General features: G+C 65.7%; 106 protein-coding genes, 4 tRNA genes and 2 pseudogenes (1 of these 112 cut by a window edge). 52 read left to right on the top strand and 60 right to left on the bottom strand.

What is annotated here, in order from left to right:
• A protein-coding gene (gene pks13, locus ACFYOW_RS40560) for a polyketide synthase Pks13 (RefSeq protein WP_387295837.1) crosses the window boundary here: on the top strand, positions 1–4,635 show its 3' portion. The gene continues 789 nt to the left of window position 1, outside the view; only the last 4,635 of its 5,424 coding nucleotides appear in the window; the start codon falls outside the window, past its left edge; the stop codon is at positions 4,633–4,635.
• A gap of 25 nt (positions 4,636–4,660) precedes the next feature.
• Positions 4,661–6,205 carry an acyl-CoA carboxylase subunit beta gene (locus ACFYOW_RS40555; protein ID WP_387295835.1) on the top strand — a complete coding sequence of 515 codons (1,545 nt, stop codon included), beginning with the start codon at positions 4,661–4,663 and terminating at the stop codon, positions 6,203–6,205.
• A 59-nt stretch (positions 6,206–6,264) separates the two neighbouring features.
• Here ACFYOW_RS40555 and ACFYOW_RS40550 read toward each other — a convergent pair whose 3' ends face one another.
• Positions 6,265–6,762 carry a peptidylprolyl isomerase gene (locus ACFYOW_RS40550; protein ID WP_387295833.1) on the bottom strand — a complete coding sequence of 166 codons (498 nt, stop codon included), beginning with the start codon at positions 6,760–6,762 and terminating at the stop codon, positions 6,265–6,267.
• Positions 6,763–7,102: 340 nt separating this feature from the next.
• Between ACFYOW_RS40550 and ACFYOW_RS40545 the strand changes: the two genes are divergently transcribed.
• Positions 7,103–10,471, top strand: coding sequence for an arabinosyltransferase domain-containing protein (locus ACFYOW_RS40545; RefSeq protein ID WP_387295831.1), 3,369 nt, complete (start codon positions 7,103–7,105; stop codon positions 10,469–10,471).
• A gap of 277 nt (positions 10,472–10,748) precedes the next feature.
• Here ACFYOW_RS40545 and ACFYOW_RS40540 read toward each other — a convergent pair whose 3' ends face one another.
• Entirely contained in the window at positions 10,749–10,988 is a 240-nt protein-coding gene (locus tag ACFYOW_RS40540; protein ID WP_364480146.1) for a hypothetical protein, read from the bottom strand.
• Entirely contained in the window at positions 10,975–11,376 is a 402-nt protein-coding gene (locus ACFYOW_RS40535; RefSeq protein WP_387295829.1) for a winged helix-turn-helix transcriptional regulator, read from the bottom strand. Before ACFYOW_RS40535 ends, ACFYOW_RS40540 begins: the two co-directional genes overlap by 14 nt.
• A gap of 111 nt (positions 11,377–11,487) precedes the next feature.
• On the opposite strand from ACFYOW_RS40535, the gene ACFYOW_RS40530 reads away from it, so the two are divergent.
• Complete coding sequence (locus tag ACFYOW_RS40530) at positions 11,488–12,417, top strand: NADP-dependent oxidoreductase (RefSeq protein WP_387295827.1); 930 nt, start codon at positions 11,488–11,490, stop codon at positions 12,415–12,417.
• Between the two features lie 170 nt (positions 12,418–12,587).
• Here the strand turns inward: ACFYOW_RS40530 and ACFYOW_RS40525 are convergent, their stop codons facing one another.
• Positions 12,588–15,458, bottom strand: coding sequence for a BTAD domain-containing putative transcriptional regulator (locus tag ACFYOW_RS40525; protein WP_387295825.1), 2,871 nt, complete (start codon positions 15,456–15,458; stop codon positions 12,588–12,590).
• A gap of 99 nt (positions 15,459–15,557) precedes the next feature.
• Between ACFYOW_RS40525 and ACFYOW_RS40520 the strand changes: the two genes are divergently transcribed.
• From ACFYOW_RS40520 to ACFYOW_RS40495, 6 genes are all read left to right on the top strand, one after another.
• The gene (locus ACFYOW_RS40520; protein ID WP_387295823.1) at positions 15,558–16,124 is read left to right on the top strand and encodes a carboxymuconolactone decarboxylase family protein; all 567 of its coding nucleotides are present in this window, start codon (positions 15,558–15,560) and stop codon (positions 16,122–16,124) included.
• Positions 16,121–16,906, top strand: a complete 786-nt coding sequence (locus tag ACFYOW_RS40515) for an SDR family oxidoreductase (protein ID WP_387295822.1) — start codon at positions 16,121–16,123, stop codon at positions 16,904–16,906. Before ACFYOW_RS40520 ends, ACFYOW_RS40515 begins: the two co-directional genes overlap by 4 nt.
• A 36-nt stretch (positions 16,907–16,942) precedes the next feature.
• Positions 16,943–17,404 (top strand): carboxymuconolactone decarboxylase family protein, encoded by a 462-nt coding sequence (locus tag ACFYOW_RS40510; RefSeq protein WP_387295820.1) that lies wholly within the window; start codon positions 16,943–16,945, stop codon positions 17,402–17,404.
• A gap of 14 nt (positions 17,405–17,418) precedes the next feature.
• On the top strand, positions 17,419–17,910 hold the full coding sequence (locus ACFYOW_RS40505) for a DoxX family protein (protein ID WP_364480132.1): 492 nt from the start codon (positions 17,419–17,421) through the stop codon (positions 17,908–17,910).
• A 52-nt stretch (positions 17,911–17,962) separates the two neighbouring features.
• The gene (locus ACFYOW_RS40500; RefSeq protein WP_387295818.1) at positions 17,963–18,601 is read left to right on the top strand and encodes a hemerythrin domain-containing protein; all 639 of its coding nucleotides are present in this window, start codon (positions 17,963–17,965) and stop codon (positions 18,599–18,601) included.
• Between the two features lie 201 nt (positions 18,602–18,802).
• Positions 18,803–19,792, top strand: a complete 990-nt coding sequence (locus tag ACFYOW_RS40495; RefSeq protein ID WP_387295816.1) for a pyridoxal-phosphate dependent enzyme — start codon at positions 18,803–18,805, stop codon at positions 19,790–19,792.
• A 242-nt stretch (positions 19,793–20,034) separates the two neighbouring features.
• Here the strand turns inward: ACFYOW_RS40495 and ACFYOW_RS40490 are convergent, their stop codons facing one another.
• The 5 genes from ACFYOW_RS40490 to ACFYOW_RS40470 all read right to left on the bottom strand — a co-directional run bounded on the left by ACFYOW_RS40490 (position 20,035) and on the right by ACFYOW_RS40470 (position 30,323).
• On the bottom strand, positions 20,035–23,478 hold the full coding sequence (locus tag ACFYOW_RS40490) for an arabinosyltransferase domain-containing protein (protein WP_387295814.1): 3,444 nt from the start codon (positions 23,476–23,478) through the stop codon (positions 20,035–20,037).
• Positions 23,479–23,537: 59 nt separating this feature from the next.
• The gene (locus ACFYOW_RS40485; protein WP_387295812.1) at positions 23,538–25,382 is read right to left on the bottom strand and encodes a glycosyl transferase; all 1,845 of its coding nucleotides are present in this window, start codon (positions 25,380–25,382) and stop codon (positions 23,538–23,540) included.
• Between the two features lie 228 nt (positions 25,383–25,610).
• Complete coding sequence (locus ACFYOW_RS40480) at positions 25,611–27,764, bottom strand: arabinofuranosyltransferase (RefSeq protein WP_387295940.1); 2,154 nt, start codon at positions 27,762–27,764, stop codon at positions 25,611–25,613.
• Between the two features lie 346 nt (positions 27,765–28,110).
• Positions 28,111–28,872 (bottom strand): decaprenylphospho-beta-D-erythro-pentofuranosid-2-ulose 2-reductase, encoded by a 762-nt coding sequence (locus ACFYOW_RS40475; protein WP_327094567.1) that lies wholly within the window; start codon positions 28,870–28,872, stop codon positions 28,111–28,113.
• The gene (locus ACFYOW_RS40470) at positions 28,869–30,323 is read right to left on the bottom strand and encodes an FAD-binding oxidoreductase (protein WP_063039823.1); all 1,455 of its coding nucleotides are present in this window, start codon (positions 30,321–30,323) and stop codon (positions 28,869–28,871) included. The genes ACFYOW_RS40475 and ACFYOW_RS40470 overlap by 4 nt, the downstream gene beginning before the upstream one ends.
• Before the next feature lie 242 nt (positions 30,324–30,565).
• Between ACFYOW_RS40470 and ACFYOW_RS40465 the strand changes: the two genes are divergently transcribed.
• Positions 30,566–31,006: a GtrA family protein gene (locus tag ACFYOW_RS40465; protein ID WP_387295938.1), complete on the top strand. Its 441-nt coding sequence runs from the start codon at positions 30,566–30,568 to the stop codon at positions 31,004–31,006.
• Positions 31,007–31,229: 223 nt separating this feature from the next.
• Here ACFYOW_RS40465 and ACFYOW_RS40460 read toward each other — a convergent pair whose 3' ends face one another.
• The 3 genes from ACFYOW_RS40460 to ACFYOW_RS40450 form a co-directional block, all read right to left on the bottom strand.
• Positions 31,230–31,847: a pyridoxamine 5'-phosphate oxidase family protein gene (locus ACFYOW_RS40460; RefSeq protein ID WP_387295810.1), complete on the bottom strand. Its 618-nt coding sequence runs from the start codon at positions 31,845–31,847 to the stop codon at positions 31,230–31,232.
• A 215-nt stretch (positions 31,848–32,062) separates the two neighbouring features.
• Positions 32,063–34,312 (bottom strand): molybdopterin-dependent oxidoreductase, encoded by a 2,250-nt coding sequence (locus tag ACFYOW_RS40455; protein ID WP_387295808.1) that lies wholly within the window; start codon positions 34,310–34,312, stop codon positions 32,063–32,065.
• Positions 34,313–34,470: 158 nt separating this feature from the next.
• Positions 34,471–34,950, bottom strand: a complete 480-nt coding sequence (locus ACFYOW_RS40450; protein WP_387295806.1) for a hypothetical protein — start codon at positions 34,948–34,950, stop codon at positions 34,471–34,473.
• A 289-nt stretch (positions 34,951–35,239) separates the two neighbouring features.
• Between ACFYOW_RS40450 and ACFYOW_RS40445 the strand changes: the two genes are divergently transcribed.
• Together ACFYOW_RS40445 and ACFYOW_RS40440 are read left to right on the top strand one after the other, a co-directional pair.
• On the top strand, positions 35,240–35,794 hold the full coding sequence (locus ACFYOW_RS40445) for a DUF4282 domain-containing protein (protein ID WP_387295804.1): 555 nt from the start codon (positions 35,240–35,242) through the stop codon (positions 35,792–35,794).
• 139 nt (positions 35,795–35,933) lie between these two features.
• Complete coding sequence (locus ACFYOW_RS40440; RefSeq protein WP_387295802.1) at positions 35,934–36,809, top strand: helix-turn-helix domain-containing protein; 876 nt, start codon at positions 35,934–35,936, stop codon at positions 36,807–36,809.
• Between the two features lie 154 nt (positions 36,810–36,963).
• Here ACFYOW_RS40440 and ACFYOW_RS40435 read toward each other — a convergent pair whose 3' ends face one another.
• On the bottom strand, positions 36,964–37,386 hold the full coding sequence (locus tag ACFYOW_RS40435; RefSeq protein ID WP_387295800.1) for a MarR family winged helix-turn-helix transcriptional regulator: 423 nt from the start codon (positions 37,384–37,386) through the stop codon (positions 36,964–36,966).
• A gap of 85 nt (positions 37,387–37,471) precedes the next feature.
• On the opposite strand from ACFYOW_RS40435, the gene ACFYOW_RS40430 reads away from it, so the two are divergent.
• The gene (locus ACFYOW_RS40430) at positions 37,472–38,929 is read left to right on the top strand and encodes an MFS transporter (RefSeq protein ID WP_387295798.1); all 1,458 of its coding nucleotides are present in this window, start codon (positions 37,472–37,474) and stop codon (positions 38,927–38,929) included.
• A 69-nt stretch (positions 38,930–38,998) separates the two neighbouring features.
• Here the strand turns inward: ACFYOW_RS40430 and ACFYOW_RS40425 are convergent, their stop codons facing one another.
• The gene (locus ACFYOW_RS40425) at positions 38,999–39,547 is read right to left on the bottom strand and encodes a dTDP-4-dehydrorhamnose 3,5-epimerase family protein (protein ID WP_387295796.1); all 549 of its coding nucleotides are present in this window, start codon (positions 39,545–39,547) and stop codon (positions 38,999–39,001) included.
• 3 nt (positions 39,548–39,550) lie between these two features.
• Positions 39,551–40,423: a glucose-1-phosphate thymidylyltransferase RfbA gene (gene rfbA, locus ACFYOW_RS40420; protein WP_387295794.1), complete on the bottom strand. Its 873-nt coding sequence runs from the start codon at positions 40,421–40,423 to the stop codon at positions 39,551–39,553.
• 220 nt (positions 40,424–40,643) lie between these two features.
• Here rfbA and ACFYOW_RS40415 point away from each other — a divergent pair, with 220 nt between their 5' ends.
• Complete coding sequence (locus ACFYOW_RS40415) at positions 40,644–41,651, top strand: alpha/beta hydrolase (protein WP_387295792.1); 1,008 nt, start codon at positions 40,644–40,646, stop codon at positions 41,649–41,651.
• 348 nt (positions 41,652–41,999) lie between these two features.
• Here the strand turns inward: ACFYOW_RS40415 and ACFYOW_RS40410 are convergent, their stop codons facing one another.
• The gene (locus ACFYOW_RS40410; protein ID WP_387295790.1) at positions 42,000–42,716 is read right to left on the bottom strand and encodes a hypothetical protein; all 717 of its coding nucleotides are present in this window, start codon (positions 42,714–42,716) and stop codon (positions 42,000–42,002) included.
• Positions 42,717–43,022: 306 nt separating this feature from the next.
• On the opposite strand from ACFYOW_RS40410, the gene rfbB reads away from it, so the two are divergent.
• Positions 43,023–44,030, top strand: coding sequence for a dTDP-glucose 4,6-dehydratase (rfbB, locus tag ACFYOW_RS40405; protein WP_387295788.1), 1,008 nt, complete (start codon positions 43,023–43,025; stop codon positions 44,028–44,030).
• A gap of 1 nt (position 44,031) precedes the next feature.
• Here the strand turns inward: rfbB and ACFYOW_RS40400 are convergent, their stop codons facing one another.
• Positions 44,032–45,618: a DUF2142 domain-containing protein gene (locus ACFYOW_RS40400; protein ID WP_387295786.1), complete on the bottom strand. Its 1,587-nt coding sequence runs from the start codon at positions 45,616–45,618 to the stop codon at positions 44,032–44,034.
• Positions 45,615–46,595: a glycosyltransferase gene (locus ACFYOW_RS40395; protein WP_387295784.1), complete on the bottom strand. Its 981-nt coding sequence runs from the start codon at positions 46,593–46,595 to the stop codon at positions 45,615–45,617. Before ACFYOW_RS40395 ends, ACFYOW_RS40400 begins: the two co-directional genes overlap by 4 nt.
• A gap of 108 nt (positions 46,596–46,703) precedes the next feature.
• Here ACFYOW_RS40395 and ACFYOW_RS40390 point away from each other — a divergent pair, with 108 nt between their 5' ends.
• Together ACFYOW_RS40390 and ACFYOW_RS40385 are read left to right on the top strand one after the other, a co-directional pair.
• Complete coding sequence (locus ACFYOW_RS40390) at positions 46,704–47,240, top strand: GtrA family protein (protein ID WP_387295782.1); 537 nt, start codon at positions 46,704–46,706, stop codon at positions 47,238–47,240.
• A 124-nt stretch (positions 47,241–47,364) separates the two neighbouring features.
• Positions 47,365–49,260: a glycosyltransferase gene (locus ACFYOW_RS40385; RefSeq protein ID WP_387295780.1), complete on the top strand. Its 1,896-nt coding sequence runs from the start codon at positions 47,365–47,367 to the stop codon at positions 49,258–49,260.
• 88 nt (positions 49,261–49,348) lie between these two features.
• Here the strand turns inward: ACFYOW_RS40385 and ACFYOW_RS40380 are convergent, their stop codons facing one another.
• From ACFYOW_RS40380 to ACFYOW_RS40345, 8 genes are all read right to left on the bottom strand, one after another.
• On the bottom strand, positions 49,349–49,909 hold the full coding sequence (locus tag ACFYOW_RS40380; RefSeq protein ID WP_387295936.1) for an O-acetyl-ADP-ribose deacetylase: 561 nt from the start codon (positions 49,907–49,909) through the stop codon (positions 49,349–49,351).
• Between the two features lie 350 nt (positions 49,910–50,259).
• On the bottom strand, positions 50,260–51,111 hold the full coding sequence (locus tag ACFYOW_RS40375) for an SDR family oxidoreductase (RefSeq protein WP_387295778.1): 852 nt from the start codon (positions 51,109–51,111) through the stop codon (positions 50,260–50,262).
• Positions 51,112–51,296: 185 nt separating this feature from the next.
• Positions 51,297–52,001 (bottom strand): hypothetical protein, encoded by a 705-nt coding sequence (locus ACFYOW_RS40370; protein ID WP_387295776.1) that lies wholly within the window; start codon positions 51,999–52,001, stop codon positions 51,297–51,299.
• 56 nt (positions 52,002–52,057) lie between these two features.
• Positions 52,058–53,179: a ribosome small subunit-dependent GTPase A gene (gene rsgA, locus ACFYOW_RS40365; protein ID WP_387295774.1), complete on the bottom strand. Its 1,122-nt coding sequence runs from the start codon at positions 53,177–53,179 to the stop codon at positions 52,058–52,060.
• Positions 53,180–53,380: 201 nt separating this feature from the next.
• Positions 53,381–54,331 carry a glycosyltransferase gene (locus ACFYOW_RS40360; protein WP_387295934.1) on the bottom strand — a complete coding sequence of 317 codons (951 nt, stop codon included), beginning with the start codon at positions 54,329–54,331 and terminating at the stop codon, positions 53,381–53,383.
• Between the two features lie 344 nt (positions 54,332–54,675).
• Complete coding sequence (locus tag ACFYOW_RS40355) at positions 54,676–55,515, bottom strand: ABC transporter ATP-binding protein (RefSeq protein ID WP_063039778.1); 840 nt, start codon at positions 55,513–55,515, stop codon at positions 54,676–54,678.
• 13 nt (positions 55,516–55,528) lie between these two features.
• Positions 55,529–56,413, bottom strand: a complete 885-nt coding sequence (locus ACFYOW_RS40350; RefSeq protein WP_387295932.1) for an ABC transporter permease — start codon at positions 56,411–56,413, stop codon at positions 55,529–55,531.
• 320 nt (positions 56,414–56,733) lie between these two features.
• Positions 56,734–57,342 carry a bacterial proteasome activator family protein gene (locus ACFYOW_RS40345; RefSeq protein ID WP_387295772.1) on the bottom strand — a complete coding sequence of 203 codons (609 nt, stop codon included), beginning with the start codon at positions 57,340–57,342 and terminating at the stop codon, positions 56,734–56,736.
• A gap of 230 nt (positions 57,343–57,572) precedes the next feature.
• Here ACFYOW_RS40345 and ACFYOW_RS40340 point away from each other — a divergent pair, with 230 nt between their 5' ends.
• Positions 57,573–58,775, top strand: coding sequence for a cysteine desulfurase-like protein (locus tag ACFYOW_RS40340; protein WP_364480075.1), 1,203 nt, complete (start codon positions 57,573–57,575; stop codon positions 58,773–58,775).
• Positions 58,776–58,794: 19 nt separating this feature from the next.
• Here the strand turns inward: ACFYOW_RS40340 and ACFYOW_RS40335 are convergent, their stop codons facing one another.
• Positions 58,795–59,145: a hypothetical protein gene (locus ACFYOW_RS40335; protein WP_387295770.1), complete on the bottom strand. Its 351-nt coding sequence runs from the start codon at positions 59,143–59,145 to the stop codon at positions 58,795–58,797.
• Between the two features lie 644 nt (positions 59,146–59,789).
• Here ACFYOW_RS40335 and ACFYOW_RS40330 point away from each other — a divergent pair.
• Positions 59,790–60,842, top strand: a complete 1,053-nt coding sequence (locus tag ACFYOW_RS40330; protein WP_387295768.1) for a hypothetical protein — start codon at positions 59,790–59,792, stop codon at positions 60,840–60,842.
• Between the two features lie 78 nt (positions 60,843–60,920).
• On the opposite strand, the gene ACFYOW_RS40325 is transcribed toward ACFYOW_RS40330, so the two are convergent.
• The 5 genes from ACFYOW_RS40325 to ACFYOW_RS40305 form a co-directional block, all read right to left on the bottom strand.
• Entirely contained in the window at positions 60,921–61,175 is a 255-nt protein-coding gene (locus ACFYOW_RS40325; RefSeq protein ID WP_387295766.1) for a hypothetical protein, read from the bottom strand.
• Between the two features lie 188 nt (positions 61,176–61,363).
• Positions 61,364–61,756, bottom strand: a complete 393-nt coding sequence (locus tag ACFYOW_RS40320; protein ID WP_387295764.1) for a hypothetical protein — start codon at positions 61,754–61,756, stop codon at positions 61,364–61,366.
• Between the two features lie 186 nt (positions 61,757–61,942).
• Positions 61,943–62,027: transfer RNA gene (locus ACFYOW_RS40315), tRNA-Ser, on the bottom strand.
• A 44-nt stretch (positions 62,028–62,071) separates the two neighbouring features.
• The gene (locus ACFYOW_RS40310) at positions 62,072–62,479 is read right to left on the bottom strand and encodes a MarR family winged helix-turn-helix transcriptional regulator (RefSeq protein WP_306306451.1); all 408 of its coding nucleotides are present in this window, start codon (positions 62,477–62,479) and stop codon (positions 62,072–62,074) included.
• Between the two features lie 194 nt (positions 62,480–62,673).
• Complete coding sequence (locus tag ACFYOW_RS40305) at positions 62,674–63,849, bottom strand: lactate 2-monooxygenase (protein ID WP_387295762.1); 1,176 nt, start codon at positions 63,847–63,849, stop codon at positions 62,674–62,676.
• Positions 63,850–64,145: 296 nt separating this feature from the next.
• Between ACFYOW_RS40305 and ACFYOW_RS40300 the strand changes: the two genes are divergently transcribed.
• A complete protein-coding gene (locus tag ACFYOW_RS40300) occupies positions 64,146–65,147 on the top strand; it encodes an NAD(P)H-quinone oxidoreductase (RefSeq protein ID WP_387295760.1) in 1,002 nt (333 codons plus the stop codon).
• A gap of 651 nt (positions 65,148–65,798) precedes the next feature.
• Here the strand turns inward: ACFYOW_RS40300 and ACFYOW_RS40295 are convergent.
• Positions 65,799–66,047, bottom strand: a complete 249-nt coding sequence (locus ACFYOW_RS40295) for a hypothetical protein (RefSeq protein WP_387295758.1) — start codon at positions 66,045–66,047, stop codon at positions 65,799–65,801.
• A gap of 474 nt (positions 66,048–66,521) precedes the next feature.
• Here ACFYOW_RS40295 and ACFYOW_RS40290 point away from each other — a divergent pair, with 474 nt between their 5' ends.
• Positions 66,522–67,358 carry a hypothetical protein gene (locus ACFYOW_RS40290; protein WP_387295756.1) on the top strand — a complete coding sequence of 279 codons (837 nt, stop codon included), beginning with the start codon at positions 66,522–66,524 and terminating at the stop codon, positions 67,356–67,358.
• Positions 67,359–68,125: 767 nt separating this feature from the next.
• On the opposite strand, the gene ACFYOW_RS40285 is transcribed toward ACFYOW_RS40290, so the two are convergent.
• Positions 68,126–68,980, bottom strand: a complete 855-nt coding sequence (locus ACFYOW_RS40285; protein WP_387295754.1) for an NmrA family NAD(P)-binding protein — start codon at positions 68,978–68,980, stop codon at positions 68,126–68,128.
• Positions 68,981–69,077: 97 nt separating this feature from the next.
• Between ACFYOW_RS40285 and ACFYOW_RS40280 the strand changes: the two genes are divergently transcribed.
• Positions 69,078–69,644: a TetR/AcrR family transcriptional regulator gene (locus ACFYOW_RS40280; protein WP_387295752.1), complete on the top strand. Its 567-nt coding sequence runs from the start codon at positions 69,078–69,080 to the stop codon at positions 69,642–69,644.
• Positions 69,645–69,668: 24 nt separating this feature from the next.
• Here the strand turns inward: ACFYOW_RS40280 and ACFYOW_RS40275 are convergent, their stop codons facing one another.
• The 5 genes and pseudogenes from ACFYOW_RS40275 to ACFYOW_RS40255 all read right to left on the bottom strand — a co-directional run.
• A complete protein-coding gene (locus tag ACFYOW_RS40275) occupies positions 69,669–70,268 on the bottom strand; it encodes a dihydrofolate reductase family protein (protein ID WP_387295750.1) in 600 nt (199 codons plus the stop codon).
• Positions 70,265–70,588, bottom strand: coding sequence for a hypothetical protein (locus tag ACFYOW_RS40270; protein WP_387295749.1), 324 nt, complete (start codon positions 70,586–70,588; stop codon positions 70,265–70,267). Before ACFYOW_RS40270 ends, ACFYOW_RS40275 begins: the two co-directional genes overlap by 4 nt.
• A 157-nt stretch (positions 70,589–70,745) precedes the next feature.
• Positions 70,746–71,762: a sigma-70 family RNA polymerase sigma factor gene (locus ACFYOW_RS40265; protein ID WP_387295747.1), complete on the bottom strand. Its 1,017-nt coding sequence runs from the start codon at positions 71,760–71,762 to the stop codon at positions 70,746–70,748.
• An 81-nt stretch (positions 71,763–71,843) separates the two neighbouring features.
• Complete coding sequence (locus ACFYOW_RS40260) at positions 71,844–72,587, bottom strand: alpha/beta fold hydrolase (protein ID WP_387295745.1); 744 nt, start codon at positions 72,585–72,587, stop codon at positions 71,844–71,846.
• Positions 72,588–73,140: 553 nt separating this feature from the next.
• Positions 73,141–73,541, bottom strand: a pseudogene (locus ACFYOW_RS40255) (transposase); the annotation flags it as partial.
• Between the two features lie 263 nt (positions 73,542–73,804).
• Here ACFYOW_RS40255 and ACFYOW_RS40250 point away from each other — a divergent pair.
• Positions 73,805–74,386 (top strand): hypothetical protein, encoded by a 582-nt coding sequence (locus ACFYOW_RS40250; RefSeq protein ID WP_387295743.1) that lies wholly within the window; start codon positions 73,805–73,807, stop codon positions 74,384–74,386.
• On the opposite strand, the gene ACFYOW_RS40245 is transcribed toward ACFYOW_RS40250, so the two are convergent.
• The 4 genes from ACFYOW_RS40245 to ACFYOW_RS40230 all read right to left on the bottom strand — a co-directional run bounded on the left by ACFYOW_RS40245 (position 74,310) and on the right by ACFYOW_RS40230 (position 76,096).
• A complete protein-coding gene (locus ACFYOW_RS40245) occupies positions 74,310–74,837 on the bottom strand; it encodes a hypothetical protein (RefSeq protein WP_387295741.1) in 528 nt (175 codons plus the stop codon). The two genes, ACFYOW_RS40250 and ACFYOW_RS40245, sit on opposite strands and share 77 nt — an antisense overlap.
• Entirely contained in the window at positions 74,834–74,956 is a 123-nt protein-coding gene (locus tag ACFYOW_RS40240) for a hypothetical protein (RefSeq protein ID WP_387295956.1), read from the bottom strand. The genes ACFYOW_RS40245 and ACFYOW_RS40240 overlap by 4 nt, the downstream gene beginning before the upstream one ends.
• Positions 74,957–75,169: 213 nt before the next feature.
• Positions 75,170–75,517, bottom strand: a complete 348-nt coding sequence (locus ACFYOW_RS40235) for an EthD family reductase (protein WP_387295739.1) — start codon at positions 75,515–75,517, stop codon at positions 75,170–75,172.
• A 111-nt stretch (positions 75,518–75,628) separates the two neighbouring features.
• Positions 75,629–76,096 carry a nitroreductase family deazaflavin-dependent oxidoreductase gene (locus ACFYOW_RS40230; RefSeq protein ID WP_387295737.1) on the bottom strand — a complete coding sequence of 156 codons (468 nt, stop codon included), beginning with the start codon at positions 76,094–76,096 and terminating at the stop codon, positions 75,629–75,631.
• A gap of 177 nt (positions 76,097–76,273) precedes the next feature.
• On the opposite strand from ACFYOW_RS40230, the gene ACFYOW_RS40225 reads away from it, so the two are divergent.
• The 5 genes from ACFYOW_RS40225 to ACFYOW_RS40205 all read left to right on the top strand — a co-directional run bounded on the left by ACFYOW_RS40225 (position 76,274) and on the right by ACFYOW_RS40205 (position 80,513).
• Positions 76,274–76,687: an SgcJ/EcaC family oxidoreductase gene (locus ACFYOW_RS40225; protein WP_387295735.1), complete on the top strand. Its 414-nt coding sequence runs from the start codon at positions 76,274–76,276 to the stop codon at positions 76,685–76,687.
• A gap of 224 nt (positions 76,688–76,911) precedes the next feature.
• Positions 76,912–77,589, top strand: a complete 678-nt coding sequence (locus ACFYOW_RS40220) for a hypothetical protein (RefSeq protein WP_387295733.1) — start codon at positions 76,912–76,914, stop codon at positions 77,587–77,589.
• Entirely contained in the window at positions 77,514–78,206 is a 693-nt protein-coding gene (locus ACFYOW_RS40215; protein WP_387295731.1) for a hypothetical protein, read from the top strand. The genes ACFYOW_RS40220 and ACFYOW_RS40215 overlap by 76 nt, the downstream gene beginning before the upstream one ends.
• Before the next feature lie 1,107 nt (positions 78,207–79,313).
• Positions 79,314–79,478, top strand: a complete 165-nt coding sequence (locus tag ACFYOW_RS40210) for a helix-turn-helix transcriptional regulator (protein ID WP_387295930.1) — start codon at positions 79,314–79,316, stop codon at positions 79,476–79,478.
• Positions 79,479–79,505: 27 nt separating this feature from the next.
• Entirely contained in the window at positions 79,506–80,513 is a 1,008-nt protein-coding gene (locus ACFYOW_RS40205) for a hypothetical protein (protein WP_387295729.1), read from the top strand.
• Between the two features lie 382 nt (positions 80,514–80,895).
• Here the strand turns inward: ACFYOW_RS40205 and ACFYOW_RS40200 are convergent.
• The 3 genes from ACFYOW_RS40200 to ACFYOW_RS40190 form a co-directional block, all read right to left on the bottom strand.
• Positions 80,896–80,971: transfer RNA gene (locus tag ACFYOW_RS40200), tRNA-Arg, on the bottom strand.
• Between the two features lie 40 nt (positions 80,972–81,011).
• Positions 81,012–81,101: transfer RNA gene (locus ACFYOW_RS40195), tRNA-Ser, on the bottom strand.
• A 91-nt stretch (positions 81,102–81,192) separates the two neighbouring features.
• The gene (locus tag ACFYOW_RS40190; RefSeq protein WP_387295727.1) at positions 81,193–81,933 is read right to left on the bottom strand and encodes a dienelactone hydrolase family protein; all 741 of its coding nucleotides are present in this window, start codon (positions 81,931–81,933) and stop codon (positions 81,193–81,195) included.
• Between the two features lie 95 nt (positions 81,934–82,028).
• Between ACFYOW_RS40190 and hisC the strand changes: the two genes are divergently transcribed.
• Positions 82,029–83,111, top strand: coding sequence for a histidinol-phosphate transaminase (hisC, locus tag ACFYOW_RS40185; protein ID WP_387295725.1), 1,083 nt, complete (start codon positions 82,029–82,031; stop codon positions 83,109–83,111).
• Here the strand turns inward: hisC and ACFYOW_RS40180 are convergent.
• The gene (locus ACFYOW_RS40180) at positions 83,108–84,172 is read right to left on the bottom strand and encodes an alpha/beta hydrolase (RefSeq protein WP_387295723.1); all 1,065 of its coding nucleotides are present in this window, start codon (positions 84,170–84,172) and stop codon (positions 83,108–83,110) included. The two genes, hisC and ACFYOW_RS40180, sit on opposite strands and share 4 nt — an antisense overlap.
• 121 nt (positions 84,173–84,293) lie before the next feature.
• Positions 84,294–84,665, bottom strand: a pseudogene (locus ACFYOW_RS40175) (HoxN/HupN/NixA family nickel/cobalt transporter); the annotation flags it as partial.
• 411 nt (positions 84,666–85,076) lie between these two features.
• On the opposite strand from ACFYOW_RS40175, the gene ACFYOW_RS40170 reads away from it, so the two are divergent.
• The 4 genes from ACFYOW_RS40170 to ACFYOW_RS40155 all read left to right on the top strand — a co-directional run bounded on the left by ACFYOW_RS40170 (position 85,077) and on the right by ACFYOW_RS40155 (position 88,770).
• The gene (locus ACFYOW_RS40170; RefSeq protein WP_387295721.1) at positions 85,077–86,207 is read left to right on the top strand and encodes a nitric oxide synthase oxygenase; all 1,131 of its coding nucleotides are present in this window, start codon (positions 85,077–85,079) and stop codon (positions 86,205–86,207) included.
• A 46-nt stretch (positions 86,208–86,253) separates the two neighbouring features.
• Positions 86,254–86,577, top strand: coding sequence for a hypothetical protein (locus ACFYOW_RS40165; RefSeq protein WP_387295719.1), 324 nt, complete (start codon positions 86,254–86,256; stop codon positions 86,575–86,577).
• Positions 86,578–86,579: 2 nt separating this feature from the next.
• Entirely contained in the window at positions 86,580–87,197 is a 618-nt protein-coding gene (locus tag ACFYOW_RS40160; RefSeq protein ID WP_387295717.1) for a carboxymuconolactone decarboxylase family protein, read from the top strand.
• Positions 87,198–87,717: 520 nt separating this feature from the next.
• Positions 87,718–88,770 (top strand): NAD-dependent epimerase/dehydratase family protein, encoded by a 1,053-nt coding sequence (locus tag ACFYOW_RS40155; RefSeq protein ID WP_387295715.1) that lies wholly within the window; start codon positions 87,718–87,720, stop codon positions 88,768–88,770.
• 1 nt (position 88,771) lies between these two features.
• On the opposite strand, the gene ACFYOW_RS40150 is transcribed toward ACFYOW_RS40155, so the two are convergent.
• From ACFYOW_RS40150 to ACFYOW_RS40140, 3 genes are read right to left on the bottom strand one after another with little or no spacing between them, the layout of a single operon-like run.
• A complete protein-coding gene (locus ACFYOW_RS40150; protein ID WP_387295713.1) occupies positions 88,772–89,797 on the bottom strand; it encodes a sensor histidine kinase in 1,026 nt (341 codons plus the stop codon).
• On the bottom strand, positions 89,790–90,485 hold the full coding sequence (locus ACFYOW_RS40145; RefSeq protein WP_387295711.1) for a response regulator transcription factor: 696 nt from the start codon (positions 90,483–90,485) through the stop codon (positions 89,790–89,792). Before ACFYOW_RS40145 ends, ACFYOW_RS40150 begins: the two co-directional genes overlap by 8 nt.
• A 3-nt stretch (positions 90,486–90,488) precedes the next feature.
• Positions 90,489–91,823, bottom strand: a complete 1,335-nt coding sequence (locus ACFYOW_RS40140) for a hypothetical protein (protein ID WP_387295709.1) — start codon at positions 91,821–91,823, stop codon at positions 90,489–90,491.
• Between the two features lie 112 nt (positions 91,824–91,935).
• Here ACFYOW_RS40140 and ACFYOW_RS40135 point away from each other — a divergent pair, with 112 nt between their 5' ends.
• From ACFYOW_RS40135 to ACFYOW_RS40115, 5 genes are read left to right on the top strand one after another with little or no spacing between them, the layout of a single operon-like run.
• On the top strand, positions 91,936–92,607 hold the full coding sequence (locus ACFYOW_RS40135; RefSeq protein ID WP_387295707.1) for a glycosyltransferase family 2 protein: 672 nt from the start codon (positions 91,936–91,938) through the stop codon (positions 92,605–92,607).
• Entirely contained in the window at positions 92,604–93,299 is a 696-nt protein-coding gene (locus ACFYOW_RS40130) for a DUF2064 domain-containing protein (protein ID WP_387295705.1), read from the top strand. Before ACFYOW_RS40135 ends, ACFYOW_RS40130 begins: the two co-directional genes overlap by 4 nt.
• On the top strand, positions 93,296–93,952 hold the full coding sequence (locus ACFYOW_RS40125; protein WP_387295703.1) for a methyltransferase domain-containing protein: 657 nt from the start codon (positions 93,296–93,298) through the stop codon (positions 93,950–93,952). Before ACFYOW_RS40130 ends, ACFYOW_RS40125 begins: the two co-directional genes overlap by 4 nt.
• Positions 93,953–93,969: 17 nt before the next feature.
• A complete protein-coding gene (locus ACFYOW_RS40120; protein ID WP_387295928.1) occupies positions 93,970–95,142 on the top strand; it encodes a molybdopterin-dependent oxidoreductase in 1,173 nt (390 codons plus the stop codon).
• Positions 95,139–95,582, top strand: a complete 444-nt coding sequence (locus ACFYOW_RS40115; RefSeq protein WP_387295701.1) for a hypothetical protein — start codon at positions 95,139–95,141, stop codon at positions 95,580–95,582. Before ACFYOW_RS40120 ends, ACFYOW_RS40115 begins: the two co-directional genes overlap by 4 nt.
• A gap of 54 nt (positions 95,583–95,636) precedes the next feature.
• On the opposite strand, the gene ACFYOW_RS40110 is transcribed toward ACFYOW_RS40115, so the two are convergent.
• The gene (locus tag ACFYOW_RS40110) at positions 95,637–96,365 is read right to left on the bottom strand and encodes a maleylpyruvate isomerase family mycothiol-dependent enzyme (RefSeq protein WP_387295699.1); all 729 of its coding nucleotides are present in this window, start codon (positions 96,363–96,365) and stop codon (positions 95,637–95,639) included.
• A 10-nt stretch (positions 96,366–96,375) separates the two neighbouring features.
• The gene (locus ACFYOW_RS40105) at positions 96,376–96,786 is read right to left on the bottom strand and encodes a RidA family protein (protein ID WP_387295697.1); all 411 of its coding nucleotides are present in this window, start codon (positions 96,784–96,786) and stop codon (positions 96,376–96,378) included.
• 71 nt (positions 96,787–96,857) lie between these two features.
• Between ACFYOW_RS40105 and ACFYOW_RS40100 the strand changes: the two genes are divergently transcribed.
• The gene (locus tag ACFYOW_RS40100; RefSeq protein ID WP_387295695.1) at positions 96,858–98,426 is read left to right on the top strand and encodes an esterase-like activity of phytase family protein; all 1,569 of its coding nucleotides are present in this window, start codon (positions 96,858–96,860) and stop codon (positions 98,424–98,426) included.
• On the opposite strand, the gene ACFYOW_RS40095 is transcribed toward ACFYOW_RS40100, so the two are convergent.
• From ACFYOW_RS40095 to ACFYOW_RS40085, 3 genes are all read right to left on the bottom strand, one after another.
• Positions 98,423–99,133 carry a DUF998 domain-containing protein gene (locus ACFYOW_RS40095; protein ID WP_387295693.1) on the bottom strand — a complete coding sequence of 237 codons (711 nt, stop codon included), beginning with the start codon at positions 99,131–99,133 and terminating at the stop codon, positions 98,423–98,425. The two genes, ACFYOW_RS40100 and ACFYOW_RS40095, sit on opposite strands and share 4 nt — an antisense overlap.
• A gap of 294 nt (positions 99,134–99,427) precedes the next feature.
• Positions 99,428–99,850: a very short patch repair endonuclease gene (locus ACFYOW_RS40090; protein ID WP_387295691.1), complete on the bottom strand. Its 423-nt coding sequence runs from the start codon at positions 99,848–99,850 to the stop codon at positions 99,428–99,430.
• A gap of 13 nt (positions 99,851–99,863) precedes the next feature.
• Complete coding sequence (locus ACFYOW_RS40085; RefSeq protein WP_387295689.1) at positions 99,864–101,018, bottom strand: DNA cytosine methyltransferase; 1,155 nt, start codon at positions 101,016–101,018, stop codon at positions 99,864–99,866.
• 239 nt (positions 101,019–101,257) lie between these two features.
• On the opposite strand from ACFYOW_RS40085, the gene ACFYOW_RS40080 reads away from it, so the two are divergent.
• The 5 genes from ACFYOW_RS40080 to ACFYOW_RS40060 all read left to right on the top strand — a co-directional run bounded on the left by ACFYOW_RS40080 (position 101,258) and on the right by ACFYOW_RS40060 (position 109,227).
• Positions 101,258–102,508: a KasA/KasB family beta-ketoacyl-ACP synthase gene (locus ACFYOW_RS40080; RefSeq protein WP_387295687.1), complete on the top strand. Its 1,251-nt coding sequence runs from the start codon at positions 101,258–101,260 to the stop codon at positions 102,506–102,508.
• 107 nt (positions 102,509–102,615) lie between these two features.
• Entirely contained in the window at positions 102,616–104,535 is a 1,920-nt protein-coding gene (gene fadD32, locus ACFYOW_RS40075; RefSeq protein WP_387295685.1) for a long-chain-fatty-acid--AMP ligase FadD32, read from the top strand.
• A 262-nt stretch (positions 104,536–104,797) separates the two neighbouring features.
• A complete protein-coding gene (locus ACFYOW_RS40070) occupies positions 104,798–106,618 on the top strand; it encodes an ABC transporter ATP-binding protein (protein ID WP_387295683.1) in 1,821 nt (606 codons plus the stop codon).
• Entirely contained in the window at positions 106,615–108,585 is a 1,971-nt protein-coding gene (locus tag ACFYOW_RS40065) for an ABC transporter ATP-binding protein (protein WP_387295681.1), read from the top strand. The genes ACFYOW_RS40070 and ACFYOW_RS40065 overlap by 4 nt, the downstream gene beginning before the upstream one ends.
• 126 nt (positions 108,586–108,711) lie before the next feature.
• On the top strand, positions 108,712–109,227 hold the full coding sequence (locus ACFYOW_RS40060; RefSeq protein ID WP_387295926.1) for a putative glycolipid-binding domain-containing protein: 516 nt from the start codon (positions 108,712–108,714) through the stop codon (positions 109,225–109,227).
• Positions 109,228–109,606: 379 nt separating this feature from the next.
• On the opposite strand, the gene ACFYOW_RS40055 is transcribed toward ACFYOW_RS40060, so the two are convergent.
• Positions 109,607–110,557: a prephenate dehydrogenase gene (locus ACFYOW_RS40055; RefSeq protein ID WP_387295679.1), complete on the bottom strand. Its 951-nt coding sequence runs from the start codon at positions 110,555–110,557 to the stop codon at positions 109,607–109,609.
• A gap of 57 nt (positions 110,558–110,614) precedes the next feature.
• On the opposite strand from ACFYOW_RS40055, the gene ACFYOW_RS40050 reads away from it, so the two are divergent.
• The 3 genes from ACFYOW_RS40050 (at position 110,615) to ACFYOW_RS40040 (ending at position 111,766) form a co-directional block, all read left to right on the top strand.
• Positions 110,615–111,154 (top strand): tRNA adenosine deaminase-associated protein, encoded by a 540-nt coding sequence (locus ACFYOW_RS40050; RefSeq protein ID WP_387295677.1) that lies wholly within the window; start codon positions 110,615–110,617, stop codon positions 111,152–111,154.
• 28 nt (positions 111,155–111,182) lie between these two features.
• Positions 111,183–111,617, top strand: coding sequence for a nucleoside deaminase (locus tag ACFYOW_RS40045; RefSeq protein ID WP_387295924.1), 435 nt, complete (start codon positions 111,183–111,185; stop codon positions 111,615–111,617).
• Positions 111,618–111,678: 61 nt separating this feature from the next.
• Positions 111,679–111,766, top strand: a tRNA-Ser gene (locus ACFYOW_RS40040).
• 1 nt (position 111,767) lies between these two features.
• Here ACFYOW_RS40040 and ACFYOW_RS40035 read toward each other — a convergent pair.
• Both ACFYOW_RS40035 and ACFYOW_RS40030 read right to left on the bottom strand, forming a co-directional pair.
• Positions 111,768–112,058 carry a tyrosine-type recombinase/integrase gene (locus ACFYOW_RS40035; protein WP_387295675.1) on the bottom strand — a complete coding sequence of 97 codons (291 nt, stop codon included), beginning with the start codon at positions 112,056–112,058 and terminating at the stop codon, positions 111,768–111,770.
• Positions 112,055–112,201, bottom strand: coding sequence for a hypothetical protein (locus tag ACFYOW_RS40030; protein WP_387295673.1), 147 nt, complete (start codon positions 112,199–112,201; stop codon positions 112,055–112,057). Before ACFYOW_RS40030 ends, ACFYOW_RS40035 begins: the two co-directional genes overlap by 4 nt.
• A 167-nt stretch (positions 112,202–112,368) precedes the next feature.
• Here ACFYOW_RS40030 and ACFYOW_RS40025 point away from each other — a divergent pair, with 167 nt between their 5' ends.
• Positions 112,369–112,506 (top strand): hypothetical protein, encoded by a 138-nt coding sequence (locus ACFYOW_RS40025; RefSeq protein ID WP_387295671.1) that lies wholly within the window; start codon positions 112,369–112,371, stop codon positions 112,504–112,506.
• 6 nt (positions 112,507–112,512) lie between these two features.
• Here ACFYOW_RS40025 and ACFYOW_RS40020 read toward each other — a convergent pair whose 3' ends face one another.
• Complete coding sequence (locus ACFYOW_RS40020) at positions 112,513–113,277, bottom strand: multiprotein-bridging factor 1 family protein (RefSeq protein ID WP_387295669.1); 765 nt, start codon at positions 113,275–113,277, stop codon at positions 112,513–112,515.
• Positions 113,278–113,489: 212 nt separating this feature from the next.
• On the opposite strand from ACFYOW_RS40020, the gene ACFYOW_RS40015 reads away from it, so the two are divergent.
• Genes ACFYOW_RS40015 through ACFYOW_RS40005 form a run of 3 tightly spaced genes read left to right on the top strand, consistent with a single transcriptional unit; the run spans position 113,490 to position 114,261 of the window.
• A complete protein-coding gene (locus ACFYOW_RS40015; protein ID WP_387295667.1) occupies positions 113,490–113,846 on the top strand; it encodes a hypothetical protein in 357 nt (118 codons plus the stop codon).
• On the top strand, positions 113,843–113,992 hold the full coding sequence (locus ACFYOW_RS40010; protein ID WP_387295665.1) for a hypothetical protein: 150 nt from the start codon (positions 113,843–113,845) through the stop codon (positions 113,990–113,992). Before ACFYOW_RS40015 ends, ACFYOW_RS40010 begins: the two co-directional genes overlap by 4 nt.
• Entirely contained in the window at positions 113,989–114,261 is a 273-nt protein-coding gene (locus tag ACFYOW_RS40005) for a hypothetical protein (RefSeq protein WP_387295663.1), read from the top strand. Before ACFYOW_RS40010 ends, ACFYOW_RS40005 begins: the two co-directional genes overlap by 4 nt.
• Positions 114,262–114,532: the final 271 nt, after the last annotated feature.

Below are 114,532 nucleotides of genomic sequence, written 5' to 3'. Positions count from 1 at the left end.
AATGACTTCCAGCTGGTGTCTGCACTTGGATTGGGCCAGTCCGATCCGAGTGCGCCTGCCTCGGCCGATGCATATGCGCTGACCGGTGGATCCTCCGCCATCGTCGCCAACCGGATCTCCTACTTCTACGACTTCCGTGGGCCGTCGGTCGCTGTCGACACAGCCTGCTCGTCCACGCTGGTCGCGGTGCACCAAGCGGTGCGCGCACTGCGCGATGGTGATGCCGATCTGGCCCTGGCCGGCGGCGTGAACATGTTGCTCGCACCCGCGATCACGCTTGGATTCGACTCGATCGGCGCGGTCGCGAAGAACGGTCGTATCAAGGCGTTTTCCTCCGATGCCGACGGCATGGTCCGTTCCGAGGGCGCCGGTCTCGTTGTGCTCAAGCGCTTGGCCGACGCCGAACGTGACGGCGATCAGATTCTCGCGGTGATCAAGGGCTCGGCGGTCAATTCAGATGGCCGGTCCAACGGCATCGTGGCACCGAACCCAGACGCCCAGGCCGATGTGCTGCGCCGCGCCTACCGCGACGCAGGCATTGCGCCGTCCGCGGTGGACTACATCGAGGCGCACGGCACCGGCACCCTGCTCGGTGACCCGATCGAGGCCGACGCACTCGGTCGAGTGGTCGGCCGCGGCCGCGACGACGACAAGCCAGCGCTGCTCGGCTCGGCGAAGACGAACTTCGGGCACCTGGAGTCCGGTGCGGGCGCTGCCAGCCTGGCCAAAGTGGTCATGGCGCTGCAGAACAACATACTGCCGCCGAACGTCAACTATGCCGGGCCGAACCCGTACATCCCGTTCGAGCAGGCCCACCTGAAGGTCGTCGACGAGGCGACGGAATTCCCGCGCTACAGCGGCACCGCGACCATCGGTGTTTCCGGCTTCGGTTTCGGTGGCACCAACGCCCACGTGGTCATCCAGGAATACAAGCCGACTCCGGCTGCGACTGACCGGAACCAGGTCGCGGGCTCAGAAGACGAGACCGCGGAACTTGTCGCCGAGGCCGACGAGGCGGCAGACCAGAGCGAAACGATAGACGCGGATATCGAGACCACAGGTGTGGTCGCGGAGGCCGATCAGATAGTCGCGGAGAGTGCCGAGCAGGTTGCGGGAGACGTAGCGGCCGTTGCGGAATGGTCGACCGAGCGGGCCGAACCGCTGCCGGTGATCCTTGCGGTATCGGCCTACCTGCCTTCGCGCCGCCGCCGCGCCGCCACGGAGCTGGCCGACTGGCTGGAGACCGAAGAAGGCCGTAACACTCCGCTCGAGGATGTGGCGCGTTCGCTGGCCAAGCGCAGCCACTGGCGTTCGCGTGGCGTGGTCATCGCCAAGACCCATGAAGAGGCCGTTGCTGGTCTGCGTGCGATCGCTGCGGGGAAGCCCGGGGCCGGTGTGTTCACCGCGGACGCGCCCGCCGTGCAGGGCCCCGTCTGGGTGCTGTCCGGATTCGGCGCGCAGCACCGCAAGATGGGTAAGCAGCTCTACCTGGAGAATTCGATCTTCCGCAAGGCCGTCGACGAGGTCGACGAGCTGGTGCAGGACGAGGCCGGGTATTCGGTGCGCGAGATGATCCTGGACGACTCCCAGGATTACAACGTCGGCACCTCACAGGTCGGCATCTTCACCATTCAGATCGGTCTGGCCGCACTGCTGCGCGCGCACGGCGCGCAACCCGATGCGGTGGTCGGTCATTCGATGGGTGAGGTGGCCGGGGCCTATATCTCCGGTGGTCTCGTGCTCGAGGACGCGGTGCGCGTGATCTGCGCCCGTTCGCGCCTGATGGGCGAGGGCGAGGCGATGATCAGCGATGACGATGTGCGCAATATGGCGCTGGTCGAGCTGAGTGCGGCCGATGTCGAGGCGATGCTGGTCGATTATCCGGATGTCGAGTGCGCGGTGTACGCGGCGCCGACGAATACTGTGATCGGTGGTCCGCAGGATCAGGTCGCGGCGATCGTGGCCAAGGTCGAGGAGGCGGGCAAATTCGCCCGCGTGCTGGCGACCCGCGGCGCCGGGCACACTTCGCAGATGGATCCGCTGCTCGGCGAGTTGGCGGCGGAGCTGGCCGGTATCGAGCCGACCAAGTTGACGGCTGGTCTGTACTCGACCGTCAACAAGGAACAGTTCTACCGGCCCAGCAGCGATCCGGTGCACGACGAGGCCTACTGGGTCAAGAACATGCGCCACTCGGTGTACTTCACCAATGCGGTGAAGCTCGCGGTGGACACCGGCCACACCACCTTCCTGGAATTGGCGCCGAATTCCGTTGCGCTGATGCAGGTTCTGGGCACGACCTTCGCGGCGGGCGTGCACGATGCGCAGCTGATCCCGACGCTCAAGCGCAAGGAAGACGAGTCGGCGGGCGTAATCTCCGCGCTGGCCCAGCTTTACGTGCACGGGCATCGCGTCGATCTGCCGTCGCTGCTGCCCGCGGGCGGCTATGCCGATATTCCGCGCACCGTATTCCTGCGCAAGCAGTACTGGCCGAAGGCGAAGATGGCCGGTGGCAGCGGCAATGCCCGCGTGCCCGGTGCGCATGTCGCGCTGCCGGACGGCAGGCACGTGTGGGAGGTGCAGGCCTCGGCCGTCACCGATCTCGCGGTGCTGGTGAAAACCGCTGCGGCACAGGTACTCGGCGAGGTTTCGTTGGGCGCGTCGGTCCCGCACGCGGTGCTGCCGACCACCGGTACGCTGACCACCACGTTGATCCCGCACCTCGGTGGTGCGTCGGTACAGGTGCATGCGCGCGAGGGTGCGAGCTTCCAGCTGCTGTTCGAGGCGGTCGTCGCCTCGGGTGCGCCGCTGCCCGAACCCGTTGTCGCCGCCGCGGTTCCGGGAGCCGAGGTCGCGACCACCGGCGATGCCGATTTGGAGATCGTCGAAACCTTCGGTGAGCGTTGGGATCCGGCGGGCAGCCAGACCCTGGAGGAGCGGCTGGCGCTGATCGTCGCCGAGTCCATGGGTTACGCGGTCGAGGATCTGCCGATGGAGATCCCGCTGATGGAGCTCGGCCTCGACTCGCTCATGGCCATGCGCATCAAGAACCGGGTCGAATACGAATTCGATATTCCGCAGCTGCAGATCCAGGCCGTGCGCGATGCCAACCTGAACGAGGTCGGCAAGGTGCTGCACTATGCCATCGAGCACCGCGACGAGGTGCAGGCGATCGCCGATAAGCAGGCGGCCGGTGAGGAGATCGCGGTCGACGGCGGATTCATCGCCGCGGCGCGCGCTGCGGTTGCGGCGGGTGCGGATCCGGCGGCCGTGGTGGCGAATGCCGCTGCCGCCGAAGGGGTTTCGCTGGATGCCGAGAACACCTCGGTGGAGGCGGAGGCCGAGAAGATCGTCGTCGAGGCGGAGACGGCTGCCGGTATCACCGGTGCGGCCGCTGGTACCGCCGCGCCTGCCCCGGCCACTCCCGCGCAGGCCGCTGCGGCCGAGGCCGACGAAGCCGCGATCGAACGCGCTCTGAATACCGAGGACACCACCGCGGTCGGTGGGGCCGAGACCGTGGCTGCCGCTGCGATCTTCGGCGGTCAGCCCGCCGGTGCCGATGAGGACGATGTGCCGCCGCGTGATGCCGCTGAGCGGTTGACCTTCGCCACCTGGGCGATCGTCACCGGTAAGTCGGCGGGTGGCATTTTCAATACCCTGCCGATCCTGGAGGAGGAGGTCGCCGAGAAGTTGGCGGCCCGACTCACCGAGCGGATCAAGGCGGAGGTGACCGTCGACGACGTGCTCGACTGCGAGACCATCGAGCAACTCTCCGATATCGTGCGCAATCTGCAGGACAGCGGTGCGGATGTGGACGGGTTCGTCCGCACGCTGCGCCCGCGCGCCGAGGGCTCGGATGCGGTGCCGGTCTTCGTCTTCCACCCTGCGGGTGGCAACACACTGGTGTACGAACCGCTGCTGAAGCGCCTGCCCGCCGACACCCCGATGTACGGCATCGAACGTGCCGACGGCGATATCGAGGACCGTGCCAAGCAGTACGTGCCGCAGCTGCGCCGCATCCAGGGTGACGGCCCGTACGTGCTGTACGGCTGGTCGCTCGGCGCGGTGCTCGCCTTGGCGGTCGCGCATCTCCTTCGTGCCGAGGGCGCGGACGTTCGCATGGTCGGCCTGATCGACCTGGCCATCCCGACCGAGCCGGAGGACAACAGCCCGGAGGAACGGATTCGCCGTATCCAGCGCTACCAGGCATTCGCCAAGAAGACCTATGGGGTCGAGGGTGAACTGCCGCAGGAGCAGTTGGAAGAACTGGCGCTGGCCGATGACGAAGATCAGTTCAAGATGATCAGCGATCTCGTCAAGATCAGTGGAACCAAGATTCCGGGCGGTGTGCTCGAGCATCAGCGCACCTCGTGGATCGAGAATCGCGCATTGCAGAAGCTGCGCCCCACCCGCTACGAGGGCGACGTCGTGCTCTATCTCGCCGATCGCTACCACGACGGCGCGATCGAGCTGGAGCCGCGTTTCGCGGATCGGCGACCCAATGGCGGTTGGGATGAATACATTCCGAACCTCGAGGTTATACATATTCCGGGTGACCACCTCCAGATCGTTGACGAGCCGCGGATCGGAAAGATCGGAGCCGACCTCACCGCGAAGCTTGCCGTTTTTGCCCCGTAGGGGTGCACCTGATGAGAGGGGCCAAGTGAGCACTACTGCCGAGAAACTTGCCGACCTGCGAAAGAGACTGGAATTAGCGCAGGAACCGGCGGGCGAAGCGGGGGTGGCGAAGCGGGCTGCAAAGGGAATTCCGAGCGCTCGCGACCGGATCAATATGCTGCTCGATCCGGGTACCTTCGTGGAAATCGGCGCGCTGGTTCGCAAGCCGGGTGATCCATCGGCACTGTACGGCGACGGTGTGGTCACCGGGCACGGCCTGGTCGAGGGCAGGCCGGTGGCGGTGTTCTCACACGACCAGACCGTCTACGGCGGTTCGGTCGGGGAAATGTTCGGCCGCAAGGTCGCCGCTGTCCTGGAGTTCGCGACCAAGGTCGGCTGCCCGGTGGTCGGCATCAACGACTCCGGCGGCGCCCGGGTGCAGGAGGCGGTGACCTCACTGGCCTGGTACGCCGAGCTGGGTAACCGCGCCGAGCCGCTATCGGGCATGGTGCCACAGGTTTCGATGATTCTCGGCAAGTGCGCGGGCGGGGCGGTGTACGCCCCGATCAATACCGACGTGGTGGTGGCCACCCACGAGGCCTACATGTTCGTCACCGGGCCCGGCGTGATCCGGGAGGTCACCGGCGAGGACGTCAGCCTCGAGGAGCTCGGCGGCGCCGATAGCCAAGCGCAGTACGGCAATATCCATCACGTCGCCGATGATGAGCAGTCCGCGTTCGAATGGGTGCGCGCTTATCTGGGCTTCCTGCCGACGAGCTGCCAGGAACAGCCGCCGATCGTGAATCCGGGGCTGGAGCCGGAGATCACCGAATCGGATCTGGAACTGAATTCGATTGTCCCGGACTCGGATAACTCCGGGTACGACATGCACGACATCCTGTTGCGCATATTCGACGACGGTGATTTCCATGAGATCGGCGCCTCGGCGGGGCGCAATATCATCACCGGATTCGCGCGGGTGGACGGCCGCAGCGTCGGTGTGGTCGCGAATCAGCCGATGGTGTCCGCCGGTGCGCTCGATGCCAGGGCCTCGGATAAGGCCGCGCACTTCGTGCGGATGTGCGACGCGTTCGAGATTCCGCTCGTATTCGTTGTCGACACACCGGGATTCCTACCTGGTGTGGAACAGGAGAAGATCGGCGTCATCAAGCGCGGCGGCCGCTTCCTGTTCTCCTACGTCGAGGCCACCGTGCCGAAGGTGACCGTGGTTATCCGCAAGTCCTATGGCGGCGGATATGCGGTAATGGGTTCGAAACAGCTCGGTGCGGATGTGAATCTGGCCTGGCCGACCGCGCGGATCGCGGTCATGGGCGCGGAGAGCGCGGTCAGCCTGATCGGCCGCAGACAGATCGATGCGGCGCCGGAGGATCAGCGCGCGGCGGTGCGCCAGCAGATGATCGACTTCTACAACGCGACCGTAGCGACCCCGTGGGTCGCCGCCGAGCGCGGCTATATCGACGCCGTCATCGAACCGTCGACCACCCGCCTGGAACTGCGTCGCGCCCTCCACCTCCTGCGTGACAAGGCCCTCGTCCGCAACCCCCGCAAACACCACCTGCTGCCGCTCTGACGGGATCGGGCCGCATTCCCGGCAGGGATGCGGCCCGATGCTTTTCGTGACAGCGGAAGTCAGGCGATGGTCGCCGACTCGATGATGACGGCGTCCTGCGGCACGTCCTGGTGCATGCCCGCCGAACCGGTGGATACCGCGGCGATCTTGTCGACCACCTCGGAGCCCTCGGCGACCTTGCCGAAGACCGCGTAGCCCCAGCCCTGTGGGTTCGGCGCGGTGTGGTTCAGGAAGCCGTTGTCGGAGATATTGATGAAGAACTGCGCGGTGGCCGAATGCGGGTCGTTGGTTCGGGCCATCGCAACGGTGTACTTGTCGTTCTTCAGGCCGTTGTTCGCTTCGTTCTGAATCGGGGCCTGCGTGCCCTTCTGCTGCATCTCGGGGGTGAAGCCACCGCCCTGGATCATGAAACCCGGAATGACGCGGTGGAAGATGGTGCCGTTGTAGTGGCCGGCGTTCACGTAATTCACGAAGTTCGCGACGGTGTTCGGGGCCTTCGCGTCGTCGAGCTCCAGCACGATCGGTCCGTAGTTGGTTTCGAGATTCACCTTTGTCATAAAGCCCACCTTTCCATCCCTATGGCAACCGGTCAGCAGTTCGGGTCGACTTTGCTGACCATGAAGGTCGCCGGCGTTGTAGCCGCACCCGTCTGCGCGCTTGGGCAGCCTCCAGTTCGCTGTGGCCGCACATATCGGCATTGCCGACCACGCGGCTCAGCTCAGGTTTTCGAGCGAAGCGAGATCGAGCATGCGCCGTTCGCGGCCCGGCTTGCGTCCGAGTGGCCGAAGCGCATGCGACGCAGTCGCGAGTCTCGGCCGCTCGGACGCAAGCCACGAGGGGCCGCGAACACGCCGTGCCGCAGGCGCGGCAAATCCAACACAGCTAGCATTGCCAACCGTGCCCGACGCCGCTACCGCTGTCTTGACAAAACCGCCCGCCGCGCCCGAAGTCGCACTGAGCGATTTCCGAACCGCGCGTCTCGTCGCGCTGGTCGCCGGCGTGCTCGGCGCGCTGCTCGCGCTGGCAGCTCCGTTCTTACCGGTCAGCCAGACCACCGCGACGCTGAACTGGCCGCAGGACGGGGCCCTCAACAGCGTGCAGGCGCCGCTGATGTCGCAGGTGCCGATCGATCTCGACGCGCGCATTCCGTGTTCGGCAATCGATCAGCTGCCGAGTTACGGCGGGATGCTGCTGGCTACCGCGCCGCCACAGGGCGACCGGGCCTCGCTCGAGGCGATGTTCGTGCGGGTTTCGGACACCACGGTGGATGTGGTCGACCGCAATGCCGTGGTCGCCTCGGCCGAGCGTGCGCAGTTGGGCGCGTGCACGTCGATCACCATCAGCTCCGACATCAATCGGACCAGGGCGGCGTTCGACGGTGTGACCACGACGATCGAGCGGCCGGTCGAGGGCGCGGCGCCCGGGACGACGCAGAAGGTCGAGGTGCCGGTCGAGGGGCAGCTGAACGGTGATCTGCGGCCGCAGATGGTCGGCGTGTTCACCGATCTGAAGGGCGCGGTGCCCACCGGCCTTTCGTTCCACATGACGGTGGACACCCGGTTCTCCTCCAGCCCGACCCCGGTCAAGTTGATCGCGATGATCGCGGCGGTGCTGTGCACGCTGATCGCGCTCGGCGCACTGGCTCGGCTCGACGGCAGTGACGGGCGCGGGCACCGCCGGTTCCTGCCCGCCAACTGGCTGAAGCCGAACTGGGCGGACGGCGCGGTCGTCGGCACGCTGCTGCTGTGGCATTTCGTCGGCGCCAACACCTCCGACGACGGCTACATCCTGAGCATGGTGCGGGTGGCGCCGCACGCGGGCTATATGGCCAACTACTTCCGCTGGTACGGCGTGCCGGAGGCGCCGTTCGGCTGGTACTACTACGTCATCCAGGCCTTCTCGGAGATCTCCACCGCGAGCCCGTGGGTCCGGTTGCCCGCGCTGTTCTGCGCGATTCTCTGTTGGATGGTGATCAGCCGCGAGGTGGTGCCCCGGCTCGGGCGCGGGGTGCGCAACAGCAAGGTGGCGCTGTGGACCGGTGGGCTGGTCTTCCTGGCGTTCTGGCTGCCGTTCGACAACGGTCTGCGCTCGGAGCCGATCGTCGCGCTCGGCGCGCTGCTGACCTGGGTTTCGATCGAGCGGGCCATTGCGACGGGTCGGTTGCTCCCGGCCGCGGTGGCGATTCTGGTGGCCGCGTTCACCCTGGCGGCGGCGCCGACCGGTCTGATGTGTGTGGCGGCGCTGCTCGCCGGTATCCGGCCGCTGGTGCGGATCGTGGTGCGGCGGCATCGGCAGTTCGCGGCGCAGGGTGTCGGCAAGTGGGGTTCGACGGTGCCGCTGCTCGCGCCGATCGCCGCGGCGGGTCTGCTGGTGCTGATCGTGGTCTACACCGATCAGACCTTCGCCGGTATCCAGGAGGCCAACCGGGTGCGGCAGGTGACCGGCCCGAACCTGGCCTGGTACGAGGACTACCTGCGCTACTACTACCTGTTCGTGGAGACCGTCGACGGATCGCTGTCGCGCCGCTTCGCCTTCCTGATCATGCTGCTGTGCCTGTTCACCACCATGTTGGTGCTGTTGCGGCGCAGGCAGGTTCCCGGCATTGCCAGCGGTCCGACCTGGCGGCTGATGGGCGTGGTCTTCGGAACCATCTTCTTCATGATGTTCAACCCGACGAAGTGGACCCACCACTTCGGCGCGTACGCGGGCATCGCCGGATCACTGGCCGCGGTCACCGCGGTGGCGGTTTCGGCAAGTGCGTTGCGGGCCAGGAAGAATCGGGCGATCTTCCTCGCCGGATTGCTGTTCGTGCTTGCGGTCGCCTTCTCGGGTATCAACGGTTACTGGTACGTGTCCAGCTTCGGTGTGCCGTGGTTCGACAAGCGGATCTCGCTGCACGGCTACCAGTCGAACACCCTGATGCTGGTGCTGTTCGGGCTGGCGCTGGCGCTGGTCGGCTGGTCGGCGCTGCGCGAGGATTACACCAAGCCGCAGCCGTCGGCGAAGTCGGTGCGCGGCAAGCGGATTCGTAAGTTCGCCGCCATCCCGCTGACCGTCGTCGCCGCGCTGATGGTGCTGCTCGAGGTGTGCTCGCTGGTCAAGGGCGCGGTGTCGCAGTACCCGGCGTATTCGCTCGCGCGCTCGAATTTCGATGCGGTGCATGGCAATTCGTGCGGTCTCGCCAATGACGTGCTGGTGGAACCGGATGTGAACAAGGGCAACGGCACGCTCACGCCGATCGTCGATCCGGCGAATCCGCCGAAGAACGGTGATCCGCTGGCCGGCGCCGATCCGGTCGGCTTCGATCCGAACGGTGTGCCCGAGAAGCTCAGCGCCGACACTATCGAGGTGAAGCCGGGCACCGGCAATACCTCCACCCAGTCGGTCGGCCCGGTCGGTGCGGATGGTCAGAACGCGGGCACCGATGGCGGTTTCGGCGCGACCGGTGTCAACGGCAGCCGGGCCACCCTGCCCTTCGGCCTCGATCCGGCCACCACGCCGGTAATGGGCAGCTACCAGCAGGGCGTGCAGCAGCCCGCGCATCTGGTCTCCAGCTGGTACCAGCTGGCGCCGCGCTCGGGTGATCGTCCGCTGGTGGTCATTTCGGCCGCGGGTCGCATCCTGTCCGTCGACGACACCGGCGACACCAGGTACGGCCAGTCGCTGACCGTCGACTACGGCAAGCACCTGCCCGACGGCAGCGTGCAGATGCTCGGCACCTACCTGCCGCGCGATATCGGTCCGTTCCCGTCGTGGCGCAATCTGCGCATCCCGCTCGATGAGATCGCACCCGATGCCGATGCGGTGCGCATTGTCGCCAACGACCCGATCCTGATCGGCGACCAGTGGCTGGCGTTCACTCCGCCGCGGATGCCGAAGTTGGCCACGCTCAACAGCTTCATCGGCCCCGAGCAGCCGGTGCTGCTGGACTGGGCGGTCGGACTGCAGTTCCCGTGCCAGCGGCCGCTGGACCACAAGAACGGCGTGGCCGAGGTGCCCGGGTACCGGATCCTGCCGGACCGGCCGCTGGCCATCAGCTCGACGAATACCTGGCAGGCCGAGGAATTCGGCGGGCTCCTCGGCTTCAGTCAGATGCTGGCGAAGTCGAGCACCGTTCCGACGTATCTGAAGAACGACTGGGCGCGGGACTGGGGTTCGCTGGAGCGGTACGACCAGTACTACCCGAATGCGGTTCCGGCCAAGTTGGATACGGGTACGGCCAGCCGATCGGGACTCTGGTCGCCCGGGCAACTGCGCGTGTTCTAACTCCTAGCTATACCGGCCCGTCGAATCGGAACTCCACCGATTCGGCGGGCCTGTCCTATATCTAAATGCGACCGCACGGAATGTTTGTCATCGAGCGGCGCTCTTCGCCACGCGGAACTCAACTGCCTATTCGTGAGCCCATGCAGACGAAAGCGCGGTGTGGTGCCGAACACGCGTGTGGCCTGTGCTTACGTATCCTCGACAGCGAAAGGCCGCCGCGTTGGCGATTCGCGCCATTGCGACGGCCGGGTGGTCGGGTGGTCGATGAACGGCGGGCTCAGACTTTTGCCATGCGCAGGCCGAGTTCGCGACGGAGTAGCTCTTGCGGGGTTTGGCGGGATAACACACGCAGCACCGCCGGTCGAAGCTCCCGTAGTTCATCTTCGGTAAGCAGTCCGACGAGGTCGCGCAGATCCATATCATCGAAGGCCGCGGTCATGAATAAAAGGTTAAAGCCAGCTTCACCGCTGGGAAGGCATTCGTGGCCAACTTTTACGACATGGTCACGCTGGTTCACCGTCGTAACGTGCGCGTGCCGCGGACACTTCGTCCATGCGATCTTCGGCCCAGGTTTTTATGGCGTGCATCACAGGCTGCAGGCTGTGACCGAGCGCGGTGAGTTCGTAGTCGACGCGAACCGGCACCTCGGCGGTGATCCGGCGTTCGAGTAGGCCGTCGCGTTCCAGAGTGCGCAGGGTTTGGGTGAGCATTTTGGGGCTGACGCCGGAGATGATGCGGTTGATCTCGGCGTAGCGCAGCGGGCCGTCCGCGAGGGCGTTGAGTATCAGGCTGACCCATTTGTCGCTGATCCGGTCCAGCAGTTGGCGGGTGGGGCATTCGGCAATGTAGGCATCGTATTGCTGCTTTGCCAGGTCACGGCGTTGCGCCGCGGTTGTTGTCGCCATCTGCTTCCCCGGTCGATTGTTACGTACTTCTGGGTAACTACTATCCAATAGATAGTAGCTGACCCTAGGTTTGTCGACGAATTCGTATCTCGACAAGCGATAGGAAGCGTCATGCGTGCGGTAGTAGTCCGCCACCCCGGTCCGAAGGCCGTCGTGGAAATCATCGAGGTGCCGACGCCCGAGCCCGGGCCCGGTGCGGTTCGGGTGAAAGTCACTGCGGCAACGGTCAATCCGGTGGATCTCATGGTCCGCAACGGCGTCGGCGGGACCCCGTTCGCCGCCCCGCGCGACCAGTGGGGGATCGGCTGGGATGTCGCAGGCGTCATCGACGCCGTCGGTGGCGATGCCGATTTCGCGGTGGGGCAGGCGGTGATCGGTATCAGCGACCGTCTCGATGTCTCGTTGGCCGCGCAAGCCGACTATGTCGTGCTAGAAGCCCAAAATGTAGCCCCCGCACCGACTTCCGTACCGGCGACGGCGGCGGCCACCATTCCGCTCAACGGGCTCACCGCCCTCCAGGCCCTGGCCGCCCTCGAGCTGACCGCCGTCGATTCCCTCCTCATCACCGGCGCGGCAGGCGCGGTAGGCGGCTTCGCCGTCGAACTCGCCGCCGCCCAAGGCATCCGAGTAATCGCCTCCGCTTCCGCTGCCGACGAACCCACCGTCCGCTCCCTTGGCGCTACCGACTTCATCCCCAGCGGAGCGAACCTCCCGGATGCCGTCCGAGCCCTCGTCCCCGGCGGCGTAACTGCGGCCCTCGACGCCGCGGCCCTCGGGCCCGAAACCCTCGCCGCCGTCCGCGCCCGCGGCCGCTTCGTCTCCATCAGTGTCCCCGCCACCCCGATCCCCTTGCGCGGCACCGAGGTAACCACCGTGCTGGTCCACGCCGACCGAACCCAACTCGACGAACTCGTCGCCCTGGTCGACAAAGGCCACCTCACCCTCCGCGTGGCCGAAACCTACCCCTTGAATGCGGTGGCCGCCGCCCACCAGCGCCTCTCGGCAGGTGGCCTCCGCGGCCGCCTCGTCCTCGTCCCCTAGCCCCCGAAAAGGCGTGGAGGTCGACAACGGTCGCCGCAAGCTCGGCGCGCCGGAGTCCGAGCGCAGCGTGCGCGTCGTGGCCGACCCGTCAACGCAGACAAGCCGGATCGTGATGTCACATTTCGCCGATACAACACCCCGGCCGACTCTGACCGTCGTGGAGATTGGGGCTAATCGGAGTCTGCGAGCATATCCAGGAAAGCGCGCATATCGTCGGCCTCCGGGACGCCGAGATCCGCATACAGGCTCATCGCGATACCGGCATATTCGCGCGCACGACCGACGTCGCCGAGATCTCGGTACGCGCGAGCCAGCCCGTCGTTGGCGCGCGCTCGCTCGGGTAGGTTCAATGCCTCGTCGGCCAACACCAGTGCGGTGCTGTGCTTTTCGGCGGCTGGGCCAGGATCGCCTGCGGTGCAGGCTGTCTCACCGAGGCCGTTGAGCGCGGCCGCTTCATCGCCACGACTGCCCAGCATCCGATACAGGTCACGGGCCCGGGAGTGGTTGTCTGTGGCCTCGTCCAGCAGGTCGTTGCGGCGGCACAGCGATCCCAGATAGTTCAGCACCAACGCCTCGCCGCGCTGATTGCCCACCTCGCGGTGCAGTGCCAGCGCGCGGTCGAGATGTTCGCGGGCGTCGCGGTACTGGTTGTTGTCGGCGCCGAGCAGCATGCCGAGGTTGCCGAGCACGTGCGCCTCGCCGACTCGGTTGCCCAGAAGATTGGCGAGATCGAGCGCCTCGCGCAGGTATCGTCTGGCCTCGTCGTAGTCCCGTTTACGCCACGCCACATTGCCGAGCGTGTTCAGCGCTCTGGCCTCTTGATAGCGATCTTCGGACGCGCGGGCAATCCGCAGTGCCGCCTGCGAATGCGTGGTCGCCCACTCGTAATCACCTTGTCGCCAGCATGCCCAGCCCAGGTCGGTCAACGCTCTGGCCTCGCCGATCGAGTCGGCCAGCTGTCTGCTCGCCAGCAGTGCCACCTGGTGCAAGCGTGCGGCGTCGGAGTGGCGGGAGTTGCCGTCGAGATAGGGACGCAGGGTTTCCGCCGTGTCTCTGGCGTGCGCGGGCCTACCGTGGTTGGACGCGTAAGCCGCAGTCGTGATGAGGTTTTCGCGTTCAGCATCGAGCCACTCGGCCGCGTCCACAGCGTCGTCCAGCGCCGTCACCCGGGCCGCGGAGGGCGGCAGCGGTTGGCGGTGATCGGCGCTGTAGGGGAACAGCAGATCCACCGCTGCCCGCGCGGTGTGCACGTAGTGGTCGAAAAGGCGTGACAGCGCGGCGCTTCGGGCGTCGTCGGATTCGTCCACCGACACCATGGCGCGGGCATGCTCGCGCAGCAGGTCGTGAAAGGTGTAGCGGCCGGGCTCGTATTGAGCTATCACATGAACGTCGAGGAGGTCTTCCAACAGCATTTCGGCATCGTCCACCGAGATATCGGCCAGCGCCGCCGCGGCGCCTGGATCGATATCCCGCCCGGGGTGCAGGCCGAGCAGCCGGAACATCCGCTGCCCGTCCGCGCGAAGCTGCCGATAGGAGAGGTTGAACGCGGCAACGACACCCCGTTCGGCCGTGGACAATTCGGCGAGCCTGCGCCGCTCCCCACGCAGCCGCCCCGCCAGATAGCCGACGGTCCACTGTGGGCGGTGCAGTAGTCGAGCGGCGGCGATCCGCACGGCCAATGGCAGGAACCCGCACAGGTGCAGTACGTCCAGCACCGCGAGCGGTTCGGCGGTGGCGCGGTCGCCGACGATCTGGTCGAAGAGGTCGACAGCATCGCGTGCAGGCAGTGGATCGACCGACAATGCCCGAGCACCATCCAGGTCGACCAGCCGCCGCCTGCTGGTTATCAGGATGAGACTGTCCGTCCCGCCGGGCAGCAGTGGCCGGACTTGATCGGCATCCACAGCGTTGTCCAGCACCGCGACCACTCGCCGCCCGGCCAGTTCCGACCGCCACAGCGCGCCGCGATCGGCGGTGGTCTGCGGAATGCGTTCGGCGGGAATTCCGATCTGGCGCAACAGGATTTCCAGCGCTGCATCCGTCGCGACCGGTTGCCGGTCGATCGTGTGCGCTTGGAGGTCGATGAACAGCTGACCGTCGGGGAATCGGTCGGCTACTCGGTGCGCGGTGTGTACGGCAAGCGCGGTCTTGCCGATGCCCGCCATGCCGTCGATCGTGGAGATGGTCGCCGCGGTGCCGGTGAGTGGTGCGAGGAGATGTTCGAGTTCGGCGCTTCGGCCCGCGAAATCCGGTATGTCGTACGGCAAGAAGTTCGCACAACGTGGCACGGGTTCGGTGCGTGCGGCCGGTGCCGTTACGCGAGTGGCCGGTTCGCCGTCGTCCCGCAATACCGCCTGCTCCAGCGCGACGAATGCGCGTCCCGGATCCAGACCCTGCGCCTGTGCGAGTGCCGTCCGGAACGATCGTGCGGCGGCGAGCGCATCGACCTGTCGTCCCGCTCGATGCAGTGCAAGTATCAGTTGACCGGCCAGCTTCTCCCGCAGCGGGTTTGCGGTCACCATCGCTGCCAACTCTTCGAGCACCGCCTCGTGCCTGCCGAGCCCGAGTTCCACCTCGGTCAACTGCTCGAACGCCGCCAACTGCTTCTCCTGCAGGCGGCGCCGCGCGGGCACGACGTAGTCGGCGTTCAGATCGGCGAGCGCCTCGCCGTGCCACAGCGCCAGCGCCGCACGCAGTTCCGCCACCGCGGCCTCGGGGTCGGAAGCGGCCAGCGATCGGCCGGCACCGACCCGGCTGGTGAATTCCTCGAGATCGAATTGCCCCGGCTCTGGCAGCGCAACGTATCCGGCGGATCTGGTCTGCAGTACCTGCGCCGCGTCCGCTTCGCGCAACACCTTGCGGATCGCCGTCACCGCGGCGTGGATCTGCGAGCGCGCAGTGTCCGGGGGATCCGTGCCCCACATGGCCTCGATGATTCGGTCTGCGCTGCACACTCTTCCGACATTGACCAGGAGATAGGCGAACACTGCCCGATGTCTCGGCGCCGCGGCCGACTCGCGGCCGTCAACCACGATTTTCATTGGTCCGAGGACCGTAAAACGCACACCCATCTCGGCTCCATACAACACCCATCGTGAAGGCATCGCAAAAGTATCAACGGGCCGCAACACGCTGTTCCCATGCCGCAAATGCCCCCTATAGACCCGGAGAACGCGGGTGACGCTGCTGGACAGCTTTTCACTGTCAGCCAGCAGCTGTTCGGCGTCACACCGAACAACGTCAAGGTGATGGCGCAAAGCCCTGCCGCCCTGCGGGGGTATGTCGCCCTCACCGAAGCGCTGGGCGGCAGCGAGATGCCGGCGTTCGCACGTTCCGCTGTCGGGCTGCTGGTCGCCCAGGAGCACGGCTGTGACTACTGCCTTTCGGCGCACAGCTTCCTCGGCAGCCGCCTCGCGGGGATGACCGAGGACGAGCTCAGCGACGCCCGATTCGGCGCGGCCGACGATCCGAAATACGCGGCGATCCTGGCCTTTGCGGCGGCACTGATCCGCCGCCGCGGCGCAATCACCGACGACGAACTCTCCACAGCCCAGGCGGAACTGGCGCCTACCGAACTCGTCGACGTCATCGCTCACGTGGCGCTGGCGATCTTCGACAACTACCTCGTCCTGGCCGGACGAGTGGAGATCGACTGGCCGTTGGTCCGGCATACGGACCACGCCCACGACACAAAGGAAGCGGAATGACTATGCAAGACAGCACGATCGCGGTAGCGGGCGCCACCGGACGGCTCGGCCGTCACATCGTAGACGTGCTCACCGAGGCGGGGCACAAGGTCGTGGCGATGTCGCGGTCGACCGGAGTGGATGTGGTCACCGGTGCCGGACTCGCCGAAGCGTTCCACGGCGTGACCGCAGTGATCGACGCGTCGAGCACGCCGTCCTTCGAACAGCAGGCAGCTACCGACTTCTTCACCGCCTCGGCCCGCAACCTGCACGCGGCCGCGCAGGCGGCCGGAGTGCGGCGGATCGTGGCCGTGTCCATCATCGGCATCGACGGCTCCACCGCTGGATACAACGCCGCGAAGCTGGTGCACGAGCAGGCACTGCTGGCGGGCCCGGTGCCGACGCGAATTCTGCGGGCCGCGCAGTTCCACGAGCTCGTCGAACACATGATGCAGTGGGGCGCACAAGGTTCGGTGATCTACATCCCGAAGATGCGCACCCAACTGGTCTCCGCACGCGCGGTCGCCGAACAGCTGGCCGAATTCGCGACCGGCGCGTGGTCGGCGCACCGAGGAGGCCCGTTCCCGGAGATTGCCGGACCGCGCGCCGAAAACCTGGCCGAGATGGCCCGGCTCGTGAACGCGCGACGCCGGGACGACAGGCCGATCGAGGAGGTCAGCGATCCGGCCAACCCCGACCGCGACCTGTACGAGAGCGGCGCTCTGCTCCCCGGGCCGGATGCCGTCCTGTCCGGTCCGAGCTTCACCGACTGGCTCGACCAGCGGGCCCGCATCCACCACTGATTTCGAATTATCAACTCTCCGAGAGGAACACCTGACATGAACGCTCGCATGAAGAACCCCGCCATGGTCCTGCCTGACGCGATGAAGGGAATCAACACCCTCTACAAGGCCACTTATCAGGGCGGAGTTTCCGCCGAAATGCTGGAATTGGTTGCACTGCGGGTCAGCCAGATCAACGGGTGCAGCGCCTGTGTGCACTCACACCTGGCGGGCGGTCGTAAGGCGGGGGTCGGCGATGAGAAGCTGTTCGCCGTCGCGGCGTGGCGAGAATCCGCTGAGTTCAGTGCGGACGAGCGCGCGGCGCTGCTGCTGGCGGAGGTCGCCACCCGGATCGCCGACAAGTCCGAGGATGCCGTGCCGGACGCCGTGTGGGACGAGATCGCCGATCACTACGACGAAAACCAGCTCTCCGCAGTCATTCTCATGATTGCGCTGACCAACTTCTTCAATCGCCTCAACACGAGCATCAAGGAGCCCGCGGGCGCCAGCTGGGCCTGAGCGGGAATATTACGATGACTTCACCGAACTCGAGATCAGAGGCACTTTCCCGGATCCGGACCGCCGCGTACTGGGTGACGACGCTGCCGGTCGCCGCCGAGATGGTCAAAGGCGGCATGTGGGACCTGACCCGGGAGCCGTTCGCGGTCGAAACCTTCGATCAGTTGGGCTACCCCAGGTATTTCCTGACGATTCAAGGCATCTGCAAACTGCCCATGGCCGCAGTGCTGCTGGCCCCGGGAATGCCGCGGCTCAAGGAGTGGGCCTACGCCGGATCCCTTGCCGTCTATCTAGGCGGCGCGGCCTCGCACCTGGCGAATGGCAATCCACGCAAGTTCGCCATGCCCGCAACGGTTCTCGCCGGGTTCGCGGCCGCTTCATGGGCGCTGCGGCCGACGGCGCGCCGCGATCCGAGTCCCGACCCGATCGGGGCGACCTTGCGGATCGGGCGGGGCATCTTGCACGCCCTGCTCTCCGCACCGCCGCCGGAAGCGGCGCGTCCGTGAGTGCCGACCCCGTTGGCGCAACCGATCCATACCGTTCCATCAGGAGAAACCCGTGACCCTCGACATGACGACGATGTACGCCATGCACCACGCGCTGCGGCGCGAACTCGAATACATCGCCGAAATCGCCGATCGGATCGACGACGATCCGCGCAAGATCCTCGCTACCGCTGCTGGTTGGCAGATGTTCACCAAATCACTTCTGGTGCACCACACCGCCGAGGATGACGCGCTGTGGCCGGTGATGCGGCAGACGCTCGCCGAGCGACCCGACGAGTTGGCACTACTGGACGCCATGGAGGCCGAGCACGCCGTCATCGATCCGCTGCTCGAGCAGATCGACGCGACCTTCGCCGATCCCGACAGCGGCCCGGAACGCCTCGGCGGTCTGCTCGATGCCTTGGCGACCGGGTTGACCGGGCACCTGAAGCACGAGGAGGGCGAGGCATTGCCGCTGGTTCAGGCGGTCGTGACACCGGAGCAGTGGCAAGCGTTCGGTCAGTTGCACGGCAGTCGCATCGGTCCCGCTGCTCCGCAACTGATTCCGTGGCTGCTGGACGGTGCCGACGAGCAGACGGTTCAAGTGCTGCTCGCCCCGCTGCCGGAGCCGGTGCGTGCCGCGTACCGCGATCAGTGGCAGCCCGCGTATGCCGTGCTCGACCGGTGGAGTACGGGCACGGCGACTTCGTGAAGGCCGCAAGCCGCCCTCGGAGCCGGGCAATCAGGCCGAGGGCGGTGTGCGCGTCGGCGGTTCGAGGCTCACAGTGCCGACTCGGCAACCTGCGATTAAAGTACCGGACGGTATTGAGATGAGGGCATGTGCGAGCATGCCGGGTCTTTCCGGACCTGGCGGCGTCGACGGAAACCTGTGATCGATGAGGAGAACCGTCGGATGCGCACTCCTACCTATTGCGACGTCGAGGCGGCCGCCGAACGTATTGCCGGTGTAGTCCGGCCCTTGACCGTCGTGCCGATGGGCAGGCAATCGGATGACGAGCAGGCAGCCGGCTCCCTCCGAATGTCGACCCAGACGGGCGGCGCCGAAATTTTCCTGGGACTCGAGTTCCTGCAGCACACTGGGTCTTTCAAGGCTCGCGGCGCGGCCAACCTTATGGCGGGACTGATCGAAACCGGGACCATGCCTGATGCCGGTATCGTGTCCGCTACCGGCGCGAATGCCGATATCGGATTCGCTTGGGCGGCAAGGGTGTTCGACGTTCGGGCGACGGTGTTCCTGGCCGGTTCAACGCTTCGGGCCAAGGTAGCACGGCTGCGTGCGTTGGGCGCTGAGGTTCGATTGTCAGGCGAAACGCAGGACCACGCAAGGGAATCCGCCCACGAGTTTATGGTGAGCACCGGCGCGATCGACGCCTACACCTACGACGACAACCTAACCTCGGCTGGCGCGGGCACCATCCTGCTCGAATTCGTTGACGCGGTAGCTGGGTTGGACACAATCGTCCTCGCGGTTGGCGCGGGCGGCATGCTCTCCGGAATCGCCGCGGTCGCCGACCATTTCGGCATTCGAGTGGTCGGCACGGAACCCGATGGCAGCCGGGCGCTCAATGCCGCATTGGCTGCCGGCACGGTGCTCGACGTGGACGTGGATTCCATCGCGGCCGATTCTCTCGGCGCGCCAAGGGTTTCCGCTGCCGCGCTGGCCTGGGCCAAGGCCACAGACGTGCGTTCGGTGGTCGTCGACGACGAAGCGATCGTACGGGCGCGGCGGCAGCTGTGGGAGCGGCATCGACTCGTCGTCGAACACGGCTCGGCGACTGGCTTGGCGGCGCTGGCAACCCAGGCATACCAGCCACGCGACGGTGAACGAATCGGTGTCGTGCTGTGTGGAGCCAATACCGATCCCAGCGACCTCGTCGACTGAGCGATCCGTCGCGGGCTCCGGCCCGCGGTCCGAGCGCCCGCCTCCGTGTCTCGGCGAACGCGCTGTGGAAAGCTGGAGATGTGAACCGGTTCCATATCCCACTTCGCCGACAGTGATGCCGACGACCCCGTCATCACCGCCGCGGGCCACATCCAGCAGGGACGCACCCGCTGGGTCGACGGTATGGGCTCGGGGGCATACCTTGGGCCATCGAATTGTGTTCAGGCCCACCGCGCAGTGTGCTATCGCGCTCGGATCGGGTCGGCCTTCTTCCAGCCGTTGACCGACTGCACGGTAGTGGCGATGGTCGCGGGTTGGGCGGTTGGGTCGTAGGGGGTGAATTGCTCCAGGGAGCCCCAGTCTCGGGTCCAGTTGTGGGCGAGGTAGGTCGGGATGGTCTGGGATTTCAGGAGTAGACCGGTCCAGCCGAGGGGGCCGCCGCCGATATCGTCCTGCCAGGCATTGGAGGCGTCGGAGCCGACGCGGTCGGGCAGGATGCGCCAATTGGGGACCTCGGCGACGCCGTCGTGGTGGTCGAACGGGCGCTGGCAGGGGAAGGCCAGGCCGACGTGCCAGTCCAGCAGGACCGGAGCGGTTTCGCCGACAACGGAATTCAGCGTGGCCAGATGCGGCAGCCGGGGCGGGGTGACGGCCAGCCACTGCTTCTGGGTGATGTCGTTGTCGACCGCCACCAACCGGACCGCGTTCACTCCGGCGGGCAACTTGTCCAGTGGCACACGGAGATTGCGCCAGGACGGTGCGGGCCCGATGTCGAGCGGATCGACCGCACCGAGCTTTTGCACCTCGCCGTCCGCCCCGCGCACGCCGTACTCCAAGTGCAGCTCCTGTCCGTAGGTGAGCACACCGTCGGCATCGACCGAGCGGATCCGGCCCGCCGCGGTAATGGCGAGCACCTGGTAGGCCGGGTCATTGCGCATGCTGTCGGTCAGATCGAGCCGGTACCACTGCGAGGTGAGCTTGGCCTGCTGCTGATCGGCCCCGTCCTGGTAGCTGCCCATGATCGGGGTCCGCGCCGGGTCCAGGCCGAACGGCAATGCCACCGTGCTGCCGTTGATTCCGGCCTGCTGGGTGGTGCCGCCGCCGGTGCCTGCACCGGTTGTTTTGGTGGTCTTGTTCTTCGAATCCTTGTTCACCGAATTCGCACCGCCGGTGACGGTTTCCTCGGCATCGGCGGTGAGATCGGCGGCCACCCCGTTGGACGTGAATCCCTTCGATTCGGCGGACAATCCGTCGGCGGGGGAGCCGGCGTAGGGGAGCAGCAGCGAATTCGCCGTATCGGTCTCCACCAGCACCTCGTTGGCGAGCGCACAGGTATTGCCGCTCAGCGATTCGAGATTCGACTTGGCGATCGAGTACGCCGGGTACTGCGTGACCGCCGCCTTGGCCAGCGAGGCCACCTCGAACAGCACGAGCAGCGCCGCCGCGATCGTCAACGGCGCGGAGGCGTAACGCTCGAAACGGCGTGGCGCATCGGTCTTCTCGCGGTACGGCTCGCGATAGTGCAGCCACACCGCGACGAGCAGCGCCACCCCGCTGAGCCCGAGGAACAGTGTGGACAGGCCCTTACCCGCGACCAGCGGCGCCTTGTCCCACCACGGCACACCGTAACTGGATACGTACCACCAGCCATTGGATCCGGTGAAGGTGATCGCCAGCAGGAACAGCACGGCCGCCGCGAACAGCGCCCGGTTGCGTGGCGAGCGAATCCCATTGGTGCCCACCGCGACCGCCGCCAGCGCCGCAAGCGACCCGGCCAGCCCGGCGTAAACGCCGAAGTGGTGGGTCCATTTGGTCGGCGTGAACATCATCAGCAGCAGCGAGGCGAAGACGATGCCGAGAATCCGCACCGACGGCCCGCGCGATGTTCCCGGAATCCGTCCCTTGCGCAGCACCTGCAGCACGCAGACCAGCAGGCACAGCAGCATGATCAGCACGCCGAAGCGCCGCGCCAGCGATCCGTCCGGCGAGAGCATCAGCAGCGAATCCCACCGCGTCCGCTCGTCGAACCAGGCCACATTCGGTCCGACGAGGGTGCGCACCCGGGTCGCTTCCATTACCGTCGCGAGCGTCTGATCGGCGAAAACGACTACCAGCACGAGCGTTCCTGCGGCCAGGCCCGGTGCCAGCAACGCGGCATATCGGAAGAAGGTGGCCAGGCGTGAGGTGCTCCGATCCGTATGCACGTCGACGCGAGTCTGTCGTCCTGACTGTTCGGCACTCGGATTTCCCTGGTCCCCACCAGGATTCGCGGCATAGGCGGGCTCTCTTCCGACAGTGTCGGGTTCGTCGGCCGATCCTGCGGCAGCTGCCGCAGGTCCCTGCTTCGCGCTGGGCGCGGAATCCAGCAATGTGCCGGCCGCATCGCGCGCCCGCCGAATAATGATCTGCAGCACCGGCCGCGACCCCGCGATCAGCGCCGCCACACAGATCAGCCCTGTCGGACCGGCCGCCAGCGAGAACGCGGCGATCAGCACACCGACCGCGGCGGGCAGCAGCCGCCCGGTCGCAATGGCCCGCTCGATCGAGCACCAGGTCAGCAGCGCACCCGCGGCGATCAGCGGTTCGGGCCGCAGACCGTTGTCATAGGGCAGCCAGAACGCGAGGAAGACCAGACCGGCGGTCCACAGCGCCACCTTGTGCCTGCGGACTCGCGCGCCCAAGCGCGGCAGCACCTCTCGGCTGATCACCATCCAGCACACGATGCCGGCGGCCAGCGTCGGCAGCCGCATCCACGGGCTGGCATCGGAGACCTTGGTCATCCAGGCCAGCACCTCGTAGGACCAGCCGAACGGCGCCTCGGGCACCGCGAACCAACGGTAGTAGTTGGCCATGTATCCCGAATGCTCCGAGACGCGGGCCATATTCAGGATGTAGCCGTCGTCGGAGGTATTCGCGCCGATGAAATGCCACAGCACCAGGAGCCCGAGCACCGCCACATCGGCCAGGGTGAACCGCCACCAGTGCGCGGGCAGGAACCGGCGCGCGCGCCGACCATCGGCATTGTCGAGCAGGTGCAATGCGATCAGCGCGACGATCGTGCAGATCGCCGCGGCGATCATGGCACCGAGCTTCAGCGCAGACGGCGTCGAGGAGAAGCGGGAGTCGATATCGGCGTGCAGCTTCGCGCCATCGAGCTTTGCGGCATCCAGATCGGTGAAGACGCCGACCACCTGCGGGCGGATATCGCGGGTGATGGTGTTGCGGAAGGGCGTACCGTCCTGGCGCTTCGCACCGACGAATTCGACCGAGGTCGCGGCCGCCGTGGTGGTGATGGTGACGGACTCGCACCCGGCGATCTCCGCGACCGGTGCGGACAGCAGCGGTACATCACGCTGCAGCACCGCGAGCGTGCCGTCGGTGACCGAGACGATCAGTCCCTTGGCACTGGCCTGGCCCGAGGCGTGCGGAATGGTCGACAGCACCGTCCCCGACCCGGCCGCGGCCACCACCGAACACGGCAGCGTCGCATCCAACCGCAGCGGCACATACGAAACCAGGGGCGCCTCGACACTGGTACGGCCCGCCTGGGGCCAGTCGAGAGCGGCCTGATCCTGTTTCACCGGAAGCAACGGCGTCAACAGTGCCAGCACGAATCCGAGCAACCCGGAGACGAGGGCGATCAGGCGGTTTCGGGTGAACGCTGAAGAAGTTCGGTCCGGTCGCACGAGGCACCATGCTAGCCACCCGCATTGGTGACGCTCGCCACCGAGATCATCGCCGCTGCCTATCGCAGCGGCCGGACGTCCCAGAGCCACACGTCGTCGACCTGTCGCGGCGCGATGCCGAGCAGTTGCGTCACGGTCGTGCGCAGCACCTCGGAGTTCTTGGTGGCGGGCAGGACCATCACGTCGGCCTCCCAGAAGCGCAGGTCGTCGAGTGCCTGTGCGCGGGTGTCGTCGTCGATGGGCGGTACCACCCCGGTGTCCAGGGCGCCGACGAGCAGGGCGGTGGTCGGACGGAAGTCGGGTCCGTAGATGCCTTTCTTGTTCGCGCCGGTCGGGCCGACGAAGTAGCCGCCGGCGAGCGGGAAGTCGAAGTCGGCGTCGGCTTGCCAGCGCAATGCCTGCGCGTCGGGGGGACGCGGCGGCGGCACCATGACAACCGAGCCGCCACTCACGTACTTCTTTACCGTCCCGTCGGCGAAGAACTCCGGAGTCGGTGCGCGCTCGATCACCGGAAGGACGGTTGGGATAAGCGGAGCCAAGGCCAGGCCGAGCGCCGGGAACCAGGCCAGCGGCCGCCAATCGACCGGCGACTGCTTCCACCAGGTGACCGCCTGCTGGGTTGCCAACGCCAGCACCGCACCGATGGCCGGAATCGCGGCCATGGTCAGCCGGGTCTCCAGCACCGTGTTGAGCAGCGGGACCAATTCGGCCCAGCGCCACGGCAATTCGATCCCGGTCGACACCTTGCCGAACATGGCCGTCGCACCGAGTGACAGCACCCCGAAGACAACCATCACCGCGGTCGCCGCCCGGACCACCCGGTCGCGCCACAGCAGCGCCACCGTGACCAGCAGCAACAGCAGCAGTGGCCAGCCGAAATAGGCGTTCTGCTCGGTGTCGTTCATGGATACGTACTGGCCGGGCGCGAACATCCCGCCGAGCGATTCGGCGGGGAACTGCACGATGGCCTTCAGATCGTTGCCCATCGGCCCGTGGTCGATCGAGCGATAACTCTGCGGCCCGAAGAACTGCCACCACAGCGGAATTTCGGTGAGCATCAAGGTGATCCCCGCAGCCAATGCGATGGTCGGGGCGAGCGCACGCACTACTTGCCAGCCGGTGCGCGGTGTGTGCAGGTAGTACACGAGGCCGAAGAGTCCGAAGGCCAGTGCGAAGATCAGCAGCGGTTCCTCGCCGAGTGCGATCTGCAGCGCTACCAGGAAGCCGAGCGTGACGGCATCACGAACTCGCCTGCGTGGCTTGGTCGTCTCCGCACCCGACACACGTCGTGCGATGCGGATCAACAGCAGTGCGATGACCGGAAGCAGCGCCAGCAGCACGAAATTCGGGTGCGCATTGGCATGGGAGATCATCGCGGGCGCGAAACCGCAGAACAGTCCGCCGATCGCGGCGGCCAGCCGGGACTCCACCAATTCCCGGGAGAACAGCCAGTACCAGGCGAAGGCGGTGGAGGCGAGGCCGAGCGTGAGGACGAGCACGAAGGTGACGGTCGGTCCGAACAGCAGCGTGACCGGCGTCAACGGCACCCCGACCCCGAACATGGCCGTATTGGCCATCATGTTCACCCCGGCCGGGAAGTTCTGCAGATTGGTGCCGAGCGGGTTCTCCAGATGCGCCACCGAATGTGCGGTGACCGCGAAGAACCACTCCCACATGGTCTGGTCCTGACCGCTTTTGATCAGGTACCCGCTATGTGTGTTGCGCCACTGTCCGGACAGCACCGTGACGGCCAATGCGAGATAGCTCACCGAGGCGACCAGATCACTGCGATCGACCCGGATCCGTCTCCGCTTCGCGGTGCTGCGCTGCTCGGGTCTGGCCCCGCCAGCCGGTGTCGATCCGTTGGTGACGACGCCTACTGCTGGTGGTGCTTCGACCTGCAAAACAAACTTCTCCCGTAAGTGGTCAGATCAGCGATCCACCGTAACCGAATACCCTGTGAACCGCCTCCCCGGCGCCTTCAGGCCGGACTCGAGTGGCGCGACGCGACCGTTGGCGGCCGCCGGTCAGTGTCCGGCTGGGTCAGCAGTTCCCCACGAGTTACCCATGTCCTCGCGAAATCATGCGTCGAGCGAGCGCACCGGCCGCGCTGATGAGACGGGTGGGCGGCGTCAGCGATTGACGACGACCAAGGTGAAGGGGCCGATATTGGTCGTGGTGAAGTGCGGGTCCGCGAAGAGCTCTTTGGGGAAGCTCACGGTGTAGCGCTTCACATTGGGGTCGTTGGGGTAGACGTCCTTGGCCAGGCGCAGGGTGTAGGTGTCGCCGCTGCTGCGGAAGAGGAAGGCATCCGGTGCGCGCCACGGGGTCTTGCCGAGTGCGTCGGCCAGGGCGGCGGAGGAGTTCAGCTTGCTCCACGACTCGATGGTGGCGGCGCGGCCCGCGAAATCGGCCAGCGGGTTCGCATAGTGCGAGGTGAGCGCCTGGAAGCCGTAGTAGGGGTAGAAGGAAAGGAAGCTGGTGTCGGCGGTGAGGACCACCGAATCCGAGCGTGGACGGCCGGTCTGCGCGATCAGTGCCGCATCGATTTCGCGGTAGTACGATGCCGCACCCGGTGCGCGCTTGTCGGCGCGTTCGCCGTTGCCGTCGGTGTCGGTGTATGCGGTGGTGATCTCCGGCTTGAGCACCTGCGGGATGTCCTGGGTGAACGCGAGCGCACCGACGATGGCAACAACGACTACGGCGAACTTGAACCGCACCGGCTCATCGAGTGCCTGGTAGGCCGCCCGCGCGCCTTCGGCGAAGCCGAATGCACCGGCCGCTGCCAGCAGCACTTCGAGCACGGGCGTCAAGCGGAACGAGAGCAGGGTGGTACCCGCCGCGGTCGCCGTCATCGACAGCAGACACCACAGATAGATGGCCACCACGCCGATCCCGAGCGCCTGCGCCCGCCGCGACGACGCCGCCCGCAACACCAACCACGCCGTCCCGAGCAGGAAGAACGCCCCGGAAAGCGAGAATTCCGCCATCGGCAACGGCAATTGCGCCCCGCCCTCGGGCAGATAGTGGAACGCCGTCCCCGAACTCGGCATAGTCCCACCGAGCATCTTCAATACGAACGGCAGCCACACGACCAGCGCCACCAAACCTGCGATCGCCGCGATGACAACCAGCCGAACCAGCGGCTGCACCGCGGCCCGCCACACCGAACCCGACCCGCCCTCGCCGGTACTGAGCCCCGCTCGGTTCGCCGCCCGCTGTGCCCGCATCGCAAGCCCCGCCGATACAAGTCCCATCAGCCCGACCGCGAAGGCCGCCACCGCGAAATACAGCGTGTAGAACGACGCCGCCATCCCGAGGAACAGCCCTGCGCCGAGCACCGCTCCCCAACCCCCGGCAGTCGCGATGCTGCCATCCTTCACACCGTTGCCCGCTGTGACTCCGCCATCAGATGCGGTGACGCCATTCGATGCGGCGGTGTCACTTGATGTGCTTTTGTCGCCCGATGCGGTGGCGTCACTTGATGCGGCCGCGCCACTCGATGTGCTTTTGCCGCTCGATGCGGCGGCGCCACCTGACGCACCAGCGCCGCTCGATGCCACATCGCGAACAGCAGCGCCCGACAGCTCGAGCGGGCGATACAACGCACCCCACGCAAGAATCAACGCGGGCGGCAGCAGCAGCACGATGACCGCGCTGTAAGCCTCCGGCGAGGCATAAGCGATTGTGACGGCGGTCGTCGCCGCACAGACTCCGATCGCCCAGTCGGCGCGAATCAGCTTGGACCACAATACGAGTGCGATCACCGCGGCCACCGCGAGCGAACCGATGGCATACGGCTTGAACGCCTCCCAGCCGTCCATCCCGAGCACATTCGCCACTCGGCCGCCGATCCAGAACCAGCCGGCCGGATAGAACGGCGGCAGGTCGGCGTAGGTCATATCGTGCAGTGCCGCGCTGTCGGTGAGCCGCGTCAGATATTCGGTGCGGAACTCCTGGTCCACCGAGACGCCGAACAAGTACAGCTTGGTCGCCGCAAGCGGCATCCCCAATGTCACCGTGACGAACGTCGAAATCCCGACCCAGGACAGCACTTTCGCCACCCACGGCCACCGCCGCGCCCGCACCAGCCAGATCGCCGCCCCCAGCAGCGCCGCCGCGCCGACCTGCCCGACCGTGGTCAACGACCTGGTCACATTGGACGAGTTGAACGCCGGCCACTGCACCATCGAAAACGCCACCAGCCCAACGGCGGCAACGATCGCGGCCACTACGGCAGCCAGCAGCGCCTCGCCGATCCCGGAGCCGATGTGCCGGATCAGCAGCGCCCCACGGCCGCGCTCCGGTGCGGAGTGCTCGGCGCGTTCTGCCGTGACTGTGCTCAACGGAGTGCTCCTTCGACAATGCGACGGCTCGAGGTCGGCTCCGAACTTGCCACGCCGCCCGGCCGCTCGCACGGGCAGGGTGCCGAATGCCGCATCGACCGCTCCCGGCGAACCGCGCGGATGGCATCCACCGGAATGGCACAGTGGCGTGCGCTGATGCCGGACTTGCTGTCACGTTGGGCACCGAACTCGCCGGGCAGCCACGGAACCGCGTGCTGCTGATATAGACGAGCCGCACCTGTCCCGCGCAGCGAATGCGCGGCCGACACGGTGCGGCTCGGGGAAATCAGATGGGCAGCTTGCGGAAGATCGGGCGCGGGATGTGGCGCAGGATCATCATCACGAAGCGGAAGGTGCCGGGCGCCCAGACGAGCTCCTTGCCCCGCTGCGACGCCGAAACCGCCAGTGCCGCAATGTCTTCCTTGTTGACGGTGAGCGGAGCCTCTTTGACGTGCGCCGAGAACCGGGTCCGCACCATGCCGGGCCGGATCACCAGCACGCGCGGTCCGTACGGCCGCAGCGCCTCGCCGAGTCCCAGGTAGAAGCCGTCGAGTCCGGCCTTGGTGGAGCCGTAGACGAAGTTCGAGCGACGTACCCGCTCACCGGCCACCGAGGACATGGCGATGATCCGCCCGAAGCCCTGCTTCTTCATCTTCTCGCCGACCAGCACACCGACGGAAACCGCTGCGGTGTAATTGATTCCGGCGACCTGCACGGCTTTGCGCTGGTTCTGCCACAGCTCTTCCGGATCGCCGTCCAGGGCGAACGCGACGATGGCGACATCCACATCGCCGCCGTCCCAGGCCGCGTCGATAACCCTGGGATGGCTCTCGGTATCGAGCGCGTCGAAGTCGATGACGTCGACCTGGGTCGCACCGGCCGACTTCAGCTCGGAGACCGCGTCCTCGCGCAGCGGATCACCGGGCAGTGCGGCCAGGATGATGCGCGCCGGACTCTTGCGCAGGTACTCGGCGCAGATCGCCAAGCCGATCTCCGAGGTACCGCCCAGCAGCAGGATGGTCTGCGGGTTGCCTACGGCATTAATCACTGGAGCTCCAGCCTTCTCGCCATATCGGACATGAAAACGCCTGTGGGATCGACACTTCGGCGGATCTTGATCCACTCGTCGATCCGCGGGTACATCTGGTGGAAGGTCTCCGCGGTGGTGCGCGAATCCTTCGCGGTGTACAGCCGCCCGCCGAACTCCATGACGCGGCGGTCCAGCTCGCTCACCAACTCGTTCAGACCCGGCTTGATCGGGAAGTCGACGCAGATGTTCCAGCCCGGCATCGGGAAGCTCAGCGGTGCGGGATTACCCGGTCCGAACAGCTTGAAAACGTTCAGTGCCGAGTAGTGCCCGGAGCCCTGGATATCGATGATGATCCGCTTGAACTCCTCGACCGCCTCGGTCGGCACCACGAACTGGTACTGCAGGAAGCCGTTGGAACCGTAGCCGCGGTTCCACTCCGCGATCATGTCGAGCGGGTGATAGAACTGCGTCAGATTCTGTACCTTGCCGGTGTAATTGCCGCCCATGGCGTAGTACGCCTCACCGATGGCCTGGAGCGTGAGCTTGTTCATGGTCCAGTTCGGGAAGATATCGGGCACCGTCATCAGCTGCGGCGCGTCGAACTTCAGCGGCTTCTTGCGCAGGCGCTTGGGTAGTTCGTCGACCTTGGCGAGGCGGCCGCGGGTGATGGTGGCCCGGCCGAGCTTCGGCAGCGGGCTGATCACGTCGAACCACGCGCTCGAGTAGGTGTAGTTCGCCTCGCTGCCGTCGCTGTGCGCGGCGATGGTCTCGTCGAGCGTCGTGGTCTTCACGCCGTCGTTGAGGAAGTACGCCGTCTCGGTGGGCGCCATCTCGATGGTCGCGCGCAGGATGATGCCGGTGAGTCCGTTGCCGCCGACGGTCGCCCAGAACAGCTTGGCATTGCGCTTGGGCGTGATGTGCTGCACCTGCCCATCGGCGGTGAGCAGATCGATCGAGCGCACGTGGTTGCCGAAGCTGCCCTCGCTGTGATGGTTCTTACCGTGGATATCGGAGGCGATGGCGCCGCCGATCGTCACCTGACGGGTGCCGGGCAGAACCGGAACCCACAGCCCGAACGGCAGCGCGGCCTTCATGAGCTGGTCCAGGCTGACGCCGCCGTCCACATCGACGATCCGGGTGTCCCGGTCGATCCGGTGGATATTGTTCAGCGCCGTCATATCGACGACGAGGCCGCCCGCGTTCTGCGCGTGATCGCCATAGGAGCGGCCGAGCCCGCGCGCGATGATGCCGCGACGCAGGTGGGCAGGCTTGGAGTCGTTGTCCTCGGCGACCATGGCGACGGCCTTGGCGATCAGTTCGGGATCGCTCGTCGAGAGCACTTCGGAAGATGTTGGTGCGGTGCGACCCCACCCGGTCAATGCCTTGGTCCGCGTCGGCAGCGCGTAGGTGCCGTCGGCGACATTGCCGGAGTTACCGGTTGTGGTGGCGGTCGGAGCTTTCGTGGACATCGGCATAGAGGCTACATGCATGAGCCGATATGCGGTCGGCGTCGTCGTACTCCCCAGTATGTGAGGTCCGGCAGCGGTCGCGTCGCGCCGGACAAGTGTCCAATCGGTGCTCGGTCCGCGTGCCGCGGGTCACCGGCGTTACGCTCGTCGGCGTGCAAGCAGAACCCCAGCTGCCGCTCCCGGCCGAACTGCCGTTGGTCGACGAGCCGGCCGGCGTGACCGACGGGCCCGAAGGCGGTAGCCTGCGTGACCACGAAGGGACCCGGGAGCGCCGAATCGAACCCAGCATCGATGTCGACCTCAAGACCCAGATCATCCGCTTCACCCTCACCGGTGGCCTCTCGGCCATCGTCGACTACGGCATCTACAGCTTCCTGCTGAACCTGATCGGCCTTCCGGTCAGCGTCGCCAAATCGATCAGCTTCATCGCGGGCACCACCACCGCCTACCTGATCAATCGCCGCTGGACCTTCCAGGCACCCCCGAGCCGCGCCCGCTTCATCGCGGTGGTGATCCTCTACGCCGTCACCTTCGCCGTCCAGGTCGGCATCAACCAGGTGCTCTACGCCACCCTGCCGGGCGACTGGTGGCGCCAGCCGCTGGCCTTCGTCATCGCCCAGGGCACCGCGACGGTCATCAACTTCGTCGTCCAGCGCCTGGTCATCTTCAAACTCGGTGTCTGATTTGCCGCGCCTGCGGCGCTGCGTGTTCGCGGCCCCCTGGTGTCTCGCGTCCGACCCTTGCGAGCGACCTGCAAGCAGTCGCTAGCGGCGCCGTCGAGACTCGCGACTACGTCGCATGCGCTTCGACGACTCGACTGTGTTCTATGGCCGCGCCTTCACGCGGACGCGAGACGGGCCGCGAACGTCGCTCGTAAGACTCGCTCCGTCTGGGTCGAGCATGCGGTCAGCGTGGAATAAGGGCGTCGGCCTGCGCCTTCGCCCCGAAGTAATCGCCGCCTTTGGCGCGGACGTTGTCGGTGCCCCACTCCCGCTGCTCGCGCACTGCGGGGACCAGATGCGGGATGTGTTTGCGGCAGTGGATGTAGGCCTCTTCCACATCGACCACCACCCAGTGCTGCGCGGCTCGCCCCTTAACGTTCTCGGGTAGTTCCGGGACGTTGTGGCGCAGCGCGGTGTCGTCCACGATCCGCGCCGAACCGTTGATGTGCAATCCGATCAGATCCTGGACGAAATCGATTAGCAGGATACCTACGTGCGGGTTCTCCAGGATGTTGCCGAGGCTGGCGTGCACACCGTTGCCGCGGTATTCCGGATAGGCAAGAGTGCGTTCGTCGATCACGTGCAGAAAGCCGGGCAGGCCGGCACGGAAGCTTGCGTCGCATTCGCCGTGTTTGTCCGCGGTGGCGATGAACGCCATATCCATCCGGGCGATGAATTCGATCATCGTCGGGTTCAGCTGGTCGAGTACTTGATCTTGATAGAAGCGTTCGGCGCGGTCCTGCGTACCGTACCTGTCCTGTAGTTCGCGCTCACCGTCACTGCCACAACGTGTACCGGGCATCGCGCCCCCTCTGGTAGCTGGAATCCGGCACACCGCAACGGGTTCGACGCTGAGCCCGCGACTAAACCGAAATCCTGTCCATTTTAGTCTGGCAACACAGCAAAATCCATGTTGAGAATGCACTGAATCTTTAGTTAGCGCAAGGGTTTCCAGGAAATAGCTACAATCCGACCGGCCGGAACTTTTACTGGCCGGCCGGCCGGATCGAGCGCAACTCAGGCAGGGGTCAAAGTCACCGGAACGCCATTGAAGACCGCATTTCCGGACGGCACATCCACCACCGAATCATCGGTCAGCACATTGGCATTCACCCCGGCATGCGCCCGGGCCACCGTCTGCGTGCTGTCGGTGTGTCCCCAGCCGTGCGGCAAGCTGACCACCCCGGGCATGATTGCCTCGGTCGGCTCCAGCGGCACCGTCAGCGTCCCCGCGGCGGACTTCACCACGGCGGTATCGCCGAGCCCCAACCGCGCCACATCCGCCGGATTGATGTGCAGCGTGCAGGTATTCGACCCGCTGACCAGCGTCGGGATATTGTGCATCCAGCTGTTGTTGGATCGCAGTTGACGCCGCCCGATCAACACCACGTCCGGCGCGGCATCGGCGAGCCGGGCCCGCATCCGCGCGACATCGTCGAGCAGCGGCTGCGGCGCCAACTCCACCTGCTTGGACGCCGTCCGCAGCACGCCGGGCAGGCGCGGCTGCAAAGGTCCGAGATCGACACCGTGCGGATTGTCCAGCAGCACCTGCAGATTCAGCGTGCTGTATTGATCTCGGCGCTCCCGGGGCCCTTCGTGGTCACGCAGGCTACCGCCTCCGGGCCCGTCGCTCGCGCCGGCATTCCACTCGCCATGGGGTCCGAGCCGCAGCATCAGGTCTATGCGCTGCTCGGTGCTGTTGGAACCGATGAGTTCGGGCCGCCGCTCCGGTATGCCCGCCTTGTGCAGCATGCCCGCGATGATCAGTTCGTCGACGCCGTTCAGCGCCTCCGGTCCGGCGGGCTGCCCGGTGAGTGCGGCCCCGAGCCTGGCCAGGATCTCCGATTCCGAAGGCCGATCGCCGAGCGGGACCAGCGGCCGCGAGTACCGCGCGTAATTGCGAACCGCGAACTGCAGCAACGCGAAGTCGTAATGCGGCGACTGCGTCGAGCGCGGCGGCGGCAGGATCACATCCGCATGCCGGGTGGTCTCGTTCAGGTACCGGTCCACGCTGACCATGAAGTCCAATTGCGCGAACGCAGTATCCAACCGGATCCCGCTCGGCGCGGACAGCACCGGATTACCCGCGACGGTCACCAGCGCGCGCACCTGTCCCGCGCCCGGCGTCATGATCTCGTCGGCCAGGGTCGCCACCGGCAGTTCTCCCATTGCCTCGGGCAGCCCGCGTACCCGGCTGGCCCAGCGCCCGGTGCGGAACGGTTTGGTGCGCGGGATACCGCCTGCCGCCGCATTGGCAAACATGGCGCCGCCGGGTGAGTCGAGGTTGCCGGTCAGCACGTTGATCACCTCGACCAACCACTGTGTCAGCGTGCCGAATTCGGCTGTGCAGGTGCCGATTCGCGCATATACCGCCGCGGTCGGCGCGGCCGCCAACTCCTGCGCGATCCGGATAACCGTCTCGGCGGGAATTCCGGTCCGTTCCGAAACCACCTCGGGCGTGAAATCCGCGGCGGCCGCGCGCACTTCGTCCAGTCCCGCGACATCCACGCGGACGTCGGTCAGACCTTGTTCGAACAATGTGTGCACGATCCCGAACAACAGATAAGCATCGCTACCCGGCCGGATGAACAGATGCTCATCGGCCAGCTTCGCGGTCCGCGTTTCCCGCGGATCGACCACGACGAATTTCCCGCCGCGCTTGCGCAATGCCTTCAACCGGCCCGGGAAATCCGGTGCGGTGCACAGCGATCCGTTCGATTCCAGCGGATTCGCGCCCAGCATCAGCAGATAGTCGGTGCGATCCAGATCCGGCACCGGCACGGTGAGCGGATCACCGAACATCAATCCGCTCGCCACCTGCTTGGGCATTTGATCGGCGGTACTCGCCGAAAACAGATTCTTGGTGCCGAGCGCCCGGATCAGCACCGGCACATACAGCGCCCCCGCCACGGTATGCGCGTTCGGATTGCCGAGATACAGCGCCGCCGACTGATTTCCGTGCTCGGCCACGATCGCCGGGAAACGTGCGGCGATGAGCTCGAATGCCTCGGTCCAGGATGCGGTGCGCCAGGTATCGGTGGCCCGGTCCCGGATCATCGGTTCGGTCAGCCGGTCCGGATCTTCGTCGAGATGACCGAAGCTGGCCCCCTTGGGGCAGATGAACCCCTTGCTGAACGGATCCTGTCGATCCCCGCGAACCGAGGTCACATGGTCGTTCGAGTCGAGTGTGATCTCGAGTCCGCAGACCGCCTCGCACAGCGGGCAGGTCCGCAAAAGCGTCCGGGAGTCATCAGTGAGCTGGGCCATAACCCCCATCATCGCGCGCGATGGATCTCCGCGCACAAGGAAACAAGAATGACCGGTAGCTCCCCCGTCGGAACACGAAAGACCGGTATCCGCTCCTACGGATACCGGTCTTCAGTCGGTCAGGGCAGTGCGGACCCCGCCCGGATAGATACGTCTCGTCAGCAGGCGACGGTGCTGACGGTCGTGCGACGCGAGAGCGCCGAGCGAACCGCCGCGCCGATCGCGACTACCGGCGGGATCCAGCGGGCCTCGCCAGGAGCCACGCCCCAGCAAGCCTCGCCGGTGGTGAGCTGGGTGGGGGGCAGCGGGATGCCGTCGCCGTCGGTGTAGACGGTGGCGCCCGCCTCGCGCAGTGCCTCCAGCGCCATCGCGGCCTTGCGCAGGCCGGTGACCAAGTGGATCTCGCGACGCTCGGCGCCGGGAATCTCGATAACCGGACCGGTCAGGTTGTTCGCGCGCAGGAACCGGCGAACCTCACCGGCCAGCTCACCGCTGATCTCGATACCCGACAGATCCTCATCCGTGATCAGGCAGATTCCGTTGGTCGTTTCAGCGATCGTCCACCCGCGCTGGATGTAGTCCTGCGCCGCGGCAGTCATCTCTGCCGCCGATGCGGAAGTCGGAAACGTGGTGCGCACTGTCTTTCTCCATTCCCCGATAGATCTGGGTCCTGCATACGTGGGTGGTATCGGGGCGGGGTGGGGTGGGCGTTACGGGTTGTACAAAAGATCTTGGTGACTGTCGGGTTCGTCTCACCCGGTAGTGATCGGCTATCACCGAGACGCCTCTTTTTATGGGCCGTGCCGCCGACCCCCGCGGCTGTAGCCATCGGTGTGAATCCACTCCTATTGGCCCGGCGTCGGATTGGGGGAAGGATCGCCATATGGGTGAGCATCGCGTAGCGATTCGATGGGGGGTGGTGGTCGGGTGATCGGCGGGCGAGATGAATCCGATCGTGACGGGGCGGCGGATTCGGCGGAGTTCGAAACCGAATCACGCTGGATCACTTGGAAAGACACCGCTTCCAAGCGGTTCTCGCGCACCGCGGAGCCCGAACCCGCCGAACCCTTCGAAAGTCCGAGGGCCTGGACCGCCGATGCCGCCCGCGGCCTGCTCGACGTGCAGTTCCACCGTCCCGCGACCAGGACGTTGCTGCCGCTGGCCTACATGCTCGGCCTGGCCTTCGCGATCGGCATCCCGATCGCACTGACGGTGCTGATGTGGCAGGTCTCCGCGGTGCTCGGCGTGCTGGCCGCCTTGATCGCGATACCGCTCGGCCTGACCATCGCGGCCGTTGTACGCCTGCTGCTCGAATTCCTGGAGAACGCGTCCAAGCTGGCCAGCAAGGTCGAGCACATCGCCGATCTCGCCGACGATCTGTTCCAGGCGCTTTCCGATGTCGCCGAGCCGGTCAACCAGCTCTCCGAAGACGTTCGCGCCGTGCAGTTCTGGCGCTTCCGCAAGCGCGGCGCACGCAAGTAGGACCGGGCTGAATTGCCGGATCATCGCCTTCGGGAACCTGTTCGTCGCTGTTGCGCCCTTGGCCTGCGTGCGACACCGATCGTGACCTGTGTCGGATTTACTGTGAAACAATGCTGTTCGTATATCGCGAGGGGGAAGCATGGCTTTACCGCAGGGCACAACCGGATCGACCATGCCGCGCAGGCAGCTCGGCCGACATCTGCGTGATCTGCGCAATCGGGCCAGGATGACCACTCGGATGGCGGCGCAGCAGCTCGAATGGTCTGAGGCCAAGATCTGGCGGATCGAAACCGGGCAGACCTCATTGCGCAGCCTGGACGTCGAGGCCATGTGCAAGATCTACGGTGCGCCAACCGATCTCGTCGAACCGCTGACCGCACTGGCCAAGGAGACCAAGGCCAGGGGCTGGTGGACCGGCTATAGCGATGTGATCGCCGAGGGTTTCGAGGTGTACATCGGTCTCGAGGAGGCCGCGCGAGCCCTGGCCACCTATGAGAACGAGCTGATTCCCGGACTGCTGCAGACCGAGGCATACACCCGCGCGTTGCTGAAGTCCGCGCGTTCGGACGCGTCGGAGTCCGAGATCGAACGTCGGGTGCAGCTGCGCACGGCCCGGCAGGCGTTGCTCACGCGCAAGGATTCGCCGCTGCATCTGGATGCGGTGATCAGTGAGTCGGTGCTGTGGCGGCGGGTCGGTGGTGCCGAGGTGACCGTCGAACAGCTCGCGCACTTGCGGCGCATGTGCGACCTGCCGAATGTGCGAATCCAGTTGGTGCCCTCGGATTCCGGCTATCACGACGGCATGGATTCGGGCCCGTTCGTCCTGCTCGAATTCGCCGATACCGCGCAGGTGGAGCTGCGGGAGCCGCCGGTGGTCTATGTCGAGGCGTTCACCGGTCCGGTGTACCTGGACAAGGATCACGAAATCGAGCGCTACCGAACGGCTTTCGCGAACATCAAGGGAGCGGCGGTCGATGCGCGCAGCGGTATCGAGGAAGCGCGCGAGAGCATCTAGCGCGGCGTCCAGCTAGCTTCCGCCGTATCGCTGGGTTCCGTCGAACGTAGTCGAATGGTGGTCGCGCACGGTGAAACCGACCGCCATATCACTACGCTCGGCGAGCTGCCGGAGGCAGATAGCGCATCAGCAATTCGGACGCGGCACTAGCGGCTCAGCACTTCTGGCGACTGCCCCAGGTGCGTTCGAGCACCTCGCGGTGAGTCGGCAGCGCCGACTCGTAAACCTCGCGCCCCTTCTCGGTCAGGCAGACGAAGATCGCGCGCCGATCCTCGGCGCACATACTGCGCGAAACCAGTCCGTCGCGCTCCAGCCGGGCCACCGCGCGCGAGAGGGCGCTCTGGCTCAGGTAGATGTCGCTGGCCAGATCGCTCATCCGATAGTCGCCGCAGGCCGCGTCGACCAGTCGGTCCAGCGTCTCGAATTCGCTGAGGCCGATATCGTGCTTGCCCTGCAGTTCCTTCTCGAGGGCACAGCTCACGGCGGCGTGCCGGTCGAGCAGCTCACGCCACTCGGCGACCAACCCGGTGGGCGCCGCATCGCGCCCCGCTAATTGTGTTGTCGACGGCTTCGACATGGCCCTATCCTAGTGCTCCGCGCAGTCCGATGCAAGCGCATTAAATGTGTTGGCATTTAATGTCTACGCATGTAACGTTCCGGCCATGACTTCTGCAGCAACCGTTTCGGCCGCGACGGCGACCGATCCGATCAGATGGTCCACCCGTCTCTGGGGCATGCTGATCACCCTCTGCATTGTGTTGTTCCTCGATGGTCTCGACGTCTCGATGATCGGTGTGGCGCTGCCGTCCATCGGCGCCGAACTGGATCTGTCGACGTCCACCCTGCAGTGGCTGGTCAGCGGCTATGTGCTGGGTTACGGCGGCCTGCTGCTGCTCGGCGGTCGCACCGCCGATCTGCTCGGGCGGCGCAAGGTCTTCCTGATCGCGCTCGCCGTCTTCGCGCTGGCATCGCTGGCGGGCGGTCTGGTCACCTCCGGCCCGCTGCTGATCCTGACCCGCTTCGTCAAGGGCCTGGCCGCGGCGTTCACCGCCCCGACCGGCCTGTCCATCATCACCACCAACTTCGCCGAGGGCCCGGCCCGCAATAAGGCGCTGTCCATTTACACCGTGTTCGGTGCGGGCGGTTACTCCATGGGTCTGCTGTTCGGCGGTCTGATGACCGGCATCGGCTGGCGCTGGACCTTCCTGCTTCCGGTTCCGATCGCGCTCGCCGCACTGGCCGCGGCCTGGGTACTGGTCCCCAAGGACGAGGCCGCCGAGGAGGGCGGGCACGACATCCTCGGTGCGCTGCTGTCCACCGCGGGCATGCTGCTGCTGGTCTACACCGTCGTCTCCGCGCCCGAGGTGGGCTGGGGTTCGGCGCGCACCATCGGTTCGTTCGTCGGTGCCGCGGTGCTGTTCGCCGGATTCGTCGCGGTGGAGAAGAAGGTGAAGTACCCGCTGGTGCGCCTCGGCATCCTGCGCAAGGTGACGCTGGTCCGGGCCAGCCTCGCGATCATCGCGGTGGCGGGATCGTATTTCAGCTGGCAGTTCATCGTGACCCTGTACATGCAGGATTCACTGGGCTGGTCGCCGCTGAAGCTGGCCATGGCGCTGCTGCCGGTCGGTCTGCTGGTCGTCGCGTCGGCATTCTTCTCCGATAAGCTCGTCGACCGGTTCGGCACCGGGCCGATCATCGCGATCACCATGGTCGTGATGGCCATCGGCTACCTGCTGTTCCTGCGGCTGGACACCAGCCCGTCGTATCTGACGATGATCCTGCCCGCGGTGCTGCTGATCGGCATCGGCTGGGTCGGCTTCCCCGCCATCAACATCCAGGCGACCAACGGCATCGATGACGATGAGCAGGGCCTAGCGGCCGGTGTGCTGCAGACCTCCATGCAGGTCGGCGCGGCCATCGTGCTCGCGGTGAATACCGCGATCATCTCTTCGGGTGACCACGGCGCGAGCACTCCGTCCGCGATGCTCGACAACTTCCGGCCCGGACTACAGTTCGCCGCCGGTGTCGCCATCGTCGGCGCGCTCATCGCCCTGACGGCCTACCTGCCCAAGCGTGCCAAGGCGCGGGCGCAGGAGCCGGAATTGGAGCTCGTCGGCTGAATCCCCTCCGCCGACGGTAAGTCGAACGTCACCGCTCCCTCCTCATCGGGGGCGGTGACGTTCGGTGTTTCATGAGAAGGGCGGAGCGGCAGCATCTTTCGGGGATCGGATATACGTCAGCGGGCGACCGTCCAGACCGACCTTCGGCCATTCGATGCCCAGCCGCGGATCGAAGGCATCCATATCCCTGTCGAATTCCGGCGTGTACTCGATCGAACAGAGATAGGTGACGGTGGAGTGATCCGTCAGCGACAGGATCGCATGGCCGAGACCCTCGGACAGGAACATCGAGCGCCGATCGACATCGTCGAGCACCACGCTGTCCCAGCGTCCGTAGGTGGGCGACCCGGGCCGCAGATCGACGACGACATCGAGGAACGCGCCGCGCACGCAGGTCACATATTTGGCCTGACCCGGCGGATCCTCGGTGTAGTGGATGCCGCGCAGCACCCCGGCCGCCGAGACCGAGCAGTTGACCTGGCGCAGATCGAACGGCCGACCGGTCACCTTCTCGAATTCCGAGGCCTTGAACGATTCGCAGAACATGCCGCGCTCGTCGCCGAATTGGCGCGGGGTGATCACCCATGCCCCCGGCACGGCGAGTTCACGGAACTCCATCGTTCACCAATCCCGTCCGCGCTCGAGCAGATCGAGCAGATACGTCCCGTAGCCGGAGCGAACCAGCGGTTCGGCCAGCGCGCACAGCTGTTCGTCGTCGATGAAGCCCTGCCGCCACGCGACCTCTTCCGGCACGGCGATTTTCAGGCCCTGCCGCTGTTCGATGGTGCGCACGTAGTTGGCGGCGTCGAGCAGCGAGTCGAAGGTACCGGTGTCCAACCAGGCGGTGCCGCGGGCGAGGACATCGACGCGCAGCCGATCCTGTTCCAGATAGGCGCGATTGATATCGGTGATCTCGTATTCGCCGCGCGCCGATGGCCGCAGCCCGCGCGCGATCTCCACGACATCGTTGTCGTAGAAATACAGCCCGGGGATGGCGTAGTTGGACCGCGGCACCTTGGGCTTCTCCTCGATCGAAACCGCTCGGCCCTCGGTGAATTCGACGACGCCGTAGGCGGTCGGATCCGAGACCCAGTACGCGAAGACCGCGCCGCCGTCGATCGCGGCGAAGCGTTCGAGGCTGGTGCCAAGGCCTGGTCCGTGGAAGATATTGTCGCCGAGCACTAATGCGGCGCTCTCGCCGCCGATGTGGTCGGCGCCGAGGACGAATGCCTTGGCGAGTCCGTCCGGTTCCGGTTGCACCACATAGCTGATCGAGATGCCGAACTGCGAGCCGTCGCCGAGTAGGCGGGCGAACGCGTCGGCGTCCTCCGGGGTGGTGATCACCAGGATGTCCCTGATGCCCGCCAGCATGAGCGTGGACAGCGGGTAGTAGACCATCGGCTTGTCGTAGACCGGGACCAGCTGTTTGCTCACCCCGCGCGTGATCGGGTGCAACCGGGATCCGGTGCCACCGGCCAAGATGATTCCGCGCATGGTCATCGAGTCTGCCAGGCGCATCCAGCTCGGCTTCGGCGAGGTTCCGACTCGCCTACGAATTGATCACGAACGTTTGGTGATCCGGCGCGGCGGGCGATATATCTAACGTAGATCACGCTATGGTGTTGTGAAACATCAGCGTGTGAGATGTCAGCGTCGACTCTTGCCTGAGAACCGTTTGGTCGGGTTCGGCGCGCCAGTGTGAGGTAGGTGCGCGATGGTAGCGATCAGCGGGAGTGAATTCGACGCGGGTGATCCGGGTCTGTTGATGAACCCGGACGGTCCGAGCGCATCGGCCCGATTGCTGCTGGCGACCTGCCTCGGTGCCGTGCGGCCGGTGCTGCGGATGTTTCCGGTCAGCCGCTCGACCATCCCGATCGGTGCTCTCGCGATCGACGGTCTGGCGCGACTGCGGCCACAGCCGCGCGGAGTCGACCGAGAACAGGTGACGCTGAACGGTTTTCGGATGGAAATCCTGCGTCCCTCGGGCGGCTCGCGCGCCCTGCGGCACGGCGCGGTGCTGTATATGCACGGTGGTGGCTTCGCCGTCTGCGGGCTCGGCACCCATCGCCCGATCGCGGCCAGCCTGGCCCGGCGCACCGGACTGCCGGTCGTCAATGTCGACTATCGCCAGCTGCCCGGGAACAGTGTCTCCGCTGCGATCGAGGACTGCGTGACCGCCTACCGCTGGCTGCTGCGGCACGGCGCGGACCCGGCCAGGATCATGTTCGCGGGCGATTCGGCGGGCGGCTTCCTCGCCTTCGCCACCGCACTGCGCGCGATCGAGTCCGGGCTGCCGTCACCCGGTGGGCTGATCGGGCTGAGCCCGCTGCTCGATCTGGACTACGCCGCCAAGCGCGACTATATGAATGTCGCGCGCGACCCCTATCTGCCGCTGTCCGCGCTGGAGGCGGTAGTGCGGCTCGGCGCCGAGGTGGACGGGGTGCTGGATCCGCTGGCCTCGCCGGTCAACGGCGCCTTGGCAAGTCTGCCGCCGGTGCTGTTGATCACCGCCGAAGACGAGATGCTGCGGTATGACTGCGAGCTCATGGCCCGCAGGCTGACCGCGGCCGGTGTTCCGAACGCGCTGGAGATCTGGCGCGGTCAGGTGCACGCCTTCATGGCGATAGCCCCGAATCTGCCCGAGAGCAGGATGGCATTGGCCCGGGTCTCCCGGTTCGTGCGTGCCCGCCTCGAGCAGCCCCAACAGGCTCGGACGGCTTGACCTGGATCGGCCGGACGAGTCGCGAACCCCGCATCCGGACCTCGCCTTTCGGCGGCGGTCCGGGGCGGGGCTCTTTGGTTGGGAACCGAGCTTCGAATTCTCCTCGGTTATCCGGAGAATTCCCTGAGGCAGGCACAGAGAAGCTATTCAGGACAGTGTGATTCACCTTTTGTTCACTTGCCGGATGTTTGAAATTATCCCGGCTTCGGGTATATCACAGCCCTATCAAGCGTGCAATGCCGCCCCCCATTTCGGTCGAGCGGCTATCAGCAGCGGAAACCCCGCCCGAGCGATGCGTGGGCGGGGTTTCCTGGGCTCGTTTTCAGTTGTGTGGAGCCGTTGCGCGACTTACTTCGCCGGCGCGGGCGCGTTGAACGGCGCGCTGGTGGTGGCGAAGTACTGGATCGCCGCACCGATCGCGACCGGAGCCGTGATGAAGATCTGACCGAGCAGGGTGCCCAGCGCACCGACGGCGAGGATGCCGGCGACGCAGCCGACGGCCGCGGCCGGGATGAACGGGCCGAACAGGCCGACGATGGTGGCCGAGGCGACCGTGGCACCGGCGATACCGCCGAGAACGCAGCCGAGGGCGCCGCCGCCGAGGCCGCCGACCAGGGTGCCGATGGTGGCGCCCATGGCGATGGTGTCCTTCATGCGGTTGAAGGCGGCCAGCTCACGGTCGTACTGGGTCTTGAACGGGGCCTGGTCCTCGTAGGGCAGCGCGACCGGCTTGTAGGTGGCCTTCGCCATGTCGAGCTGCGGGGTGAGGGTGGCGGTGTGGTCGGCGATGTCCGCGGCGATCGGGAACTCGAAGTCGTCGACGCGGAAGGTCAGCGGGGTGCCCGCGACGGTGGTGCCGTTGGCGGCCTTGATCTTGAGGGCGTTGTCCTCGACGACCAGCGAGCCGGAGTCGATCGAGATGATCGACTGGGTGTCGGTGGCGTTCGCGGTGAAGTTGATCGGGGCGTCGGCGGATTCCGCCGGTGCCGCGTTGACAGTGCCCGCGGTGACGCCCATGGCGGCGATCAGCAGAGCCGAAGTCGCGGCGAATTTCCTCATCAGCATTTTGTTTTGGACCTCGATGTGAAGCGTTCGGAGGGGACTAGACGATCGAAATCTAGACCAGCTAACGAGTGGTGAACCCGTTGTGACCGTTAATTCAAATTTTGTTCACCATCGCGACTCTAGGCTTGGTGGGTTCTTTGAAATGTGCGCGTTGACCATGCCTTTTCACAAAGAACTGAACCACGCGTCTTTCTTTACGCTCAACCAGAGTGACTAACGTCACAGATTGAAACCCTGGTCGCGCGGGTGGATACGGCCGAACGGATCCGGCGCCAGCGGCCCGCGCGGGCGACGTAAGGTCATGGGGTGCGACTGCTCGTAACCGGCGGGGCCGGGTTCATCGGTGCGAATTTCGTCCAACAGACCGTGGCAGATCGTCCCGACGCCACCGTAACCGTTCTTGACGCTTTGACCTACGCGGGAAATCGGGCCTCGCTCGGGCCGGTGGCCGACCGGATCGACTTCGTGCACGGTGACATCGCCGATCTGGATCTGGTCGACGAGCTCGTCAGCGGTGTCGACGCCGTGGTCCACTTCGCCGCCGAATCGCACAATGACAACTCCCTCGCCGAACCCTGGCCGTTCGTGCAGACCAATATCGTCGGTACCTACTCGCTGCTGCAAGCGGTACGCCGCCACGACGTGCGCTACCACCATGTCTCCACCGACGAGGTCTACGGCGACCTCACACCGGACGGTCCCGCATTCGACGAGGACACCCCCTACAACCCGTCCAGCCCCTACTCGGCCACCAAGGCCTCGAGCGATCTGCTGGTGCGCGCCTGGACCCGCTCGTTCGGCGTCCGCGCGACGATCTCCAACTGCAGCAACAACTACGGGCCGTATCAGCACGTGGAGAAGTTCATCCCGCGCCAGATCACCAACCTCATCGACGGCGTGCGGCCACGGTTATACGGTGCAGGCCATCAGGTGCGCGACTGGATCCACGTCGACGATCACAACCGCGCGGTGTGGGACATCCTGGAGCGCGGGCGAATCGGGCAGACGTATCTGATCGGCGCGGACGGTGAACTCGACAACAAGTCCGTGGTGCGGATGATCCTGCGGGCATTCGACCGCGATCCGGACGATTTCGATCACGTCACCGACCGGGCGGGTCACGATCAGCGCTACGCCATCGATGCGACGCTGCTGCGCACCGAACTCGGTTGGACGCCACGCTATCCCGACTTCGCTGCCGGGCTCGCCGCGACCATCCGGTGGTACCGCGACAACGAATCCTGGTGGCGCCCAGCCAAAGCCACGACCGAGCGCGCCTACGCCGAGGCGGGCGAAACGACCATCAACGCCTGAGTCAGCCCCAGACGATCGAGTAGTACTTCCACAGCGCGGCGATCAACGCTATCAGTGTGGCCGCGATGACGGCGACGGCCGGACCCTTGGTCGGGGTCTGGCCGCGAACGTCGGTGAGCCGCAACGGCATCCAGCGCAGCAGCACCACCAGTGCGACGATCGCCAGCGGCACGAAGTACCGGCCCTGGACACCGTCGATGATGTAGTAGCCGACCGGCGTGAACGACATGTACAGCGTCACGTAGATCATCGCGACGCTCGCGAGCAGCGTCAGCGCGACGATCAGTGTGCGCCGGAAGGTGGCCGTCGCGGTATTCATCCGATCCGCGATACCGATGCTGACCGCGAAGGCGAGCAGGCAGGCCAGCACCGACAGCGCGGGGACATCGATGTAGGCGAAGCCGAGTTCACCGAAGAACTGGGTGAACCACCGCTGGTCGCGCAGTGCGATGCTCTCGCCGAAGGTATTCACGAAATTCACCGGGTCGGTGAGGATTCCGTGCAGCTGATCGCCCGGACGCACCGAATTCCATTGGTGCTGCGGGCGCATCAGGCCCATGCCGTCGCCGGTCGGCGCGGCGATCTTCATCCAGACCGCGAAAGCCAGCGCGCCCAGTCCCGCGAAACCCCATGGGATGAAACGCTTCCAACCGGCCGCACCGCCGAGGGCGAACCGGTTCGTCGGCACCAGCACCACGAGCATGGCGAGCAGCACGTAGGTCGGCTTGCTGACCGGCAGCAGCAGGGTCGCACCCAATAGCGCGGCCGTCTCGGTGCGACCGAGACCATCACCCAGGAACAGTGCCTTGACCAGCAAGGCCGAAACCAGGATGGCCAGTGCGTTGGTCATGGTGTCGGCGGTGACGGTGCCCGCCTGGAAGACCGCGATCGGCAGCACGGCGACGGTGAACGCCAGCCACTGCACCCGGTGCGCGCGCAGTGCCCACAGCCCGAATCCGACCAGCGCGAGGTAGGTGGCCAGGCCCGCGAGCCTGGTCAGCAGCATCATCGCGCCGACGTTCAGTCCGAACAGCTCGGCGACCCGAATGCCGATGGCCGCAGGGATATACGGCACCGGCGAGTAGGCGGCGGTATTGGTGAACCAGACCGGCTCCTCGGCCTTGGAAACCGCGGCGCCCTCCATCCGGGCGTAGCTGCCGGGATCGGCCACCATCTGATCCGGCTCTTCCGGATTGGAGCTGTAGTCGTGCAGCGCGTAGCCCATCAGCTCGGTGATGCTGATCGGCACATCGCCGCCATAGGAGATGCCGCGCTCGTCGTGGATCCGCTGCGGCAGGAAGCCGCCGTGCGCGACCTGGTAGGCGCGACCGAACTGGGTGATTTCGTCGTGGCCCCAGAACGGCGGGGTGATCCAGGCGAACAGTGCGCCGAAGACCGTGGCGACGATGGTGAAGGCGACCGTCGCGGCGCCGAAGCGGGCCACGATCCGGCGTCCGAAATCACGTGCCGGATTCGATCTGCTCGAATCAGGTTCGGCGGCAGCGGATTCGGCTGTCGCGACATCGTTGTCCGTGGTCTCCGGTTCCGGATTCGCGGCAGTTGCGGTTCGATCCGCCGAGGTGGTCAACGCTCGGCTCCACCGGTGTTCATGTCACCACCATGCGCGTCGTCCGCGCCGACGGCCGAGTAGCGCAGGTAGACCAGCCGGGCGGCCTCGTGCCGTGAGCGCCGGATGCCGTCCAGGATCAGCCCCGCGGTCCAGGCCAGGCTGCCGAGCAGCAGCAAGGTGAATCCGAGGAACAGTGTCGGGAAGCGGGGCACCTCATGGGTGTTGTAGAACTCGACCACGATCGGAATGGTCAGGATGATCGAGACCAGCCAGCTCAGCGTGCCGAACAACCCGTAGAACGCGACCGGCCGCTCATGTCTGGCCAGGCCGATGATCAGCGCCAGGATCTTGAATCCGTCGTGGTAGGTGCGCAGCTTGCTCTCACTGCCCGCGGGCCGATCACGGAAGCCGACCGGGACCGCGGTCTGGGGGACCCGCAGATGCAGGGAATGCACGGTCAGCTCGGTTTCGATCTCGAATTCGCGCGAGACGGCAGGGAAGCTCTTCACGAATCGGCGCGAGAACACCCGGAAGCCGCTGAGCATATCGTCGACGTTCTCGCCGAACACCTTTCCGACCACGCCGTTGAGCACCTTGTTGCCGGTCTCGTGGCCGGAGCGGTAGGCCGATGCGCCCTCGTCCTGTTTGCGGACGCCGAGCACATGGTCGTACGGACCGTCGAGCAGTGTCTTGATCATCAGCGGTGCGGCCGACGCCTCGTAGGTGTCGTCGCCGTCGATCATCAGATAGATATCGGCCTCGATATCGGCGAAGGCGCGGCGCACCACATTGCCCTTGCCCTTGGTGTGTTCGTGGCGCACGATCGCACCGGCCGCGCGGGCCCGCTCGGCGGTCGCGTCCGTGCTGCGGTTGTCGTAGACGTAGACGACGATTCCCGGCACGGCGGCCTGCAGGTCGGCGACGACCTTGGCGACCGAAGCCTCCTCGTTGTGGCATGGCACCACTGCGGCAATTCGGAGCTCGGTGGAGTCCACCCGGTCAATCCTCGATGTCGGCGGTGAATGGGGAACACCGGGAGGGTACAGGGCGATACCTATTGGTGCTCACTCGGTTCACCGAGCCTACTGGGGTACCGTCGCCGGGTGTCTTACCCAGAGCAGCCCGTGTCATTCTCCGAACGGTCCGGCTCACCGCAATCGACGCCCGTCGACGAGCCGCTGACCGCGAAGGTGATTGCCGCACTGCGGCGCGGCGGCGCTTTCCTGGTGGTCGGCGGGATCGGTTTCCTCGTGGACGCGGGCACCTACAACCTGCTGGTGTTCTGGGGTGGCGAGGGCGTGCTGTACCACGCGCCGCTGCCCGCCAAGATCATCGCGATCGCGGTGGCCACGGTGGTGACCTACTTCGGCAACAAGTGGTGGACCTTCGGGCACAAGAAATCCGATAATCCCGGGCGCGAGTACCTCTTGTATGCCATATTCAATGTTGTCGCTATCGGCCTGCAACTAGGTTGTCTCGGGTTCTCCCGCTATGTGCTCGACCTGTCTTCACCGCTGTCGGACAACATCTCCGGCACGCTCATCGGCCAGATCGTCGCGGTGGTGTTCCGATACTGGGCCTACGACAAATTCGTATTCGTCGGTTCTTCGGACAGTTCGGCTAATGACAAGCAACCATAAATAGCAGGACCGCTCCGGTTCCTGGACAGGCAGCTGCCGAGCCTGATTGATATCCTCGCACCCGCCGCGAAGGCATCCAGGGGCGTGTCTGTCCCGTCGGCACCGAAACGATTTCGAGGACTTCATGGATCAGTCGGCTACCCAGGCCGTTACCGAGACAAATGACCAACCTTCGACCGCGCCCGCGTCGCTGCGCGTCGACCACCAGGCGCCCGATCGGCTGGTGCTGCAGCGCGGCATCTTCACCGGTCCGTCGGCGAAGGTGAGTGACGAGCTGTACGCCGTCGTCAAGGGTCGGGCCAATCGGGAACGCCTGGAGCTGAGACTGGAGAAGGGCGCGTCCGCGCACACCAACACCTACTTCGGGCGCTTCGCGGCCAGCTACTGGCAGCGCTGGACCACGGTCACCGAGGTGTGGGCGAGCATGGTGCTCGATGTGACCAAGAAGGCCCGCGTCCGCGTGGTCGCCTCCGATATCGCCGGGCACCGCCGGATCATCGAGACCGCCGAGATCACCACGAGCGGCCCGCTGACCCTGACCGCACCGCTGGACCAGTACGTCGACGGTGGCGCGCTGTGGCTCGAATTCGATGCCATCGGCGGCGAACTCGGCATTTCCGCGCAGACCTGGTCTGCCACCGCACCCGACCACATGCGCCCGGTCGCCATCGCGATCTGCACGTTCAACCGGGCCGCGGACTGCGCCGAGACGGTGGCCGCGCTCGCCTCCGACGCCCCGATTCTGGAGGCCATCGACGCGGTCTATGTGGTGGATCAAGGCACCGATCTGGTGGAGAACCAGGCGCGTTTCCAGGAGACGCTGCCGATCTTCGGTGACAAGTTGCGCTACATCCGGCAGCCCAATCTCGGTGGTGCGGGTGGCTTTACCCGTGGCCTGTACGAGGTGTCCGCGGTAAACGAGCACGCCGACGTCATCCTGATGGACGACGACATCCTCTGCGAACCGGAAACGGTGTTGCGGCTCAACGCCTTCGCCAATATGACCGTGGAACCGACCCTGGTCGGTGCGCAGATGTTGTTCCTGCTCAACCCGGATTACCTGAATGTCGGCGCCGAGGAAGTGCATCTGCACGAACTCAAGCACGGCCAGAAGGTGCCGAAGGCGTTGCGCAACATCAGCATGCTGAAGAAGAACCAGGAGCGCCGCGTCGACGCCGGCTACAACGCCTGGTGGACCTGCCTCATCCCGGCCGAGGTGGTCGCCGAGATCGGACTGCCGGTGCCGATCTTCTTCCAGTGGGACGATGTCGAATACGGCATCCGGGCCCGCGAGCACGGGTTCGTCACGGTGACGCTGCCGAACGCCGCGGTATGGCACGCGGACTTCTACTGGAAGGACTACGACGACTGGGCGCGCTACTTCAGCACGCGCAATTCGTTGATCGTCGGTTCACTGCACACCGATCTCGACGGCAAAGCCATTACCCGCCAGCTGTTCCGGAGTCTGGCCGAACATCTGGTCGCCATGCAGTACGGCCTGGTGCACACCACTCTCCAGGGCATCGAGGACTTCCTGCAAGGGCCGAAGGTCCTGCGCGACGGTGGAATTGCCGCGCTGGCCGCCGCTCGCACCAGTCGCGGCGACTACGCCGAGACCATCAAGCATCCCGCCGCGACCCCGCCGGTGCGCTCGGCCGATATCAATTTGCGTCGGGCCGGTGGCGAACCGAGTCGGGTCACGGCGGTGCTGATCAAGCGGGCCATCGCCCAGTGGACCGGGCGCACCCAGCACGGGCTGGTCGGCGTCACCCGCGAGGACGCGCACTGGTGGCATGTCTCGCTGTTCGACCACGTCGTGGTCACCGACGCCTCGCAGTCCGGTGTCCGGGTCCGGCAGCGCGATAAGGCGCGCGCTCGTGCACTGCTCATCCGCACCATCCGCGTCCTGCGCCGCCTGCGCCGCGAACTGCCCAACCTCACCCGGCAGTACCGCGCGGCGATGCCGGAGCTGACCAGCCGGGAGAACTGGGAGCGCCTCTACGGCATCGAGCCGAACTGAGCCGGTGCCGCGCACGGTTTGCCCGCCAGTACGAAATGATCGGGCAATCCATGCGCGGCGCGCCAAATAGTGCGCGTGACGACCGCGCTCAGCGCAATGCGGCTTCGAATGCGGCGTACGCGCCCTCGTCGAAGAGCACGAAGCGGGCTTCTTGTACGGATGTTTTCGTGTGGCGCACCGTTTCGGTAGCGATGCGGGCGCCGTCGTCCATCGGCCAGCCGTAGATGCCGGTCGAGATGGCAGGAAAGGCGACCGTTCGCGCACCCAATTCGTCTGCTACCCGGAGGGATTCGCGGTAGCACGAGGCGAGGAGGGCGGAGCGGTCTTCGGTCGCGCACCATACGGGTCCGACGGTGTGGATCACCCATCGGGCCCACAGGTCGCCCCCGGTAGTGGCGACCGCCTCGCCGGTGGGCAGGCCCTTGCCGTAGCGCGATGCGCGCAGATCGCGGCAGGCGTCGAGAATCGCCGGTCCACCAGCGCGATGGATTGCGCCATCGACGCCGCCACCACCGAGTAGAGAAGAGTTGGCCGCGTTGACGATCGCGTCGACCCGCTGTTCAGTGATATCGCCCCGGCGAAGGATGATCGTGGCGGTACCGGGAGCGCCCGAGATCAGGTGCCTGGCGCGCCCTTCGAGTAGCGGCATCAACGCTTGCCGCCAGGCATCGAGACTGACCATCCCGCTCGACATGCCGCCGTGCGCGAACTCCGGTCGATGCACGCTGGCGGGTGCGTTTTTCGCACCGAGACGCAACCCGACGACTTGCTCGAAGCTGTCGTGCAGCAGTGCGATCAACTCGGTGGTAGTCGACGGCGGGTCGAGATCTACGAGTCGACTCCGCATTTCTTGCCAGACGTAGGGATCGCCGCGCAGCCCCCACCCTTCGGGCTCCGGTTCGAAGAGCGCGGCCAACGTTGGTTTACCGGTCACGATAGCGACGGTAGCGGGCTGACAGCCCGAAGGTGGCCCGGGGTGGACCACCTTCGGGGTCGGCGTCAGAGGAACAGGTCGGTGGTCAGTTCGGCGTCGCCGGGGACGACGCGGTACTTGTCCAGATCGGTAATGCCGTGTGCGGCCAGGACTTCGTCATCGAGGAAGAAGTTGCCGCTGGTCTCCTTCGACGGTGAGGTGAGGACCAGGTAGGCGGCATCGGCGTAGATATCGGGGGTGCGGGAGGTGGCGATCATTTCCTCGCCGCCGAGCAGATTCTTGACCGCGGCCGTGGCGATGGTGGTGCGCGGCCACAGCGAGTTGACGGCGATACCGTCGCCCTTGAGCTCCTCGGCCAAACCCAGTGTGGTGAGCGACATTCCGTACTTGGCGATGGTGTAGCCGAGCGCCATGCCCGCCCATTTCGGGTCCAGGTTGAGCGGCGGGGACAGGGTGAGGATGTGCGGGTTGCGGCCGGCCGCGGCGGATTCGCGCAGCGCGGGAATGCTGAGCTTGGAGAGCAGGAAGCTGCCGCGGCAGTTGATGTCCTGCATCAGGTCGTACTTCTTCATGGAGATGGCGTCGGTGGGGGACAGGTCGATCGCCGAGGCGTTGTTGACGACGATGTCGATGCCGCCGAACCGCTCGACGGTCTGGCGCACGGCCTCGGCGACCGACTCATCGATGCGCACATCGCCGACGAACGGCAGTACGGTTGCGCCCGCCGCCTCGAGTTCCGCGGCTGCGGTATGGATGGTGCCGGGCAGCTTCGGATGTGGCTGGTCGGTCTTCGCGATCAGGGTGATATGCGCGCCGTCGGCGGCGGCTCGTTTGGCGATCTCCAGACCTATGCCACGGCTGCCGCCCGACATGATCATCGTCGCGCCCGCGAGCGGCTTCGATCCCGGTTCCGTCATGACCTGCTCCTGTCGTCCAGGCCGCGGGTGGGTGCGCCCGCGACCGTGCCGACCCGTTCGAGCGACCGGCGAGCAGTCGCCGACGGGTGTTGTGCACGTCAAGGGTAACCCAGGCCCCTATGCAACCAGTTGCATAGGTTGGTCGAAGAAAGGGCGCCGGAGCCCCCGACGCCCTTTCGTCGCTGTCAGATGCTGGATGCGCCGGCGATCAACACGATGTTCAACAGGATCATCAATGCCACGATGCCCCAGCTGATGTAGATGAAGATGGCGCCGGGCGTCTTCTGCGGAACCGGGCCGATCGCACCGTTGAGGAAGATGACCGCGGGCGGCTTGTAGTAGAACCGTGCGCCCTGACCTTCCTGAATCGCGGCCGTCGCATTCGCCGGGCCCATATCGAACAGCCAGGGCGTGGTCACCTTCACGTGGTACTGCCCCGGGCCGACCGGAATATGGTTCTGACCCCACCGCGTATTCGGCACCCGCTGACCGTTGATCAGGATCTTCGGCTTGGTGATCGCCAGCAGGAAGGCGAACCACTCATAGGAGGCCTCGACGGTGATGCCCGGCGGGGCGGGCGCCTGCTGCGGAACCGGCTGTCCGTAGGGCGCCTGGCCGTACGGCTGCTGCCCATAGGGCTGAGCAGGCTGACCGTACGGCTGCGGCGGTACGGGCTGGCCGTACTGCGGCTGCGGAATATGCGGCTGACTGCCGTACGGCGGTTGCGGCACCTGTGGTTGGCTGATCGGTGGCTGCCCCGCGGGCGGCGCGTATTGCGGTGGCGCACCGTAGGGATTCGGCGCGCCCTGCGGCGCCGGCTGACCATATGCGGGCTGTCCGGGCCATTGCCCGGGCTGGCCCTGTGGCGGATACCCGCCGGGGTAACTCATCGGAACCCTCCCGTTTAGCGATTTGTGCGTGCCGACCCTACCGTGATTCCGCGGAATCAGCGTTTCGAGCTTCTCTCCTGGTAGAACTGCCGCTGCTGCTTGCGGATATCGCGCCACACCTTGGCCCGTTCGGCCTGCAGCCGCTTATCCGATCGCGCTGCCATCCAGGCGTTTTCCCGTTCGAGTTTGCGGTAGCTGTCGAAGCGCCGCTGGGTGAGCACGCCGCCGTCGATGGCTTCCTGTACGGCACAGCCGGGTTCGCCGTTGTGCGCGCAGTCGTCGAATCGGCAGTGCGCCGCGATGGATTCGATATCGCTGAAGGTTTTCTCGATGCCTTCCGCGGCATCCCAGAGTCCGATGCCGCGCAGTCCGGGCGTATCGATCAGCGTGCCGCCGCCGGGCAGCGGCCGCAGCTCCCGATGCACTGTGGTGTGCCTGCCCTTCTTGTCCGCCGCGCGAACGGCGTTGGTGGCGAAGACTTCCTGGCCGAGCAGGGCATTGGCGAGCGTCGATTTCCCGACGCCGGACGGACCGATCAGCGCGACGGTGCCGTCGAGCATCGCGGTGAGCACATCGAGTCCGAATCCGGTATCCGCACTGACCGCGAGGGCCACCGCGCCGGGCGCGACGGACTGCACTTCGTCGAGCGGAATATCCAGCGCCGCATCCGCTTTGGTGAGCACCACGATCGGCTGTGCGCTGCTCTCCCACGCCAGTGCGAGCATGCGCTCGATCCGACCGAGGTCGATATCGCCGTCGGCCGCACTGCAGATCAGCACGGTATCGACATTCGCGGCGAGCACTTGGCCCTGTGCGCGCCGGTCGGCGGCCGAGCGCATGATCGTGCCGCGGCGCGGCAGCAGTTGTCGCACATTCAGTTCGGTATCGATGCTCACCCAGTCGCCGGTGCACAGGCCGCTGATTTCGGAATCCGAACCCCGCCTGAGCGGGTCAGGCCGGGAGGAGGCAGCTTGCGTAACCACGGACGGCCCCCGCTCAGGCCAAATCAAACGCTGGCAACGGGCGCGCGTGAGTCCGGTCGGTGTCGCGACATCGCATTCACTGCGATCCATGCGGATCACCCGCGCGGGGACGCACCCATCGTGGATGAGCGAGTTGTATTCATTGGCAACGGCTTCGGTCCAGCCGTAAGGGACGAGGAGGTCGCGGTCGACCATGATGGAGGAATCCTTCGTCGGGCGCCGAGCCCGAACCGGACTCAGCGAGAGGTATCTGAGGCGGAAATTCGTGCGACAGCGTGCGTTTGCACGGCTGATCCGGGCACGACAATCCGAACGGTCCGTGTCACGATCTCCACCTCCTCACTCTTGTCTCGACGTTGCTCGCCAACTTTGGCATGGCCTGCAGACCCGCGCAATCTATTTTTCGTCGGTGGGCTTCTGATCCGGAGTCGGCTTGCCGAACTGCTCGTTGCGGCCCAGGCTGCGCAGGTGGAACCATTCGCGCAGACCGGCCGGATCGCGGCGGGTGACGAGGAAGAACCAGGAGAACCGGATCCATTCCTGGGGCAGCAGTTTGCGCATACCCGGCTGGGACATCAGGTAGCCGCGGTTGCGGTAGGTGAAGTAGCGCTTGACCGGGTCGTCCGGGTACTGGGTGTGCATGCGGCCGCCGAGGATCGGCTTGAATTCGGCGGCGCCGTTGGGATGCAGGTAGGCCGTCTGGAGACAGGTGCCGAACGCCAGACCGGACCGAACCAGCCTGCGATGCACCTCGACCTCGTCGCCGCGCACGAATAGCCGCAGGTCCGGAACGCCGATCAGATCGACCGCCTTGGCGGAGATCAGCGCGCCGTTGAAGAGCGAGGCGATGCCGGGCAGGAAGTCTTCATCGCCTAGCTCGGAACGTAGCCGCCGCCAGACCACACCGCGGCGCAGCGGGAAGGCGAGCCGGTCCGGTTCATCGATATCGCAGACCACCGGAGACACCTCGACCAGACCGTGTCGGCCCGCGCAATCCAGCAGCGTGGCAAGGACTTCCGAGCCGTCGGGGCGGCCGTCGTCGTCGGCCAGCCACACCCAGTCCGCGCCGAGGGTCAGCGCGTGCAGCATGCCGAGCGCGAAACCGCCCGCGCCGCCGAGATTGTGCGCCGAACCGAGGTAGGTGGCCTCGACCGGCTGCTGGGCGACCAGCTCCGCGACCTCGGGTTCATTGGCGTTGTCGACCACGATCAGGTGGTCCACCGGGCGGGTCTGGGAGACAAGCACTTTCAGCGATTCGGCGAGCAACTCGCGGCGCTTGTGGGTGACGACGACGGCGACGATTTTGGCGTCGGGACCGGTGCCCGCCGGGGTGCGCGCGGCTTCGATCTGTGCGGGTGAAGGTTCGTCGGAGTCGTCGTCCAGGTCGTCTGGGAGCTGCGTTGCCTGGTCGTCCGCAGGCTGAGGCGTGGATTGCGGTGTTGCGTCGTCTGCGGGCAGCGGGGTTGCGTCTGCAGGCTGCGACGCCGAGTCGTCCAAGGCCTGTGCTGCGGGGTCGTCCGCACGCTGCTGCCCCGGGGCATTCGTAGCTTGCGCTGCCGCGTCTGCGGGCTGAGGTGTTGCGTCGTGCGGCACGGCGTGGGCGCTCGAGGTCGGTGCATCGGAATCCGGCACGGAGTCGATCGGGCCCTCGCGCCCCGCGTCGATCGGGGCGTTGCGCCCGGTCGGCTCACTCATGCCTGATTCCGCTCCAATTCTCGCTCGGTTCCCATTTTCCGTTCCGCTTCCATTTCGCGCAGCACGGTGGCGACGTGATTGCCCGCGTCCGGGCCCTCATAGGCACGCACCACTTCTTCGATACCGCCGCGCAAACGGATCTGCCCGTGGTCGATCCACATGGCGGTATCACAGAGCTGGGCGAGAAATTCGTTGGAATGGCTGGCGAACACCAGGATGCCCGAGCGGGCCACCAGTGATTGCAACCGGATCCGAGCCTTCTTCATGAATTCGGCATCCACCGCGCCGATACCCTCGTCGAGCAGCAGGATCTCCGGATCGATGGAGGTCACCACGCCCATCGCCAAGCGCACCCGCATACCGGTGGAATAGGTGCGCAGCGGCATGGACAGATATTCGCCGAGTTCGGTGAATTCGGCGATCTCATCGATCTTCGACAGCATCTGCTTGCGCGTCTGTCCGAGGAAAAGCCCACGGATGATGATGTTCTCGAAGCCGGAGATTTCCGGATCCATACCGACGCCGAGATCGAATACCGGCGCCACCCGGCCGCGGATGCGAGCGCTGCCGCGCGAGGGTTCGTAGATTCCCGAAAGCAATCGCAGCAGTGTCGATTTGCCCGCGCCGTTATGTCCGACCAGGCCGACCCGGTCGCCTTCTTTCAGCGAAAGGGTGATGTCGCGCAGCGCCTCGACCACCACAACGTCGGACTGATTGCGGCCGATCGCACCACCCGCCTTGCCGAGGAATGCCTTTTTCAGCGATCGCGATTTGGCGTCGAAGATCGGGAACTCGACCCACGCCTGGCGGGTTTCGATACTCACATGGTCGGTCATCGGGCCCGATCTCCTATACCCAGTACGGCACGCGCGAACGGTACTGCTTCATGGCGAAGATCGCCACGATCCAGCCGACTACCGTGATGGAGCCGACGATCACCCAGTGATACAGGTGCTGATCATCGCCGAGCAGCGGTGCGCGGACGATCTCCAGGTAATGGAACGTCGGCACGATTTCGGCCAGCTTCGCGCGCTCGCTCACCTGACCACCCTGTTCTGCGAGGCTTTTCGTATTCCACATGACCGGCGTCAGCACGAACAGCATCAGCGTGAGGCTGCCGAGGATCGGCGCGATATCGCGGTAGCGGGTGCTGAAGATGCCGAACACGATCGAGACCCACATCGAGTTGAGGAACAACAGCCCGAGCGCGGGGATCGCGAAAATGGCGGTCCAGTGCAGTTTTTCCCAGACGCCGAATGCGAACAGCACCACCAGATAAATCAGCATGTTGTGCGCGAAGAACAGCAACTGCCGCCACACCAGGCGATAGACGTGCACGCTCAGCGCCGACGGCAACTGTTTGATCAGTCCCTCATTGGCGATGAAGACATCCGAACCCTCGAGGATGCTGGCCTGGATCACATTCCAGACGATGATGCCGACGGCCACATACGGCAGATACGACTTGATCGACTGGCCGAGCAGCGCCGAGTACAGAATGCCGATCGCGGCGGCCTGCACACCGGTCGCGATGGTGATCCAGAACGGGCCGAGCACCGAGCGTCGATAGCGCTGTTTGATGTCCTGCCAGCCGAGCGAGAGCCAGAGCTCGCGCTGCGTGAAGCCGCCGCGGAAGTCTTTGAACGCGCGCCCGAAGGTCTGCGAGTCCGAGACGATCGCGCTCGCAGGCGCGACGGTCTCCTCCGACGCGGGCGTTTCCGCGTCGGAGCTCACCGGATGCTCCGGCGCGGTGTTCTCTTCAGGAGGCACGGAGGTCTCATCGGAACTCTCGTCGGTACGCGCTTGGCTGGTATCTGAACGCACTGAACCCTCTTCAGGACGATCCGAGCTCTCATCGGGACGCGCCGTATTCACATCGGGGACCGAGTCGGGGCGGGCGGCAGCGGACGGCACGGTGCTCGACACTACCCTCGCAATTTCCCGCGGCGTGAGCGGCAGGGCCCGGAGGCGGTAGCGAAGCGTAACCACGTAGGGCCCCGCGATCGCCGCAAATCAGACACCCCCGACCCGGCTGGCACTCGACTCGGATCTGGTCAGAGATATTGTCCGGAGCCGCCGATCGGCGGGTTCGACTGGCCCCCGCGCGGGTCGGTCGCGTGGATGCCGGGCGGCAGCGCACCCTGACGCATCTGTTCCAGCTGCGCGCGCGCCGCCATCTGCTGGGCGAACAGCGCCGTCTGGATGCCGTGGAAAAGACCTTCCAACCAGCCGACGAGCTGGGCCTGAGCGATCCGAAGTTCGGCATCCGACGGCAAGGCGTCATCGGTGAACGGCAGCGTGAGCCGCTCCAGTTCCTCGCGCAATTCCGGGGCAAGACCCTGTTCGAGTTCGCGCACCGAGGATTTGTGGATCTCGCGCAGCCGGGTCCGGCTGGCATCGTCGAGCGGAGCCGCGCGGACCTCTTCCAGCAATTGTTTGATCATGGTCCCGATGCGCATGACCTTCGCGGGCTGCTCGACCATATCGGCGAGCGATTCCTCGACGTCGTCCTTATTGTCCGCATTGTCGGATTTCTCATCACCGTTGGTAACGACCTGCGCGGTGAAGGGCATGTCCGAGCCGGACTCGACCGGAATAGCCAGCGGCCGGCCGTCGGGTCCGATCACGACAATGGATTCGGGTGCTCCATCCGATTGCGTCATGGTCCCCATCATGTCGCGTCCGCCGCGAACGCGCTAAGTCGGTCGCCCTTCGATCAGGTCACCGGGTCGGTGCCGCGGCGCAGAGGCGGCGTCTATTCTGTTCGGGTCGTGTGGTTCGGATTTGGGTGAAAGTCGGTTGCCATGCTGAGTCCCAGTTCACTGCACCCCCGCCTGCGGGTGAGGGGGAACGCGGTTACCCAGCCTCGCCCGCTGCCCTTAGAGTGGCCAACATGACTTACGACGTCGCGAGGGTTCGGGGCCTGATACCGTCCCTCGGCGACGGCTGGATCCATCTCGACCCGCAGGGCGGAATGCTGGTTCCGGATTCGGTATCTCGTGCAGTATCAACAGGTTTCCGAACCTCATCGTTTTCCCACATCGGCCGCAATGGCGCCGCCGTTCGCAGTGCCGCGATTCTGGATGCGGCGCGCGAGGCCGTCGCGGATCTCGTCGGCGGTGATCCGGCGGGCGTCGTGCTCGGACCGGACCGCGCGGTTTTGCTGGCCTGGTTGGCGGAGTCGCTGAGTTCGCGACTCGGCCTCGGCACCGGGATAGTGCTGTCGCGATTGGATGATGAGGCGAACGTCGCGCCGTGGTTGCGGATCGCGAATCGCTACGGCGCGCATGTGCGCTGGGCCGAGGTCGAGATCGAGACCTGTGAGATGCCGTCGTGGCAGTTCGAGGAATTGATCGGCCCGACCGCCCGGCTGGTCGCGCTGACCGCCGCGTCGCCGATCGTCGGTTCGGCGCCCGCGGTGCGGGTCGCGGCGGATCGGGTGCACGAGGTGGGTGGTCTGCTCGTCGCCGATTGCTTCGGTGCCGCGCCCTATGCCCTCATTGATATCGATGAACTGAATGCCGATGTGGTCGCGTTGAGCGCCCCCGCCTGGGGTGGTCCGCAGATCGGCGCACTGGTCTTCCGCGATCCGGCCTTCCTGGACCGTATTCCGTCGATGTCGTTGAACCCCTATGCCAAAGGCGCCGAACGCCTCGAGGTCGGCGGCCACCAATACGCCCTGCTCGCCGGCTTGACCACCTCCATCGACTTCCTCGCAGGCTTGGACGAGCGCGCCCGCGGCACCCGCCGCGAGCGCCTGGAAATCTCCATCACCTCGCTGCAGGACTACCACGACCAACTGTTCGAGCACCTGATGGACGTGCTCGACAAGATCTCCAACCTGACCGTCATCGGCCGCGCCTCCACCCGCATCCCCACCGTCAGCTTCACCATGGCAGGCATGCAAGCCGAGAAGGTAGCCGCCAAACTCGCCGACGCCCGCATCGGCACCTTGAGCGGCGTCCACGGCGGCAGCCGATTGCTGGACGCCCTCGGCGTCAACGACGAGGGCGGCGCTGTAACCGTCGGGTTGGCCCCGTACACAACGAAATTCGAGATCGATCAACTCGGCCGCGCCCTCGCCGCCCTGGAGTGAGTCCGGGCGCTGCCGGTAGTCAGTATCGCTTCGGCTGCCCCCACTGATTGCTCGGTCGCTCCGGCATCGCGTCGCCGCCCTCGCGTGGCGCGACCGCGTCGGCCGGCGCGATGAAGTCCAGATAGATCCACTGCCCGTTGGTCTCGACCGGCACCTCGATACTGGCCACCCAGCGCCCGTCCACGAGCCGATGCCAGGCCCGCTGCCTGGCCGCCATCCGACCGGACAAGACCAGGCCGTACTTCTTCACCCGCGCCGATACCTCGCGGGTGGGCGATCCATCCGGCGGAAGCACACGATCGATGTCGACGTAGATCGGCAGCAGCGGTGAGTACGGCCGCCAGACGTCTCGATGTCGATTATCGAACATACATTCGAGTATGGCATCGATGATATGTCACGCAACTGTCCGGGGCGCATCGATCCGGATCAGCTGGACGCCACACCGCGGCTACAACGAGACCGACCACTGTGACCACGACAGGTGCCAACGCGAACGGGAGGTTGACAAGCGCAGGTACGGTCACGCCGCCGCCCACTGCGAGCACCCGGATCTGCAAATGCCTGGCCTTCATCGTCACGGCCTTCTTGTCATACCAACCTTGGTACTGCTCCAAGCGATCCGTGATGTAGTCCTCTGGCGCTATCAGAGGCGGGCTCGGCTCATCAGAGCCGGACTGGCTGGAGCCTTCGGTGAGAGGCACGCCGCCCATTATCGACGACCGTCGTGACCGCACCCGGCGATCCAGAAACCCGAGCACCAGTTCGCAGCGCCCGCGCACCGGACGAAACCGTTGCGCTCGACCCGGTTTCGGGCAATGTGGTCTCGGAAAGCATTGCGGTTCCCAGCACCGGGAGGGCGTTCGCGAGGGTTGAAAGGCTACGCTGATTCGGCGAGTTTGCTTGCGAGACAGAATATCTCGCTTTGCGCGCGACTCGGTTCGAAGCTGGAGGGAGCCGAGCCGAGCTCGTCGGCGCTATAGTCCCCGCACACCTGTACGGAGAGGACACCCGATGGCTCTTTCACTGCCCGTGACGTACCTGGTAGGAAGCGCCAACGCGCCGACACGACAGATCGCGATGGAGAAATTCGGCACGATGTGGGAGTACCTACCGTCATTTCCGGAGGGTGACACGGCTTTTCCCGGTTGGATCATGCCGAGGCTGCGCAGTACCTTCGCGCTTCCTGGAATGCGGAAGGTGAAGGACGGAAACATCGAGTTGGCGTATCCAGGGATGCCTGGTTACGAGTACACCGGCGAGGGTGAGCTCGAGATTCCGCCGGTGCTGCTCGGGTATTTCGACCAAGCCGAGGCGGCCAAGCCGATTCTGGAGCGCATGATCGCGGAACGCGGCAGCAGCAAGAGCTATCAGGCGTGCATTGTCGATCCGTACGATCATGCGTACTTCGCCCTCGGGGAGGCCGGACTCGAGCAGCATTACGAGTCGTTTCGGAAACCGGCGTTGGAAGAGATCTTCGCTATTCACCGGCTGTTCGATGGCGATGTGGTGTTCCAGCTCGAGAGTCCCGGGCGCATGTTGACGATCGAGGTGATCGAGTCGGCGCAAGCGCGGGCCGCGAAAGCCGTTGAGCTGGCTTCGGATCTCGCCGCATTCGTGCGCCGGATGCCGGAGGGCGCCCGTGTCACGATCCATCTGTGCCGTGGCGACTGGGAGCACAGCACATGGCTGAAGCAGATCAACGGGTTCGAGCCGGTCGTGCTCTTGGTCAACGCCATCGTGGCGGCATGGCCCGAGGGTAGGACGCTGCAGGGCATTCACATTCCGCTGGCGGCGGCCGACGTACTGCCGTTCGCCGACGTGGACAACCCCGATATCTATCAGCCGCTGGAACAGCTGACCGCCGACGCGACTATCTACGCAGGCATCGTGCACGAGAAGGCGAGTGCGGACCATGTCCGCTTGGCCTTGACGCAAGCGCGGAAATATTACCCTCGTCCCTTCGGCGGGTTGAGCACATCGTGCGGTATGGCTCGGATGACCGAAGCGGAGATGGACCACGCATTGCGATTGCTGATCGAATTGATGGTCACGACGACCGGTTGATCGGCCCGGACCCCGCGACGGCCGCATCGTCGACCAGACCTCGATTCACGCGTGGGACGAATTGCCGAATAGCGCCCGTCAGTGCGACTCCGCGCGTCGCTGCTCCACGGCCGTGACGAAGCCGGGGTGTGCTGACACGATCAGATGGTCGGTCGTGTCCGTCAGCCAGACATCCGCGAAATAGCGGGACCTCGTCCAGGCGACCACGGCGACAGCCAACGCGATCGGAAAGCATCCGGGCAGTACCGCGAAGGTCAGCGGCAGATAGAGCTGCTCGACGCCGAGAAGCCGCGCGACCAAAAGTGCCGCGAAGGTCAGCGCGACTGTCAGCAACGCCAGCGAAGCAATTCGCCGGAACCGCCTGACCTCATACAAGCAGTAGTCGCAGGCCGGACATTCGAACGCTTCTTCAATTGCGGATCCGCGGTGCTGGTCATGATGACCCCGAGTGCCTTGGAAAGCTGGCGCGACACCGCGACATCGCCCGCGCGAGATCATGTATCGGCTCGGGCGAACTCATCTCATGCCCCCGGATGGTCGTAGGACTTCTGTGGCAGCGCAGGCAGATCGCCGGACTGCACCGTACCGATCGCCGCGTAGATGACCCCGGCTATCCCTTCCAAGCTGATATAGAGCGAGGACAGCTTCGAAACCAGCATATTGAATTCCGCAATTGCTTCGAGGGTCGTCAACGTAGCGGCCGCAACCAGCGCGGCAGTGGCGACAATGCCCACGCCTGTTGCCCCGGCGAGTTCCGCCGCAGCCCATTGGATGGCGGCAATGGCGCCGATATCCAGGAGAGTCTGCACTCCATCACCGATTGTCTTTGCGCCGTAATACGCCGCATTCGCAAAATTCTTTATCTCGTCGGCGATTTCGTTCAGGGGATCGACCTGGGCTGCGATTGCAGTCATAGAACCCCTCCTTCAGCGGTACTCCCACACCGCGCTTGGCATCGACAAACCCTCACACAGCAGCACATGGGCCGCAACCCGTCGATCGCGCGCCTCGGAAGCCCGCGTGTCGCGGTGTGTCAGGATTCCCCTCTCGCCGTTGAGGTTTCGCTGACATGAGAGACCTGAAAGAGTAGGTCAGGATTGCGGAGACGGAGGGATTTGAACCCCCGGTCGCTCTCGCGACGCTCGCTTTCAAGGCGAGTGCATTCGGCCGCTCTGCCACGTCTCCAGGCCAACGAGATTACCCGTTGCCGTACGCCGTCTGCCGACGGGTTAGTCGGAGTTGCCTATCTCGTGGTCGACGCGGGCGAAGACCTCGCCGACTATCTCGAGTTGTTCGGGACCGAGTAGGTCGATGAAGTTGCGGCGGACCGCCTCGACGTGACCGGGTGCGGCGGCCTCCAGCCGACGCATACCTTCCTCGGTGAGCTCGGCGAGTACGCCGCGGCCGTCCTCGAGGCAAGTATTGCGGCGGACCATTCGCTGGGTCTCCAGGCGGCGGATCTGATGGGTGAGCCGACTGCGCGAGGACAGCACGCCGTCGGCCAGTTCGCTCATGCGCAACGAACGATCGGGGGCCTCGGAGAGCAGGACGAGGATCCGATATTCGGCGAGGGTGAGATCGGAGTCGCGTTGTAGTTGACGGTTCAGTGCCGTCGCCAAGCGCTGGTTACCGTCCATGTATGCCCGCCAGGCACGCTGCTGCGACGACGAGAGCCATTTCGGCTCGACAGGCGCGTGACTGCTCGGTTCTGGAATCACGACTTCCATTCTATGCGCGCCTGAACTGCACAAACGCACAACCTAGCGGTCCAGCGAAAGACCTGGACACACGATTAATCAAATCCTGGATTATGGCCCGATGGCCGGGAGGGTCAACGGATTGTCGCGATCAAGGAACGGTCGAGCTCGGCTGGATTCGCGCATCCGGACAGGCCCATGACGGAGTCGAAGTCCGCGAGCAGGACGCGCAGCGCGTGCCGCACACCCGCTCGGCCCGCGATGCCCAGACCGTATGCCCATGGGCGGCCGTAGAGCACCGCCTTCGCACCGAGTGCCAGCGCTGTGAGCATGTCCGAACCGGTGCGGATGCCGGAGTCGAACAGGATGTCCGCGCGGTCGCCGATGGTGGCGACCACGGCGGGAAGCGCATCGAGTGCGGCGATGGCACCGTCGACTTGGCGGCCGCCGTGGTTGCTGACGACCACCGCATCAGCACCCGCGTCGACGACTTGACGGGCGTCGTCCGGATGCAGGATGCCCTTGACCGCGATCGGCAGATCGGTCCACTCGCGTAGGTGGGCGAGGTCGGCGGGGCGCAGGGCATGGTTGCCGAACAGTCCGCTCCAGGTGAGGATCGCGGCTCGCATCGCATCCTCGCTCTCCTCGGGTGGCGCGGAAAGCTTCGCGCGGAAGACCGGATCCGATAGATAGTTGGCAATGCCCTTGCCGTGCAGGAACGGCAGATGTGCGAGCTCGAGATCGCGGGGTCGCCAACCGAGGCTCGGGGTGTCGACCGTGACGACAATGACCGACGCACCCGCCCGTTCCGCGCGCTCGACGAAGGATCTGGCGAGTTCGTTATCGGCGGGCCAGTACAGCTGATACCACCAGCTGCCGGCTGCCGCGCCGACGTTCTCGATGGTGGACGAGGCCGCCGTCGAGAGCACGGTACCGACGCCGAGTTCCTTCGTGACCTCCGCGACGATCACCTCGCCGCCCTCGTGCAGCAGCTCCAGCACCCCGACCGGCGCGGTCAGCACCGGCGCGGCCAGTCGCGTCCCGAGCACCTCCACCGACAGATCGCGCGCACCCGGCCCCGAGGTGCCGCGCAGCATCCGCGGCACAATCCGGTGGCGGTCGAATGCGGACCGATTGGCCGACGCCGTCCGCTCCCCGGACGCACTCCCCGCGACATACGCGAAGGCTTCCTTGCTCAGCACCTCGCGTGCCCGGTCTTCCAAACCCGCAGCGGTCAACGGCAATTCGGGCACCGCGCCACCGAGTCCACCCAGGTAGATCTCGTTCTGGAAGTCGACAAAGCTGCTCACGCCGGGAACGCTAGTCCCCCGCCCCCATCCCCGCAGGCCGCTCGCCATATTGCTGCCGCCGACGCCGACCGTCCCGGCGGGACCGACGTCCGGCACTCGAGTGAGCCGCACACTCAGGCGCTGCCGGACTTCTGCTGCGTGCCCGTTCTCGGGCGGCGGTTCTGAGGTGTTGTTGCGCGCTGTGGAGTCATCAGGGCTGAACCTGGGCGCTGCCCGGTGGCGCCCGCGCGTGCGGCACTTGGGTGAGTCGCATACCCAGTACACGGTGTGTGTGCTCGCGAGGGCAGGATGGGGCGGTGCGCGCTATCAAGTTGAACGGGTTCGGGGGACCCGAGGTGATGGAGTGGGGCGAGGCGGCGGATCCGGCGCCGGGGCATGGGGAGGTGCTGATCGACGTTGCCGCGGCGGGGGTTAATCGCGCGGATCTGCTGCAGCGACGGGGGTTCTATCCGCCGCCGCCCGGGGCCAGTGAGGTCATGGGGTTGGAATGTTCAGGGGTCATCGCCGAAGTCGGTGATGGGGTTCGGGATTGGCATGTCGGCGATCGGGTTTGTGCGCTGCTGTCCGGCGGCGGGTATGCGGAAAAGGTCGTGGTTGCCGCGACGCAGGTGCTGCCGGTGCCCGACGGGCTCGACCTGGCTGCGGCGGCCGCGCTGCCCGAGGCGGCTGCGACGGTGTGGTCGAACCTCGCGATGACCGCCGGGCTGGACGCCGGGCAGTTGGTGCTGATCCATGGTGGCGGCAGCGGAATCGGTACGCACGCAATCCAAGTCGCGGTGAGCCAGGGCGCGCGCGTGGCGGTGACCGCGGGCTCGGCGGAGAAGCTGAAGCGGTGCCGCGAATTGGGCGCGAGCGTGCTGATCAACTACCGCGAGGACGATTTCGTCGCCGCGATCCGCGCCGAGAACGGTGCGGGCGGCCCCGGCGCCGACATCATTCTCGACATCATGGGCGCCGCCTACCTGTCCCGAAACGTCGAGGCGCTGGCGCCGCACGGCCGCCTCGTGGTGATCGGCATGCAGGGCGGGGTCACGGCCGAGCTGAATCTCGGTGCGCTGCTGTCCAAATGGGGCACCATCCACGCCAACAACGTCCGCAACCGCCCCACTACCGGTCCCGACAGCAAGGCCACCATCATCGCGGAACTTCGCCGCCACATTTGGCCCCTGATCGCAGACGGCACCATCGCCCCGGTCATCCACGCCGAACTCCCGATCACCGAAGCCCCCGAGGCCCACCGCCTCCTGGACTCGTCCGAAACCTTCGGCAAGGTGGTCCTGAACGTCCGCGACGCCTGAAACGATGCCTCGAGAGCAGCCGCAGCTCCGCTGAGCAACAGCTCTGCCATCAATCCACCGGTGCGACTTCGAGGTCTTGTCAAAGGATTTCGAGCGGAAACGGATCGTGAGCGAGAGGACCACCGGACCCATATCCCGGTGGGCGGCGCCGACGTGGGTGAAGCCGCCTGTGCAGCCGGACAGCGCGTAGTGCTCGATGGTCAACGCTCCGACCTTGTCGAAGGTGACGAGCCAGTAGTGCGGTCTGCCCGCGTCACCGTAGTCGCTCACCTTGTAGGCACGATCTCGGCGGACCGACCAGGTTGACAGCACTTCGGCGCCCAAAAGGATTCGCCCCCCTAATCTTCTGGTCCGTAGTTAACGACGGCGTCCGGTGTCGCACAACATGTGGGCACCTCGCAAAATCTCTACCTTGTGCGAGGTCGGCGATGGCTATGCGACGGCTCTGGGTTCCAGATACAACCGTTCATTGGGAAAGCGCGGATAGCCCCTGGCGTCACCTAGTTCCATTGTTACCGCATCGGCGTAGTGCCGTGCTTGATGTTCCTGCACGAAAGTCAGTGCCGCGGTGAGGCATGCGACGAAGTCGAATCGTGCAGGAATACGCTCAGATGCACATCCTTTCGCCCGATTTCGGAGATGCCTTCGCGTTCATGGCTTCTCGCGGTCTACGACGCTGATCGGCAGGACAACGGTTGCGTCATCTTCGGTCGTGTCGTCGTAGTCGGTGCACCAACCGGCTTCATCTACCTCGGTGACCCCGTTGAGGGTGTGGCAGAGCTTGACGCTGTCGATCGGTGCGAGCCTCGATTTCTCCGGCGTGTGCTCATGAAATACCTGGAGCAACGCGGCCACCGCTGCTGCTATCTCCGTCTTTGGCTGTCGTTCAACTTCATTCATGGAGCATGACTCCGATGGCGTTGAGCGCGTGGTCAGCACGGTCGTCGACGACCCGTATACCGGCCAAGGGGCACGGTCGCGGATTCGGCATGATCGGCGAGCGATCCGCTATTCGGCCATCGACAACGGGCACCATGCCCGCACGGAATCGCGAAGGACACGCCATCTGAGCCAACTCTCCGGTAGTGGTCCTGAACAGCGCCGCGCCGCACATCGACACCCTGATCCATGGCCCACACGTGCCCTCAGGCATCGGCCGGCTCCGCTGCATCGGCTGACCTGAGCAAGCGCGGATCGCGTCGACAACGACTGAACCGAGGGCCGGAAGGTGCATCGTGCATATAGGGGGTGTCCACACCAGGCGTCCTGCCCACAATCCCGTTTGAGCCGCACAGCAGAACGTGACCGTTGAGCGGCTCGGCTCTGCCTGCGGAAGTGCTCACGAATTGGGCTGTGTCAGGCCAGAATTGACTGATGACTGCGCTCGCGTTGACGGCGGATCGGCGGGACGAACTGGCGGCGTTGCTCGGTGATGAGGAGCGGCTTCGCGGCGAGTACCCGAAGATAGCGGCGTACTTGGATACCGCGCCCACGCTGTCGGGGACGGGGGAGGATCGGGCCGACGCCGCGTTCGATTTGCGGTTCGTGCACTACATGACCGGTGGCCGGTCGGTCAGTGCTAATCCGTACTGGGAGATCGTTGCGCCGTCGGTGTACGAGCACGAAGGCCGTCGCGTGGTGAACGGCGGTCGAGCGAAGGGCAGTGCGCGTCTGGGGTTCGCCCAGACAATCTTGCAGGCCGTCTACGCATACGCCATCCCGTCTCCGGAGACGGTTGAGTGGGTGGCTCAGTTCTGCGATGGCCGCAAGGTAGTCGAACTGGGCGCCGGGCGCGGGTATTGGGCGGCCCAGCTGACCGAGGCGGGAGTGGGCGTCGACGCGTACGACTCAGAACCGCCGGACAAGACGGAGAATGTGTCGTTTCTCGGTGCGGCCGGTCAGTCGGACGTGTGGCATGGAGTCGGGGATCTCGATGCGTTCGCGGCGCGTCACGACGGCGGCACGGACGATGTGCTGTTCCTCTGCTGGCCGCCCGGCTGGGGCAACACGATGGCGTCCGACGCGCTTGCCGCATTCGAGGCTGCAGGTGGCGAACGGCTGGTCTACATCGGAGAGCCGAAAGGCGGAAAGACCGGGGATGACGCGTTCTTCGATGGGCTCGCCGCGCGCTGGGAACTGAAATCCGAGGATGCGCAGTTCGTTTCGTGGTGGAACCTGGCGGACCGTGCACAAGGTTGGGTCCGTCGCTGATATCTGCCCGCAGCTGCATGATCTCCGGAATTCCTGCGCCACGCTGTTATTCACGATGGGCGTGGACGCGGTGCCAGTGAGGCACGCGCTGGATTGACCGTCTGCGGCCCGTTGGCATTGGTGTTGTCGAGTGCCGAGTCGGCGGCGCAAGATTGTGCGATGGCTGACTGGGGCACGTACTCGTCCTGGTCGCTGCGGGCATCTCGGCTGGCGCGCTTGGCATCTCAGCATGGCGAGACTGGTGGCATCGTCCACTCGCGGACTGGTCGGTGAGTGGACGGATGGTCTCGGTAGCTCAAATGCCTTCTTTGTCTCGGTCGGTTCGACCAGACGATCCGTACTACGTGTTCGGGATGGCATCAGTCGTCAACTTCGGGGATGGGGACGCACATCGGGTTTCCGTCAACATGTGTGATCGTCCGGGCGCCTACGAGCACGCACCCAGTCTGAAAAGCCACCCCCGATCCCACGCCGACAGCGGAGTTCCGACGAATCGCTGCTGAAGAGACTGGAAGCCTCGCGCAAGCGCAACTGCGAACTCGCCGCCGAAAACCACGACCTTCGCCGACAGCTGTCCCGAGCCCTCGGACAACCACTTGAAGGGGGCTCTGGCGGGGCGGTCCCGTGACAGCGTCGGCGTGAGAAGGACCAGGACTCCGCGAAGCTGACCCCCGCGGCAAAGTAACGCGCGAGTAGGCGTGAGCTGGAAACGACATGGACAAGCCGACGCCCCCAGTCGTCGGCACGGGTTGGAGTGGTTATCGCCCTCAGGTGGTGATGACAGCGGCGACGGCTTCGATGGCGCGCTTGGGTGTGCGTCGCAGGATCGTGGCGAGGTCGTTGGTCGGGGTGCTGGTCCAACCTGCGCGGAATGCGCGGTACACGCCGAGCAGGGTGTCGACCACCGCGGAGGGGATGCCTTGCGCGATGAGGTTGGAGGCGAACTCGTCGTCGGTGATGGATTGATACTCGATCGGCTTCCCGGTGGTCGTAGCGGCGAGCCCAGCCAGATCGGTCCAATCGATACTGTCGGCGGCGGTAAGCGTGTAGAGCTTGCCTCGATGCTCGTCCGAGGCAAGCACCCGCGCAGCAGCCTCGGCAAGGTCGTCGATGTGGGCCGGCGCGGTGCGCGCCTGACCGGCCGGGGCCGCGAGTGTCCCGCTCGCCATCGCGGTCGTCACATCGCGGCCGACGGTTTGCGCCAGGCCGTAGGTGGTGCGCAGGGTTGTCGCGTCCGCCGACAAGCTCCGCAGCAGTGCCTCCGACTCGGCGAAGTCGGACATGCTCGGCAACAGCTCCGGGTCCGGCCAGCTCGTGTAAACGATGCGCCCGATGCCCGCCTCGACCGCGGCCCGGATCGCAGCGGCGTGCTGGCCCGCACGACGCTCGGCCTGCGTGCCGTAATTGGTGCCGTTGATCAACACCGCCGTCACGCCCTGGAATGCCGTGGCCAGCGACGTCGGGTCGTCGAAATCGACCCGACGCACCTGGACCCCGGTCGCGGCGACGGAACCGGGGTCGCGAGTGCCTGCAATGACGTCGGCCTCGGGCACCAGTCGACGGAGATGGTCGAGAACAGGTCGGCCGAAAAGTTCACCATTGGCACCAGTGACAAGAAACATGCGAGCTCCTGTTAATCTCGTGAACAATACCGGGTCATGCGACCCGGTTAGACTATACGGGTCACGTGACCCGTTTGCCAAGGATCGGATTCTGCCGGTGAACGACCACCCCCTGCGCGCCGACGCGCGCGACAACCGCGCCAAGATCCTCGCGGCGGCGCGGTCGGCTTTCGAAACCCTCGGCCCGCAGGCCAACCTGCGCGAGATCGCGCGCCGCGCGGGCGTCGCACAAGGAACGGTGCACCGTCACTTCCCGACAAAACAGGCGCTGTTCTCGGCGATCATCACCGAACGGCTGCAGGAGCTGACTCGGCTGGCGAGACAGCTGCGCACCGCCCACAATGCCGGCGATGCATTCATCACGTTTCTCACCGCGACCGTCGAGCAAGCACGCCACAATCGATCGTTGGCGTCGGTGTTCGACCAAGCCGGCGGCGAGGAAATGCAGACCGCCGGACGTGAGATGAACGCCGAACTCTCGGCCCTACTCGACCAGGCCCAAATCGAGGGCACGATCCGCGACGACATCGATTTCGCCGATGTCCACGCGATCGCCTCCGCTGTCCTTGCCATGGACACGCACCCGGCAACCCGCCCTGCGGACCGCGCAAAACGCATCGCCATCGTGCTCGATGGCCTACGTCCGCCCGACCGCCGAGCATGATCGTGACCGGCACGCTTCAGGATCTCAGCTCGTTATCTCGTAGGTTAGTTTCACGACCTTCGAGAAGGTCTTCACGGCTGTGAGCTTCAGTTTGGCGTCTTGACCTTCTTGGAAGTACTGCTTGCCGCGTCCCAGCAGTAGGGGGTAGATGGTGAGGTCTATCACGTCTATCAGCCGCTCCCGCAGCAGCGTCTCCCCGAACAGGCCGTGGCCCAGGATCAGCAGGTTCCCCCCGTCCTGTTGCTTGAGCCCGGTCACCTCGGCGACGACATCGCCTCGAACAATGGTCGGATTGCCCCAGTCGGCTTTTTCCAGGGTGGAGCTGAATACGTATTTCGGGATTGCGTTGAGCCGGTCGGCCCACATCGGCTTGTGGTTCCCGCTGCCGTAGAGCTTGGCGAACGCCTCGTAGGTGTGGCGGCCGAACAGGATCGCGTCGCATGCGGTCAGCAAGCCCAAGCCGTCGCGCAGGTATGCCTCGTCCTGGTATTCGCCGACACCCATACCCACCGGGTCTTCGTAGACGCCGTCTGCCGAAACCAGGACGTATTCGATCACTTTCCGTGTAGCGCCGGCCTGCGTGGTGGAACCTTCCGGTGTGCCGGATTCCCTGTCGGTAGTCATGCCGCACGACCGGCCGGTGCCGCGCCCGCGTCGAACTCCACCGCAGTGCCGACCTCGACTCCGCCGCCCTCGGCCAACGCCGGGCAGCTCTCGGCAATCGTCACCGCCACATCGAGATTCGTGGCTTCCACGACCGAATAGCCGCTTGGCGAGCTGCCCGCCCCGCAGTCGCCTACGGCAGCTGCTCCGTGTGTGGGGAGGCCGTGATCGATGACATGGTCTCCCAGGCCGCCGAACCAGGCAAGCCACGCCGACAGTGTTTCGGGTTTGCCAGGCGTGAATTCTGGGGGCATCCGGTAGGTGAACACGAACTTGGCCATTATCGGCTCCTTCGATCTTGTCTGGACGGTTCGGGTGCACTACGGAGTGCGCCGTCAACTGTTCAGATCCCACCGTTGGGCAGAACTAGGCGGTGCACAGCACACCTTGTTCGGCGGCAGGTGCTATTGCGCCGGGCCAACACGCGCATTCGGGCGCTTATGCAGGGAGTGTGCGGGGGAGGCCGAATCGGGCCAGGATGCTGTTGTCGAATCGGGTCAAGGCGGTGATGCGGTCGGCGGCGAGGGTGAGGACCATCAGACCTGTGGAGTGCCAGGCGTGGGTGTTGGGGTCGAGGAGGTAGACGCCGAAGGCGGGTTGGCCGTTGGCTCGCGTCGCGACCAGACGGTAGCTGGGGGCTTGGGCGAAAACGGCGGCCTGGAAGCGGGTGACCGCCTCGCGCCCGAGGTATTCGACAGGCAGCGGTGGCATCGTCAGGCGGACGTCGTCGGCGAGTAATGCGACGACGCCGTCGACGTCGCAGGATTCGAAGGCCCGGGTGAGGCGGTCGATGAGCCGGCGCTCGGCTGGTGAGTCGGGCGGCGGGGGTGGTTGCTGTGCGCCGAGCCGGGGTGCCCGCTGCTGCATGGCGCCGCGGGCGCGTTTAAGGGCGCTGGTGACCGATTCCTCTGTGGTGTCGAGGAATTCGGCGACATCGGCGGCACGGTAGCCGAGCACGTCGCGCAGAATCAGCACGGCCCGCTGACGTGGCGGCAGCAGCTGGACCGCGGTCACGAAGGCAAGCGATATCGCCTGTTTGGACTCGTAGCGTGTTTCGGGGCCGGGAGCGGGGTCGCCGAGGCCCTCGAGCAGGACGTCGGGATACGGCTCGAGCCACACCACCTCGCCGTGGGCGGACGGCTCGGGCAGATCGAACCTGGCCGAGCCTTCACCGGGAATCACCATTCGAGGCCTCCTGCCGGCAGACCTCAATATTTTGAGGCAGCGGTTCGTCGCGACGCGGTAGAGCCAGGTCCGGACCGAGGACCGCGCCTCGAACGCGCCGAGTCCCTTCCAGGCGTCGAGCAACGTCTCCTGCAGGGCGTCTTCGGCGTCGTGCATCGAACCGAGGAACCGATAGCAATGCACCATCAGCTCCCGCCGGAAGGGCTCGACGAGCTCGCGGAACGCCTCGGCGTCACCGGCCCGGCACCTGGCGATCAACTCTGCTGTCACCGCATCGTCCTCGTTTCGAGTCGGCCGAGCGCCCACTGCGGCGCGGCGATCGGCGACCGATTCGCCTCCGGTTGCCGGGCCTCAGTCGCGGCCTGCCCAGACGAGGGTATCGGCCAGCTCTTCGGGTCGGCTGAACATCACGTAGTGCGAGCCCGGAATCTGCAGGATCCGGGCAAGTGGACCCAATCGCTGGGCGAACCGCGGGAAGCAGGCGTATTCGCCGGGCGGCAGCGCGAAGTCGCTGATCGGATTCACGTAACTGGCTTGCAGTCCGCCGGAAGCAACCAGCTCGTGAAACCTTTCGAGGTTGAGTTTGTCCGTGAAATATCTGACCGGAAGGGGCGACATCTGGGCGTAGATCGCTGTCGCGGCAGCGGAATCCATGTCGTTGCAGGCACGTTCGCGGACCACCGGGAACGGCAGGATGAAACCCTGAGCCGGATCGGTCATGTCGAAGAAGGCGGCGTCTGCCGGTGGGAATTCGTCGGCCAGCGCGTGCCCGGCAGCGGGGACGAACGCGCTCACGAATACCAACCGCTTGATCCGCGACGGCCCCTGTTCGGCGGCTTGGGCGATGTAGGCGCCTGCGATCGAGTGGCCGACCAGTACAACGTCGGACAGGTCGTGCTCGTGAAGGTACGCGGTCAGGGAGGCGACGGCGTCGGCGTGTGCCAGCGTCATCGGATCGCCCGGACCGTGCCCGGCCAGGGTCGGGGTGTGCACGGTGTGGCCGTTGCCGCGTAGCTCGCCGGCAGTCTGCTCCCATATCGCGCCGGTCTGGAATGCTCCATGAACCAGCACGAACGTCAAAGATGCGGGGGTCATACGAAACTCCTGTCGGTTGGTGACTGCGGCGCGCGTGGCCGGATGACTCGTCACCAGATACAGATCCCCTGCGTCGGCAAAACTGGGCGGCCTGCGCCGCGAAATCGGGCGGATAGTGCGTCACGAACGTGGAGAGGAGCTGGCAGTGTAGGAGGAGCTTCTTGAAGCGGTGCTGCGTGAGAGATGGAGGATTCTCGGCCCTCCAGTGTCGCCCTGCATGGGGGAGGCGCTAAAGCACCCTCTGCTGCGTTAGCTGAAGACTGTCGTGGTGAGCGATGAGGGAAAAGGCGTCCGTTGGAGGCGTCAGGTGGGGATCAGGAAGGCGTTGCGCTGAAAGCCCTTGCGGGGGTTCGCTGTTGAAGCGTCGAAATGTTTAGGACGACATCGAAACCTGGGTTTTATCCGACCTTGGGATGAGTCTGGCGGGGACCTGCTTACTGGCCAGATGGTGTCCGGCGTGAAGGCGGCGCGAGCCTGATCTGCTGCTCTTGCGTGCTGCAAGCTGGTCGAGGGCTACGGGATCCCACTGGGGCGAGTCAGTGAGGGCTTCATACCCTGCTTTGTGGCGGTCGACCGGGGACGGCCCGGCGACCTCCCCACCGCCGGGCGCCTTGGTAATACAGCCGTCCACCGCGATATCGTCGAGGACCAGGCCGACGATGTGGTCGTAGCTGTCCAGAGCGATCGCCTTCAGCCGGGCGGAGACCCCGGCGACGAGCCATTCGTCGGGGCGGTTGCGGATCGTGGTCGCCGAGCAGGACGCATCAGCGATGGCCGCGTAGGAACAGCCGAAGCGCAGCACCTGGATCAGCTTGTCGAACACAATCCGGTCGTCGATACGGCGCCGGTGGCAACCCAGCAGATGCCCGGGATGGTAGAGGGGACGCTCAGGCAACAGTGCGGCGAACTGGTCCCACAAGGGTGGACGATGAGCCATGATGGCAGGGCGGGCACGGACCCTCCAGTGATCAAGAGACGTAAGCACTTTCATGATTGCTGGGACCGTGCAAGCCCACACTCATACCCGGATATCAACACCCAATCTGCGCGACCTCTAAGTAAACGGTATTGATGCTAGCCTTGGGCTAAGTAGACAGTTCACACTGCCGGTGTGCTGGACCTATGCTTCACGCTAGCATTCTCGAAGACACACTGGGCCCGCGTCGACACCTCTGGACTACGCGGAAAAATGGCCGAAACACTCCAAGGTTTGCGCTATGGGTGATCACGTTCAAGTCCTCGTCGATGTCGACGCCACATCTGCCGACGCGTCGGCATTGGCCGACCGAGCTCTGGACTGGCTGGTTCGGGAGGGCATCGTCCTGGCGGAACGCAACGACGGCGATCGCTGGGCGCGGCGTGACTACCCACCGGGGGCGCACTGGGCGAAAGCAGTCGATGAACTGGACGACGACTGCAATCCCGAGTACGGTCCGACGATTGAAATCGGCCGTACGATGTTCCACGGGTATCAGAACGACGTGGGAGATGCGACCTGCCCGTTGTGCGCTCGCCGGACGGACTTCATCACCGAGGACTGGGACTACATCGAAGGAGCCAAGGAACCGTTCGATCTGGCGATAGAGACCTGGCGGGAAACCGGGTTGGCGACAGTCACCTGCGGCTACTGCGACCTGGCCTCCGACGTACAGGCGTGGACCTGGAGCGACGGCTCGATGGCGCTGGGCTATCTCGGCTTCGAATTCTGGAACTGGCCCGATTTCACAAGCCGATTTGTGGACGAATTCGCCGGCGCGCTCGGTGGGCACCGCATAGCCCGTGTCTGGGGGAAGCTGTGATCCGCGCCCGTGGCTCGCACCGTGTTCGGTCATTGGTACCGGCCAGTCGCACACCGATTCGACGACCGTGCAAACCTCCGCTGATCGTTGCGCCGAGGGACGATCCGCACCGGGATCTCTCGTAGCTGTTGTTCCGGTTGCAACCCAATGCGTTTGCGGTATCCGGACACGGGTGCACTTCGCTGATTCCCCTGCTCATCACCCGGGGGTGGCAGACCACGAGGGTCTTGCGCCGCCGTTTCGCCATGATCCGCATCCACGGGTGCTGATCGGGCTGCACTGCCTTGCCGAGTTCAGCGAGGCTGCGAATGTGGTGAACCTCAACGGTTCCCGCGTGCTCGCCGACCTCGCATCTGTCCTTGCGGAGCCGACGGATGAGCTCGGTTCCGCGTGGGCGCGACGCCCGGCCAGGCTTGCGGTTGATGAGGACCGCGTGGACTTGCCGTCTCAACGGTATTCCGCCGAACCGTACGCCTTGATCGTGTTCGGCGACCGCTCGATATCGGTCAGATACGCCAGATACCGCTCGACCGGTGCCACCGGCCGCGAAACCGGGGACAGCACACGCACCACATGCGTCGCTCCTCCAAAGCAATCCGCGAGATGAACGGGCTGTAGGTAACCACGTCCACCACGCGAATCCCAGGAGCCGAAACCCTCGTGCTCAACATCAACCACACAGCCCTGGCGGCTCTAGATAACGAACGTTATCGAGACAGTTCAAATGAGGCTGTGGGCGACGAGTCGGGCGTCCAGTTCGCGCCGCGCGACGGAATCGCGTGGTTACTTATCGTCGAGTTGCAGGATCATGCTGCGTATGGTCGCGTAGCGGACCAAGTTGTTGGTGACGTCTTCGGCTGTCTGCTTGCCGATGTCTGAGCCGAATGCGGCGCCGAGGGCGTCGATATCGTCCCAGTCGAGCATGGCGACGAGGTAGTAGGGTTCGCCGATCACCGGGGTGGTGTTGTGGCTGGTGGTGTATCTCCGCAGCCCGGGTAGTTGCTTGGCCAGGGGAATGTGGACCTCACGGTAGTGGCGTTCGAATGCCTCGATGTCGGAGGGCATGTCATACATCACGATGAATCGTGCAGTCTGTTTGGTGGTCTGGTGGGCTTCTGCTGGTGTGCTCACGGGTTCAACTCCTCTGGTCGTGGCAGGACCGTCCGCAGTGTGTTCGGTCGTCTCGGTAAACCGACGAATGGCGGACGATGGTATCGACAACGGTCGTGGGATCGGTTCTGTTCAGTCGATGCGGCGCAGCACGATCATCGGAATCTGCCGGGTGGTGGCCTTCTGATACTCCGATGCTGCCGGGTTGAGCTGGGCCATCTCCCCGAACAACCGGTCCCGTTCGCCACCTTCGGTATCGATTGCCTGGACCCGGAACGATTCGGGCCCTACCCGCACTTCGGCGGTCCCTGCCGCCATCAGGTTGTGGTACCACGCCGGATTGATCGGGGCACCGGACTTGGATGCCATCACGACGTAGTCGTGACCGTCGGGCAGGTAGGTGAGCGGCGTTGTCCGGACCCGGCCGGTCTTCGCACCGACGGTGGTGAGCAGCAGCACCGGCACGTGTTCGAACAGTCCCGTCAATCGGCCGTCGTTGGTCAGGTACTGCGCGATCAGCAGCCGATTGAACTTCTCCATGGCGAGCGGGTCGGTGCGTGCCAAGTGCGGGGAAATGTTGGGAAGTGTGTCGCTGGACATGGGAATCGCTCCTGCCGTCATCGGGATCTGTCACTGTCCCGACGTCCGGTGACCGCGCCGATCGACACCACGGCGACACAAATATTGGCGGACCTGTCGAATCGGGCCGTTGTTGTGCGTCGAGTTGTCGGACGGCCCGAACAGCGGGCTGGACAACGCAAATGAAGGAGAACAGCCGTGACCTCTACCCGATCGAACGACGAAGCTGCTATCAGAGCCGTCTTGGAAGGTGTCTACCAGGCATGGGACGCCGGCGACGCCGACGCTTTCGTGGCCGAGTACACCGAGGACGCGACCGCGATCCTTCCTGGTTCCTACCAGCGCAGCAGGGAAGAAATCCGGCAGACCATGGCCGGTGGGTTCGCCTCGTTCCTGAAGGGCTCGAGCACCAGGGACAATATCCACAGCATCCGGCTGCTGGGCAGCGACACCGCCGTGGTTGTCAGCGAAACTGGGATCCTGTTCCCGGGTGAGACCGAGGCGCCCCCGGAGCGGGTCTCCAACGCAACCTGGGTTCTGGTGAAACGCGACGACAAGTGGCTGCTCTCGGCCTATCACAACAGCCCGGCCAACGCCGATCCACGAGGATGACGTGGCAGTTGTCGGCCGCGACGCGCGACTGGTCGCTGGCATGTTGGACTGGGACGACGTGGCCGCGCTTGAAGGGCCGGACACGTGCGACGCTCAGAGTTAGATGACGGTTCCCGGGTTTTGTTGGCGGCGGGAGAGTCGGGGGCCGCCCGCGGATTGCTGCCTGACCTTGGGGTCGCGGATGAGCGACAAGAACTCCCACCCCCGCCACCATCCGCACCTACGTGCTGCGCTACTACGTGCACCATCAGCAATGCCACAAACGGATATTCGGCAAAACCCGCCAGCACTACACCTACTACACCCGCCAGCCACAACTCGACCGCGTCGGCAACCCAGAGTCCTACGCCGACCACCCCCCCGGACGGTGTACGTGCGCGAAGACGCGCTACTGGATTGCGTACAAACCTTTTTCAACGAGCGCGTGTTCGGTCCCGACCGCGCTGTGCTGCTACGCCACCGACCAATTACGCGACCACGACTCCAGCGACCGCGACGACATCGAAGGGCGGATCGCCGCCATCGAGAAGACGGTCGCCGAGATCACCCGCCGTCAGAACAACCTCCTGGACGAGCGCGAATCCCGCAGCTTCTCCAGCGGTGACGAGATCGCTGACGCCTGGGCCGAACGACTGCGTCACCGGTTCGCCGAACTCGAACACGAACGCCGAACCAAGAACACCGCTTTGGAGGCACTGCGCGAACAGGCCGCCCGACGACAACCGAACGAGCCCGACCTGATGGGCGGCCGTAGGCGACCTGCCCCAGATGCGGCTGCGCCGCCGGACTGCATCCCTTCGTCGGCGGCGGAGCCTATGCCGAGCTGTTGGACGGGCGGACCACCACCGACCCCGACGGCGGGCTGGTCGTGTTCTCGCTGCGAGAACTGCCCGAGGAGCTGAAGACGATCGGCACCCTGCTGGTGCTGGATGCGACCTGGCGGCGAGTGTCGAGTCCGGCCGATCGGCGGCCCCGGATGATCACGGTCGACGAGGCGTGGCTGCTCATGCGCCAACCCGCCGGAGCGCAGTTCCTGTTCCGGGCCGCGAAGAGTTTCCGCAAACACTGGGCCGGACTCACCGTCGCCACCCAGGACTGCGCCGACGTGCTCTCCACCGAGTTGGGACGCGCGATCGTGTCCAACGCCGCCACCCAGATCCTGCTGCGCCAAGCCCCCCAGGCCATCGACGAGGTCGCCGCCGCGTTCCACCTCTCCGACGGCGAACAACACTTTCTGCTGTCGGCCCCGCGCGGTAGCGGTCTGCTCGCGGTCGGGGGCACCGACCGCGCCGTCTTCGCCTCGCTGGCCTCACTCACCGAAAACGCTGTGATCACCACCGATCCCAGCGAACTCGCCACCACCGGCGATGACGGCGACACCGATATCGACATCGACGCGCTGGCACCGCTGCCTCCACTCACCGACCCCGGCGACGCCGGGACCGCTACCGCAGACCTCGATGACGACCTCGATGTCGACAGCGGGCAAGAGGTATTCCTCGACGGGCGGACGGCATGAGCTCGGATTTGCCACATCCGCGTCGAGCACAGCCCCAGACCACCCCACCGCGACGGCTGCACTCGGTACCCGACCTGGCCCCCGTATTCGTGGAATGGCTGCAAGGACTGCCACCCGGCTGGGTCAGCGACCTTCCCCCCTCGCACGTCGCGCAACTACTCGCCTTCGGCAACGGTGTCGAACCCGAGCAGGCCACCTTCGTGGTTGCGCTGCTGCTGACCGATCGCACCCACGTACACACCAGTGTGTTCGAGCAAGGCACGGCCGCGTGGCCAAACCTCCCCCGACAGGCAGCCCCGTCCCGGTGCGCCGTCACACGACCATCTCCTTCCGGATGCCGACGCGCGGCGCGTCGCCGATCGCGGGGACCAGATTCCATGCACCCCGGTGGTGGGTTACACGCACACCCGACGCCGGGACCGGATCAGGTATCGCGCCGCCGGGAATGCGCGTCTGCCGCCATTTTGCGGCGTGGCCGGATTCCCATGTGCCCGACCGGGAATCGGCGGCGCGACGGCCCGATACGAGTCGTGCCGAATATCCCGCAGGCACGCCGCACGTGCGGGCAATCCCGGGGGTTCGCTTGACGACGGCGGGTGTAGGGAGCGTTCATGGACCCGCATTCGGGCACGGCGGAAACGGCATCGACACACGGGAAGGGGACGAAATGACCTATACGGCAGAAGAACTCGACCTCTCGAAGCGTTCGTGGAAGTCGCTGTTGTCGCGTCGGAGTGCGACCGCGCCGGGGGCATGGGCTGCTTGGCCCCGCGACGCCGCAGTTCCCAAGGCGGACATCGAGATTCGTATCGCAGAAGGGGCACGAGGGCGAGATGCTGGCTGATCTGCAAGCACAGGGGCAATAGGAGGTTACTGAATGGCAACTGGGCCAGGGCAATTCCGCCAATCGGCGGGAAGAAGGAGCCTAACGCAACCCTATTTCGATGGGAACGGTAATGCCGCTGGTAGCGGCGGGGAGGTGTATCGGACTGCGTATGCAGGCCCCACGTCGACCGCCGACCTGCAGGATCCGACCCGGTATGGCGGTGTGAGTTCGCCCGATTCTGGCAGTGGCAAACGGTGGCTCACTCGTGAAGAGGCAGGTGAATACATGGGTGTTCACCCCGCACCCTTGCGAACTGGGCCGCCAAGGGGCAAGGCCCCCGCTACTCGAAGCCATCCGGCAACTCGTGCATGTATCGGCTCACAGACCTGGACGCCTACCTCGAGGCCCGCATGGTGCATACCGAAGAGCAGCCCGAAGCAGCGTGAGCAAACCCCGAAGGAAGGAGAACCGCAGTGCCAAGACCAGCCACTGAACTCGGCAGCTACGGCGACATAGGCACCAAAGAGCAGAAAGACGGAAGTTGGAGGGCTTGGGCCACGTTCCGAGACTACGACGGCAAGGGCCGCCTCGTAGATGCATCCGGAACAACGGAGAACAAAGCCAAGACGGCGCTTCGGAAGAAGCTCACGGCCCGTCAGAAGCAGTACAAGGGCCGCACCCGCGGCAAGGTCACCCGGGATACCCGCCTCACTGTCCTGATGGACATGTGGCTTGACGAGGTGGAACGAGACGAAGGCGTAGGCCAGCAGTCGTACGACCGATATAAGGCTGAGATAGATGCGAGCGATGACAACCGCGCTCAAAAGAATGCAGTCAAGCTGCGTCCCGCCATCGGCAACCTTCGTGTGTGGGAAGCGGATACAGGCCGACTCGATGAACACATCCAGTCGATCGTTGCTGCCGGACTGAAGTCGAAGGCACGACTGCACAAGGTCATCCTGACCGGGATCATGGGGGTCGCCGTCCGATACGGCGCCCTCCAGGAGAACCCCGTACGTGACACCTCCCGCATGCGCAGACGCACGACCAAGCCCCAGATCATCGAACGGGAACGCTTGGACGGCTTGCGTTCTCAGCTTCAGGAGTGGCTGGCAGGGAACAAGATTCCGGGAACTGCCGCGTATACGCACGGCCCGAAGCGTGATCGGGTCGTGGTCGACGTAGCCGACTTGATCCTCGGCTCTGGAGTGCGCCCGGGAGAAGCGTTGGCGGCTTGCTGGGATCAGTTCGATCTCGAGGCGGAACCGGCGACATTCACCGTGTCGGCGACTGTCGTCAGGCTCACCAGGAAGGGGCTTTTCCTGCAGGAATGGGGCGAAGTCCGATGCTGGGTACCGCGTCGTTGCCCTTCCCGAGTTCACGACCCGCATGTTGAAGCGGTTGCGAGCCGACCCGGTGCACGGGCGGATGTGTCAGGTAAAGGCGCTTCGCGAAGAGGGGGGCAGTGCGGTGGAGGTTGAGGACAAGATTCCGCTCTTTTCCCGGCCGGGGCGGAGTGCTCCGTGATCCGCACAACTTCAACCGGACATGGCGGGACGCACGAGGCACTCTGTACAAGGATGTAACCCAGTACACATTCCGGAAGACAGTCGCAACCCTGATCGCTGAGGCGTCGGATTCGAAGACGGCCGCGAAGCAGTTGGGGCATTCTCGTGAGGGCGTCACGGAGCGGCATTACATCGTCTCGCCGGAGCAGGCACCGGACTCATCGGCCGTGCTGGAGCTGGGACTAGGCACGGCTAGGTGACGGATATTTTTGGTGCCGAATTTTTGGTGTTTCTTTGGTGGTGGTCCGATGCTGCGGACTGACCTGACCTCAAAAAGGTTCTAACCTGGTAAATATGGTGCGCCCGAAGGGATTCGAACCCCTAACCTTCTGATCCGTAGTCAGATGCTCTATCCGTTGAGCTACGGGCGCATGCCTGTGTTCAGTTGTACAGCCCCGGCGAACCGGGGTGTGGCGGAGGCGAGAGGATTTGAACCTCCGGTCCCCGTGAAGGGACAACTCATTAGCAGTGAGTCCCATTCGGCCGCTCTGGCACGCCTCCTGGAGCCTTCTCTTCGAGGGCACCGGTCCTTTCGAACCGCCGAACAGGAAGGTTACAGTAGCCGACGTCCAGATCGCAAAACGCCAGGTAATCACCGAAGATTGCTGTCGAACCAGTCGAAAATCCGGGTCTGGGAATCGATGAGATCGAAGTCTTCGTCGCCGCCTGGCCGGTCGGCGCGGTGGTGCAGGCCGGGGTAGGTCACCACGAGGCTGGCGACCGCGGCGCGGGCGGTGGCGTCCCGGAGTTGGTCCACCTGGGCGGGCGGGGTGTCCGGGTCGTCGGCGCCGAAGAGTCCGAGCCATGGCGCCTGCAGATCGGGGGCCGCTCGGATGAGGGCATCGGCCTCGTCGGTGAGCGGTTCGACGATGCCGGATGCGGCGACACTGACCGCGGCGCCGACGGGGCGATTGGTCGCCACCAGGAAGGCCGCGGTGCCCGCGTGGTCGAAGCCGAGCACGCCGATGCAGTCCGGGAAGACGCCGCGGCGGGTGAGCCAGTCGAAGCAGGCGTCGAAATCGTCGAAGAGCTCGTCGCCGAAAACCTCCTGCGCCGGCTCGCCGTCGATGCGATGGAACAGATTGGGCGCGACCACCGTCCAGCCCTCGGTCGCCAGGGCTTTCATGAGTTCCAGCAATGTCCCGGTGAACTCCCGGGCCTCGTGCAGCACCACGATGCCGCCGCGTGCATTGCCCTCCGGCTCGGCCACCGTGATGGGCACCTGGGCGCTGGCGGTCCGAAGCCGATCGTCGGTCGATGATTGTGGGTCCGAACCGGAAATGATGTCGTCGCGACTACGTAGCGGCGCAATATCGTCGTAAATGCCCGACATGAAACAAGGGTAGGTGGATCTGCTGATCTTCGCGAGAAATTGCACGTGAGCGGCCCTGGCACCCAGATTTCCTGCACCCGGCATATGGTTGAACGGTGACAGCGCACATCCGGCCGGACCTCGATTCGATCCCGGCGTACGTCCCCGGCCGCAACCATCCTGGCGCGGTCAAGCTCGCCAGCAACGAGACCACCTTCGGTCCGCTCCCCTCCGCCGCGAAGGCCATTGCCGAGGCCGCGGAATTGGCGAACCGCTACCCGGATAATCAGGTCACCGAGCTGCGCGCGGCCATTGCGGACTTCCTCGGCGTCTCCTCGGCGAACGTCGCGGTCGGCTGCGGCAGCGTCGCGCTGTGTCAGGAACTGGTGCAGATCACCTGTGACGCACCTACCGACGAGGTGCTGTTCGCCTGGCGCTCCTTCGAGGCGTATCCGATCGTCACCCAGGTCGGCAATGCGACCGCTGTGCAGGTGCCGCTCACGCGAGAGCATGTGCACGATCTGGATGCGATGGCCGCCGCGGTCACCGAGCGCACCAAGCTGATCTTCGTCTGCAATCCGAACAACCCGACCGGCACCGCGGTCGGCGAGGCCGAGTTGGTCCGCTTCCTGGACGCGATCCCGGAGCATGTGCTGATCGTGCTCGACGAGGCCTATTTCGAATACATGCGGCTCACCCCCGAGCAGCGTCCGAACGGTGTCGAGCTGGGCCGCAATCGGCCCAATGTCGTTGTGCTGCGGACCTTCTCCAAGGCGTACGGTCTGGCGGGGCTGCGCGCGGGTTATGCGGTCGGCGATCCGGCGGTGATCACCGCGCTGATGAAGGTGCACATCCCGTTCAGCGTGAACCGGGTCGCGCAGGCAGCCGCGATCGCCTCGCTGCAGGCGCGGCACGAGCTACTCGACCGCACCGACACTCTCGTCGTCGAACGCGATCGGGTGCGCGACGCACTGCTCGCCGCGGGCTACCAGGTGCCGCCGAGCGAGTCGAACTTCCTGTGGCTGCCGCTGGGCGAGCGCAGCGCCGAATACGGTGAGGTGAGCGCGGAGGCGGGGGTGCTGCTGCGGCCGTACGGCATCGACGGCGTGCGGGTGACCACCGGTGATCAGCACGAGAACGAGCAGTTCCTGCGGTTCGCGACCGATCCGGATGTGTTGGCGCGCTTCGGAATCGGCTAAACGCCCAACGCCCGGGAGATCGTCGGCCAGGACAGACCCAACTCGTCGGCCCAGTACGGCCACGAATGCGTCCCGGTCGCCCGGAAGTTCGCGGTCACCGGAATCCCGAGTGCGGTCAGCCGATCGGCCAGCCTGCGGGTGCACATATTGGTCGCGGCCTCCAGCGGACCGCCGAATCCGATGGTGCTGACCAGATCCGGGTTGTTCGGGGTGTCGTATTTGCCGGGCAGTCCGCTGCCGACCGACAGGTAGATCGCCTTGCCGCGCAACGCTTCCGCGTGCAACAGCACGTCATGGTCGAGCCAGGCGGAATCGTGCTGATCGCCGAACATATTGTCCGGTCCGCCACGGTAGGTCGCGACCACTGCGCGGGCCTGCGCCTGTCCGAGGTCGGTGCCCATGGAGAAGCATCCGCTGTGCGCGGCCACCGCCGTGTACAGCTTCGGCTGGCGGAAGGCAAGCATCATCGCGGCCTCGGCGCCCATGGAGACGCCCATCACGGCATTGCGGCCGTTGCCGTTGAACTTGGCATCGATCAGCGGCGGCAGTTCCTTCGTCAGGAAGGTTTCCCACATATTGGTGCCGAGCACCGGGTCCGGGCGCTGCCAGTCGGTGTAGAAGCTGGCCGGTCCGCCGACGGTCAGCACCACGTTCACGTCTTTGTCTTCGAAGAATTTGTCCGCGTGCCCGAGTTCGGTCCAGTTGTTGCTCTCCGCCTCGGCACTGCGTCCGTCGAGCATGTAGACGGTCGGCCGCGGATGGTTCTGCTCGCGCGGCAGCAGCACCTGCACCTCGACGGCGCGACTCATCGCCGGTGAATTCACCCACACCCGCAGCCACCGGTCGTTGATGGGCACGATCCGATCGATCGAAGCCTGCTTGACACCGGGGACGGTCGGCTCCGCCGGGGAAGGACCATCCGCTGAGCCGGTATTCGGGCGGGGCTGGTCGCCGGGCGCTGCTAGCACCGGGGGTGGACCGAACACCGCCGCACCGGCAATCAGTGCGCCGCCAACTATGGCGCTGGAGACCCAACGCCGCACCTCGCGCCGAGACAGCATGGCGCCCATCCTGCCAGAAATGCGAAAGTAGGCGCGCCAGCGATAAACATGCCGGTTGGTATGTGACATGAGGAACCGGGCCCGGCTACTTCGTGGCAAAGTCACCCTGCCAGCGGCGTTCCACTCCGGCGAAGCGCCATATCACCGCCGCGACCACCCAGGTAGCCACGAACAGCGCGAACCAGAAACCGACCGTCTGCACCCTGTGCTTGCCGTTCTCCGCCACCAACTTTCGGGTGGTGTTATCGATCGCGGCAATGTGGTCGGCGTCGAAGGCGTGCCGCATGCCGAGGGTGTATGCGGTGACGCCGAGGCCGACTCCGAAAACCGCGCCCTGCACCACGTGATGTCCCGGCACCACGAATAACAGCAGAGTCCCCCAACCGATGACATGCAGCGCCAGAACGGTCACCGCCATACCGACAACGCTGCGCACGAGCCAATCCTCACTGCTGGACGAACCGTTCGTATAACGGTACTGCGAGCGCAACATACAGGTCGGTCGGGTTCAGGCGGATCGGCAGACGGTTGCCGGTGTCCGGCAGATTCCGAACAGGCATTACGTCGAATTCGGGCACACGGCCAGCACACCGGTCTTAGGCTGCTGTGCGGGCGTTTTCAGGCGTCGATTGGGACGAGCATGATCGTGGACAGCAAACGGCAGCAGCCAGGTCATGATGCTGTGCGCGCGATCGGCAATCCGACAGCCCGCACGGCTCTGCTTCCGAAACCGTCTGCCGTATCTCGGTTCCCCGCAACGCGGAGGCTACCGCGCGGACCTCCGGTGTAGCCCGGTGTCAGCTGCGCTCCGCGCGCGAAATTCTCTGCTCGATCAATGCCTGTCTGTTTAGCCGCAGTACCTGATGCCCGACCGGAGAAAACCGTGAATCAAGCGTTACCCGTTATGTCGCCCGAAAGCTCCGCTGACACAAAACCTTTCGGCCTCGATCTGAAAAGGCGAATGCGGGAGTGCGATGAGTTCTTCCGATTGCCCGAACTCGCGCATCTATCCGCGAACCGCCGCCGCACCGCATTGGAGCAACTCCAGCAAACCGGCAGCTACGTGCAGACCGCCGACGAGATCCTGATCGGCGCCAAGCTCGCGTGGCGCAACCACGCTCGCTGCGTGGGTCGAAAACATTGGCGATCACTCAAATTGCTCGACGCGCGGCGGGTGCGCTCGGCCCGCGACCTGGCCGAGGTCTGCTGGCAGCACCTGCATATGGCGACCAACGGCGGCGCCATCCAATCGATGATCACCGTCGGACCACCGCGCCAGGCGGACGGTCGCGAATTCCGCATCGTCAGCCCACAACTCATCCGCTACGCTGGTTATCGCACCGGCGACGGCACCGTCACCGGTGATCCGGCCAATATCGCGATCACCGAATTCGCCATGAAGCTCGGCTGGCGCGGCGCGGGCACGCCCTTCGACATCCTGCCGGTGCTCATCAGCACTCCGGACGAGCCGGTTCGCTGGTTCGACATCCCGCCCGAACTGGCCCGCGAGGTCGAACTCGAACATCCCGAATTCGACTGGTTCGCCGGACTCGGCCTGAAATGGCATGCGCTGCCCGCGGTTTCGAATATGAACCTGGAGATCGGCGGCATCACCTACCCGTTCGCACCGTTCAACGGTTGGTATATGGGAGCCGAAATCGGGGCACGCAATCTCAGTGACACCACCCGGTACAACATGTTGCCGCTCATCGCCGAAATGATGTGCCTGGATACCAGATACGAGCGTTCACTGTGGCGCGATCAGGCCCTGGTCGAATTGAATCGTGCTGTGCTGTACAGCTTTCGGAAGGCCGGGGTGTATATCGTCGACCATCACACGGTCGCCAAGCAGTTCTGCGACCACGTCAATCGGGAGCAGGCCGCGGGCCGCAAATGCCCGACCGACTGGAGCTGGGTCAATCCGCCGATTTCGTCGGGCGTGACCCCGACCTTCCACCGCTACTACGACGAACCCGAGCCGGATCTGCGCCCGAATTTCGTGCGGCGGGACTTCGGCGGGGAAGGTGAAATCTGATCTTCGTTCGGCAGCGGCAGTGCGGTCGATGGGCAAGAATGGGGCCATGGCACGGCGTTCCATGGGCTCGAAATGGGAAGAATTCGGCGCGCATCTCGAAGGTGCGCCGGGACGGCTGCCGGTCGAGGTGCGGCGGTCGATTCGGGCGCGGTCCTCGGGTGAAGAAGGTGCGGCCGGGGTCCCCGATGATCTCGCCGATTTCGTCGAGCTGGTCGCCGAACGTTCGTATCGGCTCACCGAGAAGAACATCACGACACTGGCCGAGGCGGGACGCAGCGACGACGAGATCTTCGAGGCGGCCGTTGTCGCGGCCTACGGCGCCGCCGACCGACGGCTCCGCGCCGCCCGCCGCTCCTGGGAGGGGCGCTGAAAATGTGGCTCGACGCAGTCGAATCCGGGCAAGAACTCCCGGCCCGAATCATGTTCGCGACCATGCAGCGGTTTGGGCGCACCGAGGTTCCCGCGGTCATGAAGGTCATCTGCTATCGGCACCGCTATTTCGGCACCCCGCTTTCCGACCTCATCCAGGACGCCATGCGCGGACCGTCCTTCTGGACCGTTGCCGAACGCGAAATCTTCGCAACCAGGACCTCCCAGTCCAATGAATGCCCCTTCTGCGACTCCGCCCACCGGGGCATCGCGGGCGCGTATATCGCCGCGGATCTGGTCGATGAGGCCCTGACCGACGGCGAAAACTCGCCCCTGCGCGCCGAAGCTCGCGCCATGCTCGAATTCGTCGGCAAAATGGTCCGCGATCCCGATGGCCTCACCCCCGGCGACGCCGACAAAGTCCGTGCGGCCGGCGTCACGGCCGAGGCTTTCGACGAAGCCGTCTGGGTGGCAACCCTTTTCAACGTCATCAACCGAGTAATGAACACCGTGGGTGCCGAGGCGCTCGAAGCCGGCGAAGCCCAAATCGGCGCCCGCTTCATCAAGGCCTTCGGCTACCGAACCCCACCTCCCGTCCGCTACCTTTCCCGGGGCGCTTGACGTCTGCTGCTCGCGCGGGTGTTATCGGCAAGCGGCGGAGTCGGCCTGCTAACGCCCCGTCCAGATAGGTTGCCGCGCTATCAGGTCCGGCTCGCTCGCCGAGCGCATTCGAAACGCTGCACGACACGCCCCGCGGCACCGCCATACAACTGCGCTCGACGGATCTCGACTACCTCAGGAGCTAGCTGGCCGCGGCTCTAGCTGAGCGTTACTCGTGCTCGAGGTGGGTGGCTGCCGCGAGTTTCGACGCGCCGAATGAAAAGACTCGGCCAACATGAATTCCGCCACGTTGGGCCGCCGCCGCTGCGGCGATCGCGGAATCCGGTAGCTGCGGCACGATCCGGCGGTCAGCGCATCGACGGTCAGTTCGGCAGCCGCGCGGGATCGTGACGAAAGTCTGACGGCCTGGCCTGGTTGCGGCGAATTTTGGCCGCTTGGCATCACAATCAGGGCATGACCTCGGTAAACGATGGAGTGGGTTGCGGGCGGGCTGGGCACAAGATCTCGGGGTGGTGGTGATATGCGGGTATTGCTGACCGGGGCCGCGGGCTTTATTGGAACGCGTGTGCATCGGGAGTTGGTGGGTGCGGGGCATGAGGTGGTGGCGATTGATGTGATGCTGTCCGCGGCACACGGAGTTGGTGCCGTTGTTCCGGAGGACATCCGGTTGGTCGACGTGCGTAATGCGGATGCGCTGGATTCGGTGTTGCGGGGGATCGATGTGGTTTGTCATCAGGCCGCGGTGGTGGGCGCGGGGGTGAGTGCGCAGGATGCGCCCGCTTATGCGAGTCATAACGACTTGGGGACCGCGGTTTTGTTGGCGGCGATGCACCGGGCCGGGTGTCGCCGGTTGGTGTTGGCTTCATCGATGGTGGTTTATGGGGAGGGGCGGTATCGCGGGGCTCGGACCGTTGAGGTCGGGGTGCGCAGGCGCGGGGATCTCGAGAGCGGGATGTTCGAGCATCGGGATCCGGATTCGGATGAGGTCTTGCGTTGGGAGGCGGTGCCGGAGAATGCGCCGTTGCGGCCGCGGAGTCTTTATGCGGCGGCGAAAGTGGCGCAGGAGCATTACGCGTCCGCATGGGCGGCGGTAACCGAATCCGGGGTCACCGCATTGCGCTATCACAATGTCTACGGCCCGAACATGCCAAGGGACACACCATATTCCGGAGTCGCCGCGATCTTCCGATCCGCGCTGGAGGCAGGCGAGCCGCCGCAGGTTTTCGAAGACGGCGCGCAGGCGCGGGATTTCGTGCATGTCAGTGATATCGCTGCGGCGAATCTCGCGGCGGTCGAATATGCGCATACCGGTTTCGTGCCGCTCAATATCGCCTCGGGACGTCCGATCACCATCGGCGCGGTAGCCACCATGTTGGCCGCGGCGCGCGGTGGTCCCGAACCGGTGATCACCGGACGCTATCGCCCCGGCGACGTGCGGCATATCGTCGCGAGCCCCGAACAGGCGCAACGCGTTCTGGGATTCACCGCGCAGGTGGCTCCGCACGACGGCCTTGCCGAATTCGCCTTCGCGCCGTTGCGGGCGGTTGCCGGCGCGGGTGCGCCGGTCGCGTAGTTCAGTTTTCGTTGAGCGGTAGCCGAACTTCGAAGCGGCAGCCCTGCTCTCGATTCTCGGCGCTGATATCGCCGTGGTGGGCTTCGACCAGACCCGCGGCGATCGCGAGACCCATACCGCTTCCGGAGGACACGCCGTCGGACGCGACCGGGGAGCGCGCGGCGGTGCCGCGATAGGCGACCTCGAATATTCGTGGCAGATCTGCCTCGGAGATGCCCGGACCGGTGTCGTCGACGCGCGCCCAGGCCTGGCCGTTGGAGGTGCCCGCGGATATCGCGACCTGGCCGCCGGGTGGGGTGTGCGCGATCGCGTTGGAGACCAGGTTGGTGAGGACGCGGCCGAGGGCTCGATCGCTCGCCGCGACAACGATTTCGGAGTCGGGCTGTTCCGCACGCAGCAGGACTTCGGCGCGTTCGGCATTCGGCCGGTTGGCGGCCAGCACCTCATCGATCAGCTCGCGCAGATCGACCGGCTCCAGTTCCAAACGCAATGCGCCCGCGTTGATCTTCGACATTTCGAACAGATCGTCGACCATCACCGACAGCCGATCGGTCTCGCGCACAATCTGTTCCGCGTAACGCGCCACATCGTCGGTGCCGGTGACGACGCCGTCGGAAAGTCCTTCGGCCATCGCGCGGATGCCGGCCAGCGGGGTCCGCAGGTCGTGGCTCACCCAGGCGACGAGTTCGCGGCGCGAGCGCTCCGCCATCCGCTCCTGCTCGCGGATTTGCTTCTCCCAGACGGTCTTTCGGGCCTGCTCTCGCCCGAGCAGCAGAGCCGCGGGCACCGTGACCGCCGCGACGACCGCGAGCACGACCGCCGTGCGCTCGAGTTCATCGGTGAACATCAACCCGCTGACCCCGATAATGCCCGCGAGCGTGGACAGCGTCGGGATCAGGACAAGCACCGCCATGCTCGCGGTCATGGAGCGATTGCTGGTCGCGCGCAGGATCGCTGCGCCGATGGCGACGATCGGAAGCGAACAGGCCAGCACGTAGCCGATCAATTGCAGGGTGTTCTCAGGCACTGGATTCTCCGTTCCGGCCCCAGATGTAACCGCGGCCCCACACCGTCTCGATCCGGTGCCGGTCACCGAGTTTCGCCCGCAGCCGCTTGATATGCACGGTGACGGTGGACAGGTCGCCGAAATCCCAGCCCCACACCTTGGCCAGCAGTTCCTCCCGGCTGAACACCTGGTGCGGGTGGCGCAGCAGGAAGACGAGCAGATCGTATTCGCGCGCGGTCAAGTCGACCGGCCTGCCGTCCACCAGCGCCGACTGCGAATCCGGCCGAACCTCGACCGCGCCGTCGCGCAGTACCTCCGTGCTCGGCTGCCGCGTCGCCTGCGAACGCCGCAGCACCGAGGCGACCCGCAATGCGAGCTCGCGGGCGCTGAACGGTTTGGTGACGTAGTCGTCGGCACCCGCCTCCAGGCCGAGCACGCGATCGTCCTCGTCGCCGAGTGCGGTGAGCAGGATGATCGGGGTGTCCGGACGTGGGCCGGAACGCACCGCGCGGCAGATCTCGATGCCGTCGGGGGCGGGCATCATCACGTCGAGGACGGCCAGTTCGACGGGGTCGCCGGTGGGTTCGGTGAGTTGTGCCATGGTCGAGGCGCCGTCGGAGGTTTCCACGACGGTCAGTCCGTCGCGTTCGAGATAGCGCCGCACCACATCACGGACCAGCGGGTCGTCGTCGGCGATCAGAATGCTCATGGATTACCAATTCGTCAGGATCGTGTGGGCGAGTACGAGCGTGCCGAGCGCTTGCAGGAATAGCCAGACTCGGGCGGTGGACCGCGGCAGAAACGCGGTCGCGGCGAGCAGCCAGACGTCGAACGGCAGCCAGATGCGCTCGGTCTCCGCCTTGCTCAGGGCACTGATGTCTGCCACCAATATCGCGCACAATCCCGCCGCTACCAAGAGCGCGGTCGCATCGAATGGTCTGCGCAGCGCGCGTGGTAGACCGGCGGCGGTGGCCAGGCCGACCGCGCAGATGGTGGCGGCGAGATTCGCCCAGACCCAGTACGCGTACGGACGCTCGGAGGCGATGCCCTGGTAGTACCGCTCGACCACCAGGTGGTAGCCATCCAGCCACCAGAAACCGGAGAGTGTGAAGGCAGCCACGACGATCAGTGCGCCGAATACAGCAGGTAACAGCGGCCGGACGGTTCGGCTCGCGACCAGTACCGCGACCGCGGGTAGCGCCATGATCACGAGGCCGTAGCTGAGGTAGCTGCCGATCCCGAAAAGCACACCGGAAGCGACCGCGACCCATGGCCGCCGGATCGCGATCGCCAGCAGCGCCACCGCCCATGCCGTGACACCCGTGAACATTGCGTCCGCCGAAACCGCGATCCATATCGCGGCGGGCGCTATCGTCAAGAACGGCAATGCCTTTCGGGCTCGATCCTCGGCACCGAGCGTGCGCAGCGTGACCGCGACCGCGACGATGGCGCTGGATCCGATCAGCAGACACGCCAGTCCAGCCCAACCGCTGCCGCGCAGGCCGATGCGATCGAGCAGGACGAAGAACAGCAGTGCGCCGGGTGGATGCCCGGAGACGTGGGTCGTCCAGGAGTCCGGTTGGAAATCCAGGATGCGGCCGGAGAATCCGCGCAAGGTGGCCGGGATATCGCGGACGCCGGGGACCTCGTACAGATATTCGTGGCCGTCGGCGAGTCGTCCGGCGAATCCGCGTTGCCAGCCGTCGATCATGGCCAAGGCGAAGGCCCAGGCCAGAGCGGTCAGCCAAGACACCGCGAGCAGGCGTTGCCAGGGCAGCGACTCGGCCATCGCGGAACCGAAAACGATGACCAGTATCGCGATCGCGATGGCCGGTACCGAACCCCAGCCGACATGCGGCAACCAGTTGCCGAAGATGGGGGCCGAGCCCGCGTAGAGCTTGCTCCGCCAGTGTTCGCTGGCAATTCGCGGAACCAGGAATGCTGCCAGGGTGAGTGCGGCGGCAATGCCGGCTCCCAGATACTCGCCACCTATCCGGCCGCGTGGCCGTGTCGCGGCCTCCGTCACGTCATGCACGAACCTCACCATAGGGCCGCAAAGCCTGAAAAACCGGTGCTCGAGCGGTTCTGAATGTGGACGTCACTGTTTCGTCACCAGTTTTGCGGCATCGATTCGGCCGGGCTGGCCTAGCGTCGAGAAGGTGACCGAGACCCTCCACAACCCGGGCGGTGTGACCGTTGTCATCCCGTGCCGAGACGAAGCTGAGGCGTTGCCAGGTGTGCTCGCGGCCATCCCGGCCGGGTTCCACGCGCTGGTCGTGGACAATGGCTCGACCGATGCGACGGCCGAGGTGGCCCGCCGGTGCGGCGCCGCTGTCGTATCCGAGGCGAGCCCCGGCTACGGGGCTGCCGTGCAGGCCGGGATCGCCTCGGCCAGAACAGATTTGGTCGCCTTTCTCGACGGTGACGGATCGATGGATCCGAGGGAGTTGCCGCCGCTGGTCGAACTGGTGCGCGCGGGTGCCGATTTGGCGGTCGGACGGCGTAAGCCGGTGCGTCGCGGTGTGTGGCCGTGGCATGCGCGGCTCGGCAATCGAGTCATCGCAAGGCGGTTGCGTCGCCGATACGGGCTACCCGTGCACGATATCGGTGCCATGCGGGTGGCCCGCCGGGCCGCTTTGCTTTCCCTCGGACCGCTGCACACCCGCTCCGGCTATCCGCTGCAACTGCTGATCGGCGCCGCAGGGGCGGGGTGGCGTGTGGTCGAGCGCGATATCGCGTATCGGCCACGGGCGGGTGGGGTTTCGAAGGTATCCGGATCGTGGCTCGGCACCGTGCGCGCCACTCGCGACTTCCTGGCGGTGCTGCGATGAATTGCTTTCGACCCTCGCCCGTGGCCGCGACACTGCTCGTGCTGGCCAAGGCCCCGATTGCCGGTCTGGCTAAAACACGTCTGACACCGCCGCTTTCGCCCACTGATGCGGCTCGAGTCGCTGCGGCATCGCTGCTGGACACCTTGGAGTCGATGTCGCGGAGTCCGGTCGCGCACCATGTCGTCGCGTTCACCGGAGAACTCGCGGATGCGGAGTGTGCCGATGAAGTGGCAAGGGCGCTGACTGATTTCGACGTCATCCCGCAGCGTGGTGCGTCTTTCGGCGAACGCCTGGCCAACGCGCACGCCGATGCTGCGCGGTACGGGCTGCCGGTTTTGCAGATCGGCATGGACACACCGCAGATCGGCCCGGAGGTACTGAGTTGGGCCGCCCGCGAGCTGGTATTGCGCGGTGACGCACTGCTCGGTCTCGCCGACGACGGCGGCTGGTGGGCGCTCGGGCTGCCGACACCCCAGGCGGCGCGCACACTCGTCGAGGTTCCTATGTCGACCGATCGAACCGGCGAGCTCACCCTGGAAGCCATGCAGCGCTGTGGTCTTCGCGTGCGCTCGTTGCCGCGCTACAACGATGTCGATACCTTCGCCGACGCGCTCGAGGTGGCGCGCGAATCCGACGGGCGGTTCGCGCGCTTGATCCACCAGCTGCACCACACCCTGCTGGCACCCCGATGAGCGATATCTTCGATCTCGCGCTGTCGGGGGAGGACTGCTGGGTGCGCGATACGGACGGACGACGCCATCCCCTGCGCACCCGGCGCTGGCTGGGCTTCGATGCCGCCGACCGTCCGGCCGATGCCGCGCTGACCTGCTGTTGCGATGGACCGACGCTCGATCTGGGATGCGGTCCGGGACGGCTGGTCACGGCACTGCTGCAGCGCGGAGTCATCGCGTTGGGTGTCGATATCTCACCGATGGCGGTGGCTACCACCAGATTTCGTGGAGCGCCCGCATTGCGGCGCGACCTGTTCGGACCGCTGCCCGGCTCCGGTCGTTGGTCCTACGCGATCCTGGCGGACGGCAATATCGGGATCGGTGGCGATCCGGTCCGCTTGCTGACCCGCGCGGGTGAACTCCTGGCTCGCAATGGCATCGCGGTGGTCGAATTCGCTCGTCCCGGTGCGGGTGTGGTGTCGAATCCGATTCGGCTGGAGACGAGAGACCGAGTGGGGGAATGGTTTCCGTGGGCGCGGGTGGGGATCGATCGCGCGGAAGAGCTGGCCGCGGCGGCCGGGTTCCGCATGGTGACGGCGAGGGAGGTGTCCGGTCGGCACATCGCCTGGTTGCGATCGGGCAGGCCCGCTTCGAGTAGTCGGTGGGCGTTGTGATGAAGCGCGGCAGCTGGATGGAATCGTCGGCGCGATTTCGCGTGAATTTCCCGACTACCCCGCGACCACGGGTGACATCCGCGCGCGGACCCGCGGTCGCGAGTCGTGTGGGGATCGCGCTGGGCAGCGCGATATTGCTGTGCTTCGGCACCGGTTTGCTCAGCCACTGGATTCAGCATCCATCGAGCTGGTTCTGGTGGCCCGCCCATCCTGTCTGGCTGTATCGGGTAACCCAGGGCGCGCATGTGATCTCGGGTGTCGCCGCGATCCCACTGCTGCTGGTGAAGCTCTGGGCGGTGTACCCCAGACTGTTCCACCGCCCGATCATCGGTTCGGCTTTACGAATCCTCGAACGCGGCTCCATCGCGATCCTGGTCGGCGCGACGATCTTCCAGCTGTCGACCGGGCTTCTCAATATCGCCCAGTACTACCCGTGGAAGTTCTTCTTCCCCACCGCGCACTACGCCATGGCCTACGTCGCCGTCGGCGCACTGGCCGTGCATCTGGCGGTCAAACTTCCCGTCATCCGGGACGCGCTGCAACATCGGCTGGTCGAATCCCCGACCGAGCCGCCTGCCGACACCAGCACGCGGCCGCATCTCTCGCGACGTGCGGTGCTGACAGGTGCCGGTGTCGCTGCCCTCGCAGCGGGGTTGGCCGTTGCCGGGCAGACGATTCCGTTCCTGCGCTGGGCTGCCGTGCTTGCGCCGCGCAGTGGGCACGGGCCACAGGGCGTTCCGGTCAACCGATCGGCTGCGGCAGCCGGGGTTGGTGATTGGGCCCGTGATCCCGAGTACCGGTTGACCGTCACCATTGGCGATCGGCGGCGCCAGTTCACCAGGGACGAACTGCTTTCCCTGCCGCAGACTCGGGCCGGCTTGCCGATTGCCTGCGTCGAAGGCTGGAGCGCGGGAGCCGACTGGTCCGGGGTGCGCCTGCTGGATTTGCTGGCGGCGGTCGGCGACTATTCCGGTGGCGATATTCGCTTCCGCTCGCTGGAGCAAACCGGCATTTACGGGAGTTCGATTCTGCCGCAACGTCATGCGGTCGACGAGTGCACCCTGGTCGCCCTGACGATCAATGGCGAAACCCTCGATCTGGACCACGGCTACCCATGCCGTCTCATCGCACCCAACCGACCCGGCGTCCTGCAAACGAAATGGCTGTCCGAAATCGAGGTGCTGCCATGATCGCGGCCCGCATACTGCTGCTCCTCGTCGGCAGCTGGCTCGGCTGGTACGGCATCAGCGCGTTGTTCGATCTACCCCCAACAGATCTCGACTCGGTCGCGATCTGGTTCGCGGGCGGAATCCTCTTGCACGATGCGGTCTTCGCCCCGATCTGCGCCGCGGTCGGACTCACCGCTCGCCACCTGCTGCCGCGCACCTGGTGGGCCGTCACCGCCTGCGGTGCCATCTGCTCGGTCGCGCTGGTCTTGATCGCCCTCCCGGTCCTCGACCGTGGCGAGGGCATGCCGAGCAATCCCACCGTCCTGGACCGCAACTATTCCGTCGGACTGGCAGTCACGTTGATCCTTGTATGGTCGCTGGTTTTCCTCGCTCACGCTGTGGCCGGCCGGGCCCGCCGGGGCCGCGCACACAACGAGATACCGGGCCTCCGGTCGCCGTGACAGACGAAGCTCGGCCGCCGATCCGCAACGTAGCGAGGTGCTCTCCTCGCGCCGCTATTTCCACGAGGGAAGCGTCGGCAGCGCGCCACTGAGCTCGGCACCATCGGAACGACCCAGCAGCCACGCGAGCAAGGCAGAAGCGGGCCCGCGGACGGTGTGGTCAGGAGAACCACTCCCAACAGTCGCCGTGAAGTCCGTATCAGTGCTGCGCACCTCGAACGCAACTGAAGGATCAGCCCCAGCTGCAATCCCCTTGGTCAAATCGGCAGCGGCCCGCGGAAGCAGCCGAGCAACGAAATCCTCTGGCCAGTCACCAGGTTGGTAACCGGCCGCCAAATCGACATGATGGATCTCCACCTCTTGCAGCCGCATCCAAATGACCTCGGTCGCCGGAATAGCCCGCCCCTGCCTGGTCCGAACGGTCGCAGTCCACGCCTCCTCGGGAGCGGACTGCGCAAGCGCCAGCCAGCGATTCGCCGCCGCCTCGTTATCGGCCAGCTGCTCGGCAAGTGGCCGCGGCGCACCCGCCTCGATATCGGCATCCCGAATGAACATGCTGGCGTACTGCGGTGTCTCGATCCCGGTCCGCGCCCAGAGCAGCAGATTGACCAGGCTGTCGGCATTGCGGGCGAGGTGCGCGAGCAGATGTCCCCGCGTCCACCCGGGCAGCAGCGAGGGCACGGTCACGTCATCGTCGAGCCCGCGAATGGTATCGAGCAGACGGTTCGTCGCCGCGGCGACGGTTTCGAGCTGAACGGTGGTCTCCGGCGCGTCGCTGGTCACCGAACCGACCTTAGCGATCCGAACCCGGAACCGTCGCACAAATCGCGTCCGCCTCGATCTCGACCAGCAGCGCGGGCGTGATCAGCGCCTTGATCTCGTACATCGACGCGGCCGGACGGATATCGCCGAATGCCTCGGCATGCGCCTTCGCGACCTCGGGCCAGCGAGCGATGTCGGTGACGAAGATCCGCGTCCGAACGACATCGGCCAGGCTCGCACCCGCCTCGGTGAGCGCGGTGCCGATGCGGCGCAGTGCTTCTCGAGTCTGTTCGCCGATATCGTCGCCGCCGACCGCATTGCCACCGGGCAGCGATGCCGTGGTGCCGCTGACGGCGACGGTATTGCCGACGCGAACCGCCCGCGAGTAGCCGACGATATCCTCGAACTCCGACCCCGACGCGATATTCATCCGATCACCCATGGCGACAGCATGACACCAACTGGTCATTCGGACGTAGGGCTTTTGTCGGCTGTCTGCGATAGGCAGACACGATGAAAGCGCACCCTCGTATCACCGCGGTCGCCGTCCTCTGTGTGGGCGTGCTGGCCGCAGGCTGCTCGTCCTCGGATACCAAGGCCGACTTCACCGTGGCCAAGGACCAGCCGCTGGTGATCTCCCTGGACGACCTGCTGGCCGCCACCGGTGGCACCGCCGCCGTGACGATCGCCGATCCGGAACACGGCACGCTGACCCGCCGCCTCGACGGCGCACTGGTCTACCAGCCGAAGGCGGGCTACACCGGCACCGACGAGCTGAAGGTCACCACCACCGACGCGGTTCGCCTGTACACCACCGACGTTCCGCCGCTCGGCGAATTCGGCGGCACCACCGTGCAGGCCAGCGGTTACGGCTCCGCATGGACCCCGGTGCCCGGCGCAGCGGGCGAGTTCTACGGACTCACCGATCGCGGCCCCAACGTGGACGGTCCCGGTAAAAACGAGAAGCTCACCCCCACACCGGGTTTCGTGCCGAAGATCGGTCGATTCAAGTTGGTCGGCAATCGCGCGGTCCTGCAATCCACGATCGATCTGCACACCGCCAACGGCACCCCGTTCAACGGCCAGGTCGATGTCGCCGCGAGTACCGGCGAAACCATCAAGGACCTCGCCGGAAATGTCCTGCCGCCCACCGACCATGGCCTCGACCCGGAGGGGCTGGTCGCCCTGCCCGACGGAACCTTCTGGGTCTCCGACGAATACGGCCCGTTCCTGGTGCATTTCGACGCCAAGGGCGGCGAACTGGAGCGATTCGCCCCGGGATCCGGTCTGCCCAAGGAACTTTCGCTGCGCACCCCGAATCAGGGCATGGAGGGCCTGACCATCACCCCTGACGGCAGCACCCTCGTCGGCGTCGTGCAGAGCGGCTTGAATACTCCCGGCCTCGGCGGTTCGGCCAAAGACGTGGCGATGACCCGCATCGTCACCGTCGACCTGAAAACCAAGGCGGTCAAGGAATTCGTCCTCCCGCTGCAGGATCCGAAGACCACCAAGGTCGCCGACTCCGAGATCACCGCGCTGAGCGCCACCACTTTCCTGGTCGACGAACGCGACGGCAACCTGCCTCCGAAGGCCGATAAGAAGCTGTGGACCATCGATATCTCCGGTGCCACCGACGTCGGTCCGGACTCGAAGGTTCCGGGCGCACAATACGATCCGGAACGCGGCGGCCTCCAGATCGAGGGCAAGCCGCTGGAAACATTGGTCGGCGCCGTCTCGACGAATGACGCGACCGCGGCGCTGAAGAAAGTGGGCGTCACCCCCGCCGCGAAGACCTCGAACCTGGACTTCGCCGCCCTTGTCACGAGCCTGAACGCCGACGGCAAGTTCTTCGGTCACGACAAGATCGAGGGCGTCGCGACGCTCGACGGCGGTAAGACCCTCTACATCGCCAACGACAGCGATTTCGGCCTTGCCGCCAGCAAGGGCGAGCAGCCACCCTTCGGCCTGAAACCCAAGACGCTGCCCAACGGCCTGCAGGACACCGGCGAAATCCTCGAGGTGGACACCACCAAATTGCCCGCGAAACTCGACACCCACACGGTCGAGCTCGAGATCGACTAACTCGAATCACTCTCGACCCACTCGCGGCCTTCCAGAATCACCGCGGCCGCCAACGTGATCAGCCACAGCGACATCGATCCGACCTGGATCCGCTGGGCGACACCGAGCGCGTAATTGCCGGTCAGGTTGTCGGCGACCAACATCCACACGGTCGCCGCCGACCCGATCACCAGCACCACCACGCCGGCCTCGCGCAGGATCCGCCAGCGGTGATATCGGAAGGCGGCCACGCTGAACGCGAAGGTCGCGATGGCGATGGCGGTGACCGCGATGGTGCTGGTCAGCGCGTGCGGCTGATGCAATTGCGGGAACAGTTCGCTGCCACCGCCGCCGCATTCGGCGTTGTCCTGCGGGGTGCAATCGCGCAGCGGGAGCAGCACGTCGCCGATGGTCGCGGCGCCGAAGCAGAACAGCGCGATCCAGCCGATGGTGGTGAATCTGCGGCGCGGAAACAACAGCAGCCCGGCGATCGCGGCAGGCATCAGCAACGCGCCGACGATCTTGTCGGCGGTCGCGAACAACTCGCGATGCGGTTTGCCGACGGCATCGAGTTCGCTGAGGAACGAGTTGACCGGATCGACGTCGATCTTCAGCACGAACTCGAGCAACCACGACGAATAGCAGAGTCCGGCGATCGCGATCGCGACCGCGATGAGCCCGCAGGCCACCCGGACGTGTCGTTCGGCGAGCCTCCGGCTATCAGTCACTGGGCCATTCTCCGCCTCCTCGTTGGTCCGGTGATCAACAGTAGGTGCGTGTGTCCGCACCGACCGGTCTTCCACACACCTCATTACCAACTCGAACACAGGGTTCTGTCAGGTCCGTCGGCGATGGTTGGTAGAACTGAGGAGGTCCCCATGATCGGAATCACAACGGCCATCGCCGGGATGCTGGTGCTGACGGTAATGGCGGTGTCGGGCTACCTGGCCGCGCACGCGCCGCGCTCGCTGGTCCGGGTGCGGGAACGCCGCTAGCGACTGCTGGTCGCTCCAACGATTCAGCTAGCGTCTCGCGGCCAATACGGTCTGGATCCGGTCCGCCGCCACAATGGCGTCCTCGTGTTCCCATACACGGATCACCAGCCATCCCTGGGCCGCCAGCGCCGCATCGGTGGCCCGGTCACGGGCTACATTTCCGCTCAATTTGTCCGCCCACCACTGCGCGTTGTTCTTCGGATCGGTCGCGTGCTGCGGGCACCGATGCCAGAAACATCCGTCCACATACACCGCGACGCGCAGCCGGGGAAAAACCAGATCCGCCCGCCGACGCTGCCCGCGCAACGGCGCCCGATCGACGAAATAGCGCAGTCCGCGCCGATGCAATTCCCGGCGCAGCGCGAGTTCGGGCCGGGTTCCGGTCCGCCGCTGACGGGCCATCCGCGCACTGGTCGCGGCGTCGGTGAGCGGATGCCGAGCCGGGTTCATGACGTACCGAACCTCATGCCGCCCAGCCGCCCATCCGATCGAGATGACTTTCCACATCGGCCAGAAATCCGGGCGGGAACCGTAGATTGCCCATTCCGGTGCGCCGCAGGAAACCGGCGGTGGCACGCGCCGAGAGCAGTCGTGAATCGGTGAGGAAATGCTGCAGGTCTTCGTACGGCTCGTGCACCGGCCACGTCGAAACCGGCACCCGATAGGCGTTACCCGCGCGACCCCACGCGGCGACCGGCCACGGCCGCCCCGGCGGCAACGGCTCATCGCCGGGAATCGGGTCGAGTGGCTCGGCCAGCCGCGCGCCGACCCAGGACGCCATCCGCACGCTCACCGCATTCCCGATCAGCTTCCATCGGTGTCCGTGCCGAATTCCGGGCGCAGTGGTCGCCGGTTCGGTCCAGTCGGCGTCGAAGCCTTGCAGCCGCTCGCCGTCGACGATGCCCGGCGTGACGAGCTCGCCCGAGGGCAACCGCACCGCGGGCGGACTCGCGATCCCCAGTGCCGAACCGCCTTTGAGCGTCGGGATCGCATTCACCGCCCAGCCGAGCCCGCGCACCCCCTCGGTCCAGTAGAAGCCGCACGGATCCTGTTCCGGGTCACCGAGATCGAGCGGTCCGGCATCGTCGCCGAACAGCACCCGACGCGGATCCTCGGTGCGCGAAGCCAGCATCAGCACCCGCTGACGGCGCTGTGGCAGCCCGAACGCGCGCGCGTCCACCAACCGGTATGCCCAGGTGTAGCCGAGCTCCTCCAGCGCGCTCGTGATGTGCCGCATGGCGGCCCCGCGACCCAACTGCAGCATGAACGGCACATTCTCGATCAACAGCCAGCGCGGTCCACGCTGACGGCGCACCAGCCGGAACACCTCGTCCACCAGACCCGAGCGCTTACCTGTGATGCCCGCGGTGCGTCCGGCCTGCGACAGGTCCTGGCAGGGAAATCCGGCGGCGACCAGCTCGGTCCCGGCGGGCAGGGCACGCAGCCGAGTGATGTCCCCCTGCAACGGAATCCCGGGAAAGCGCGCGGCCAGCACCGCCCGCGCACCGGGATCGATCTCGCACAGCAGCTCGGTGTGCCAGCCGTGGCGCCCGAGGCCGAGCTCCAGCCCGCCGATACCGGCGAACAGCCCGACCATCCGCCCGCCCGTCACAGTCATCCCTTCTCGCGGTTGCTCGCGGATCGCTCGGAACCACCAGCGCTGCGTATCCGCTCAGCAGGTTACTCGAGCATCGAATGCGACGACCAGCGACCGCCACGGTAATGTGTCGAGCACCCGATCCGACCGGATGCCCCGAGCAATGCTCACGGTCGAATCACGGTTTGCTCGGTCGTTCGATGACCTTCCACGCGCAGTTCCCGGTTTATCCCAAGAGTGACGCCAGGAAAGTGAGCGAAATGCAGATTCCGTCCACCAAGAACGGAAACTATCCCAACGTTGTCGTGACCAGTCTGGCGGCGACCACTTCGATCGCCGGTGATGTCGACTCCACCTGGAAGGGCCTGCTCAACGGCGAGAGTGGCATCGATGTCCTCGAGGACAGCTTTATCGAGCAGTTCGAGCTACCCGTACGCATCGGCGGACATCTGAAGGTGAAGCCGGCGGATTGCCTCACCAGGCAGGAGTCACTGCACCTGTCGTATGTGGAGCAGATGGCCGTGGTGCTGGCCCGTGAGGTCTGGCGCAATGCGGGCAGTCCGGAGGTGGACAAGAACCGCCTCGGCGTCGCCATCGGTACCGGCCTCGGCGGCGGCGAATTCATCACCTACGCGCGCGACCGGCTGCAGAACGGCGGCTACCGCAAGGTGTCGCCGCTGACCGTGCAGCGCATCATGCCCAACGGCGCGGCCGCCTGCGTCGGCCTGGAACTCGGTGCGAAAGCGGGTGTGGTGACACCGGTCTCGGCCTGCTCGTCGGGTTCGGAGGCGATCGCCAATGCCTGGCAGATGATCGTGATGGGCGATGCCGACATGGTGGTCGCCGGCGGGGTCGAGGGTTCCATCCAGGCCGTGCCGATCGCGGCATTCACCATGATGCGCGCCATGAGCACCCGCAACGAGGACCCGAGGGCCGCCTCGCGACCGTTCGACAAGGATCGCGACGGATTCGTCTTCGGTGAGGCGGGCGCGATGATGGTCATCGAAACCGAGGAGCACGCCAAGGCGCGCGGCGCGACCATTCACGCGCGTCTGATGGGTGCCGGGATCACTTCCGACGCCTTCCATTTGGTCGCACCCGATGTCGAGGGCAAGGGCGCCGCGCGGGCGATGACCAGGGCGATGCAGAAGGCCGGTATCAGCAAAAGCGATGTCGGCCATGTCAATGCGCACGCGACCGCGACCCCGATCGGCGATACCGCCGAGGCGCAGGCCATCAATGCCGCCGTGGGCGACCATGTTTCGGTCTACGCGCCGAAATCCGCACTGGGCCATTCGATCGGTGCGGTCGGCGCCCTGGAATCGGTGCTGACGGTGCTCTCGGTGCGCGACAGCATCGTTCCGCCGACGCTGAATCTGGATAATCAGGATCCAGAAATCGAGCTCGATGTGGTCAAGGGCGAGGCCCGACCCGGACGAATCGACTACGCCGTGAACAACTCGTTCGGTTTCGGCGGGCACAACGTCGCGATCGCTTTCGGGCGGTACTGAGCCAAGTCGGGAAGGCGCACCTGCTAGCCTTCCCGACACTTCGTTATCGACCTGTGTTCGGTGTAATCGCACGGCCTGAGTGCCTGCGTTGGCAAAAGGATAAGGCGATGATCGACGAGACCTTTGACGACTATTTGGACGATCAGGGCAATATCAAAATCCGTGGCGACAAGACCCTGATCGACTTCGTCGACAAGCACAGCGCGGAGAACGGCGACGAGCTCGCCTACCGCTACATCGACTACTCGCGCGAGCGTGACGGCGAGTACATCGAATTGACCTGGCATCAATTCGGCGTGCGGCTGCGGGCCGTCGCGGCCAGGCTGCAGCAGGTGACTCGGCAGGGTGATCGGGTGGCGGTGCTGGCCCCGCAGGGGCTGGACTACGTCGTCTCGATCTTCGCGGCGGTTTACGCGGGCAATATCGCGGTGCCGCTGTTCGATCCGGATGAGCAGGGCCACACCGATCGCCTGCACGCGGTGCTCAATGACTGCAAACCATCGGCGATTCTGACCGTCGGTTCGGCCGCCGCGGGTGTTCGGAACTTTTTCCGGTACCTCCCGGCGGCCCAGCGTCCGCGGATTATCGCGGTGAACGCGATTCCGGACAGCGTCGGCTCGAGCTGGGTGCGACCGGAAATAAATATCGACAGCGTCGCCTATCTGCAGTACACCTCCGGCTCCACGAGGACCCCGGCCGGTGTCGAGATCACCCACCGCGGGGTCGGCACCAATTTGCTGCAAATGATCGATGCCATTGGGGTACAAGAGAATTCCCGTGGCGTAACCTGGCTGCCGCTGTTCCACGATATGGGTCTGCTGTCGGTGATCCTGCCGACCATCGGCGGCGGATTCATCACGATCATGTCGCCGAGCGCTTTCGTGCGGCGGCCGTATCGCTGGATCAAGGAACTGGCCGCCGCCTCCGACGGCGCCGGAACTTTCGCGGCCGCACCGAATTTCGCATACGAACATGCGGCGGCCCGCGGCAAGCCGAAAGCCGATGAGGAACTGGATCTTTCGAATGTGATCGGGCTGATCAACGGCAGCGAGCCGGTTTCGGTGTCGTCGATGCAGAAATTCAACGATGCATTCGCGCCGTACGGTCTGCCGAAGACCGCGCTGAAGCCCTGCTACGGCATGGCCGAGGCAACGCTATTCGTTTCGGCGACCAGGGCCACCGACGAGGCGAAGGTCGTCTACGTCGATCGCAATGAGCTCAACGCCGGGCGGATGGTGGAAGTGCCGAAGGGCACGGAGAATTCGATCGCACAGGTGTCCTGCGGTTATGTGGCGCTATCGCAGTGGGCGGTGATCGTCGATCCGGAAACCGGCATCGAGCGCGGTAACGGCGAAGTCGGCGAAATCTGGCTGCACGGCGACAATATGGGCATCGGATACTGGGGTCGGCCGGATGAAACCGTCGCGATCTTCCACAACATCTTGGCGCAGCGACTATCGGAGGGCAGCCACGCACAGGGCACCGATCCGGACGCGAAGTGGATGCGCACCGGCGACTTCGGTGTCTACCTGGACGGCGAGCTGTATATCACCGGCCGGGTGAAGGATCTGGTGATCGTCGACGGTCGTAACCACTACCCGCAGGATCTGGAATTCTCGGCGCAGGAATCCGACACCGCACTGCGGCCCGGATTCGTCGCGGCATTCTCGGTGCCCGCGAATCAATTGCCCGCATCGGTATTCGAACAGGGCAGCCATTCCGGCCTCGCCTTCGATGCCGATGACACCTCGGAACAGTTGGTGATCGTGGCCGAGCGCGGCACCGGTGCGGCGAAGCTGGATCCGCAGCCGATCGCCGATATCGTGCGCGGCGCGATCGCACAGCGCCACGGCGTCACGGTGCGCGATCTGCTGCTGGTTCCGGCGGGCTCGATTCCGCGCACGTCCAGTGGCAAGATCGCCCGGCGCGCCTGCCGCACCGCGTATTTGGAGGGCACATTGCGCGGCGGCTATCAGCAGCAGGACTTCCCGGACGCGCCGGTTGATTCGGAGGATGTGACCGTCTGATCTCGGGTTATACGACGGTAGAATTGAAGTAGCGGCAATCGGCGCCCGGGCATCCGGGCGCCGATGTCGTGTGCGGTGCGTTCGGGGGTGTTGCGGGGTTCTTGACCTCGAGGTTACTCGAGGTTGTTGGCTGTGGACGTGGCGGAAAATCGGTTGGCCGATCTCGGGACTGATGCCACGCTGAAATGTCGGACCCCGATGCGAACATCACCCGGGATCCGTTCGCGACACAGCCAATCCAAGACGATCACGAGGGGGAGCTTTGTCCGTCACGCTCGATACGCCGTTGGCCGACACGGAGGTCGACAGACCGGAGCGGCCGGCCGCCGCGGCGCCGGGCCGCCTGCAATCGCTTCGCCGGTTCTGGCCGTATCTGCGGCCGCATCGGTTCACGCTGCTCGGGGCCACCACGCTCGCGGTGCTCGCCACCCTGACGGCGATCATGATTCCGCTGGTCATCGCGCGGATTATCGACGGCCCGATCCAGCGGCGCGATTTCGGCGGCATCGTGTTTCCGGTGCTGCTTGTGCTGTCGCTCGGTCTGCTGGAGGCGTGCGGCGTATGGGGTCGGCGGTGGCTGATCGCGAAGCCCGCGGCCCAGTTCGAGATCGAGATGCGCGCCAAGATCTTCCGCAAACTGCAGACGCTCTCGATCGGACGCCACGATTCCTGGGAGTCCGGCCAATTGCTCTCCCGCGCGGTCGACGATATGGGCACTATGAAGCGGTTCGTCGCATTCGCGGGGCCGTTCCTGATCATCCACTTCATCGTGATTCCGATCGGTCTGGTGGTGCTGTTCGCGCTGAGCTGGCAGATCGGGCTGACCTTCGCGGTCCTCGCGATCCCGCTGTCCTACGTCTGCGTGCGATTCGAGCGGCGCTATGGCGTGGCCTCGCGGCGCTCGCAAGATCAGGCCGGTGACTTGGCCACCACTGCCGAGGAGTCCGCGCAGGGCGTCCGGGTGCTGAAGGCATTCGGTCGCGGTGCGTTCTTCGGCGGGCGGTTCACCGCGCAGTCACGGGAACTGCAGCAGACCGAACTGCTCAAGGTGCGGCTGGATGCCACGCTCTGGTCGGCGATGGTGTGCCTGCCGCAACTGGCCATCGCATTCGCGCTCGGCTACGGCGGTTACGCCGTCGCGCACGAGATGATGACGCTCGGCACGCTGGTCGCGAGCATCACGCTGGCGACCTTCCTGCAGTGGCCGATCATCTGGACCGGCTTCCTGCTCGCCGAGTTGAACGATGCGCGCACGGCGGCGGACCGGTTCTGGGAGATCATCGACACCCCCGTCGAAATCACCGATCCGGCGGATCCGGTGGCACTGCCGAAGCGCATCGTCGGCGAACTGACGATGCACGGTGTGCGTTTCGCTTTTCCGGACGCAAAAGGTGAAGTGCTGCAAGATATTTCGCTGAAGGTGCGGCCGGGTGAGACGGTGGCGCTGGTCGGCGCGACCGGTAGCGGCAAAACGGCGTTGCTCAACCTGATTCCGCGGCTCTACGACGTGACCGACGGCGCCATCACCATCGACGGCATCGATATCGCGTCGATGCGGGTGTCCGATCTGCGTTCGCTGGTCTCGGTGGCATTCGAGGAGCCGGTGCTGTTCTCGGCGAGTGTGCGGGAAAACGTAGCGCTCGGCGATCCGGAGGCCACCGACGACGATGTGCGGCGCGCGCTGGATGTCGCCCAGGCCACCGATTTCGTGAACGACCTGCCGTGGGGACTGGATACCCGAATCGGTGAGCAGGGGCTGAGCCTGTCCGGCGGTCAGCGCCAGCGGCTGGCTCTGGCCCGCGCGGTGCTCGCGCGAGCAAGCGCGGGGGAGCGGACTCGGATCATGGTGCTCGACGACCCGCTGTCCGCACTCGATGTGGAGACCGAGGAGCGCGTCCAGGAACGGCTGCGCACAGTACTGGCCGGTGCCACCACATTGCTTGTGGCGCACCGACCTTCGACCGCGGCACTGGCCGACCGGGTGGCACTGCTCACCGACGGCCGGATCGTCGCCGAAGGCGCTCACGATCAACTACTCAAAACCAGCAGTCGCTACCGCGAGCTGATGGGAGGTGAATCATGACCACCACCGAAACCACCGTCCCCGCCGCCGATTCGGCCGACCGCGACGAGGTCGCCGACTGGCGCGGCATCGCCAACGAGGACAAGGCGGTCACCGAGACCGGAAATCTCGTGCTGGCCGGTCGATCTCGGCGCCTGCTGCTGAGCCTGGTCCGGCCGTACCGCAAACTCGCGGTCTTCGCCCTGCTGCTGATCGTGCTCGACAATGCCGCGATGGTGTCGGCGCCGCTGTTCGTCGCGCACGGGCTCGACGTCGGCATCGCCGAGGGGGCCGCGGGGAACTGGGCGCCCTTGGCACGCACCGTCGCGGGTTACCTCTGCGCGGTCGGCGTCGGTGTCTTTACCACCTTCGTCTTCCTGCGGATCTCCGGAAGGCTCAGCCAGAGTGTGCTTTTCGATCTGCGGGTCCGGCTGTTCGCCCATATGCAGCGGCTCAGCGTGGCCTTCCACGAGCAGTACACCTCCGGCAAGGTCGTCGCACGACTGACCGGTGACATCGAAACTCTGCAGCAGCTGCTGGAGAGCGCGCTGAATCAGGCACTGAGCGCGATCCTTTCGGTGCTGACCATCGCGGTGCTGCTGATCTACCTCGATCAGACGCTCGCCGCGATCGTGCTGCTCGGATTCGTGCCGTTGGCGCTGGTCACCCGCTGGGCGCAGCGCAGGCAGCGAGCGGGCTACCGGCGCACCCGCGGCGCCATCGCGAAAGTGGTCGTGCAGTTCGTGGAGTCGATGGGCGGCATGCGCGCGGTACAGGCCTTCCGTCGCGAGACCCGCAACGAATCGGTGCTGGCAACCGAGGACGCCGAATACTTCCGGGCCACCACCGCGGCGATGCGCGGCATGGGCGACTATGCCGGTCTCACCCGCCTGCTCGGCAATCTGACCACGGTGATCGTCATCGTGGTCGGCGCCTGGCAGGTGATCGAGGGCAACCTCGCCGTCGGCGTCCTCGCGGCATACCTGTTGTACCTCAACGAGTTCTACGGTCCCCTCGATGAGCTCGCCCAGGTATTCAATGCCTACCAGTCCGCGGCGGCCGCGCTGGAGAAGATCTCCGGTGTGCTCGAGGAGGAACCCTCGGTTCGGGAACCGGACGAGCCGATCACATTGGCGAAGGCGACCGGTGCCGTGCGGATGGACCGAGTGTGGTTCGGCTACGGATCTCCAGGGGTGCCCGAGTCGTCGGAGGGCGATGCCGTGCTCGTGGATTCCGCCGCGCGCAGTGTTGCGGGTGTCGTGCCGGATGGCTCTGGTGCGGTGCCGCCGAGCGGTCGAGCGCGTCCGGTATTGCCGGAGTTCTCGTTGCAGATTCCGGCCGGGCAGGTGATCGCACTGGTCGGTGCCACCGGTGCGGGCAAGTCCACGTTGGCCAAGTTGTTGACGCGGTTCTACGACCCGTCGGGCGGCACGGTGACCTTGGACGGTATCGACCTGCGGCGGTTGTCCGATGCGGATCTGCGGCGCAATGTCGTGATGGTCACGCAGGAGTCGTATCTGTTCTCCGGATCGGTGGCCGACAATATTCGGCTCGGCCGGCCGGAGGCCAGTGATGCGGAGGTGTTCGCGGCGGCGCGCGCGGTCGGGCTGTATGAATTCGTCACCGCGCTGCCCGAGGGCTTCGACACCGATGTGCGCAAACGCGGTGGGCGATTGTCGGCGGGGCAACGGCAGTTGGTCGCGTTCGCCAGGGTTTTCCTCGCGGATCCGGCGGTGATCGTGCTGGACGAGGCGACCTCCAGTCTGGACATTCCGAGCGAGCGGCAGATCCAGCGCGCGCTGGAGACGGTGCTGCGCGACCGCACCGCCGTGATCATCGCGCACCGGCTCTCCACGGTCGCCATCGCCGACCGCGTGCTGGTGCTGGAATCGGGCCGGATCGTCGAGGACGGCACGCCGAGCGAGCTCATCGAGGGCACCGGCCGTTTCGCCGGCCTGCACGCGGCATGGCGAGAGTCGCTGGTGTGATGCGGGCACGGGGCCTGCGTCGCTTACGGTAGATACGTGACGAACCCAGACCTCGGCCCCGACAGCCAACCGGCGACATCGCGGTGGCCGGCGATCCTCACATGGCGCGCGCACAACGCGTCACGGATGGAGTCCGTCCGCGTGACGCTCAATGGCAACCGCATCCGCGCCGCCGGTCGCATGATCGGCGGCGAATGCGCCGACCATCCCGCGTTCAGTGCGTCGTATGACCTGGTCACCGACGAGAACGGCATCACGAAGCGGCTGTCCCTGCGCAGCACCACCGCTGCCGGGGAACGCCAGGCCTCGATCGCCAGGGACGAGGAGAACTACTGGCTCGTCGACGCCGGCGGCGGCCACGTCCGCTCCACCTTCGCAGGTGCCCTCGACGTCGACGTCGTACTCAGCCCGTTCTTCAACACCCTCCCCATCCGCCGCTTCGCCCTGCAGAACGGCGTCGACAACATCCAGGTCCCGGTCGTCTACGTCCGCCTGCCCGACCTCCTGGTCCAGGAAGCCAGCCTCACCTACAGCAGCGGCGCCACCGGCATCAGCGTGCTTTCTCCCGTCTCCAGCGCCACCGTCACCGTCGACGCCGACGGCTTCCTCCTCGACTACCCGGGTCTCGCCGAGCGCATTTGACCCGCTGCCTCGCACCGTCACGCGGCAATTGCTGCTGCGGCGCCGCGCACGGATCCGCCGGGCGAATGCGTGGCACGCAGCCTGGTGCGTGCGGGTCGCTCCCAGCTTCGTGAGCACCCCGCCGCGTCGCGCATTCGACCCGCTGCCTCGCACCTGCACGCGGGAATTGCTGTCGCGGCGCCGCGCACATTTCGCGCCCCGCACGGACGCCGGGCGAATGCGTGGCACGCATCGTGGCGCGTGCGGGTCGCGAGCACCCGGCCACGTCGGCCTGCTTGCCGCAAACACTCGAGTCCGGGGCGGACGGTGATTCCCTGCGCAGTGGTCGCGAGCGACTCGATGATGCTGTCTCCTCGGTGTTCGGCCCCTCGCGTTGCGATCAGTCCAGCTGGGTGATCACCCCGCCACGTTGGCCCGCCTCGCGCAGCGCCTCCAGCCAGTTGTGGTCGCCGGGGCGGATGTCGGTGATCTCCCAGCGCTGGGCGGTTGCATAGCGTTCACGGCCGTCGTGCCCGGCTTCGACGAGGTCGACCAGGGTGCCTTCGTCGCGGAGGCTGTCGCGCGCCGCGCCGAGCACGGTGAGCGTCTCCTCCAGCACATCCAGCAGGGCGGTGGCGTTCGGTTCGCAGATGGCGCGGACCAGGTCGGGGGCGGTGGCGGCGACTCGGGTGCCGTCACGGAACGAACCCGCGGCCAGTCCGAGCGCCAGCTCGCCGCCCGCCGCACCGGCCACCGCAAGCGCCTCGGCCAGGACATGCGGCAGATGGGAGATCCGGGCCACCGCCCGATCGTGCTCGTCCGCGACCACCGGGGCGACCACCGCACCGCAGGCCAGCGCCAAGCGCACCACCCGAAGCCACGGTTCCGGATGGGTGCCCTCATCCACGCCGACCGCCCACACCGCAGCACGGAACAGTCCGGGATCGGTAGCCGCCCAACCGGATTCGGAGGTGCCGGCCATCGGGTGCCCGCCGACATAACGAGCCGCGAGCCCGTGCCGACGCACCGCCTCGGCCACCGGCGCCTTGACGCTCACCACATCGGTGAGCGAGCAGCGCGGCGCGAAGGTGGCCACCTCGGCGAGGATGTGGTCCACCGCGGGCATCGGCACCGAGACGACGATCAGCGCGTCGGTATCCGCGGCCCGGGTCAGCACCCCGAGCAGATCCCCGGTGACATCGAATCCGTCCGCTCGCGCGGCCTGCCCACCCGCCTCTGACCTGTTGTAACCCCACGCGTCATAGCCCGCGCCGACCGCGGCGCGCAGCAGCGAACCGCCGATCAAGCCTGTCCCGAGGACACACACCGGTGCTTTCTGGTCAGGAGTCATCGGAACAGATTCGCATACGACTTCAACATTTCGGCTCGAGCCGACTACCGTTGCGGCATGGCAGCACAGCGCTCGGGCACGAACAAGGCTGCGTCGGATGATTACGACGACGTGGAAGGGTTCGCAGTGGCGGTTGTCCGCGAAGAAGGACAATGGCGGTGTAGTCCGCTGAGTCAGGCCGCGCTCACCGATTTGTCCGCGGCGGAAACAGAACTCAAAGCATTGCGCAGTTCCGGTGCGGTGTTCGGATTGCTGGATATCGATGACGAGTTCTTCATCGTGCTCCGGCCCGCGCCGAGCGGTACCCGGATGCTGGTCTCGGATGCGACGGCCGCGATCGACTACGACATCGCCGCCGATGTCCTCGAGGCCCTCAATATCGAAATTCCGGACATCGATCCCGACGAACTCGACGATATCGAGCCGTGGGAGGAGGGCGACCTCGGCGTCCTCGCCGACCTCGGCCTGCCCGAACCCGTGCTCAGCGTGATCCTCGCCGAGACCGATCTCTATCCGGACGAGCAGCTCGGCATGATCGCCCAGCGGCTCGGCTTCGCCAACGAACTCACGGCCGTGCTGGACAAGCTGCCGCGCTGACGTGAGCCTGCTCACCGACGACACCGACATGGTTCGCGTGGCGATCGCCGCCGCAGCCGATGCGGGTGATCGCGACGTACCGGTCGGTGCCGTCGTCTTCGATGCCGACGGCCGTGAGCTCGCGCGCGCGGCCAATGCCAGGGAGGCCCTCGGCGACCCGACCGCGCACGCCGAGATCCTCGCCCTGCGCCGCGCCGCCGCCGTCGTCGGCGACGGTTGGCGCCTGGAAGGCTGCACGCTCGCGGTAACCCTGGAGCCGTGCACCATGTGCGCGGGCGCACTGGTGCTCGCCCGCGTCGGCCGCCTGGTCTTCGGCGCCTGGGAACCGAAAACCGGTGCCGTCGGCTCCCTTTGGGACGTGGTTCGGGACCGCCGTCTCAATCACCGCCCGCAAGTCCGCGGCGGCATCCTAGAAGCGGAATGCGCAGCCCTTCTCGACGCCTTCTTCCGCGCCCAACGCTGACTCCTTCACCCCCGCTACAGCCGATTTAGCGATCCGCCCCCCGTCCGGTATGGTTGTCGGCGGTGGCGTGTCCGAGCGGCCTAAGGAGCACGCCTCGAAAGCGTGTGAGGGGTAACCCCCCTCCGAGGGTTCAAATCCCTCCGCCACCGCTTACGCCTCCCACCTGAATCGCCAGGTGGGAGGCTTTTTCTTGCCCGCAGAACGCGTGATCGTCCGTCGTGCCCACAATTGCCCACAATCCTTCGGCGCGTACGCCGCGTTCGCGAGCTTGTCCAGGTCGTCATCGAACAAGTCCGTGTAGGTGTTCAACGTCTCCTTGGTGTCCTTGTGGCCGAGCAGCCCAGCGAGAGCGAGCACATTCCCGCCCTCGGAGATCGTGAGACTCGCGCAGGTGTGCCGTAGGTCGTGCGGCGTAATCGGCTGCACCTTCGACTTTTTCACGGCACCGGTGAACCGACCATCGGATGTCTTCGGACGGGCAGGTACCGCGCCGGGTCGTCGGGGTGCGGAAACACAAGCGCGTCCGGCCGCCGCCCCTTCACGTGCTCGGCGAGCATGGACCACAGGAAGCGTGGGACGGGCACTGCGCATCTCCTTACCCTTGGTCTGCCCCTCGGCATGATCGACCCGAGCTGTACCGCGTTGTCCGCCACCGTGATACGTCGACGAACAAAGTCGATATCCCGCACTCGCAACGCGATCATCTCGCCCCAGCGCGGACCCAGCAGGCAAGGCACGGGACCATAAGGCTATGCCGCTCTACGGTGAGCCCATCGTGACCGGGCATTACTCGATCGGCGAGTGCGGGAACCTCGTCCATGCTGGGCGGGCAATCGAACAGAAGCTCGACCAGCGCGACACCTTGGCGGAGGTCGCGGCACTGGGCTAAGGACGGCTATTCGGTGCCGGGCTCGAACGGCGGCACGCGATCGAAGTCCGGCGGATGGTCGTACTTCTCGATCGTTGCCTTGCTCGTCGACGCGTCTTGGAGCACGAATTCCCAAGGCCCTGAATTGATGTCGAAGTTCTTGCCGTACCCGATCCACTTGCCAACCAAGCGGTGCCCGGTCGGTTCGATCAGTAGTTGGATAGCCCCGTTGTACCGGGCTCCCCGGTAGTAGCCGCGCGGATCGGTGTCCTCGGTCCACGTACCGGTCGCGACACCGCCGTCGACATCGAGTTCCATGCTCATGACCGATGGCGCCGAGCCGGGCAGGCTCCGCACGGTGAGGTGGTCACCGTGCTGCAGGATGACGACGTAGTGCCCGGTGCCGAAGGTCTGTTTCCGGCCCGAGCTGTAGTACTCGTAATGCGACAGCCAGATGCCCGAGTAATTACCGGGATTGGGGCGCGGTCGCGGCGTGGTGCTCGGGCGCTGGAGACGGACCGGCTCCGATGGCTCGACGTCGTGTCCGCCGTGGCCATCGTCGGTCACATGCGCCATCGCGAATCCGAGGTGCTCGATCGGCAACCCGAGGACTCGTTCGAGTGCGCTGGCGTGCGATGGGCGGGGGGTGCGGGTGGTGCCGGACTCCCAGCGCTGCACGAGGCGTTTGTTGGCGCTGCTACATCCGATCTCGCGCAGTGCGCGTGCGAGATCGTCTTGGGACATCAACCGACCCATCCGCGCGGCGCGTAGGGCGGTATTCGGTGCGGTCATGTCGGCCACGATAGACCTTGCTCCGAGAAAATGACACCCAAATGTCGCCCTTGTGGGTGCCGATTGGACGTCAGTCGCGACGCCGCGCGGTCACGCCTGCCAGGAACACGCTCGTAGATGCCCCGACGTGCCGAGGGTTCTCCCCCGAAGGCGTTCGGCGCGTTGGGCTTTCCCTTTCCGACACGTACGACACACACCAAGGCGGCACGCCCATGACCGCGAAACTCATCGCCACCCTTGTCACCATTGCGGCTGTACTGCTGCTCGGCTGGCTGCTGTTCGTTTTTCTTCCCTGGCTACTCGATCGCGACGATGCGGTACCCGATGGCGCGGTAGCGGCGGCCGAGATCCTGGAACGCATTGCGGACCAAGGATCATTGCGCACCGACTCATGGCAATTGGAGCCATCGCACCGTGCCCCGGCTGAGGGCTACACCTCGGAGCAGGCGCACGCCGAAATGCAGCGGCACCGCGAATGTGGCACCGATCGGTGCGCCGCGAAGCACATGGCGTTCTGGACGCTGGTCGACGCCGGACACGTCACCCCTGACGTCAGGACCGTTCGATGAGCGAGATCGTCGAGTCCGACGACCCCGCCTTGCCGCAACGGATCCCGTTCGTCGGACCGCCGATTCCGGTCGATCTGCTGCCAGCCGAGTTGATGGAGCGCTTTGTGAGCGCGGTCCGCGAATGGGCTGAAGGCGAGGACCAGTGACCGATGACAACTCCTCGATCGTCGACCAGCTTGAGAAAGTCAGTGCCATGGCGGAGGAACGGGGGTACGGGCTGCGCCGTAATCCCCGTCCCCCGTACGGCTGGGAGCTGTACACACCTGATGGTCAATCTCCGATGTTCGGGTCGCTCGATCATGTCGAGCGGTTCCTGACGAAATCCGGTGAGTCCAACTTGGACTCCTCCGGCGCAGCCCTGCGATTTGCAGGCACATTTTGGGCGCAACTTGCTCTAAGACAGGGTGATCTGTAGTGAATTACAGGCATGTGTTTTCGCAGGTAGACCGTTGTTTGAGCCTCGGGCCAGCGGGCGGAAAGGGTTTGAGCGGTCCCCGATGACGAGACCACCCGGAATTGAGTCCAGGTGATTTCGTTCCGTGTTCAGTTGGTCCCGCAGGCCACCGGGTGGTGGGTGCAGGTGCAGGCCGTAGCGTACTCGGCCGGGGTCAGGTAGCCCAGCGCCGAATGCCGGTGCCGCCGGTTGTGATCGACCTTGAAATCGCCGATCACTACGCGGGCCTCGA

Source organism: Nocardia sp. NPDC006982, assembly GCF_042869435.1.
GTDB lineage: Bacteria > Actinomycetota > Actinomycetes > Mycobacteriales > Mycobacteriaceae > Nocardia.
Note: the sequence above shows the minus strand (reverse complement) of the source record. Positions and strands in the feature narration are given on the sequence as shown.

Bases quoted from the DNA above. Each gene is read 5' to 3' on its own strand.
- ACFYOW_RS40425 (WP_387295796.1), bottom strand. From the start codon at position 39,547: ATGGAGTTCCGTGAACTCGCCGTGCCGGGGGCATGGGTGATCACCCCG.
- ACFYOW_RS40345 (WP_387295772.1), bottom strand. From the start codon at position 57,342: ATGACGCAATCGGATGGAGCACCCGAATCCATTGTCGTGATCGGACCC.
- ACFYOW_RS40460 (WP_387295810.1), bottom strand. From the start codon at position 31,847: ATGCCCGGTACACGTTGTGGCAGTGACGGTGAGCGCGAACTACAGGAC.
- ACFYOW_RS40470 (WP_063039823.1), bottom strand. From the start codon at position 30,323: ATGTCCACGAAAGCTCCGACCGCCACCACAACCGGTAACTCCGGCAAT.
- ACFYOW_RS40355 (WP_063039778.1), bottom strand. From the start codon at position 55,515: ATGACCGACCATGTGAGTATCGAAACCCGCCAGGCGTGGGTCGAGTTC.
- rfbA (WP_387295794.1), bottom strand. From the start codon at position 40,423: ATGCGCGGAATCATCTTGGCCGGTGGCACCGGATCCCGGTTGCACCCG.
- ACFYOW_RS40385 (WP_387295780.1), top strand. From the start codon at position 47,365: ATGGATCAGTCGGCTACCCAGGCCGTTACCGAGACAAATGACCAACCT.
- ACFYOW_RS40320 (WP_387295764.1), bottom strand. From the start codon at position 61,756: ATGACTGCAATCGCAGCCCAGGTCGATCCCCTGAACGAAATCGCCGAC.
- ACFYOW_RS40145 (WP_387295711.1), bottom strand. From the start codon at position 90,485: ATGAGCATTCTGATCGCCGACGACGACCCGCTGGTCCGTGATGTGGTG.
- ACFYOW_RS40130 (WP_387295705.1), top strand. From the start codon at position 92,604: ATGAATTGCTTTCGACCCTCGCCCGTGGCCGCGACACTGCTCGTGCTG.
- ACFYOW_RS40155 (WP_387295715.1), top strand. From the start codon at position 87,718: ATGCGGGTATTGCTGACCGGGGCCGCGGGCTTTATTGGAACGCGTGTG.
- rsgA (WP_387295774.1), bottom strand. From the start codon at position 53,179: ATGGTCGACCGCGACCTCCTCGTCCCTTACGGCTGGACCGAAGCCGTT.
- ACFYOW_RS40525 (WP_387295825.1), bottom strand. From the start codon at position 15,458: ATGAAAATCGTGGTTGACGGCCGCGAGTCGGCCGCGGCGCCGAGACAT.
- ACFYOW_RS40535 (WP_387295829.1), bottom strand. From the start codon at position 11,376: ATGGCGACAACAACCGCGGCGCAACGCCGTGACCTGGCAAAGCAGCAA.
- ACFYOW_RS40285 (WP_387295754.1), bottom strand. From the start codon at position 68,980: ATGTTTCTTGTCACTGGTGCCAATGGTGAACTTTTCGGCCGACCTGTT.
- ACFYOW_RS40120 (WP_387295928.1), top strand. From the start codon at position 93,970: ATGGAATCGTCGGCGCGATTTCGCGTGAATTTCCCGACTACCCCGCGA.
- ACFYOW_RS40180 (WP_387295723.1), bottom strand. From the start codon at position 84,172: ATGCTGTCTCGGCGCGAGGTGCGGCGTTGGGTCTCCAGCGCCATAGTT.
- ACFYOW_RS40410 (WP_387295790.1), bottom strand. From the start codon at position 42,716: ATGCTGATGAGGAAATTCGCCGCGACTTCGGCTCTGCTGATCGCCGCC.
- ACFYOW_RS40550 (WP_387295833.1), bottom strand. From the start codon at position 6,762: ATGACAAAGGTGAATCTCGAAACCAACTACGGACCGATCGTGCTGGAG.
- ACFYOW_RS40275 (WP_387295750.1), bottom strand. From the start codon at position 70,268: ATGACTACCGACAGGGAATCCGGCACACCGGAAGGTTCCACCACGCAG.
- ACFYOW_RS40370 (WP_387295776.1), bottom strand. From the start codon at position 52,001: ATGAGTTACCCCGGCGGGTATCCGCCACAGGGCCAGCCCGGGCAATGG.
- ACFYOW_RS40085 (WP_387295689.1), bottom strand. From the start codon at position 101,018: ATGACTGTGACGGGCGGGCGGATGGTCGGGCTGTTCGCCGGTATCGGC.
- ACFYOW_RS40125 (WP_387295703.1), top strand. From the start codon at position 93,296: ATGAGCGATATCTTCGATCTCGCGCTGTCGGGGGAGGACTGCTGGGTG.
- ACFYOW_RS40510 (WP_387295820.1), top strand. From the start codon at position 16,943: ATGAACGCTCGCATGAAGAACCCCGCCATGGTCCTGCCTGACGCGATG.
- ACFYOW_RS40010 (WP_387295665.1), top strand. From the start codon at position 113,843: ATGAGCGAGATCGTCGAGTCCGACGACCCCGCCTTGCCGCAACGGATC.
- ACFYOW_RS40495 (WP_387295816.1), top strand. From the start codon at position 18,803: ATGCGCACTCCTACCTATTGCGACGTCGAGGCGGCCGCCGAACGTATT.
- ACFYOW_RS40515 (WP_387295822.1), top strand. From the start codon at position 16,121: ATGACTATGCAAGACAGCACGATCGCGGTAGCGGGCGCCACCGGACGG.
- ACFYOW_RS40520 (WP_387295823.1), top strand. From the start codon at position 15,558: ATGCCGCAAATGCCCCCTATAGACCCGGAGAACGCGGGTGACGCTGCT.
- ACFYOW_RS40105 (WP_387295697.1), bottom strand. From the start codon at position 96,786: ATGGGTGATCGGATGAATATCGCGTCGGGGTCGGAGTTCGAGGATATC.
- ACFYOW_RS40290 (WP_387295756.1), top strand. From the start codon at position 66,522: ATGACTGCGCTCGCGTTGACGGCGGATCGGCGGGACGAACTGGCGGCG.
- ACFYOW_RS40310 (WP_306306451.1), bottom strand. From the start codon at position 62,479: ATGGACGGTAACCAGCGCTTGGCGACGGCACTGAACCGTCAACTACAA.
- ACFYOW_RS40025 (WP_387295671.1), top strand. From the start codon at position 112,369: ATGCCGCTCTACGGTGAGCCCATCGTGACCGGGCATTACTCGATCGGC.
- ACFYOW_RS40165 (WP_387295719.1), top strand. From the start codon at position 86,254: ATGGCACGGCGTTCCATGGGCTCGAAATGGGAAGAATTCGGCGCGCAT.
- ACFYOW_RS40505 (WP_364480132.1), top strand. From the start codon at position 17,419: ATGACTTCACCGAACTCGAGATCAGAGGCACTTTCCCGGATCCGGACC.
- ACFYOW_RS40415 (WP_387295792.1), top strand. From the start codon at position 40,644: ATGGTAGCGATCAGCGGGAGTGAATTCGACGCGGGTGATCCGGGTCTG.
- ACFYOW_RS40115 (WP_387295701.1), top strand. From the start codon at position 95,139: ATGATCGCGGCCCGCATACTGCTGCTCCTCGTCGGCAGCTGGCTCGGC.
- ACFYOW_RS40340 (WP_364480075.1), top strand. From the start codon at position 57,573: ATGACTTACGACGTCGCGAGGGTTCGGGGCCTGATACCGTCCCTCGGC.
- ACFYOW_RS40335 (WP_387295770.1), bottom strand. From the start codon at position 59,145: ATGTTCGATAATCGACATCGAGACGTCTGGCGGCCGTACTCACCGCTG.
- ACFYOW_RS40140 (WP_387295709.1), bottom strand. From the start codon at position 91,823: ATGGTGAGGTTCGTGCATGACGTGACGGAGGCCGCGACACGGCCACGC.
- ACFYOW_RS40375 (WP_387295778.1), bottom strand. From the start codon at position 51,111: ATGACGGAACCGGGATCGAAGCCGCTCGCGGGCGCGACGATGATCATG.
- ACFYOW_RS40065 (WP_387295681.1), top strand. From the start codon at position 106,615: ATGACCACCACCGAAACCACCGTCCCCGCCGCCGATTCGGCCGACCGC.
- ACFYOW_RS40435 (WP_387295800.1), bottom strand. From the start codon at position 37,386: ATGTCGAAGCCGTCGACAACACAATTAGCGGGGCGCGATGCGGCGCCC.
- ACFYOW_RS40060 (WP_387295926.1), top strand. From the start codon at position 108,712: ATGGAGTCCGTCCGCGTGACGCTCAATGGCAACCGCATCCGCGCCGCC.
- ACFYOW_RS40055 (WP_387295679.1), bottom strand. From the start codon at position 110,557: ATGACTCCTGACCAGAAAGCACCGGTGTGTGTCCTCGGGACAGGCTTG.
- ACFYOW_RS40050 (WP_387295677.1), top strand. From the start codon at position 110,615: ATGGCAGCACAGCGCTCGGGCACGAACAAGGCTGCGTCGGATGATTAC.
- ACFYOW_RS40440 (WP_387295802.1), top strand. From the start codon at position 35,934: ATGGCTTTACCGCAGGGCACAACCGGATCGACCATGCCGCGCAGGCAG.
- ACFYOW_RS40530 (WP_387295827.1), top strand. From the start codon at position 11,488: ATGCGTGCGGTAGTAGTCCGCCACCCCGGTCCGAAGGCCGTCGTGGAA.
- fadD32 (WP_387295685.1), top strand. From the start codon at position 102,616: ATGATCGACGAGACCTTTGACGACTATTTGGACGATCAGGGCAATATC.
- ACFYOW_RS40455 (WP_387295808.1), bottom strand. From the start codon at position 34,312: ATGGCCCAGCTCACTGATGACTCCCGGACGCTTTTGCGGACCTGCCCG.
- ACFYOW_RS40250 (WP_387295743.1), top strand. From the start codon at position 73,805: ATGGGTGATCACGTTCAAGTCCTCGTCGATGTCGACGCCACATCTGCC.
- ACFYOW_RS40160 (WP_387295717.1), top strand. From the start codon at position 86,580: ATGTGGCTCGACGCAGTCGAATCCGGGCAAGAACTCCCGGCCCGAATC.
- ACFYOW_RS40330 (WP_387295768.1), top strand. From the start codon at position 59,790: ATGGCTCTTTCACTGCCCGTGACGTACCTGGTAGGAAGCGCCAACGCG.
- ACFYOW_RS40430 (WP_387295798.1), top strand. From the start codon at position 37,472: ATGACTTCTGCAGCAACCGTTTCGGCCGCGACGGCGACCGATCCGATC.
- ACFYOW_RS40080 (WP_387295687.1), top strand. From the start codon at position 101,258: ATGCAGATTCCGTCCACCAAGAACGGAAACTATCCCAACGTTGTCGTG.
- ACFYOW_RS40230 (WP_387295737.1), bottom strand. From the start codon at position 76,096: ATGTCCAGCGACACACTTCCCAACATTTCCCCGCACTTGGCACGCACC.
- ACFYOW_RS40260 (WP_387295745.1), bottom strand. From the start codon at position 72,587: ATGACCCCCGCATCTTTGACGTTCGTGCTGGTTCATGGAGCATTCCAG.
- ACFYOW_RS40190 (WP_387295727.1), bottom strand. From the start codon at position 81,933: ATGTCGGGCATTTACGACGATATTGCGCCGCTACGTAGTCGCGACGAC.
- ACFYOW_RS40045 (WP_387295924.1), top strand. From the start codon at position 111,183: ATGGTTCGCGTGGCGATCGCCGCCGCAGCCGATGCGGGTGATCGCGAC.
- ACFYOW_RS40090 (WP_387295691.1), bottom strand. From the start codon at position 99,850: ATGAACCCGGCTCGGCATCCGCTCACCGACGCCGCGACCAGTGCGCGG.
- ACFYOW_RS40380 (WP_387295936.1), bottom strand. From the start codon at position 49,909: ATGCCGCTACTCGAAGGGCGCGCCAGGCACCTGATCTCGGGCGCTCCC.
- ACFYOW_RS40015 (WP_387295667.1), top strand. From the start codon at position 113,490: ATGACCGCGAAACTCATCGCCACCCTTGTCACCATTGCGGCTGTACTG.
- ACFYOW_RS40170 (WP_387295721.1), top strand. From the start codon at position 85,077: ATGTCGCCCGAAAGCTCCGCTGACACAAAACCTTTCGGCCTCGATCTG.
- ACFYOW_RS40100 (WP_387295695.1), top strand. From the start codon at position 96,858: ATGAAAGCGCACCCTCGTATCACCGCGGTCGCCGTCCTCTGTGTGGGC.
- ACFYOW_RS40295 (WP_387295758.1), bottom strand. From the start codon at position 66,047: ATGAATGAAGTTGAACGACAGCCAAAGACGGAGATAGCAGCAGCGGTG.
- ACFYOW_RS40270 (WP_387295749.1), bottom strand. From the start codon at position 70,588: ATGGCCAAGTTCGTGTTCACCTACCGGATGCCCCCAGAATTCACGCCT.
- ACFYOW_RS40020 (WP_387295669.1), bottom strand. From the start codon at position 113,277: ATGACCGCACCGAATACCGCCCTACGCGCCGCGCGGATGGGTCGGTTG.